The following is a 112,925-nucleotide window of genomic DNA, read 5'->3' as shown; positions in this document are numbered from 1 at the left end:
AACACCGTTGCCATCAAGGGCTTCAACGATGTCGAATTGTTCGACCTGCTGGACTGGGCTGACCGGAGCGATCTGGACCTGACCTTCATCGAGGTCATGCCGATGGGCGACATGGGCGAAGTGCAGCGGCTGGATCAGTACTGGCCGCTGAAAGACCTGCGCGCCCAGCTTGCCACCCGCTTCACCCTGACCGAACTGGACTACAAGACCGGCGGCCCGGCACGATACTTCGAAATCGGCGAAACCGGCCAGCGGATCGGCTTCATCACGCCGCTGACGCATAACTTCTGCGAGTCGTGCAATCGCGTCCGCGTCACCTGCACAGGCGAACTTTACATGTGTCTCGGGCAGGAAGACATGGCCGACCTGCGCGCCCCCCTGCGCGCCTCCGAATCCGATACCCCGCTGGAAGACGCGATCCACGCCGCCATCGCCCGTAAACCCAAGGGGCATGATTTCGATTATTCGCGACAGCAGGTGGCGGGCCAGACGATCCGCCACATGAGCCATACCGGCGGATGACAGACTACGCCGCGCTCCAGACTGGCGCGGCGGAGCGCGGGTTGACCCTCCTGGGCGGCTTTACCGATGACAACCGAACCACCGTCCTCCTCGGCCCCGATCCGCAGGGCTTCTGGCCGATCCTGCAAACCGCCCCCGAGGCGCGGCACCCCGATCCCGTCGACCGCTGGTCCACGCGCATCGTCGGTGACTGGGCCGCCGATCTGGGGGCACAGGCACGCTTTCCCTTCGGCACGCCCCTTCATCCCTTCATCACCTGGGCCAGGCGGACGGGCCGGTGCCATATCTCGCCTGTCGGCCTGCTGGTGCATGATGCGCAGGGCCTGATGGTCAGCTTTCGGGGCGCACTGACATTCGACCACGACATCGCCCTGCCTGCCGCGCCGCCGTCCCCCTGCACAGGCTGCGCCGCGCCCTGCCTGACCGCCTGTCCCGTCGGTGCCATGACCGGCGATGGGTATGACCTTCGGGCCTGTCACGACTGGCTCGACGATCCGCGCAATACCTGCATGGCCAGGGGCTGCTCCGTGCGGCGCGCCTGCCCCGCCTCACCCCCACGCCCTGACGCCCAATCGGCTCATCACATGGCCTATTTCCACAGGCCCACGCTTCAAACGGAGGAACGATGAAACTCATTCTGCTGCGCCACACAAAATCCGACTGGTCCGACCCGGATCAGGACGACCACGACCGTCCGCTGAACGACCGGGGCCGCGCCGCCGCGCGCGCGATGGGCGAATGGCTGACCTCCCGCCGCCACCTGCCCGACCTTATCCTCTGCTCCGACGCGACTCGCACGCGCCAGACCCTCGCCGCCCTCGGCCTGCCTGAGACGACGACCGAAACGCGCCCCGACCTCTATCTGTCGGATGCCGAGATGATCGTGGCCCTAGCCCGCAAGCAAACCGCCGATTGCGTCCTGATCGTCTCGCACAATCCAGGCATCGCTGAAGCCGCAAAACAGCTTGCCGCAACCCCGCCCGTCCACCCCGAATTTGCCCGTTATCCGACCGGAGCCTGTCTGGTGGTCGAGATCGTGGACGACCAACCGGGCCGCGTTCTGGATTTCGCGGTGCCGCGCGACTTCGAGTGACCTCGCCTTCGCCGCGGCTTCGCCAAGCGTAAGACCGGGTTCACTCCGCCACTTCGCGCAACGGACCACAGGCAAAGGGCCGTGGAAATTCCGGTTTTCGGAAAGACGAACGTCCGGTTTGCTCATCTTTCCACAGTGCAGTTAAGGCCCGGTCTTCTCCGCTTTGACTATCCATTGTTGACTGTGATGAGGCGCAGTCCACTCAGCGATCCGGAGGGGTCCAGTCTTTCTCCATCCCCGCATTGCGCCGACGGAGCCGCAGGGCAAGACCAATGGAGACGCCGACGCCGATCGCGACAGTCAGGTCCGCGAACACGGTCAGAACGAGCGTCAGCACAAGCAAGACCTGATCAGACGCACGCGCCTGCATGTAGCCTCGCCCCCAATCGTGTCCGCCCCATATCCGACGTGGATCACCCCCGGATCACCCAACGGTCGGAAGTCACCCCCCAGCCCAACTCCGGGAAGATTTTCCCGCCCGCTCCGTTATGTTCAGACCGGCAGCGCCACCGTCGATTTGATCTCCTCCATCGACAGAAGCGCCGTGACGTTGAACACCCGCACCTCCGAGATCAGCGCCTGATAGAACACGTCATAGGCCCGTGCGTTCGCCACGCGCACCTTCAGGATATAGTCGATTTCCCCCGCCAGCCGATGCGCCTCCTGCACCTCAGGGCGGGCGCGCAGGGCGGCCAGGAACTTCTGCTGCCAGTCGGTTTCATGCTCCGACGTGCGGATCAGGACGAAGAAACAGGCTTCCAGACCAAGGGCTTCCGGGTCGACCACCACCGTCGACGGCCCCATTACACCGGCGTCGCGCATCTTGCGGATGCGATTCCAGACTGGCGTCTTCGAAGACCCCACCTGACGGGCGATTTCATCCAGTGATTGCCCTGCATCGGCTTGCAAGGCCCGAAGGATATTCCGGTCCAGGTCATCCAATCGGACGGGCTTCCGCGTTTCCGTGGTCATGTGGAATATCCTACCGGTTTGAGGCGTAAAATACGCGATACGTCCCTGTTATCGCCCTCCCCCTCCCAAATATCCAGAACAATGTTCTATATACAAGGGAACGAACGCCGGAGCGCCCAGATGAACCACTTCCCCATCTTCCTCGCCCTAGAAAACCGCCGCGTCCTCGTTGCGGGCGGTGGCGATGCGGCGGTGGCCAAGCTGCGGCTGCTGCTCAAGACGACGGCGCGGATCACGGTGGTCGCGGAACACGCCGCGCCCGAGATTGTGGCATGGGCCGATGCGGGCAAGCTGAACCTGATCCCGCGTGCGCAGGAACCCGGCGACGCGCTGTGCTGCGTGATCGCCTATGGTGCGCACGAGGATGCCGTGCTGGACGGACGCACCCTGCAACTGGCCGCCGCAGACGGTGCCATCGTCAACATTGTCGACGATCTGGCGCGCAGCCAGTTCATCACTCCCGCCATCGTCGACCGCGACCCCGTCGTCGTCGCCATCGGTACCGAAGGCGCGGCCCCTGTTCTGGCGCGCAAGATCAAGGCAGACCTGGAAGCGAGCCTGCCCGCCGGGCTGGGCCTGCTGGCGCGTGTGGGCAAGACCTTTCGCAAGGCAGCCGATGTGCTTCCCATGGGCGCCGTCCGCCGCAGATTCTGGGCAGCTTACTATAACGAAGCCGGTCCCCGCGCCGCCGATCAGGGCGAGGCAGCAATCCGTGACGCGCTCGACACCCTGCTGGAGAGCCATCTGAACGCCGAAACCCGCCCCGGTCACGTTGATCTGGTCGGCGCCGGTCCTGGCGATCCGGAACTGTTGACCCTCAGGGCGCGCAAGGCGCTGGATGCCGCCGACGTTGTGATTCACGACCGTCTGGTCGCGCCGGAAATTCTCGAACTGGCACGCCGCGAGGCGATCATCATCGACGCCGGGAAGGAAGGCTTCGGACCCTCGACATCGCAGGACGTCATCAACGCGCTGATCGTCGAACACGGGTTGCGGGGCCATCACGTCGTACGCCTCAAGGCGGGCGACCCGACCGTGTTCGGCCGTCTGGACGAAGAAATCGAGGCACTGGACGCTGCCGGTCTGGACTGGGCCATTGTTCCGGGTATCACCGCCGCCAGCGCCGCCGTTGCCACCATCGGGCAAAGCCTGACCAAACGGGGCCGCAACGGGTCGGTTCGTTTCCTGACGGGTCACGACATGAAGGGTTTCGCCGATCAGGACTGGGCCGCATTGGCCAAACCCGATGAGGTCGCCGCCATCTATATGGGCAAGCGCGCCGCGCGCTGGATGCAGGGACGTTTGCTTATGCACGGGGCCGCGCCCGCCACGCCCGTGTCTGTGGTCGAGAACGCCTCGCGCAGCGATCAGACCATTCACGCCACCACTCTGGCCACCCTGCCCGACGCGCTGTCCGATGTCTCGGGTCCTGCTGTCCTTCTTTTCGGTCTGGCCCCCCGCGCCGCCGCCCAAGCCCTTACCCATGAGGAAATCGCGTTATGAGCCGCAATCGCTCCTTCTCTCCCAAAGTCGTCACCGCCAACCTGCTGCGCGAAGGCGACGTCGTTTACCTGACCGAGGACGACCGCTGGGTCGCCTCGTTGACCGAGGCCGAAGTGCTGACCGACGAGGCCCATGCCCAGATGCGGCTGGTCGATGCCGACAAACCCTCGGTCGTCGTCGGCACCTATCTGGCGGATGTGCGCGTGACCGAAAGCGGCCCCGTTCCGACACACTTCCGCGAGGATTTCCGCGCCACCGGCCCGACAAATTACGCCCACGGCAAAGCTGCCGAGAAGGACGCCTGAGATGTATCACTACACCGATTTCGATCGCGATTTCCTCGCCGAACGCAACGCCCAGTTCCGCGCCCAGGTCGAGCGTCGTCTGGACGGCTCCCTGACCGAGGATGAGTTCAAGCCGCTGCGCCTGATGAACGGCATCTATCTGCAACTGCATGCGTATATGCTGCGTGTCGCAATTCCCTATGGCACGCTGGCGTCGGGACAGATGCGCACACTCGCCGTGCTGGCCGAGAAGTGGGACAAGGGCTACGGCCACTTCACCACGCGCCAGAATATTCAATACAACTGGCCGCGACTGGTCGACATTCCCGATATGCTCGACACGTTGGGCGAGGTCGGGATGCACGCGATCCAGACGTCCGGCAACACGATCCGCAATGTGACCGCCGACCATTTCGCCGGGGCCGCCAAGGACGAGATCGCCGACCCACGTCCGGTCGCCGAATTGCTGCGCCAATGGTCCACCGATCACCCGGAGTTTCAGTTCCTGCCTCGCAAGTTCAAGATCGCCGTCACCGGGTCGCCCAACGACCGCGCCGTCACCCGCTCGCATGACATCGGTCTGGTGATGAAGGAACAGGACGGCGAGATCGGCTTCGAAGTCATCATCGGTGGTGGGCTGGGCCGCACTCCGATGATCGGCAAAACGGTGCGCGACTTCGTGCCCAAGGCCGATCTGCTGCCCTATTGCGAAGCGATCGTGTCGGTCTACAACCGGCTGGGTCGACGCGACAACAAATACAAGGCGCGCCTCAAAATCACCGTCCACGAGAACGGCATCGAGGAAATGCGCCAGCGGATCGAAGACCGTTTCGCGCAGCTTAAGCCGCTGTTTTCCGGCGTCGATCAAGTGATGCTGGCCGGGATCGAAGCGCAGTTCGCCCTGCCCGCGTTCACCAGTAACGCCCCTGCGCCCATTCTGGACCCGGTGCTGCAAAGCTTCGTCGACACGAATGTCACGGCGCACAAGCGCGATGACCACGCCATCGTCACGATCTCGCTGAAAAAGCACGGCGAGACGCCGGGTGATGCGACCGCCGACCAGATGCGCCTGATGGCCGATCTGGCCGATGCACATGCATACGGTGAACTGCGCATCAGCCACGAACAGAACGTCATCCTGCCCCATGTCCGGCGCGACGCCCTGCCCGTGCTGTTCGCGGCCCTCAGGTCCGCCGGGCTGGGCACCGCCAATATCGGGCTGGCGTCCGACATCATCGCCTGCCCCGGCATGGACTACTGCGCATTGGCGACAGCCCGTTCGATCCCGGTCGCGCAGGAGATCGCCAAGCGGATCGACGCACTCAGGATCGAACACGAGGTCGGTGCCCTGAAGATCAAGATTTCGGGCTGCATCAACGCCTGCGGTCATCACCATGTCGGGCATATCGGCATTCTGGGGCTGGATCGCGCCGGGGTCGAAAACTACCAGATCACGCTGGGCGGCGACGCAACGGAAACCGCTGCCATCGGCGAACGCGCGGGCCCCGGTTTCGCCTACGATCAGGTTGTTCCGGCCATCGAACGCCTGATCCTCGCCTATCTCGATCTGCGGGCGGGCGACGAAGAAACCTTTATCGACGCCTTCCGCCGCCTTGGGCCTGCACCCTTCAAAGCCGCCCTCTACCCTCAGGAGAATCAGGATGCCGCTTGACGCACATGCCCTTCTCGCCACCCGCGCCGCGCAGCTGAACACCGATCTGGCAGCGGCGACTCCGCAATCTGTCCTTGAGACCGTGTTCCGCGATGCCCGGCTGGGCGAAATCGCCATGGTCTCGTCCTTCGGGGCGGAATCGGTCGTGCTGCTGCACCTGATGGCGCAGGTCGATGCCTCGCGTCCGGTGCTGTTTCTGGAAACCGCGATGCTGTTCCCGGAAACGCTGACCTATCAGATCGAAGTCGCGGAAACGCTGGGTCTGAGCGACGTGCGGATCGTCCGCCCCGATGCCACCGACCTGTTCCTGCACGACCCCGAGGGAGAGTTGCACAAGTCCGATACCGATACCTGCTGCGCTCTGCGGAAGGTCAAGCCGCTGGAGTTGGCTTTGCAGGACTTCGACGGATGGATCACCGGACGCAAGCGGCACCACGGTGGCGACCGCGCCGATATCGCAGTGTTCGAGGCGGACAGCGGCAAGCTGAAGATCAATCCGCTGGCCGATTGGTCGCGCGACGACATCGCCGCGTATCTGGATGCCCACGACCTGCCGCGTCACCCTCTGGTGGCAAAGGGGTTCCAGTCGATCGGCTGCGCGCCATGCACCGACAGCACCATGCCGGGCGAAGACGTTCGGGCCGGGCGCTGGCGCACCAAGGAAAAGACCGAATGCGGCATCCATCTGAACGGCGCACGGCTTTGGCCCGCCATCCAATCGACAAAGGTCTGATTTCATGCCCATCGTGACTGACGCGGGCTTTGCACCCGACGACCTGAATGCCCGCTTTTCGCCATCCGACGATTTGCCTGCAAACGGCCCGTTGTCTATCGACGTCGCGTCCGACGCCGATCTGACGCCTGTTCTGGCGCGTTTGGAGGAGGCGACCGCCATCCGCGTGGCGTTTCCGAGTTCCGCCGATGGGCGTGGGTTCACGATTGCCCGACAGCTTCGCCGTGCGGGTTACACCGGGCGGCTGCGCGCCGAGGGCCATGTGATCGCCGACCAATACGCGATGGCACGCCGGTCCGGGTTCGACGAGGTGGAAATCTCCGACGACCTTGCCGCGCGCCAACCCGAGGATCAGTGGCTGGCCCGCGCCGATTGGCAGGCTCACGATTATCAGTCCCGCCTTGGCCGGAGGCGCGACACCAAAAGCGCCGCCGCATCCGCCTAGAACTTTCCGTCCCTATTCCCTAGAGGTGCGGCACCCGCCGCAATCGAAGCCATGAACGATATGACCGCCCACCAGACGTCCACCGCCCCGGCTGCCCCGGTCCTGCCCGACGCGCAGACCGTTACCTCGGTCACGCATTGGACCGACTTCCTGTTCTCGTTTCGCGTGACACGGCCCGCCTCGCTGCGGTTCCGGTCGGGCGAGTTCGTGATGATCGGCCTGATGGGCGACCCGCACCCCGAGACCGGCAAGCAAAAGCCGCTGCTGCGCGCCTATTCCATCGCCTCGCCCAGTTGGGATGATGAGCTGGAGTTCTATTCCATCAAGGTGCAGGACGGCCCACTGACGTCGAGGTTGCAGCACATCCAGCCGGGCGATCAGATCATCCTGCGGCCCAAGCCCGTCGGCACGCTGGTGCATGACGCCCTGCTGCCCGGCAAACGCCTGTGGCTGTTTGCGACCGGCACCGGCTTTGCGCCCTTCGCGTCGCTGCTGCGCGACCCTGAAACATTCGAGGCCTACGAGCAGATCATCGTCACCCACACCACGCGCGAAGTGGCGGAGCTGGAATACAGCCGCAAGCTGATCGAGGAAATCCGCACCGACGAGATGCTGGGCGAGTTGTTGGGCGAGGACAATCTGGCGAAACTGACGTATTACCCGACCACCACACGCGAAACCTCTCCGACCGTGGGGCGTATCACCGACCGTCTGCGCGACGGCAGTCTCTTTGCGGATCTTGGTGTGGACAGTATCAGCCCGGCAACGGACCGCGCCATGGTCTGCGGATCAATCGGGCTGAACACCGACCTGAAGGAAATCCTCGAAGGCTATGGGCTGGAGGAAGGTGCGAATTCCGAGCCCAAACATTACGTCGTCGAGAAGGCTTTCGTCGGCTAGGACCAGTGCGACAAACGAAAAAGGGCCGCGCCGGGTGCTCCCCGCCGCGGCCCTTTTTATGTCGTGGGACGCTTATTCTACGCCGAGACGGGCTTTCAACTGCTCCAGCAAGGCGGGGATCAGCGTCGGATTGTCCCGTGCCTGTTCAATCCCGGCCTTGAGCGTGGTCTTGGCGACCGCGTTCATGTCCGATTCGTCCACGTAAACGATCAGGGCATCGGCATCGAAGCCGTCCGGCGTCAGCACGGTGGCCAGATCGGCTTGAGCGGTCGCGGGGGTTTCGGTCCCATCGGTCGCAGCCTCGGCGGTCGCATCGACGGCATCCGTGCCCGTCGTGGCATCGGCTTCGGCAGCAGCTTCGGCTTCAGCGGCGGCCTCGGCTTCCGCGGCAATGCGGGCTTCCTCGGCCAGACGGGCCTCCTCGGCAGCGGCGGCTTCTTCCTCGGCCACACGCGCTTCTTCGGCCAGGCGGACCTCCTCGGCGGCCTGCTCCTCGGCCAGGCGCGCGGCTTCTTCGGCCTCTTGGGCGGCCTGCACGGTTTCGGCTTCGATGCGGGCGACTTCGGCCCGGTTCTCGGCCATGCGGTCGATCACGATCCAGCCCAGTACCGCGACAACGAGGACAGCCAGACCGACAATTAAATTACGAGACATGTGAATTCTCCAGATATGCGATTCCCATTGATGCGGTGATTGACGCATGGGCACGCCAAGGACAATGGCAAGCACCCCGAAAGGGCGCCAAATCGGTCACAGACCGCTGTTCCGACCTTGAAGGCCACCCCTGACGCGGCTAAGTTACGGCCCTGTATCAATGTCCCTGAAAGGACCGCCACCATCGCCCGCAGACCCCATAACGCGCCTCCGCAGCGCGACACCGGCCCCCGCGTCAACGACAAGATCCGCAACACCGAAATCCGCCTGATCGGGGCGGAAGGTGAAAACGTAGGTGTTGTCAGCCCTGCCCGCGCACGCCAGATGGCGGAAGACGCCGGGCTCGATCTGGTCGAGATCAGCCCGAATGCGGTCCCGCCGGTCTGCAAGATCATGGACTTCGGCAAGTTCAAATACGAGACGCAGAAGAAAGAAAACGAAGCCCGGAAAAAGCAGAAGACCATCGAAATCAAAGAGGTCAAGTTCCGCCCGAACACCGACACCAATGATTACGAAGTCAAGATGCGCAACGTGTTTCGCTTTCTGGAAACCGGTGACAAGGTCAAGGTCACCCTGCGGTTCCGTGGTCGTGAAATGGCCCACCAGAACCTGGGCTACGAATTGCTCAAGCGCGTGCAGGAAGACACCAAGGACATCGGCAAGGTCGAGAGCTTTCCCAAGATGGAAGGCCGCCAGATGGTCATGATGATCGGCCCGACCCAGCGTTAAGTCGTTCTGTTCGAGATGTAGAAGGGGGCGCTTTATCAGCGCCCTTTTTGCTGTCCGGCCATCCTTGTGACGGCTGGAGACTTCACTCCGACGGCCGATCCACAGAAAAACAGAAACCCCGGCATCGCGCCGGGGTTTCCTTGCATCAGGGACATATCATGGGGAACAGTCGGTTTCCCGTCCCTGTGCGGCCTATTTCTTCTGGGTTTGGGAGCCGCCTTTTTCCGAAGGTTTCGGGTTAGATTTCGGAGTAGGTTTCTTATCCATTGCAGGATTTCCAAGCGACCGTTGCGAAGGTCGGACGGGTCGCATCGCACCGACACCTCATCAACACCGGAGCAAAGGTAGCGTTCCAGCAGATTCATTCAGGCGATTGAACGATGCGCTGATGATGGCTCAGCGCTGCGCCAAAAATAGCCGATGCGCCGACCCGGACGCGCCGGGCAGGGATCAACTCTGCATTTGCCGGGCTTGAAACGTCGACGCCTCGCCATCACCGCGCGCGTGCTGGGTTACCCAGCACACAGGTTCCGGGCATCACGTCCCGCGTCACGACGGACCCGGCCCCGATGATTGCACCCGCCCCGACAGTCACGCCGGGCAGGATGATCGCTCCGCCACCGACCCAGACGTCCGCACCGATTGTCACCGGCAAGGCCCGTTCGATCCCCTTGGCGCGCTCGGCGGGATCCCGGTGGTGGTCGGCGGTATAGATCTGCACACCCGGTCCGCACATCGTTCCCCGTCCAATCGACACAGGTCCCGAATCCAGGATCACGCAGCCCGCGTTCAGATAGACCGATGCGCCCAGCGAGGTGTTCACCCCATAGGAGCAATGGAACGGCGCTTCGATGAAGCAGTCCTCGGCAATGTTCGCGAACAGGCGTGCCAACATTGGCGCGACCGCGCCGCGCCGGTCCGGCGCAAGTGTCGCGTGGGAATGGCAGGCGGCGCGCGCCGTGACGCGCATCGCCTCCAATTCAGGGGCGAGACAGCTATACCACTGCCCCTCCGCCATCGGGTCGCGAGGGGTCAGACCGCTGCCTTGACCGCACGCGCCGTCATCACCTTGACCAGATGTGCGCGGTACGTCCCGTCACCATGCAGGTCCGAGATCATGCCGACCGCGTCCGGTGCCGTCAGGCTCTTGACCGCGTCCTCCGAGAAATCAGACGACAGCGCCTCCTCGGCCTCGGACCAGTGGAACACGCCGTCCGAAGCAGCCCCCGTTACCGCAACGCGCACCCCGTCCGAGAACTTGGCCACGAAGACCGCGACCAGCGGAAAGCGCGAGGCGGGCTGGATGAACTTTTCATAAGCAGCCTTTTCGGGGACCGGGAACTTCACCTCGGTGATGATTTCGCCCTCGTCCAGCGCGGTCTCGAACATGCCCCGGAAGAAGTCGTCGGCGTCGATCTCGCGCGCATTGGTCACGATGGTCGCATTCGACGCCAGTGCCCCCGCCGGATAACAGGCCGAGGGATCGTTGTTGGCCAGCGATCCGCCAATCGTGCCCCGGTTCCGCACTGCAGGGTCGCCGATCCGCGCCGCCAGCGACGCGAGCGCCGGATAGCCCGTCGCGCCTTCGGCCACGGCGGTGTGTGTTGTGGCCCCGCCGATACAGATACGCCCGTCGTCATCGGTGCAGATGCCCTTGATTTCGTCGATGCCGGATAGCGCGACCAGTTGTTCAGTCATCGCCAGCCGCGCCTTCATGGTGGGCAACAATGTCTGCCCGCCGCCCAGTGCCTGCGCATCCTCGGACTTCAGGGCCGCAACGGCGTCCTGCAGGGTCGAGGGTTTTACCAGTTCGAAATTATACATCTTTGTCTCCTCAGATCTTGGCCGCAGGGCCATCGACCGACCGGCCATGGGCCGTGCCGCTTCCGGTTCCGCCAGCGTTGTTCATCGCTGCCCACACCTTCGCGGGGGTCAGCGGCATGTTGATATGCCCGACGTCGTGACCGGCGCTGGCCAGCGCGTCCAGCACGGCGTTCACGACCGACGGTGGCGATCCGATCGCGCCCGCTTCGCCGCAGCCCTTGACGCCCAACGGGTTGTGGGTACAGGGCGTGGCGCAGGAATGGTCAACCTGAAACATCGGGAAATCATGGGCACGCGGCATGGCATAATCCATGTAACTGGCCGACAATAATTGCCCGTCTTCGTCATAGGCGCAATTTTCCAGAAGCGCCTGACCGATGCCCTGCGCGATGCCGCCATGGACCTGACCTTCGACGATCATCGGGTTGATCACGTTGCCGAAATCGTCTGCGGCGGCAAACGACAGCACGTCGACCTTGCCGGTCTCGGGGTCGACCTCGACTTCGCAGGCATAGGCGCCCGACGGATAGGTGAAGTTGTTCGGGTCGTAGAATGCCGTCTCCTCCAGCCCCGGTTCGATATCTTCCAGCGGATAGTTGTGCGGCACATACGCCGCCAGCGTCACGTCCCCCCAGGCCAATTCCTTGTCGGTACCCGCGACGGTGAACTTGCCGTCCTTCAATTCGATATCGCCCTCGGCGGCTTCCATGATGTGCGCCGCGATCTTCTTGGCCTTGGCGATGATTTTCTCGGTGGCGCGGAAAATCGCACTGCCGCCGACGGCAAGGCTGCGTGACCCGTAAGTGCCCATGCCCATCGGCGTATTGGCGGTGTCGCCATGCACGATCTCGATCTGGTCTTCGGGGATGCCGATCATGTCGGCAACGACCTGCGGAAACGATGTCTCGTGCCCCTGCCCGTGACTGTGGCTGCCGGTCATGACGACCAGACCACCGGTCGCATTCACCCGCACGGTGGCAGATTCGTATAGACCCGCCCGCGCGCCCAACTGACCCACAAGTTTCGACGGCGCGATGCCGCAGGCCTCGATATAACAATTGATGCCCAGGCCCCGCAGCTTGCCCCGGCTCTCGCTGTCCTTGCGGCGCGCCTCGAACCCGTCGCGGTCGATCATCGTAAGCAGTTTGTCCATCGTCGCGTCGTAATCGCCGGTGTCGTATTCCACGGCCACAGGCGTCTGATACGGAAATTCGCGGATGAAGTTCCTGCGCCGCAACTCGACCGGGTCGACACCCAGTTCTCGCGCCGCCTTGTCGATCACCCGTTCCAGTTGGAATGTCGCTTCGGGGCGACCCGCGCCGCGATAGGCATCGACCGGCACCGTCGTGGTGAACACCGCCTTGACGTTCACATAAACCAGGGGCGTCTTGTAATTTCCTGCCATAAGCGTGCCATGCAGCCACGTCGGGACCGAGGGCGCGAAGGTCGACAGATAGGCCCCCATGTTGGCATAGGTTTCGGTGCGGACGGCGGTGAAGTTGTGGTCCGCATCCAGCGCCAGTTCGATCTTGGTGACGTGGTCACGGCCATGCGCGTCGGACATGAACGCCTCCGACCGGGTGGAGGTCCATTTGACCGGACGCTCCAGTGCCTTGGCCGCGAAGGTGCAGAAGGCTTCCTCGGCATAGTGGAAAATCTTGGTGCCGAAGCCGCCACCCACGTCCGGGGCCACCACGCGCAGCTTGTGCTCGGGGATGTTCAGGACAAACGCGCCCATCAACAAACGGATGACATGCGGGTTCTGCGACGTTGTATAAAGCGTCGACTGACCGTCATGCGATGTGTAATCGCCTACTGCCACGCGCGGTTCCATCGGATTCGCGATCAGACGGTTGTTGACCAATTCCAGCGTCGTGACATGCGCCGCGTCTTTCATCGCCTGCTCGACGGCATCGCGGTTTTCCTCGACGAAGCCCCAATCATAGCACAGGTTGCTGTCCAGTTCGTCATGCACCTTGGTCGCGCCTTCGGCGACGGCCTTCTTCATGTCTATGACAGCGGGCAACTCGTCGATCTCGACGACGATGGCCTCCATCGCGTCGCGCGCCTGACTTTCGGTCTCGGCAACGACGGCGGCAATCGGATCGCCGACATGCCGAACCTTGCCTTCGGCCAGAACCGGGTGTTTCGGCTCCTGCATGACGTTGCCGTCACGGCTGGTGATCTGCCAACCACATGGGATGCCGCCCACACCCTCGAAATCCTTGGAAGTGAAAATCCGCACCACGCCATCCATCGCCTCGGCGGCGGCAATGTCGATCGATTTTATGGTACCATGCGCCACGTCCGAGCGCAGGAAAACAACATGCGTCTGCCCGGCGACGTTGATGTCATCGGTATAACGCCCCTTCCCGGTCAGAAAGCGAACGTCTTCGCGCCGTTTGGGGCTGGCGCCAATTCCGGTGTCCTTGGGCATAATCAGATCCTCCCGTTGCGCAGGGGGCGGTCCGTGGGGGACGCCTCGCCCTGCCGATGTTTGAGACTGGGGCGCGGCTCCTCCCTTCCGCGCCCCCGAGGATCGGCCCGCGGTCGGACCGGTCCCCGTCATTCGCGTTCGTCGTGCCTATTCGGCTGCGACGGGCGCGACCTCCTGACCGCTGGCTGCCATCACCGCCTTGACGATATTGTGATAGCCCGTGCAGCGGCAGATGTTCCCTTCGAGGTAATGCCGGACATCCGCTTCCGACGGTTTCGGATTGTCCTTCAGCAAGGCTGCCGCCGACATCACCATGCCCGGCGTGCAGAACCCGCACTGCAATCCATGGTAATCCTGAAACGCCTGCTGGACGGCGCCAAGCGATCCGTCGGCGTTTGCCATGCCTTCGATAGTGGTAACATCGGCGCCGTCCAGTTCCTGCGCCAGCGCGGTGCAGGCCTTGATGGGCGCGCCGTTGACATGAACCACGCAGGCGCCGCACTGGCTGGTGTCGCACCCGACGTGCGTGCCAGTCAGGCGCAACCCCTCGCGCAGCCAGTCCACCAGCAAGGTGCGGCCTTCGGCATCCGCGGTGCGGGACTTGCCGTTTACCGTCATAGTGACTTTCGTCATTGGGTATCCTCCTCAACTGAAGACAGGTAAGCACAGCCGCGCCTGACTGAGAACCACTGATTTTGTCTTGGCTAGCGTCCCGATGGCGACGAAGGCGCGTGACAGGCAACCGCCAGCTTGTTGCCGTCCGGATCGCGGAAATATGCACCGAAATAATCGGCGTGATATTGCGGGCGCGGACCCGGCGCGCCTGCGTCCGTGCCACCATGGGTCAGCGCGACGGCGTGACAGCGCGTCACCGCCGCCCGGTCCATCGCCTCGAACGCGATCATCGTGCCGTTGCCCGCGCTGGCGCTGCCATCCAGCGGCGGGGTCACGATGAACAGCGGCCGCTCCGCGTCGGTTGCCTGCCACCCGGCCCAGTGCTCCTCCCGAAAGCGAAGCGACAGGCCCAGCGTTGCCAGAACCGGGTCATAGAACGCCATCGCACGCGGCAGATCGTCGGTGCCCAGCGTGATATGCGACAACATCAGCGGTTTGCCCTGTCGCGGGGTTGCGGGCGCGTCGGAATTTCGTTCAACAGGCCACCGACCCCCATGCCTGCGATATCGCCGGACGTGACGGGCACCCCGCAGATCACCCGCTCCAGCACCCAGTCCGCACCATTGAGCGCGGGCGACCGCGCGCATCCCGGCAGGCCGATCACCCGGGCATCCTTCAGGTCGCCCAGAAACAGCAGGTTCCCCGGATCGACAGGCATACCGAACCGTGTCAGCCGGCCCCCAGCCGCCACCAGCGCGGCAGGCCCCACGTCGCGCACATCGGATGTGGCCGAGGCCGTCAGGATCAGCCGCAGGGGCGCATCGCCCGCTGCCAAAACCTGCGACAACGCCCCGATCTCGTGTGCCACTTCGGTCACCGAATGCGCCACGCCAAGCCGGTCGAGGCGCGACAGCACTGCCATCACCCCGGTCGGTGCGCCGGTCAGCTTCGTCACGATCAGCTCCGCCCGGTCAATCGCAGGCGGATGCAGGCGCAGCGCGCCACGGGCCGCATCCAGATGTGGACCGAAGACCGCAAAATCGGCGGCGTAGGGGATGATCTTCACGGTCGCCACCATCATGCCTGCCGCCACCCGCTGCCATTCCGGCAGGGTCGCCACGGTGATATCCGGGTCGCAGAGGTTCAGTGCGTCGATCCGTTGGCGCGATACCTCGAACACGCCGGCCTGCGTTGCATGCAGGTTTGCGCGCCCGGTGAAGGCGGGGCGCAGTTCCAGTCCGTCCGCCAGCAAAGCCGAGCCGATCCGCGTGGCGGCCTCGTTTTCGTCCATATCGGTGCTGGTCAAGCGTGCGACCGTCACATGGTCAATTCCGGCGTCCCGCAGGCGCGCAACCTCCGCATCGCCCAGCACGACACCTTTTCGCAAGCGGCCCTCCGGCAATCGCACCGAATGCGCCAAAATCGCGCCCGCCGCGCGGTCCAGCGGCACATCCCCGAAGATCACGCCGAACCTCGCCGCAGCGCCCGGGTCATCGCCGCAAGCACCGCGACGGCGATTTCGCCCGGTGTTTTCGCGCCGATATCCAGTCCGATCGGCGCATCGATCCGTGTGATGTCGGCGTCGGACAAACCTGCGGCCTGCAATCGCGCGATCCGTTTGGCGTGCGTCCGGGTCGACCCCAGCGCGCCGACGTAGAAAGCATCGCTCGCCAAGGCGACGCCAAGCGCCGGATCGTCCAGTTTGGGGTCGTGCGACAGAAGAACAACCGCGGTCCGGGCATCGGGCGCCAAGGCCTTCATCGCCTCGTCGGGCCAGTCGTGGACCAGGACCGTGTCAGGAAACCGTTCGGGTGCCGCGAAGGCTTCGCGCGGGTCGATCAAGCTAACGGCATAGCCCGCCAGCCGCGCCATCGGTATCAGCGCCTGCGCGATATGAGCCCCACCGACCACTGCCAGTCGCAGGGGAGTAGCGTGCAGGGTCACGAAGGTCTCGCCATCCGCCTCGAACCCGCTGCGGTCGTGGCGCAGGCGGTCCTGAATGGCGTCAGACGCGATCAGGTTCGTCGCACCGGTTCTGATGTTGACGGCCTGCCCCACCGCTTCGGACCTCGATCGCCGCGACACCAGCTCGGTCAGCACATCCTCGGGCAACGTCCCGCCCACCGGCTCCAGCAGGATGCGGATTGTGCCGCCGCAGGCCAGCCCAACGGCAAACGCCTCGTCGTCCGACACACCATATTCCAGAATCCGATGTGCACCGTCGCCCATCGCGTCCAGCGCCTCGGCCACCACTGCCCCTTCGACGCAGCCGCCGGAGACCGAGCCGACGATCTGCGCGTCCTCCGAGATTGCCAGTTGCGATCCACGCGGACGCGGCGCGCTGCCCCAGGTCTCGATCACCGTGGCCAGGGCAGCACCCTTGCCCGCGCGGTGCCAGGCCAGTGCAGCGGCCGGGGCGTCGTCGATGGAGTCCATGTCCGTCTCTCCGGTGCCAGGGATATAGGCAGGCATCATACGCAAAACGGCCCGCCCCCGGAAAGGGGCGGGCCGATGTCGTGCCGTGTGAACCGCGATCAGTTCGCGGCGGCAGTCTGCAACAGGTCGGTGATCTGACGCACGGTGGCGCGGCGGTTGGCCCGCTCGTCGGTTTGCGTCTGCACCTTCAGGAACTGCTCACCATAGCCTTGGATGACCATGTTCTCGACCGGAACGTTGAAGTATTCGTTCAACGCCAGCGCAAGGCTTTCAGCTCTGCGGTCCGACAGTGCCAGATTATAGGCAGCGTCGCCCACTGCGTCGGTATGGCCTTCGATCAGGAAGACTTCGCGCGGGTTGGCCTCAATGGCGGCGACGACTTCACGTGCCAGTCCGGACAGATTCGCCGCCTGTTCAGGCGCGATGGCGGCAGAGCCGGACGCGAAGGTCACGGTGTTGACTTCGAAGGCCGGGGCCAGCGCGCGAACCTGCGGGATGTTGCGGACCTGCGCCAGGCTGAAGCGGCGGTCCAAACCACGTTCGCGGGCCAGTGCATCGCGCAGCGGATCAGTCCCGTTCGTCGTGACCGAGCGGGTCGATACGATCGGATCGGGCAAATGCTCGACATCCACCGGCTCAACCTTGGCAGTGTCATCGATCAGCAAGTAACGCGAGCCATCGGCCTGCACCAACTCCCGACGCAGAACCCGCAGCGACGCATCGCGGATCGTCACCACACTGCTGCCGTCTTCACGCAGCACGGTCTGGCGGGTCGATCCGTCGTCGAACCGCTCGGTCCGCACATTCGATCCGGCCTGACGCAGCAGAACGTCATCATCCTTGAGAATCTGCAGGTTACCGTCTTCCCGCTGCACAACCACCCGGTCGCCCGAGTTCGAAACGACACGCGAACGGTTATTGTTGTTCACCAGAATTGCACCGACCGCCAAGGCACCAAGGGCACCCAGCAGGATCTTGTCGTTGCGGTCGAAACGGTCTTCATCTTCCGCCGTCGCAGTGGATTCGGCAGACACGGTGGCCTGGGTTTCGAACTCCTCGGACGAGGTCCGGACATCCGATGCCTGGATGGTCTCCTCGGCGACCTCCACGTTATCCGCCTCGCCTTCCTGAGCGGCGGCTGCAGCGACCGGCGTCGCATCGGCATTGTTGTCCGACAGTGCGCCGAGTGCCATTTCGGCCTGCTCCCGGGCTTCTTCCTGCTCGGCATTCAGCACCGGCTCGGGACGGGCGGCGACTTCGGCGGCGATTGCGCTCTCGGCGGGTGCAGATACGATCAACGGAGTCTCATCCATAACCGGAGCCGCGTTGGCATCGGCGCTCGCGGCTTCCTGCGATTGCAGGGCCTCTGCACCGTTCTCGCCTTCGGCGGCCTGAGTCTCGACGGCTGCGCCGTTCCCGTTTTCCGGGGCCGTGGCAGCAGCTTCAGCTTTGGCTTCCGCATCGGCTTTCGCGGTAGCATCTGCTTCGGCCTGGGCAGCAGCCCTGTCAGCTTCTTCGGCGGCGGCGGCGGCATCCGCTTCGGCCTTAAGATTTGCCTCCAACTCCGCTTCGGCCTGTGCCTGCTCGGCGGCATCTGCATCGGCCTGCGCCTGCTCGGCGGCTTCGGCTTCGGCAGCTTCGGCTTCGGCCTGCGCCTGCTCGGCGGCTTCGGCTTCGGCAGCTTCGGCTTCGGCCGCAGCACGGTCAGCTTCCTCTGCTGCGGCTTCCTCTGCTGCGGCGGCATCTGCCTCCGCCTGGGCTTCGGCTTCAGCTTCAGCGTCTGCTTCAGCTTGAGCCTGTGCGGCGGCCTCGGCATCGGCTTGAGCCTGAGCTGCCTCATCGGCCTCGGCCTGAGCCTTGTCGGCGGCTTCCTGAGCGGCGGCGGCGGCGGCGTCGGCTTGTGCCTGAACTTCCGCATCGGCCTCGGCCTCGACAGAGGCATCCGCTTCAGCCTGTGCCTCGGCAGCTACGGCAGCGGCAGCGTCGGCTTCGGCCTGTGCGGCGGCGGCATCCGCATCTGACTGCGTCTGCTCGAGGGCTTGCGCCGTACGATCGGTCACGCAATTCGCCAATCCTTCGGCGTCGGTTGAGAATTCGGCGGTACAATCCGCAGTGATGTCTCCGGCATCTTGCGCAGCGACGGGCAGGGCAAATCCGGGCACCAGCAATGATACGCTGGCGGCGAGGGCGGTGGCAGTGCGGAAAGATTGTCCGCGACGAATCTGACGGGGCATTGTGGCCTCCTTTAGGAACACGATATTGCCGGTATCAACCCCACCTCCGCCCTGTAGTTCCACTGCAACCGCTTGTTATCGGATAGCAGTCCCGCTTTCATCGTCGCGCATGGCCCGCGTCTGAAAACAATTGTTCCGCGCCGACCGCACATCGACATAGGCGATAGCCGGATTCTCCAGCCGGAGCGCGACTTCGCGGGCCGGATCGGCGGCCGGAACAATCGCACCGGTGCCATACAGTATGCGGTCGTCGGCCGTGTATCCCTTGACCAGATAGTCCGGTGACGTGGTGAGAATCGGGGGAACCCCGTCGTCAGACCATGCCGTGCAGGGATCGGCGCACAGGAAGACCGGACCGGTCTCGGCATAGGGTCCGCCCGTGCGAATCCGGGTGACGAAACCGGCATCGAGAGGGGTGAAATGCATGGTATGTCCTGACGTATGACTCGGGTATTACGTGGGTCATACGTTCGCGCGCAGATCCGTCGCGACCCGGAACCTGCGCTATCGCCGCAAGCGGGTCAGGTCGCCGGTATCGTCGGGGCGCGACAGGGCCTCGGCCAACCCCTCAAGCGCTGCGATTGAATGCCCGGCCCGCAGGCTGTCGACATGTGGCAGCAGTGCGCGGATGCCGGCGGCTTTTGGCGCGAAGCCGTCGAAGCGCAACAACGGATTCAGCCAGATCACCCGACGTGCCGAGAGGTGAAGGCGGCGCGCCTCGAACGCCAGGCGGTCGGCATCGCCCCGGTCCAGTCCGTCGGTCACCAGCAACACGACGGCCCCCTGCCCCAGCACCCGCCGCGACCAGTCGCGATTGAAGACGTGCAGCGTGTCGCCGATGCGGGTGCCGCCCTCCCAATCCTGCGTCTCGGCCCCGGCGGCGGCCAGCGCAGCATCGACGTCGCGGGTCCGCAAGTGACGGGTGATATTGGTCAGGCGGGTGCCGAATGTGAAGCCATGCACCTCGGCCCAGCCCTGTCCCTCGCGGTTGGCGACCGCGTGCAGAAAATGCAGCAGCGCGCGGGAATAGGACGACATCGAGCCGGAGATGTCGCAGAGCGCCACCAGATTGGGCCAGCGGGTCGTCGGTTTCGCCCGCTTCAGCGTGGTCAGGTCACCCCGGCGCAACGCCGCGCGCAGGGTCGCGCGCCGGTCGATGCGGCCCTGTGGCGCGGTCTGGATGCGGCGACTGGTCAACGGTTTGACCGGCAGGCGCAGGGTGGCAAGCATGCGCTTTGCCACGGCCATCTCGGCAGTCGACATCTGCTCGAAATCCAGCGTGCGCAGGCGTTCGCGCGTGCTGGCCGTCGCGGCGGCGTCAAGGTCGAGGGTTTCGGGCGGATCGGCCTGCGGTTCGGGCAGATGCGCGGGCTGATTCAACAGCGCTTCGGCGGCGCGTTTCTCGGCGGGTTTCGGGGTGCGATCCTGCTGCACGCCGCGCACCGTCGGCGTCAGCATCGCCATCATGTGTTCGAGGTATCGCGGGTCGCGCCAATACAGCCGGAACAGCTGCGCGAAGGTGGCGCGATGTTCGGGACGCCGAACGAAAACGGCATGCAGCGTGTGATAGAAGTCGGTCCGATCGGTGAACCCTGCCGCCTGCACCGCACGGGTGGCAAGGATCAGGCGGTCGGGACCGGCGGGGACACCGGCACGGCGCAGGGCAGCGGCAAAATGCGCGATGTTGCCCGCGAGCCGGGGATCTTCGGGGAGGTCGAGGGGAGCGTGTTCCACGGCCCTTCCCTAGCATGTGACCGGAAACCGGGACAGAGGAGCTTTACTCTGCCGCCGCGCGCCACATCATTCGGGAGGTATTCACCGGAGACACCGATGCGTTTTCTGCTTGCCGCCTTCGCCTTTACACTCGCCACCCCCGCCGCTGCGCAGGATGCCCAGATAACGCAGGCTGCCCGACAGGTCTTGTCGAGCCTGCAAGCCCAGAGCTTTCGCGACGACCGCGAATACTGCGGCACCATCGGGGTGGACCGGGCCGGACGCGTTCTTGCCACCCGTGCACGGCGCGGAGGCCAGAACGGCTGTTCCCCGCGTCGGGGCCGGTCGATGGTCGATGTGCTGGCATCATATCATACCCACGGCGCGTTTTCGCCCAATGCCGATTCGGAGATTCCCTCTCCTGGCGACGTTCGCGCCGATCGTCGGCAGGGGGTTGATGGTTACATCGCCACGCCCGGCGGGCGGCTGTGGTTCGTGGACGGGGCCGGGGCACGGGTGCAATTGATCTGCGGACCGGGATGTCTGCCGTCCGATCCGTGGTTCGTGCGGGGCGGTTTCGGCGTGGTCGCCCCGGCCTATACCCTGACGGAACTGGGGGCGCGTGCGCGGGAATCGCGCCGGTAAATCACCCGACCTCCGCCCGCACTTCGTCCAGAATCCGCCTGGCCTCGGACCCGTGCAGCTTCTGGATATCGTCCTGATATTTCAGCAGCGCGCCCAGCGTGTCGGCAATGACCTCGGGCGAAAGGTTGATCATGTCCAGCGCCAGCAGGCACTTGGCCCAGTCGATGGTTTCGGCCACGCCGGGCTTTTTGAACAGGTCCTCGGTGCGGAGTTTCTGGACGAAAGCCACGACTTCGCGGGACAGGGCCGCGCTGGCCTCGGGCGCGCGGGCGGCGAGGATTTCCATCTCTCGGTCATGCGTCGGGTAATCGACCCAGTGATACAGGCAGCGTCGTTTCAGGGCGTCATGGACCTCGCGGGTGCGATTGGACGTCAGGATGACGATGGGCGGCTCTGGCGCCCTGACGGTGCCGGTTTCGGGGATCGTGACCTGGAAATCGGACAGGGCTTCCAGCAGGAAGGCCTCGAACGGGGCGTCGGTGCGGTCGACCTCGTCGATCAGCAGGACGGGGGGGCCGCCGGGTTGGGGTTTCATCGCCTCCAGCAACGGGCGCGCGATCAGGAAGTCGTCCGAGAACAGGTCGGGCGGCGGCTCGCCCGTCGCTTCGGCCCGGCGGATGGCGACCATCTGCGCGGCGAAATTCCATTCGTAGACGGCGCTGGAGGCGTCGAGGCCTTCGTAGCATTGCAGGCGGATCAGACGGCGGCCCAGTGTCGCGGCGATGGCCTTGGCCACCTCGGTCTTGCCGGTCCCGGCCTCGCCTTCCAGAAAAAGCGGGCGGTTCAGGGTCAGCGCCAGATAGATCACGGTCGCCAGCGCACGTCCGCAAACATAGTCCTGCCCGGCCAGGCGGAGTTGCACGTCGTCGATTGAGGTCATTGGTGATTTCATCCGCGCATGGGGCATTTTCAGCCCCCCCTGGTCAAGGCGCGCGGTCAGGCCGCGTTGCTGCCGGGGCGCGCGACGCGTATTCAGGACGAAACGGTCAGGAGGATGCGATGAAAGACTTGTCTGCCGAGGGGTTCGGCCCCGATCTGGCACAGTTCGACTGGGCCGATGCGTTCCGGCTGGAAGATCAGCTGAGCGAAGAGGAGCGGATGCTGCGCGATGCGGCGCGCGCCTTTGCCGCGGCGGAACTGGCCCCGATCGTGCGGGACGCCTACGCCGAGGAGACCGAAAACCCCGGACTTTTCAGGAAGATGGGTGACGCAGGCCTTTTGGGTATCACCATCCCCGAGGAATACGGCGGGCTGGGGTCGAGTTATGTCACCTATGGCCTGGTCGCGCGCGAGATCGAGCGGGTGGATTCGGGATATCGCAGCATGATGTCGGTGCAATCCTCGCTCGTGATGTACCCGATTCATGCCTACGGGTCGGAAGATCAGCGTAAGAAGTACCTGCCCGGATTGTCGGCGGGCACGTTGATCGGCTGTTTCGGCCTGACCGAACCGGATGCCGGGTCGGACCCGGCGGGCATGAAGACGCGGGCGGTGAAGACCGACGGCGGATACCGGATTTCGGGATCGAAAATGTGGATTTCGAACGCGCCATTTGCCGATGTCTTCGTTGTCTGGGCCAAGTCCGACGCGCATGAGGGCAAGATCCGTGGCTTCGTTCTGGACAAGGGAATGCCCGGCCTGTCCGCGCCGAAAATCGTCGGCAAGCAGTCCTTGCGCGCCTCGACCACCGGCGAGATCGTGATGGACGGTGTCGAGGTCGGCGAAGATGCGTTGCTGCCGAACGTGCAGGGCCTGAAGGGGCCATTCGGGTGTCTGAACCGGGCGCGCTATGGCATTGGCTGGGGCGTGATGGGCGCGGCGGAGGCGTGCTGGCATGCGGCGCGCAGTTACGGGTTGGACCGCAAGCAGTTCGGCAAACCGCTGGCGCAGACGCAGTTGTTCCAGAAGAAACTGGCCGACATGCAGACCGAGATTTCATTCGGATTGCAGGGCTGCCTGCGTGTGGGGCGCCTGATGGACGAAGGGCGAGCGGCCCCCGAGATGATCAGCCTGATCAAACGCAACAACTGCGGCAAGGCGCTGGAAATCGCACGAATGGCGCGGGACATGCACGGCGGCAACGGGATTTCCGAGGAATATCACGTCATCCGCCACATGATGAACCTGGAGACGGTGAACACCTACGAAGGCACGCATGATGTTCACGCCCTGATCCTGGGCCGGGCGCAAACCGGGTTGCAGGCGTTTTTCTGATGACCGCCCGCGATGCCTCGTCGGCAGCATCGGTCCTTTGCATCAGTCGTCTCGCTTGCCCGCCTCGATCGAGATCTGCACATCGACTTCGTCCGAGATGAACGGTGCGAAGGCGCCAGCGTCGAACTCCGACCGCAGCAGGTTGGTCGTCGCGGTGAAGCCGACCCATGGCTTGCCTTCCTGCGGGTGATCCGCCTGCTGATTCAGCCTGGCATCCAGTACGATGGATCTGGTCACACCGCCCAATGTCAGATCGCCTGTGATCTTGGCGGTGTCATCGCCGGTCACGTCGATGGCCGTCGACACGAAACTGACGGTATCGTTGGTCGCCATGTCGAAAAAGTCGGGAGAGGACAGGTTTTCGTCCCGCTGTTTCCAGCCGGTGAACAGGGCCGACGCGGGAATCGACACCTCGACCGATGAATTGGCGGGGTCTTCGGCGTCGAAGTCGAGGGTGCCTTCCCAGCCCGAAAACATGCCCCAGGTCGTCGAATAGCCAAAATTGCTATAGCTGAACAGCGTCTGGCTCTGGCTTGGATCGAGAACGTATGTCTCGGGCTCGGCGAAAGCCGGGGAGGCCGCCAGAAGGGCGGTGATAAGGGGCGCGCGGATCATTGCGATCTCCGAAATGGGCATCAGGTTCGTTGGTGATACCACCGCCTTGTGAGAGGAAAAGCAAAGATAAAGAGATCAACAGGTTGTGTGCAGGTGCGCATGTCCGACCGCGGACCAAGATCCGTTTGTGCGTGTGAGCCGAAGTTTCGCGTCAAGCCAGGGAGCATCCAATTCGTTCGAGGTCTTTCATGATGTCTTCCAGGCTGACGATGTCTGCCATGCCGATGGTGCCGGTTCTGCCGTCGGGAGGCATCGTCATGAGGCGTTCTGCTGTTCTTGCCGCGGCGATCCCGGTGACACGGGACTGGTTTTCGCCGGTAATCCGAAGTGTTTCGCGCCTGCTGCCTGAGCGCGCACGCACAACGAGCACCATTTCGTTTTCACGCATTCCGGTCAATTTGGTGAGGGCTTTCAGGGCCGGTTCCAGTCTGGCGAGCAATCCCGTTCGGTTGACGACATAGGGTGCCAGTCGCTGCACCCATGTTGTCGTCCATCTGGGCAATATCACCAGGAACGAAGCGACGGTCTCGACTCCAAGGTCTTTCCGCATTTTATCCCGATCGACGAAGTCCACCGGAATGACGCGACGACCGACATCCGGAAAGGGCGGATCGAGGATGACCGCGCGTTCGACCTCGTTTGCCCGCGCAATCGTCCAGTTCATCGCTTCCGGGCCGTGTTCTCCGATCAGCCCGAGTTGAACGACCAGGTCCAGATGTCGCGTATCCGGGAGACGGGTGACTACCTCCCGCGCCAGTATGTTCAACAGGCCCGGCGCAAGGCCGACCTCGGTGACAAGCGCGACGTTCGCGGCCTTCGCCATATCGTCCAGATTTCCAATAGCCTGCATGACAGGAACGCTCGCCGCGACCGATATCATGGATATGCCATGATCGATGCAGGCGCGCGCGGCATTCTCGGAACCGGTTTCGGTGTTCAGAATGACAAGCGATACGGTCGGGAAGACAGTTGCGATCGAGTCTTGAGACGTCAGATCGACCTGCGCCGCCGATACCCTGCTGTCGAATTTGCGCGCCGCAGCCTCCGCCTTGTCGCGCGAACGACCGGCGATGACGATCCCGGAGTGCGGCAGGAGGGTGTGAAGATGCTGGACAATATATCGTCCAACGGCGCCATACCCGCCCACCACAAGGATTGGCTTAGTCTTCTGCATGAAATCTCCGCCCACTGGGGACTTTCTGCCGCGATACACCTTCCAGCACTTGGAAGGTCAAAGGGTATATGCCGATCCTCAACAGATGTATCTGACAACTGGCTGAAGCGTTATAACGTTGGAGACAGACATTCTTTTCACGGCGCAAACGCTGCGCGTATCTGGCCGTCCGATCCTGGCAGCGTGCCCCCTTGCGCCCTGCCCCGACATCGCTATACCCTGCCCATCCCGCCACGCTTTTCAACCGCGTGGTCTCTCGTGTCCGGGGGGCGGGTCTGGCCTGGACTATGAAACACGCGTTACAAGAACAGGAGCTGACATGCCGCTCTATGAGCATGTGATGATTTCGCGGCAGGACTTGTCCACCGCGCAGGCCGAGGGCCTTGTGGAACACTTCAGCACCGTCCTCGCGGACAACGGCGGCAGCGTCGTCGAAAGCGAGTACTGGGGCGTGAAGACCATGGCCTACAAGATCAACAAGAACCGCAAGGGCCACTATGCCTTCCTGCGCACCGACGCGCCGTCGGATGCGATTCAGGAAATGGAGCGTCTTGCGCGCCTGCATGACGATGTCATGCGCGTGCTGACCATCAAGGTTGACGCCCACGAGGAAGGCCCCTCGGTCCAGATGCAGAAGCGTGATGAGCGCCCCGAACGCGGCGAACGCCGCGAGCGGCGATAAGGAGCGGAACACATGGCTACGAAACCTTTCTTCCGCCGTCGCAAGTCCGATCCGTTCGAAGGCCCCAACGCCCCGAAGATCGACTATAAGGACACCCGTCTGCTGCAACGTTACATCAGCGAACGCGGCAAGATCGTCCCGTCCCGTATTACGGCCGTGTCGGCCAAGAACCAGCGTCGCCTTGCCAAGGCAATCAAGCGCGCCCGGTTCCTGGCCCTGCTGCCCTATGCCGTGAAATAAGGAGACTTCGACATGAAAGTGATCCTTCTGGAACGTGTGGCCAAGCTTGGCCAGATGGGCGAGGTCGTGGACGTCAAGCCCGGTCACGCCCGCAATTTCCTGCTGCCGCAAGGCAAGGCGCTCTCGGCATCCGATGCCAACATCAAGGCGTTCGAAGGCCGCAAGGCACAGCTGGAAGCCACCAACCTGGAGACCCGCAAGGAAGCCGAGGCGATGGGCGACAAGCTGGCTGGCCAGCAGTTCATCATCATCCGCTCCGCGTCGGATTCGGGCGCGCTCTACGGCTCTGTCACCACGCGTGACGCCGCCGACGTGGCGACCGAAAACGGGTTCACCGTGGCGCGCGGGCAGGTCATCCTGCAAGCGCCGATCAAAGACCTCGGCATCCATGGTGTGACGGTTCGCCTGCACCCCGAAGTCGAGGTCGAGATCGAGCTGAATGTCGCCCGCTCGAACGAAGAAGCCGAGCTTCAGGCCGCCGGCAAGTCGATTCAGGAACTGGCCGCGGAAGAAGAAGCCGCTGCAGAGTTCGAGATTTCGGAGTTGTTCGACGACCTGGGTGCGGCTGCCGATGACTTCGGAAGCGACGATGAAGGTGCCTCGGCCGAAGCGCCAAAGAGCGATGATAGCGAAGAACAGCCTGCCTGATCGGGCAGACCGTACATCAAGCTGATAAGGGCCGCGCCAGATCTGGCGCGGCCCTTTTTTGTCGATATCTCCCGGACTGGTTGGAAATCATCATGACAAGGGATGCCGTTGCCCTATCTTCATCAGAAAGACCTCAGAGATCCGGAGACGCTCCAATGCACCCATTGCCAAGCCTGTCTGTCGTTGCCCTGACCTTCACGATCCTGCCTCTGATGGCTGCGGCGCAAAGTTTTTCCTATGGTCCCCGCAACACCGATTTCCCCCCCGCCTTCCCCGAACAGACGCGCGCGCCCCTGATCGACAGCGGAGTGGCCCTGAAGGTCGAGACGCTGGCAAGCGGGCTGGAACGCCCTTGGGGAATCGCCACCCTTCCCGATGGCGAAGGCTGGCTTGTGACCGAACGGGTGGGCCGATTGCGCTACATTTCGCCCAACGGCATCCTGTCGGACCCGATCGCCGGCGTGCCGGACGTGCTGGCTCAGGGACAGGGCGGACTGCTGGACGTGGTGCTGGCCCCCGATTTCAACGAAACGAATATCATCGTGATTACCTATGCCAAGCCGATCGAAGGCGGCAGCGTCACGGCGGCGGCCAAGATGACACTCTCGGATGATATGTCCGCCGTGTCCGATGTTACCGATATTTTCGTGCAGAGCCCGGCCTCGCCCACGACCAAGCAGTATGGAAGCCGCGTCGTTGTTCTGCCCGACGGCAATCTGGCAATCACAGTAGGAGAGCGGTCGTCTGACAAGGAACGTGTCTATGCGCAGGACCTGGACAAGACATATGGCAAGGTGGTCCGCGTGACGATGGACGGCGATGCGGTCGATGGAAACCCCTTCATCGGCCAGGCGGGGGCCATCGACACGATCTGGTCCTATGGCCACCGCAACATTCAGGGCGCGGCGCTGGATGCTGACGGGACGCTCTGGACGGTCGAACACGGACCCAAGGGCGGCGATGAACTGAACCGCCCCGAAGCAGGACTGAACTATGGCTGGCCGGTGATTTCCTATGGAGAACGATATTCCGGTGGCCCCATCGGGTCCGGAGCGGCTGTGGCGGAGGGAATGGAGCAGCCGGTTTATTTCTGGGACCCTGTGATCGCGCCGGGCGGTATGACGTTCCATTCCGGCGAGGCATTCGGTGACTGGAACGGTGACATCCTGATCGCATCCCTTAATCCGGGCGGGCTGGTCCGCCTGTCGCTGGAAAACGGTCTGGTCGTCGAAGAAGAGCGCCTGTTGCGCGATCTGGGCCGGGTGCGAGATGTCGACGTTCAGCCCGACGGGTCATTTATCGTGCTGACCGACCGCGACGACGGCGAAGTCCTGCGCATAACGCCCGATGAATGACGGCGGCGGTCGCCGCTCGATAATGATCTGCATGCCATGAAAACACCGCTCCGGTTCGTCCGGGGGCAAGGTAAGGCTGTCAGGGCGGGAGATCAGTCGGCGTCACGCGCAGCACCGGGACGTTTCGGTCAGGCACAGGTTCAACTGGTTCATTGGCGCGGATCCGAGATTCAGAGGCCAGGGTCTTGGACTGCGATCCGCTTATTCAGAAGTGTCGCAAAAAAGGGCGACCCGAAAGCCGCCCTTGATTGTTCCGATGTCGTCCAGTCTTACAGTTCTTCCAGCTTTTCGACCTCGGCCTGCAATTCTTCCTTGGTAACCGCCTTGTCGGTGACCTTGGCGCGGTCAAGGATCAGGTCGATGACCTTGTCTTCGAACAGCGGCGCGCGCAGCTGCTGTTGGGCCTGCTGGTTCTTCTGGATGAATTCGAAGAACTCGCGCTCCTGACCCGGATACTGACGCGCCTGGGTCATGATCGCCTGCGTCATTTCGGCGTCGGTGACCTCGACCTTTTCCTTCTGACCCAGTTCGGCCAGCAGAAGGCCCAGACGAACGCGACGAGCGGCGAGCGACTTATGCTCCTCCGTCGGGGTGATCTCCGGGTGATCGTGACCTTGCACGTCGGGGTTTTCTTCGTGCCACAACTGGTGTGCGACCTGGTTCGCCTCGGCTTCGACCAGGCTGGGGGGCAGATCGAACGTGACCAGACCGTCAAGTTGGTCGAGAAGCTGGCGCTTGACGACCTGGCGGGCGGCCCCGGCGTATTCGGCGCCCAGACGCTCCTTGATCTGACCCTTCAGCGCCTCAAGGCTTTCGGCCCCGAACTGCTTGGCCATTTCATCGTCGATCTTGGCATCGGCGGGTTTCTTCACTTGCTTGACGGTGCAATCGAAGACGGCGGCCTTGCCGGCCAGATGTTCGGCCTGGTAATCTTCGGGGAAAGACACCTCGACGGCCTTCTCCTCGCCGGCCTTCACACCGATCAGCTGGTCCTCGAATCCCGGAATGAAGGAGTTGGACCCCAGCACGAGGGGATAATCCTCGGCGGCGCCGCCTTCGAACGGTTCGCCGTCGACCTTGCCCAGAAAATCGAAGACGACCTGATCGCCCTTGGCAGCCTTGCCCTTTTTGGTCTCGAAGGTCTGGGCGTTCTTGGCCAGCCCTTCGAGAGCTTCCTGCACATCGGCCTCGGCCGGCTCGACCGTCAGCTTTTCAATCTTCACGTCCGAGAAGTCGACCTCAGGGACGTCCGGCAACGCTTCGTAGGACAGCGAGACAACGACGTCGTCGCCGTCTTTCCAGTCTTCGTTAGCCATTTCGACCTTGGGCTGCATTGCCGGGCGTTCGCCCGATTTCTCGAAATGCTCACCCATGGCGCCGTCGATGGCTTCCTGCATCGACTCGCCCATCAACCGCTGGCCGAACTGTTTCTTGAGCAGCGCCATCGGGACCTTACCCTTGCGGAAACCCTTCATTTCAATGTCGGGCTGCGCTTCGACCAGCTTTTGGCTGACCTTGGCTTCCAGATCAGAGGCGGGGACCGTGATGGTGTAGCCGCGCTTGAGGCCTTCGTTCAGGGTCTCGGTCACCTGCATGGGATCATCCTTTGTAGCTTGCTTTGTCTCGTGGGCTGCGGGACCGCCTTGGGGCCGCGCGCATATGCGAATTGCCCCGCCGGAAGGCGGGGTGAAATCGAGCATGTCTCTATGTGCGGGGGAAAGGGGGTGCAAGCCGATTCCCCAGCCTCACGCAGGTCATGTCAGAGATGGGCGGAGGATGGGATCGGTGGAAGACGGTCGCACAGCGAAACCATGCGGTCGAGTTGAAGCGGTCTGGTCAGTGTGATCAGGCCAGGGCGGCAGGTATCCTGCCCGTCCCGGAGCGACACGTCAGTAGATGTAGCGGATCTGGTCGGCCCAGTAACGCTCGACCCGGCGCAGCGTGCCGACGATTTCCACCAGGCCCGCATCCGACAGAACGCCTGTGTGGCGGATACCGTCAGCGTGGCGCAGGAACAGCGCCTCGACAATATCGCGGACATCGCGCCCCTTGGGTGTCAGTCGAACGCGGACGGCGCGACGGTCAATTTCGCACCTTTGATGATGCATATAGCCCATCTCGACCAGCTTCTTGAGATTATAGCTGACATTCGAACCCTGATAGTAGCCGCGCGATTTCAACTCGCCCGCTGTGACCTCGTTGTCGGAGATGTTGAACAGAAGCAGCCCCTGAACAGCATTGATTTCCAGTATTCCGACACGTTCGAACTCGTCCTTGATGACGTCCAGCAGAAGTCGGTGCAACCGTTCTACCAGCGTCAGCGCATCAAGGTAGCCGGACATGAAATCCGGCTGCGTGCGGGGCTTGAAGTTTTCCAGTCGGCTCATGCGGCAGGCATCCTGATCTCGATCATCGTCGACACAGGTTTGAACCGAAAAGTCCTGATAATTCGTTAAAACACGGAATTTATCGGCCCAATCCCGCCGCGCGGCGTCCCAATGCGGCCATCAGCGGCGCGAACCGATCCGGCGCGCTGGTCTGTCCGGTGACCCAGGAATACAGATCGTGGTCATTTTCGCCCAGAACCGCTTCGAATAATGCCAGTTGATCGTCGTCCATCCCGGCCAGTTCGGCATCCGCATAACCGCCCAGGATCAGGTCCATTTCCTTGATGCCCCGCCGCCATGCGCGGATCTTCAGCCGCTTGCGCCGGGTTTCCGTGTCGGTGACCGGGTTTTCCCCCGGTATCATGCGTCGCCCTCGAACCGGGCGCGCAGGCGGTGCTCCAGAAGGCCAAGCCGGTCGGCCAGGCGCGCCGTCTCGCGGCGCAGAAGCTCTACCTCTTTCAGCAGATCGCCATCGGCGCCGGATGCATCGCCGTTGGGTCCTTCGCCCGCGCCCGTCATCAGCCAGACCAGCGACACGTTCGTCAGCCCGGCCAGCATCGACACGCGGTTGGCGCGCGGTTCGGCGCGGTCCTCTTCCCAGGCGCGGATGGTCTTGCCCTTGACGCCCAGACGATGCGCCAATTCGTCAACATCCAGACCCGCCGCTTCGCGGGCGCCGGTCAGGCGGTCGCCGAACGTCGTGGTGCCGGGATCGTACCAATCGCTGTCTTCTGGCATGAAAGTCCTCTTGGGTTATTGCACGGGGTGCCTCTGGCTTGCCCAAAGGTCAGGCGCACCCTAGGAAGTCGAGGCATCGAAGCCAACCCGGAGACCTCCATGGCGTTCCTGTCCGACAGCCTGTCCCGCGTGAAACCATCGCCAACCATAGCGGTCACGACCAAGGCCAGCGAACTGAAGGCCGCAGGGCGCGACGTCATCGGTCTGGGCGCGGGTGAGCCGGATTTCGACACGCCGCAGAATATCAAGGACGCCGGCATACAGGCCATCGCGGACGGCAAGACCAAGTATACAGCCGTCGACGGAATTCCCGAATTGAAAGCCGCGATCTGCGACAAGTTCAAGCGCGACAACGGGCTGGAGTACACGCCTGCTCAGGTGACGGTCGGCTCGGGCGGCAAGCACGTGATCTATAACGCCCTGTCGGCCACACTGAACCCCGGCGACGAGGTGGTGATCCCCGCCCCCTATTGGGTCAGCTATCCCGACATGGTGCTGCTGGCGGGCGGCGAGCCGGTGATTGCCGAAGCGACCATCGAGACCGGTTTCAAACTGACGCCCGGAGCGCTGGAGGCGGCGATCACGCCGAAGACCAAGTGGCTGATCTTCAACTCGCCATCGAACCCCACCGGCGCGGCCTATTCGGCGTCTGAATTGAAAGGGCTGACGGATGTCTTGATGCGGTACCCGCATGTCTGGATCCTGACCGACGACATCTATGAGCACCTGGTATTCGACAACTTTGTCTTTGCCACGCCCGCACAGGTGGAGCCGGAACTCTACGACCGGACCCTGACGATGAACGGTGTCAGCAAAGCCTATTCCATGACCGGCTGGCGGATCGGATACGCCGCCGGACCGGAGCATCTGATCGCGGCGATGCGCAAGGTGCAGTCGCAGTCGACCTCCAACCCTTGTTCGATTTCTCAGTGGGCGGCGATCGAGGCGCTTGAGGGGACTCAGAGCTTTATCCGGCCCAATCAGGCGCTGTTCAAAAACCGTCGCGATCTGGTGGTGAAGGGGCTGAACGCATGTCCGGGCATCGAATGTCCGGTGCCGGAGGGCGCGTTCTACGTTTATCCCAGCATCGCCGGGTGCATCGGCAAGACGTCAGCGGGCGGCGTGGAGATCACGGACGACGAGATTTTCGCGACCGCCCTCCTGGAGGAGGAAGGCGTGGCTGTCGTCTTCGGCGCGGCCTTCGGACTATCGCCGCATTTCCGGGTGAGTTATGCGACCTCGGACGAGGCGCTGACCGAAGCCTGCGGGCGGATCAAGCGGTTCTGCGAGGGGTTGGACTAGCCCATGACCAACGGCGGCCTCCCCCCCTATTACTTCCGCGTCAAGGACAACGGCGCGCTCGTCTTCCGCGTGGATGCCGAAAACCGGCAGCGGCGGCTGGAACTGAACCAGATCGCCACGATCAATATCAACAACGGGTTAGTGAAGCCGCAGGGCGACACCGAGCTGACTGAAGCCGATGAAGACGCTATCGCGGACTGGATGGTCGCACGGACGGCGGAGTTGGCGGCACGGGACATCGATGACATCCTGCGGGCTGTCGATCACCTGAACCTGACGGCGCATTGGGTACAGTCGCGGGCCACGGACGCGCAGTTGGATGCGGTGACCGACCGTCTGTTGTTGGCGATGCATGATCTGCGGACCGTGCTGGTCAAGAAGCGGGCGGATCGGGTGCTGAAGGACTGACGGGTGACATCGCCCGAACGCTCGCCTAAGCGTTTGCGAAACCCGGAGGGTCGCCCATGAAGATCGCCACATTCAACGTCAACGGCATCAAGGCCCGCTATGAGACCGTGGCCAACTGGCTGCGGGACGACGCGCCCGATGTCGCCGTGTTGCAGGAGATCAAGTCCATCGACGAAGCCTTTCCGCGAGAGTTGGTCGAGGATGCGGGTTACGAATTGCACACCCATGGGCAAAAGGGATTCAACGGCGTGGCTCTTCTGTCGAAAACGCCGGTAGAGGATATCTCGCGGGGTCTGCCGGCCTTGGACGGGGCGCATGACAACGACGACGATCAGGCCCGCTATATCGAAGGCACGGTAATCGGAGAGACCGGTGCAGTGCGGATTTGCGGGCTGTATCTGCCGAACGGCAATCCGGCGCCGGGGCCTAAATACGATTACAAACTGGCGTGGATGACGCGGCTGGAGGCGCGGGCGAAGGCCTTGCTGGCCGAAGAAACGCCGTTCCTGATGACCGGGGATTTCAACGTCATCCCCGACGCCCGCGACGCCGCCCGACCCGCGGCGTGGGAGAAGGACGCGCTGGGATTGCCGCAGACGCGATCCGCATGGCGGCGCATCCTGAACCTTGGTCTGACCGAGGCGTTCCGGGCAAGAACGCAGGCTGCGGGGCACTATAGTTTCTGGGATTATCAGGCCGGTGCCTGGAACAAGAACGATGGCATCCGCATTGATCATTTCCTGCTGTCGCCTGCCGTGGCGGACCATATGCGCGATTGCACGATCCAGGCGGATATGCGGGGCCGCGAAAAGCCATCGGATCATGTGCCGGTCTGGCTGGATCTGGATTTATAGAACGGGACCTCCGGCGGGAATATTTCAGGGGTATAGACGGGAAGGTCCGGGACGACATCCCCGGACTGGACCTTATCGGGCCGGGCGCGCATCTAGGGGCAGATTTGCCTGACAGGATGACCCCATGCGCCATATACCCCTCGGACGTCACGACACGATTTCGGAAATCATGCTGGGGACGATGACCTTCGGCACCCAGACGCCGCAATCCGACGCCCACACCCAGATCGACATGGCCTGTGACGCGGGTGTGACGTGGCTCGACACCGCTGAGATGTATCCTGTGAACCCGGTGCGCGCGGAGACCCTTGGCCTGACCGAGGAAATCGTCGGCAACTGGGTCGCGAACGGCGGTGCCGGGCGAATCAAGCTGGCCTCCAAGCATTCCGGAGACGGGTCGCATGCGCGGGGCGGCGCGCCGATCACCTCCGAGAGCATTCCAAAAGCCATCGAGGGCAGCCTGAAGCGGCTGAAGTCCGAGGCCATCGACCTGTACCAGTTCCACTGGCCGAACCGGGGCAGTTTCCAGTTCCGAAAATACTGGACCTACCGTCCCGAAGGCACGCGCGATACGATTCTGCAGAACATGGCCGATTGCGTGGGCGCGCTGGAGCGGGAGGTGTCGCGCGGCACCATCAAATCCTTCGGCCTGTCCAACGAATCAACCTGGGGCATGGATCAGTGGATGATGCTGTCGTCGGACGAGGACGGCGGGGACGGCCCCGCCCGCCCGGTGTCCATCCAGAACGAATATTCGGTTCTGTTCCGCCTGGCCGACACCGACATGGCCGAGATGATGACCTATGAGGATATCACGATGCTGGCCTTCTCGCCGCTGGCGACCGGGCTGATCACCGGTAAATACCAGAACGGCGCGGTGCCGGAGGGATCGCGCAAGTCGCTGAACGAAAATCTGGGCGGACGCTGGTCGGATCGTGTCGAGGGGACGGTTGCGGCCTATCTGGACATGGCGGCAGAGCACGGTATCGACCCGGTGCACATGGCGCTGGCGTGGTTGCAGACGCGGCCCTTCAACTGCTCCGCCATTCTGGGTGCCACGACGGTTCCGCAACTGGAGCATGGGTTGAAGGCGCAGGACATGGTGCTGTCGGACGAACTTCTCGCGGCCATCGACAATCTGAACAAAGCGCATCCATTGCCCTATTGAGGGCCGGTGGCCCGGTCAGCCGAGGTTCAGCGCCGCCAGCCAGCGCTCGACCCGCGCCCGGTTCACGCCGAAATCGTACTGACCGTATCGCGACCGGCTCCAGATATTCAGGCGACTGTCCATTCCGTCGGGCCTGGCCGAGACCGAGATGGCGTCGGGGAAGCCGATGATCCGGCTACGCTGGACATAGGTTATCAAGCCTTCGTCCGGCGATCCGGCCAGACGTGTCACCCCCACTTCGGCCATCGCCACGGCGTCAATACGGGACAGCAGGTCGGCGGGCGGCACATCCGAGACGATGGCAGGCCGGTTGCCCCCGTCTGCCACCAGATAATCGTTGGGCTTGCCGGACCGGATCGCCTTCGTTGGATCGACGTTCCAGACGGCCGGGTCCGTCGGGGCGATACGAACATAGGTCAGACCGAGAGCTGTCAGCCCCACAGCGGCAAGAACGAGTGAACGAATGATCATGCCGCCTCAGTTAGCGTGAACTTTTCATTTGTCATCTCAGCCGACCCTCAGGATTTGCAGGTCGGCGACATTCGTTCCGGTCCCGCCTGTCATCAGAAGGTCACCGGACGCCTGAAGCATCGGATAGCTGTCGTTGGCCTCCAGCCCAGCCGTAATATCAATACCGGCATCCGCGATCCGGGCCAGCGTGCCGTCGTCGACCAGCGCGCCCGCCGCATCCGTGGGGCCGTCGCGGCCATCGGTTCCCCCCGACAGGAACGCCCATGGCCGGGGGCACCCGCGCAGGGCTAATGCAACGCGCAACGCCAGTTCCTGATTGCGGCCGCCGCGCCCGTCGCCACGCAGGACCACGGTGGTTTCCCCGCCCCATAAGGTCATGCCGGGGCCTGCCGCGACGCGCGTGGCGACGACGGCGGCAGCATCGGATACATCTCCCTCCAGAGGGGTTTCGATCAGGGTCGCATCCGGGGCGGCAGCCAGCATGGCTTCTGCCGACAGCCGGTTCGATCCGATCAGGCGCGTGGTTCCGCCGGGAACAGCGGCGGCAGCGGGGCGCGACAGGACCGTGCGACAAACTTCCGGCATCCGGTTCCACAGATCGTGGCGCCGCAACAGATCGCGCGCCGCTGCAGGGTTGCCAAGCGGAGGGACCGTGGGACCGGAGGCGATGGCCGCCAGATCGTCGCCCACCACATCCGACAGGATCAGCGCGTCGATCGTTGCCGGGGCTGCGGCACGGGCCAACCCGCCCCCCTTGAGGCGGCTCAGGTTCTGCCGGATCAGGTTCATCGCCTTGATGTCCAGCCCAGCGCCCAGCAACAGGCGCGACACTTCGGCCTTGTCGGCCAGACTTACGCCATTCACCGGGGCCACTGCCAGCGCCGATCCGCCGCCAGAAATCAGCGCAAGGCACCGTTGCCCTGCCCCCAACCCGTCAGCGGCATTCAGCATCGCCTCTCCCGCCGCAAGGGAGCCTTCGTCCGGCACCGGATGCCCGCCGACCATGACCGTCGCGCCGGACAGGTCGGCGGCGTTTTCGGGGTTGGTCACGACCAGACAGGAGACGCCGGGAAATCGGTCAAGCGCCGCGCGCGCCATCGCGACCCCGGCCTTGCCCAGCGACAGGATCAGGTCCGGGGTCGGCGCATCCCGCAATGCCGTGCGAACGGCCCTGTCGGGTTCGGCGCGCGTCACGCCTGCCATGAATATATCGATCAGTCCGTCGCGCATGCGGCCCCCCCTGCCGTATTTGTCACCCATGGGCCATGCCGCACGACGGGCCGTCAAGGGAGAGTTCCTGCTCGAGCACAGCACTACAGCCAATCAGTTCGGAAACCTTTGGTTTAAATTGTGAGTATGCGTTGCCAAGGATGGTTTCACCCGCCTCACTGCGCTGATGCTGTGCAGTCTCGCGCATATTTTTAAGCAGGTTGCGGTATAGCCCGCCTCATCGCGCCTAACCCTTCCTATGGGCTGTGACTGAACCGGTTCAGCAGCGCCCAATATGGAAAGCCCAGAACTGCAGTTCGCCACATGGCGCACCGAAATCTGCTCTTCCTTTCTTGGCTGATCTCACACGTCAGATGCGCCACTTAACGCTGGTAGAATTACGCCAAACAAGACTGAAGGTCGCCAGTATGGGACTGGATGGACCTTATAGAAACTACCAATGCTAGCTGTGCGACCGTGATCATTCGCGCGATATGCGAAACTTCCCAATTCAGGCTTCGCTGTCTTGATCGGCATCAACTCCAACGGAAGTCCGTCGTGCATTCAATATCGTGCGTATGGACGCAAAATGGAGAACACAGAGATGTCTTACAACATTACAATGCGCGGCGTGGTCGCGGCATCTGCAGTAATCACCGCCTTGATTGCCGGGACGGCAGCTCTGGCCGACCCTGATGACGATAGTCGCGACGACGACAGGGTTCAGATCATGCCGCTTGGCATTGGAACCTATGGCGGCATGAACATGATGGCTCGGCCTATCGATAGCAATTCGGACGGGATCGTCAGTGCCGCCGAAGCGTCCCAGCATGCCAGCATTGGGTTTGCCCTGTTCGATAGGGACGATGATGGCCAGATTTCTGAAGACGAATATCTGGACGGCGCATCGTCGGCCATGCCGATGGGGCGGCGCAACGTGGAACGGCGTTTCGTAAATCGGATTGCGCGTTTCAAGTCCATGGACACCGACACCGACACGAACGTCACATTGTCCGAGTTCATGGCGAACGTTCAGGCGAACTATGAAGCCGCTGATGCAAACGGCGATGGCAACGTCACCGTTTGGGAATTCCGCGCACAGCAGAACCCGTTCTGACGCGGGTCGCCAGGGCGGCGTAGCTGCCCCGCATTTCGACACCGGGTCAATCGGCACCGGGTCAATCGGCTCGGGCTGCGGGGTAGCAACAGTCGCGGCCCACGGGTTATGGCACAACCTTGAGTCCGAAGTGCCGAAGTAGCCTTTGCAAAGACATTTTCAGCGCGATCAGGCTCTGCTGAATGGTCTTCGGGCCAACACGTGCGGCGGCGTATCATTCGTGACTACCAATCAGGTCATGGAATTTATCGAAAACACGCGAAATGGGCCGGGAGATAGAGGCCTGTAGTGTGAACAGAAAATCCACATGAACGAGGCCAGGTATGGTGCGGGTGAAGGGACTCGAACCCCCACGCCTTGCGGCGCCAGAACCTAAATCTGGTGCGTCTACCAGTTCCGCCACACCCGCCTGGGGACGCCATAGCATCCCGGAACAGAACCCGAAAGGGCCGCGAAGAGTCCCGCTTTCTGCCCAGATCCTGCCTCAATTCGGGAGCATCAAGTTTCCATTGCCATAATAGCCCTGCCACAAATTCTCTTTCAAAGACGCTGAACCGCCACGCCATCTACAGACTGGATCACTGCCATGACCGTCCAACTTCGTCAGAATGCCGAAAAACTCGCGTTTCACGCCGCTGCCGTGGCCGCACCAGATGTCATCGCCAAGGGTGGCATTGCCCGCGGAACGATCATTCTGACCGCCAGCGGCGAAGTTGCCGTCGAAGCGTTGAAGACCGGCGATCGCATCATCACCCGTGAACGCGGCATGGCCGTCCTGACTTCGGTTATCACGCATACTGCACCGGCCTGCACGATCCGCACCGACAGCCTGGGCCTCGGTCGCCCCGAGCGGGATACGACCGTTGCGTCCGATCAGCATGTCGCCGTCCGCGACTGGCGCGCCGAAGCCCTGTTCGGTGCCGATGCCGCATTGGTGCCCGCCCGTCGTCTGGCCGACGGCAAGCATATCGCCGCATTCGGAGAAGCCGAATTCTTTCGTCTCGATTTCGGCACAGCCCTGACGATCTATGCCAATGGACTGGAAACCCCTATCGGTCGCACTGAAACGGGTGTTATCGAGATCGATCCGGCCGACTGACCGACCGCATTCAGGGCTGGCAGGCCTTCTGATCATTGACCCGGCGCACTGCGTCCGGGCCTTTTTTATTGCTGTTAACTATTTTGTAACACTTTTGCCGAAGGCTCGGGATGTGGCGCATAAATTTGATGCGCGATGGATTGGCGGGGCCTAGGGTCATGTCAAGAAAAGCGAACAATCGCGCGAGCAGTAAAATGACAGTGATGAGTCCAGGACCATCTTCGGTTGGCATTCCGGTGATGGGCAAGCTCAGCCTTCGCCATGCGCTTCCTTCCGGCAGTAGGGTGCTGAGCGCACGAGGCGAAGTTCTGATCGAAACGCTGACCCCCGATGACCGCGTCATCACCCGCGACCGCGGCATGATGCCGGTGCGCGACGTTCTGCGACTGACGATGCCGCGCGGCGCTCCGATGGTGCTGATCCCGGCTGGCGCGATGGGACGGGGACGTCCGGAACGCGATGTGACCCTGCCCCCGGATCAACCTGTCGTGCTTCGTGACTGGCGCGCCCGCACGATTTTCAACGCGCGCGAGGCAAGGGTTGCCGCCGCCCGCCTGACCGACGGTTCGGTCATCCGCCCGGTGACATCGAGCGGCGGCACGGTCTGGTGCATCCTCCTCGACCGTCCTTCGGCTGTCTATGTCGATGGGCTGGAACTGGTGTCCGGCGCGCTGGATGCGATGAGCCCCTGACGTCAGTCGTTCTGCAACAGTGCTTGCAGAACCTGCGGTAACGTCTCGGGCAAATCTTCGGCAATCAGACCGGGACCGAACGTCCGCGCCGCCTCGACATGCAGCCATGCAGCGGAGGAGGTGGCATTTATCGGGCAACTTCCGCGCGCCAACATTCCGGTGATGATCCCGGCCAATACATCGCCTGACCCCGCCGTCGCCAGCCACGGCACGGCCCTGTCATAAACTGCGGTATTGATGCAGGCCCCGCCCGAGGCATCCGCGATCACCGTATCGGGCCCCTTGAACAGCACCGTGCAACCAGCGCGCGCCGCCGCGTCGCGGGTCGCGTCGACCTTGGAATAGGCGGGCCCCTTGGTTGCGGGCGCGTTCAGCCGGTCGGAAATGTCGGGAAACAGCCGCGCGAATTCGCCGCCATGGGGGGTTAGTACGCAGCCGTCGTGCAATCCGGCAAACGGGTCGTCGCGCCCGGCCAGCACGGTCAGCGCATCCGCATCCAGCACCACCCTGCGCTTGGACGCCAGCGCCACATCCATCAGGTCCGACGTCCGATCCGACACCCCCATCCCCGGCCCGAGACAGAGCGCATTTATACGCTCGTCCTCCAGCAACCCGGCCAGCGCCTCTCCGTCATCGCAGCGGCGCAACATGATCGAGGTCAGCTGCGTCGCGCATTCCATCATCGCAGAGCCAGGAGCCGCACAGGTCACCAGTCCTGCCCCGACACGCAACGCCGCACGGGCCGACAGACGTGCGGCCCCGGTCCGGCCCATTCCGCCGGTCAGGATCAGGGCGTGGCCGTGATCATATTTGTGCCCTTTGCTTCGTTTGGACAGACCGACTGGCAAATCGATCAGCCGGATATGATCGCGCCACGCCCCCGTTTGCGTCAGACCAATGCCGATGATGCAAAGGGTTCCACAGTGTCGTGGGCCGTCAGCCAAATAATGTCCGGCCTTCGGTCGGTGGAAGGTGGTCACAAGATCGGCGGCGACGCAGGATGCGCGCGATCCTTTGGCGGCATCGGCACCGGCGGCACGAAGGATCTTCCCGCTGTCGGCGCAAATGCCTGACGGGATATCCAGCGCTACGACGTAAGGAAAGAAAGGCGTGCGATCCTCGCGTGGTAGCCCACGTCCACCATCCGCCGCATCGCAGACATCGCGCAGTGTCTTGCCCAAGGCGCCCAGCGGCCGCGTCAGGCCCGTCCCGAAAAGGGCATCGATGATCAGCGATGTCCCATCCTTGAACGGCAGGCCATCGGTCGGAAGCGTCCGCACCTGACCTATCTTGCACCACCGTTCATAATTCGTCCGTGCGTCAGGTGGCAATTTCCCGGCATCCCCATAGAGGAACGCATCTACATCCCACCCCTTTCCGGTCAGCACCCGAGCCACCACGAACCCGTCGCCGCCGTTGTTGCCCGGCCCGCACAGAATCATCGCACGACCGGGTGCCCGCTCCAGTTCTGGCCACATGGCCTCAATCGCGGCGACCGCGCCCTGGCCCGCCCGCTCCATCAATTGCAGCCCGGTGATCTCGCCCGCATCGATGGCGGCCTGTTCGATCGCGCGCATCTGCGCAGCCGTCAGCAGGAGTTCGGACATATGTTTTCCAATCGTCTATAAATTAGGCGTGGCGTTTAATTTTTAATCACGTCGGGACGATTCACATGCGACCGGGACCCGTCTCGCAGCCTATGCGATTGTCCGTCCCGGTCCAGACTGCGAAGCCAAGCCCGACTCCGGGAGGACTGAATGAAGAAGATCGAAGCCATCATCAAACCGTTCAAGCTGGACGAGGTGAAGGAAGCCCTTCAGGACATCGGTATTCAGGGGCTCTCCGTTACCGAGGTCAAAGGATTCGGGCGCCAGAAGGGTCACACCGAATTATACCGTGGTGCCGAATATGTCGTCGACTTTCTGCCGAAGGTGAAAATCGAAGTCGTGCTCACAGAGGATCTGGTCGACCCTGCGGTCTCCGCGATCATCGCCGCCGCGCGCACCGACAAGATCGGGGATGGCAAGATCTTTGTATCGTCCGTCGAACAGGCCATTCGCATCCGCACCGGAGAGACCGGCGAAGACGCGATCTGAATTCCACTAACAACTGATACTACACGGAAAGGGACGCCACATGTCCAATGCCCTGCTGAAGATGATCAAAGACGAGGAAGCGGAATACGTCGACGTCCGTTTTACTGACCCGCGCGGCAAGTTGCAGCACGTCACCGTCGTATCCGACCTGGTGGACGAGGACTTCATCGAGGAAGGCTTCATGTTCGACGGCTCCTCGATTGCGGGCTGGAAGTCGATCGAAGCTTCCGACATGAAGCTGATGCTGGACGTGGAGAGCGCTTATGTCGATCCGTTCTATGCGGAGAAGACGATCTGCGTTCACTGCTCCGTGGTGGAGCCGGACACCGGCGAAGCCTATGACCGTGACCCGCGCGGCACCGCCGAGAAGGCCGAAGCCTATCTGATTTCGTCGGGTATCGGCGACGTGGCCTATATGGGACCCGAAGCCGAATTCTTCCTGTTCGACGACGTGCGGTATTCCAACTCGATGAATTCCGTCGGGTTCGAGGTCGATGCCGCCGACGCCTCGTGGAACACGAACACCGAGTACGAAATGGGCAACATGGGCCATCGTCCGGGCGTCAAGGGTGGCTACTTCCCGGTCAACCCGACCGACTCGGCTCAGGACCTGCGCTCCGAGATGCTCTCGACGATGAAGCGCATCGGCATGAAGGTCGACAAGCACCACCACGAAGTCGCCTCATGCCAGCACGAGTTGGGCCTGATTTTCGGCTCGCTGACCAAGCAGGCCGACGAGATCCAGAAGTACAAGTACGTGATCCACAACGTCGCCCACGCCTATGGCAAGACCGCCACGTTCATGCCCAAGCCAATCGCGGGCGACAACGGCACCGGCATGCACGTGAACATGTCGATCTGGAAAGACGGCAAGCCGTTGTTTGCGGGCGACCAATATGCCGATCTTTCGATGGAAGCCCTGTATTTCATCGGTGGCATCCTGAAGCATGCCAAGGCCCTGAACGCCTTCACCAACCCGGCTACCAACAGCTACAAGCGCCTGATCCCTAACTTTGAGGCGCCTGTCCTGCGTGCCTATTCCGCGCGCAACCGGTCCGGTTGCGTCCGCATCCCGTGGACCGAGTCGCCCAAGGCCAAACGCGTCGAGGCCCGCTTCCCTGATCCGGCGGCGAACCCCTACCTGTGTTTCTCTGCCCTGCTGATGGCCGGTCTTGATGGCATCAAGAACAAAATCCACCCCGGCGAGCCGTCGGACAAGGATCTCTACGACCTGCCTCCGGAAGAGTTGGCCACCATCCCGACCGTCTGCGGCAGCTTGCGCGAGGCGCTGGACGAACTGGAGAAGGACCACGACTTCCTGATCGCCGGCGATGTGTTCACCCGTGACCAGATCGAGGGCTACATGGCGCTCAAGTGGGACGAGGTTCACGCCTACGAGCACACGCCCCATCCGATCGAATACCAGATGTACTACTCCTGCTGACAACTTGGCAGGCTGCGTGCCTGCCGGTTTCAACAACAACGGGGCGGCCTTCGGGTCGCCCTTTTTGTCTGGCTTGATAAGGCCAACCGCGACCATGCGATAGGTCCACAGCCTGCATCCGGCTGTTTCGCTTTACCTGCATCTGATGCGTGGCGCACACTCATCCGCGACGACGAGCGATCGGCCCGGCTGTCTGTATGCCCCGTCGAGGCGGATCGGCCCCATGCCCAGTCGACATCAATCTCGGATCGCAGCTCTTTGATCCTTATCTATATTTCTACTTTCGCGCCGGAGGACCCAATGCCCGCATTCCTGAAGAAAGCCACCCGCACTGCCGAAACCGGCGCGGCGGATGTCACCCGCACGGTTGCAGATATGCTGGCGCAAATCGAAGCCGGGGGCGACGCGACGGCGATGGAATGGGCCGGCAAGTTGGACGATGCGCCGGGCAACCCCGTGCTGAGCCGCGCAGATATCGACGCTGCGACGGCCCAATTGTCCGACCAGGTGCGGCAGGATATCGCCTTTGCCCATGCCAACGTCCGCCGCTTCGCCAAGGCGCAACGCAAAACCCTGACCGAGACGCAGATCGAGCTTTTGCCCGGCCTGAGCACAGGCCAGAAAGTCATCCCTGTCACGGCAGCAGGAGCCTATGTTCCAGGCGGGCGATACGCCCATGTCGCCAGTGCGATCATGACGGTGACCACCGCCAAGGTCGCGGGCGTCAGTCATGTCACCGTCGCATCGCCACCGCGCAAGGGTGGTGGTATCGACCCCGCGATCGCCTATGCGGCCGACCTGTGCGGCGCGGACACGATCCTTGCCATGGGCGGCGTGCAGGGTATCGCGGCGCTGGCGTTTGGCCTGTTCGGCGCACCCAAAGCATCCATATTGGTGGGGCCGGGCAATCAGTTCGTGGCCGAAGCCAAGCGGCTTTTATTCGGGCGCGTCGGTATCGATATGGTCGCCGGACCGACCGACAGCCTGATTATTGCGGATGCGACAGCCGATCCTGATATCGTGGCCGTCGATCTGGTCAGTCAGGCCGAACACGGTTGGAACTCTCCGGTCTGGCTGGTCACCGATTCCGAAACTCTGGCGCATGACGTGATGAACCGGATGGGCGCGCTGATTGCGGACCTGCCGTCACCCAACCGCGAAAGTGCCGAGGCCGCCTGGCGCGATTTCGGCGAAGTGATTCTCTGCGCCGACCGCGAGGAAATGGCGAAGGTTTCCGACAACTACGCGCCCGAACACCTGTCGGTTCAGGCCGCCGACCCGGAGTGGTGGATGGATCGGCTGACCTGCTACGGCTCGCTGTTCCTGGGCGAGGAAGTGACCGTGACCTATGGCGACAAAGCATCGGGCACGAACCACGTCCTGCCGACCAGCGGCGCGGCGCGATATACCGGCGGGCTATCGGTTCACAAGTTTCTGAAAATCGTGACCTGGCAGCGCGCAACCCGCGATGGCGCGCGGCCCGTCGCCGAAGCCAGCGCCCGGATCAGCCGGGTCGAAGGAATGGAGGGCCACGCCCGTGCCGCAGATGTGCGCCTGAAAAAATACGGCCAGATGTGAGAGTTCACGAAACACGGCATGTCAACGATCCCGCCTCATGGCTTGCGTCGACTGTGCCACCCCTCTTTGCTGCTGAAATATTCCGGGGGAGCAGGGCTGCCCCCCGGCTTTCGCATCACATCTTCAGACGTTCGCCGGTCGGGTCATACATCGGTCTGAACGACACGTCCGCCGAGTGTCGACGGCCTGCCACTTCAATTTCATAGGGCGACGACAGGCAATCCTCGACCGACTGCCCTTCGCAGGGCACATATCCAAGTCCGATGGCGCCGCCCAAGGTGTGCCCATAAGCCCCGGATGCAATGTGGCCCACGATCCTGCCATCCCGTACAATCGGCTCGTTGTGATAGAGCATCACGTCCGGGTCATTCATCCGGAACTGTAACATCCGACGCTTCAGCCCCTCCTCCCGTTTTCGCAATACCGCATTGCGACCATTGAAGTCGGCTTTCTTGTTTACCTTGACCGCAAACCCCAGGCCCGCTTCGACCACGTGATCCTCGGGGGTGATATCGTGCCCCATGTGTCGGAAGGCGCGTTCGATGCGGCAGTTATCCATCGTGTGCAGACCGACGGGACGCGCGCCGGTTTCCGCCTCGATCAATGTCTCCATGACATGCGCCGCCATATCGGACGGGATATAGATCTCCCAACCCAATTCACCGACGTAGGACACCCGGTGCGCGCGGGCGAGGCCGAGCCCGATGTCGATGTCGCGGGCGGTGCCGAAGGGAAATGCCTCATTCGAGAAATCGGCGGGGCTGATCGACTGCAATACCTCGCGCGATTTCGGCCCCATGACGGCCAGCACCGCTTCGCCCGCAGTGATATCGGTGATGAATACAGCATCGTCAGGGTCTTCGAAACGGCGCAGCCACGCGATGTCTTTGACCAGCGTCGCGGCCGGCGTGACCATCAGATAGCTGAACTCCGACAGGCGGGTGACGGTGACGTCCGCTTCGATCCCGGCGCGGGAATTGAGCATCTGAGTATAGACGATCTTGCCGTTCGGGACAGACATGTCACCGCCGCAGACCCGGTTCAGGAAGGCTTCGGCGTGCAGGCCGTCGATCTTGATCTTGCCGAAGGATGACATGTCGTAGAAGCCGCAACCATTGCGGATCAACCCATGTTCATGCGCGGCGTTGCCGAACCAGTTCTGTTTGCCCCAACTGTATTCATATTGCCGCGGCTCGCCCGGAAAGGCGAACCAGTTGGCGCGTTCCCAGCCTGCAAACTCGCCGAAAACCGCGCCCAGATCCGCAAGTTGCGCGTGGAACGGAGAGCGTCGAATGCCGCGTGCCGTTGCCTTCTGTCGATACGGCCAATGGTCGGCATAAAGCAGCCCCAGCGTTTCGGACGCGCGTTCTTTCAGATATCGACGGTTGCGCTGGAACGTCTGGTTGCGGGCGACGTCCACATCGACCAGATCGAAGGGCATTTCACCATCCTGCATCCATTGTGCCAGCGCCATGCCTGCGCCGCCCGCCGATTGGATGCCGATCGAATTGAAGCCAGCCGCAACCCAGAGGTTCGGCACTTCGGGCGAGGGGCCGAGGTGGTAGGCATCGTCAGGGGTGAAGGATTCCGGACCATTGAAGAACGTGTGGATACCCGCGTTGGCCAGCATCGGCAGCCGTTCGATCGCTTTCTCCAGAATCGGTTCAAAATGATCGAAATCTTCGGGCAGCTGGTCGAACTCGAAGCTTTCGGGAATGCCGTTCATGCCCCAGGGCTTGGACACCGGCTCGAACGCACCCAGCAGGATCTTACCCGCATCTTCCTTGTAGTAGGCACATTCATCAGGCACGCGCAGCACCGGCAGGCGGGTCAAATCGGGAATGGCTTCGGTCACGATGTAGAAGTGCTCGCAGGCGTGCAGCGGGACATTGACGCCCGCCATCTGCCCGACCTCATGCGCCCACATGCCACCGCAGTTGACGACGTGATCGCAGGTAATCTTGCCTTGGCCGTCGCTGCCGCTCCAGTGAACCGCACTAGCGGTGCGATGGTCGGTGTCGATACCGATGACGCGTGTATTTTCCAGGATTTTCGCGCCTTTTTGCCGCGCACCCTTGGCCAGTGCCAGCGCGATGTTGGCCGGGTCGCCCTGTCCGTCACCAGGCAGCCAGACACCGCCCGTGACACCCTCCAGGTTTATGTGCGGATATTTTTCGCCGACCTGATCCGGCGTCAATTCCGATACCTCGACTCCGAAGGCGCGGGCCATGGAGGCGGTGCGAAGGAGTTCCTCGCGCCGCGCTTCATTCAGCGCGACGGAGACCGAGCCGTTCTGGCGGACGCCGGTGGCGATGCCCGTCTCCTCCTCGAGTTTTGCATAGAGGTCGGCGGAGTATTTCGCCAATCGCGTCGCCGGATTTGACGCCCGTAGCTGCGCAATCAGACCCGCCGCGTGCCATGTCGTGCCGGATGTCAGGCGTTTGCGCTCCAACAGAACGACGTCGGTCCAGCCGAGTTTTGTCAGGTGATAGGCCACGGAACAGCCAATGACCCCGCCGCCGATGATGACGACGCGGGCGTGTGAAGGAACTGGATCTGTCATGCGCGGATACGCTCGTTTTCTGGGTCCCACAGGGGGGCGTCTGCATGAACGGCTGCCAAGACGCGACGACCGAAAATTTCAACCTCTACCTGTGTGTCTGGAGGCGCATCGGTGCAGTCCAGCATGGCCAGCGCAATGGCTTTCTGAACGCGGTGACCATATGCGGCGGATGTGATTTCGCCCACGATCTTGTCACCGATCCAGACAGGCGACATCGGCAGTGGATCATATGGGTGGTCATTCAGCGTCAGGACGGCCAGCTTGCGGGCGGGGTCATCGCCTCGATCTTCCTTGCGGATAAATCGGTCTGCACCGACTTCGCGCAGCGTATATCCGGGCGACAGATCGCTGCCCCAGGCACGATAGGCTTTTTCGATGCGCATCGAGTCGAGGGCGAACATCCCGAAGGGTGTCACGCCGTCCAGTGCTTCATGTATTACCTTGATGTCGCTTTGCAACGCATGGATTTCCCAGCCAAGTTCGCCTGCAAAACTAACCCGGTTCATGCGCGCGGTGCGTCCGGCAACGGTGGCATCCTGCACCGACAGCCACGGCAACGACAGATCGGCGTCGGTCACTTTGGACAGGACGTCGCGTGACGCTGGACCCGTCACCAAAAGACAGGCGATGTCTTCGGTCTGATCGATAAGGGTCAGTGTATCGGGCAGCGCGTGGGTCAGCAGATCACGGTCATGGTCACGGGCAATGGCCGCCGTGATCAGGGTGAATTGATCGTCGCCCGAGCGACTGACGGACATTTCGGTGGCGAATTTTCCGGTGGGACCAGTGAAATAGCACAGGGTCATGCGCCCTGTCTGCGGCAGATGACCCGCGATTTGTTCCGCCAGCCAATCGGCTGCACCGGGGCCGGACAGTTCGAACCGCGAGAAACCGGACAGGTCCAGTACGCCACACCCGTTTTGGACGGCCGCGACCTCTTCGGCCACACGAGCGTGCCACGGTCCATCGCGGCGCCACGTCTGGGCAGCTCCCCACGAGGTGTCGTCGCCGGGTCTGGCGAACCAGGTCGCCCGCTCCCATCCGCCGTAGGGGGCCATCTGCGCGCCCTGTGCCTTCAGCGTTTCATGAAGCGGAGAGATCAGGCGATCCGCCCCGGCGGGCCATCGGGCATGGGGAAAGTGCATGGCGTATTCGTGGCCGTAGACCTCTTCGGCCTTGGCGCGGCAATAGGTCGGATCGGAGGCATAGGCCCCGAAGCGGCGGGGGTCGACGTCGAAGCAATCCCAGTCGGGCGCGCCCTTGACGACCCAGTCGGCGAGCACCTTGCCCGCACCCCCGGCCTGCGCGATGCCGAAGGTGAAAACATTGGCATCAAATGCGTTTTTAACACCGGGCATTGGTCCGATCAGGGGCAACCCGTCCGGGGTATAGGGAATCGGGCCGTTGATGACACTGCTGACGCCCGCGCTTGCAAGGGGCGGTACGCGCTCCATGGCGTCGGCGATATAATCCTCCAACCGGTCAAGATCGTCCTGCCAAAGCTGAAAGCTGAAATCCTCGGGCATGTCGCCATTGGTCCATTCGGATCGGCACGCCCGCTCATACGGGCCAAGGTTCAGGCCAGTCTTTTCCTGTCGCAGGTAATAGCTGACATCCGGGTCGCGGATCATCGGCATCTTGTGCCCATGCTGCTTGGTCCATGCCACGATCTCCGGGATCGGCTCGGTCAGCAGATACTGGTGCGACATGACGGTCATCGGCAATGGCGGGCGGCCATGCGGCTCGAACCATTCTGCGACGCGGGCGGCGTAGTATCCGGCGGCATTCACCACCTTGTCGCAGGCAATATCACCTGCATCCGTATGCACGATCCAGCCGTCGCCGTCGCGGGTCACGCCCGTGGCCGGGCAGTGGCGGACAATTTTGGCACCCAGGTCGCGCGCACCCTTGGCCAGTGCCTGTGTCAACTGGGCCGGGTCGATGTCGCCATCCTCCGGGTCCCATAGCCCCCCGGTCAGATCATGCGTTTCACACATCGGATGGCGATTGCCGATCTCGGGCAGGTCCATCATCGACAGTTTCAGGCCCTGAAGGCTGCCCATTGCGCGCACATGCTCGAATTCCTGCATTCGCTCTGCGGTATGTGCCAGCCGTATTGCACCCGTGACGTGGTAATTCATCGGGTAATCGACCGCTTCGGCCAGCCCACGATAGAGCGCCATGGAATAGCGCTGGATATTCATCACGGCCCAGCTTCCAGCAAAGTTCGGGCAGTTGCCGGCTGCATGCCAGGTCGACCCGGCGGTCAGTTCGTTGCGCTCCAGCAGGATGCAATCGGTCCAGCCCAGCTTGGCCAGATGATAGAGGGATGAGACGCCAACGGCCCCCCCGCCGATGATGACCACACGGGCGCGGGCGGGCAATCTGGCGGCGGTGGCGGTGGCAGGCGTCGGTGCAGGATCGGGGGTGTTCATGGCGGACCTTGTGTCACGGACCCGGACCGGGCCGTTTGCAGACAGGTCCTGTGCGGGACCCGTGGCTAATCGACGACGGAGAGATCTGGCGGCGCATCCATCGCATCCATCAGCGTGACCGCGACGGACTTGGCCGTGCGATCGCCCCCGATCAGGGTCGTCGCTGTGCGGCGCAAGGCAGTTTGATGGGCCAATTCCGTGTCCTCTGGACGTGACGGTCGTTCAGGTCGACCTGTCGATCAAGTCCCCGCGACCCTCTGGACCTATGAGTTGCTCGTATCATAGGGCCAGAACGCAGGACGGTTGGATTGACGCGCGGGCTGCGCTACTCCGATTGAAACGCCCGACCGCGAGGGACACGCCATGGCCGATATCCTGATCCTCAACGGACCGAACCTGAACCTTCTGGGGCAGCGGGAACCGCATCTCTATGGTTCCGACACGCTGGTCGATGTCGAGGCGTCCTGCCGGGCGATGGACCTTGCCACGCTGGAGTTCCGGCAGTCGAACCACGAGGGACAACTGGTTGATTGGATACAGGAGGCGCGGGGCGCGCGCGACGGCATCGTCATCAACCCCGGTGCCTATTCGCATACGTCCATCGCCATTCTGGATGCGCTGAATGCCTATCAGGGGCCGGTCGTGGAGGTTCATATTTCCAACATCCACAAACGCGAAGCGTTCCGACACCACTCCTATGTTTCGGGGCGAGCCGACGCAGTGATCGCCGGTCTGGGGGTAGAGGGATACCGTGCGGCGCTGCGCTGGCTTGCGACACGTCTTGCCTGACGCCGTCGATCTGGAGACATTGGCCGATAAGCTGGTGGCGTTGCCACCGGGCCGACGGCTGATCGCCGTGGCGGGGCCACCCGCCGCCGGTAAGTCCACGGTAACGGAACCGCTGGCCGAAGCCATCGTGCGGCGCGGGCGTTCGGCGCAGGTCGTGCCGATGGACGGCTTTCATCTGGACAATGCAACGCTGGACGATCTGGGGCTGCGTGCCCGCAAAGGTGCGCCCGAAACCTTCGATGTGCCGGGCCTTCTGGCATTGGTGCGGGCGGCACGCGCGAACGGCTCCCCGATTTTCCCGACTTTCGACCGGGCGGCAGATGCAACAGTTCCGGACAGCGGGCGCCTGACAGCGGAGATCGCGATTTTCGAAGGTAATTACCTGTTGCTTGACGAAGATCCGTGGCGCGAGCTTCATCCGTTGTGGGATGCGACAGTTGCCCTGCAGGTGCCTGAGGCCGTGTTGCGAACACGTCTTGTGGAGCGTTGGGGGGCGCACGGATTGTCGCCCGAAGATTCGCTGGCGCGGGCCGAGGGCAACGATTTGCCGAACGCTCGCCGGGTGCTGACCGGATCCATCACGGCGGATCACGCTGTGGCGACAGGTTGACCTTGCCTGCGGGGCACGTCACGACGCGCTGAACCCCGCGAGGTCCGATGCAACGCCACACCCTGACCGCCCTGCCCGGCCTTGGCACGCTCGACGTCGACGATATCATCGACGTGCGTGCACCATCCGAGTTCGCCGAGGATCACATCCCCGGCGCGATCAATCTGCCCGCGCTGACGGACGAAGAGCGGGCGCGCGTCGGCACGATATATGTGCAGCAGGACCGCTTTTTGGCCCGCAAGATCGGGGCCGCGTTGGTGTCGCGCAACGTGGCCGCGCATCTGGAAGGGCCGCTGGCGGACCGCGACGGCGGCTGGCGACCGATGATTTATTGCTGGCGCGGTGGACAGCGATCCGGGTCGGTGGGCATCATCTTCGACCAGATCGGCTGGCGGGTGACTGTGCTGGAAGGCGGATACAAGGCATATCGACGGCTAGTGGTGGAGATGCTCTACGATCGGTCGCTGGGCCTGCGGATCGTGCTGATCGACGGCGGAACGGGCACGGGCAAGACGCAACTGCTGCACCATCTGGCCAAGGGCGGCGCGCAGGTCGTCGACCTGGAGGGTCTGGCGAACCACCGCGGATCGAATTTCGGTGGCTGGTCTGATGGGCAACCCGCACAGAAGATGTTCGAGTCGCGTCTGGCGGCGGCGCTGATCGGGCTGGACCCAGGCCGTCCGTTGTTCATGGAGGCCGAAAGCAACGCCATCGGGCGCGTTCTGCTGCCGCCAGCGATCTGGTCGGCGATGGCACGGGCCGAAGTCGTGCGCCTGCGGGCCAGCATACCCACACGCGCGGCATTCCTGACGACGACCTATCCTGACCTGATGGCCGATGCGGAGTTGCTGCGGCAGCGGATCGAGACGCTGCGCCCCTACCAACCGCGCGAACGGATCGAGACGTGGCATGCGTTGGCCACAGCGGGCGATTACACCGGGCTGGCCGAAGAGCTGATCGAGCATCACTACGACCCGCGCTATCGCCGCCCCGAGGCGTCGGGTCAGACGGAGATCGGGGTGATCGACCTGCCCGACATGACAGAAGCGGCGCTGGCCCGCGTGGCGCAGCAGGTCATCGACCTGACGGGCTAGGCGCAGACGATGCGGGGCGCGTCGTCGGTGAATCGACCGATGCGGGCAGCAACGTGACCTGCGGCGCAAAGTCGTTCGATCAGAAAATCGGCCTGGTTGGCGGGAACGGCGGCCAGCAGACCACCGGCTGTCTGCGGATCGTGCAGCAAGGCAAACTTCGGGTCTTGCGGGTCATGATATGTTACCGGCGCACCGCGCAGATTGTCGGCATGGAGCGAGGAAAAATGCCCCGCCGCAGACAGATCCAGCGCGCCGTCATAGACCGGCACGGCGTCCAGCACGATCTGCGCGCCCACACCGCTTGCCTTGCAGATCGCCAACAGATGCCCAGCCAGCCCGAAACCGGTCACGTCGGTCATCGCTTGCGCGCCGGACAGGATCGCCGCGGCATCGCCCTGTGGCGTCCCCATCCGCCGCAGCATGGCCTGGACATTTGTGCCGCGTGCCTGTCCGGCCATTTCAGCGGCCAGAATGACGCCGGTGCCGATGGGGCGCGTCAGGATGAGGGCGTCGCCGGACTGCGCACCGTCGTGGCCGATGGGATCGCCATCGCACAGGCCGGTCAGCGAAAAGCCGATCACCGTTTCGGAGCCCATGGTGGAATGACCACCGACAAGATCCGCGCCCGCCGCACGCATCACTTCGGATGCGGTGCGCAGGACTTCCGCAAGGGTCCGGGCCTGTAACGTCCTGGACATCCTTGGCAGGGTGACACTGGACAAGGCGGCCTGCGGGGACGCGCCCATGGCCCAGATGTCACCCAGGGCATGAACGGCGGCAATGCGGGTCAGGGTCACGGGATCGGCAGTAAAGGCACGCAGATGATCGGTGGTCATCACCTGTTTGCGCGCGCCATGTGCCAAGACGGCCGCATCGTCGCCGGGGCGCGACAACACATCGGCGCGGGCGGGCGGCGGCAATACGGTCAGGGCTTGCGCCAGTGAATCGCCCGCGATCTTGGACCCGCATCCCGCGCAGAGGGGTTTCGCGGTATCGCCGCCCAGCGCGCGCACTGCAGGAAGCCGGGGCGCGGGCATGGCGGGCAAATCGGTCAGCTTGTCCATGAAACTGCGGTCGATATGATCTTTCCAGCGCCAGAGCAGCGGCCCCGAAACCGTCAGCCCGCCCCGTTCCGCCAGGGCGGATTTTCCACCTAGTGAAATCAGCTTGAGATAGTGCTTCTGCGGATGAAAGGCGCGCATCTTGCCACCCGTCAAAACGGCGCGCAGATTGTCATGCAGGATCGGTGCCTCACGCACCGCGAATACCCCCGCCTTGGGTCGGGGCGCATGGGTCAGATGGGCGCAGTCGCCCACCGCGAAAAGTGTGTCGTATCCTTCGACCGACAGGGTTTCGGTCACACGGACAAAGCCGTTTTCCAAAGGCAACCCCGTATCCGCAATCCATGCATGGGGGCGGGCCCCGGCGCTGGCGACGGTAAAGGCCGCGGCGATGCGGCTGCCGTCCAACAGGGCGACGTGATCCGCCGCGATCCGCTCGACCTGCGCGCCGGTCCGCAGGGTGACGCCGAGCGCATCCATCGCTTGCATCAGCCTGGCGCGCGCCTTCGGGCCGGTGCCGGTGGTCTGATCCGCCGCTTCCAGCACTGTGATTACAGGTCTCTTGCTCACGTTGCGCAAAGCATGGGCCATGGCCAGCGACAGCTCGACCCCGGCAACGCCGCCGCCGATCACCGCCACCTCGGGGGCAGTGTCCCCGACCTCGATCGCGCGCAGGAAGGCGCGCCAGCGATTGGCATACTGTCCCAGGGGTTTGGCCCCGGTGCCATGATCGGCGAACCCTTCGATTTCCGGCATTTCCGCCGTAATTCCGACATCGAGCGAGGCCACGTCGTATTTCAGATCGCCCCAGCCTTCGATGTGCATGACGCGTGCATCGGCATCCAGCGCATCGACCGCCCCGTCGATCAGCCGCGCCCCGCAGAACCGGGCCAGCCGCACCAGATCAATGTCCAGATCATCGCGGCTGTAGTGCCCCGCGACATGGCCGGGCAACATGCCGGTATAGGGTGCGGTTGGCCCCGGATTGATCACGGTCAGCCGCGCGCCCGGAAGCGGCTTCATACCCCATCGGCGCATCACCAGAGCATGGGCGTGGCCGCCTCCGATCAGCACGAGGTCGCGGGTCAGGGGTATGTCGATCTGCATATCGGCGGCCTCGAGCATTGGGGTCGCACTGCTTTCCCGGATTGCAGGCCGCGCGTCAAATCCGCAGCGCAGGGGATGCCGATGTCTGACGCAGACGTGACGGCCAAGTCAGAGCCGACCGCGCGGGGCGCAGGTCGGCCTGTGCCATCCTGATCGTCTGACGTTTGCCGGGGCCTAGAGCGAGGCGGTGATCCCGCCGTCGACATAGACGACCGTGCCGTTGACGAAGCTGGACGCCTCGGAGGACAGGAAAATACAGGCCCCGACCAATTCCTCGACCTTGCCCCAGCGACCTGCCGGAGTGCGGTTCGAAAGCCATTCGGTGAACTTCGGATCCTCGACCAGCGCCTTGTTCAACGGCGTGTCGAAATAGCCGGGGGCCAGCCCGTTGCATTGCAGACCGTGCTTCGCCCAGTCGGTCGCCATGCCCTTGGTCAGGTTCGCGACGGCCCCCTTGGTGGCCGTATACGGCGCGATGCCGGGACGGGCGAGCGCGGACTGGACCGAGCAAATGTTTACGATCTTGCCAGCGCCACGCGCAATCATGTGGCGCGCGACCGCCTGACCGACGTGGAAAACGCTGGCGATATTGGTTTGCAGCAGACGTTCGAAAGCGTCGGCGGGGAAATCTTCCAACGCGGTGCGATGCTGCATCCCGGCATTGTTGACAAGGATGTCGATGTGTCCGGTGTCGGCCTCGAACCCGTCGATGGCGGTGCGGACGGCATCGTGATCGGTCGCATCGAAGGCCAGCGTTTCGACCGTCGCGCCTTCGCCGCGCAGGGTTTCGGCGGCCTGCATCAGTTTGTCCGCAGTCCTCCCGTTCAGGACGATGGACGCCCCTGCCGCCGCAAGCCCCCTGGCCAGTGCAAACCCGATGCCTTGTGACGATCCGGTGATCAACGCGCGCTTTCCGGTCAGATCGAAGAGGGTCGTGGACATGGGCGGGCTCCGCTGCAAGGTTGGGGTGCCCTTCCCCTTAGCGAGCCATCCCCATGAAATCCATCGTCATCCACGCCGCCCGCGACCTTCGCATCGAGGAGCAGGAGGTGTCGTCCCCCGGCCCTGGCGAAGTTCAGATCAAGATGGCGGCGGGCGGCATATGTGGGTCGGACCTGCATTATTACCAACATGGCGGGTTCGGCACGATTCGCCTGCGCGAGCCGATGGTCCTGGGGCACGAAGTGGCGGGCCATGTCACGTCCCTGGGCGAGGGTGTCACAGATCTGGCGGTCGGGCAGCTGGTCGCCGTCTCACCATCGCGGCCCTGCGGGCATTGCCGCTATTGTCTGGAGGGGGTGCCGAACCATTGCATGAACATGCGGTTCTATGGGTCCGCCATGCCGTTTCCGCATATTCAGGGTGCATTCCATCAGGTGCTGAACGCCGACGCAAGCCAATGCGCCGTGGCCGATGGCCTGACCGCCGGGGAGGCCGCGATGGCGGAACCGCTGGCCGTCACCCTGCACGCGACGCGGCTGGCCGGAGGAATGGTCGGCAAGTCGGTGCTGGTGACCGGCTGTGGCCCTATCGGTATCCTGTCCATCCTGTCGGCCCGCCGCGCCGGGGCGGATCGCATCGTGGCGACCGACCTGTCGGATTTCACCTTGGCGATGGCCAAGCGGATCGGTGCGGACGACGTGGTCAACATGGCTGACACGCCCGACGGGCTGGCCCGGTTCACAGGCGACAAGGGCACCTTCGACGTCATGTTCGAGTGTTCCGGCGCGGCGCAGGCGCTGGCAGCGGGCATCCCGGCGATGCGGCCTCGCGGCATCGTGATGCAGTTGGGGCTGGGCGGGGACATGAGCATCCCGATGCAGGCGCTGACCGCGAAGGAGCTGTCGCTTAAAGGCTCGTTCCGCTTTCACGAGGAATTTCAAACTGGTGTCAGCCTGATGCGCAAAGGCCTGATCGACGTCTCGCCGCTGATTACGCATACGCTGGGCATCGACGCGGCGGTTCAGGCGTTCGAAATCGCAAGCGACCGCAGTCAGGCGATAAAGGCGCAGATCGACTTCGGCTGAAGCGCACATTGCCATCGACGCCTGACTGCGGCAGCTTTGTTTCCGACCGGCATTTGCCGGACCACCCGAAAGGATCAGACGATGAAATCTGCAAAGGACTATCTCGAGGCGGCCAACGCCGAAGTGCCCCGTATCAAGGCAGCCGAGGCCATCGCCCACCACAAGGACGCAGACGCGACATTCGTCGACGTGCGCGACAGTGCCGACATCGCCAAGACCGGCACCATCGCCGGGGCCGTCCGTGTGCCGCGCGGGTTCATCGAATTCGCCGCAGACGATGCCAGCCCATATCACAATGCCGCGCTCAAGAAGGATGCGAAACTGTATCTCGTCTGCGGTGCGGGGGGTCAGGCGGCACTGGCGGGCAAGACGCTGACCGAAATGGGATTCTCCTCGGTCACGAATGTCGGTGGCATCGGTGACTGGAAAGAGGCCGGCGGCGCGATGGAAGACGCCTGAGTGTCTGGCGTGTCGGCGGGCTCAACCCGCCGTCACATCGTGATTGTAAAGCCAGTCGTAGCGGCCCAGCATCGCGGTCGGCCGGATGACGTTGAGCGTACGCAGCGCCCCATGGCCGAGAATGCGTTTCGCCCCTGACAGATGATAATTCCGGGCGTTTGACCGGGCCACGGCCAATGCGCGCGCAACGCGGGGACGGCGCGCCGCCTCCCACCCTGCCGGATCGTCCAGCATGGCTGCCAATGTCAATGCGTCCTCCAGCGCGAGGTTCGCGCCCTGCGCCAGAAACGGCAGCGTCGGGTGCGCCGCGTCCCCGATCAACGTGCAGGCCCCGCGCGTCCACCGCGGCGTTGCTCCATGATCCATCAGGCCCCACAGATGCACGGTTTCGACCCGGTCCAGCAACCTACGGATCGGGGTGGCGTACCCGGCGAAGGCGGCGCGCAGATGCGCGGGGTCGTCGGTATGCGACCAGCCCGCCTCGGTCCATGCAGTCCGTTCCTCGACCGCCACGATGTTCAGCGCCCGGCCGTCGCGCAGGGGGTAGCAGACCAGATGACGGCCGTTTCCGGTGTGGATCTGCGCCTCCGCTGGCCATTGATCGACCGGGACGATGGCACGCCATGCGACCTGTCCGGTAAAGGCGCCGCGGTGGTCCGGCTCAACAAATGCCCTTGCCCTGCCCCGTGCACCGTCAGCCCCGATCAGTCGGGCCGTGGGCATTGCGGTATCTTCGCTCAGGTGCAGGGCTCGCCCGCCATCCGCGATGTCGGTGACCCTGGTATCGAGCCGAAGCGTTACACCCACATCGGCGGCACGGTCGGCCAGTGCGGAGATCAGGTCGGCCCGGTGGATCAGCCGGAAACCGGGACCGAGCGGCATTCGGATCACGGATTTTCCCGAGACCCCGTCGATCACGTGGACAGCGCGGCTTGCAATCGCGCGGGGCGTGACACCCAGGGCCGCCAGCACGCGCCCGCCGTTCGGCGCGATCTGCAACCCTGCACCGATATCCGTCAGTGCCGCTGCCTGTTCGATCACTGTCACAGAGCGGCCCCGTTGCGCGCAGGCAACGGCCATGGCCAGCCCGGCAATTCCCGCGCCCAGAACGGTGACGTCGGACGCCAAGACCGCAGAGGCGATCATCGGATCAGTCGTCGCGGTGGACCTTCTCGCGGCGTTCGTGCGTTTCCTGCGCCTCGACCGTCATGGTGGCGATGGGGCGGGCATCCAGACGCTTGAGCGAAATCGGCTCACCGGTCTTTTCGCAATACCCGTATTCGCCATCCTCGATCCGGCGCAGGGCCGCATCGATCTTGGTAATCAGCTTGCGCTGCCGGTCACGTGTCCGCAGTTCGATCGACCGATCGGTTTCCTCGGACGCACGGTCAGCGATGTCCGGAATGCTTCGGGCGGCACCCTGCAGACCTTCCAGCGTGCGCTCGGTCTCTTCCAGAAGGTCGGTTTTCCAGGCGTTCAGCTTACGGCGGAAATACTCCGTCTGACGCTCGTTCATGAACGGCTCGCCCTCAGCGGGCGTGTAGTCGGATGGGAGAAAGGTTTCGGCTTTCATAGTCGTCGCTCCTTCGCACCGGTCCGTTGCAGGTTCTGTCTTAGGCGATGAACCGAACCGGGCCCTCTATCGCCGCGCTTACAACAGGTTCGGGGGCTTGTCACGCCCCGCGAAGCTCTGCTTGCGCCAAGGGGGGCGACTGTTAGGTTGCGCGCCAAACGGGACCTGCGAATGGGATGCGGAATGCAGTTTGAAGGCACCAAGGACTATGTAGCAACCGACGACCTTTCGGTGGCCGTCAACGCGGCAATCACGTTGGAACGTCCGCTTCTGGTCAAGGGGGAGCCGGGAACGGGAAAAACCGAACTGGCCCGTCAGGTCGCCGCCGCGCTTGGCGTTCCAATTCTGGAATGGGCGGTGAAATCGACCACGCGCGCGCAACAGGGCCTGTATGAATACGATGCCGTGTCCCGCCTGCGCGACAGCCAGTTGGGGGATGAGCGGGTCCACGACATTTCCAACTACATCCGCAAGGGCAAGCTTTGGCAGGCCTTTGATGCGGACGAACGCGTCGTCCTGTTGATCGACGAGGTGGACAAGGCGGATATCGAGTTTCCGAACGATCTGTTGCAGGAACTCGACCGGATGGAGTTCCACGTTTACGAAACGGGCGAGACGATCCGCGCCAGGCATCGCCCCATCGTCATCATCACCTCGAACAACGAAAAGGAGCTGCCGGACGCCTTTCTGCGCCGTTGCTTTTTTCATTACATCCGTTTCCCGGACATCGAAACGCTGCGCCGCATCGTCGAAGTGCATCATCCGGGCATCAAGCAGTCGCTTCTCACGACGGCGCTGACGCAGTTCTTCGCGGTGCGCGATCAACAAGGATTGAAGAAGAAACCGTCAACGTCGGAAATGCTGGACTGGCTGAAGCTGTTGCTTGCCGAGGATCTGACAGCCGATGATCTGAAGGCCGATGCCAACTCCGCCCTGCCGCGCCTGCACGGCGCACTTCTGAAGAACGAACAGGACGTGCATCTGTTCGAACGGCTGGCTTTCATGGCGCGCGGCGGCCGATAGGGATATGAACGGCGGCGCGCTGCCGGTCGTGTTGCCATCGGGGCGGGCGAGTGAAAGATCAGCCATCTACGCAATGCTGGCGGGTTGAAGCAACGTGACACTGGATGCGAGCAAACTGGCGGTCGGTACGATCATCCTTGGGATCGTCGTGCTTGCCCTGAAATGGATCGCCTTCAGAATGACGGGCAGCGTCGCCCTTTATTCAGACGCACTCGAAAGTGTCGTCAACATCGTGGCAGCAGTCATGGCCCTGGTCGCGATCAGGATCAGCGCCAGGCCGCCCGATGCCAATCACCCCTACGGGCACAGCAAGGCGGAATACCTTTCGGCGGTGATGGAAGGGGCGATGATCGTCCTGGCGGCGATCCTTATCATGCAGGAAGCTGTCACGGCCCTGCGTTCGCCCCGCGCGCTTGACGCGCCCGCGGCCGGACTGGCCGTCAATGGACTTGCAACGCTGCTCAATGTCGTCTGGGCACTTGTTCTGATCCGTTGGGGGGCCCGCATCCGGTCGCCAGCGCTTGCAGCGGACGGGCGACATCTGATGACCGATGTCATCACATCGGTGGGCGTTATCTTTGGCCTCATTCTGGCCCAGTTGAGCGGTTGGAACTGGATCGACCCGGTGATCGCCCTTGTGGTGGCAGTCAACGTGCTCTGGTCCGGCTGGGTTCTGATGCGGTCGTCGATCGGTGGGTTGATGGACGAGGCACCTGATTCCGATATCTGCAGCAGGGTCGAGACCATCATCGCCGCGAACGGGGAAGGGGCGCTTCAGGCCCACGATCTCCGGATGAGACAGACGGGACAGACCACCTTCGTCGAATTCCATCTGATCGTTCCGGGCAAGATGACGGTATCGGAATCCCATGCGATCTGCGATCGGATCGAGGCTGCCCTGACAGTCGCACTGGAAGGCGCGGCGATTTCGATACATGTCGAACCGGATCACAAGAAAAAAAGCGGGAACGTTGTCGATCTAACGCCCTGAGGTTGGGAGTTTCCAACCGGATTGCAGCGCGCGAAAATCCGCGAAACCGTGTTCCGGGGCGCGAGCCGACATCAGGGATCATACGCCACCCCGATCCTCCCGTTTCGGCGAGCCTTCGCCCAACGTCGCCTTGTCCATGCCCCAATCCGGCCACATTGACCGCATAGCCTTGACACAAAGCACAAAGATGCGAGCAGTTACGACATGGAAATGGAAACAATCGGGATTCTCCCGGTCATGGCAGACGACCGCACGTTGGTGACCATGGCCCATGCCAGCGGCCCCATCGCGCCGCACGTCCTTTTGTCCAGTCAGGCTTGTAGGCATACCCGCATCCATCCGCATTCGCGGTGCGCGCCTGTCCGAAGAACGGTGTGCTCATGCTGAAATCGCTCGCCGGCCTCGCCGTCATGGCGCTGGCATCTTGCGCAACACCGGGTCTTGCTCCGCAGGCCACGCGCGCCACGATCGCCAATATCACCGATGCACTGCCGGCCCCGCGCCGGTTCAGCGGTGCGCCCGCGATGCGCCTGCCTGTGCAACCCAATGCGCAACTGGCCCGCGACTTCATGGCGCTGACATTTCAGCTGGAAACCGGGCGTCAGTTGAACACCTTCACCCGTTACGAAGGCCCGATCACCGTTGCCGTCGAAAACGCGACCGGCACATCCCTGCCGCCGACGCTGCAGCCCGATCTGGACGACCTGCTGGTGCGCTTGCGCGGCGAGGCAAAGATCGACATCCGCCGTGCCGAAGCGGGCGAAATGGGGTCGATCACGATTTCCGCCCTGCCCCGCAAGACGCTGCAACGTTTCGTTCCCGGTGCCGCCTGTTTCGTGGTGCCGCGCGTTGCGGGATGGAGCGACTATCTGGCAAAACGCTTCAGTCCCGAGATCGACTGGACGACGCTAACCACACGTACCCGCGCCAGTATTTTCCTGCCGTATGACGTCAGTCCTCAGGAAATCCGCGATTGCCTCCACGAAGAGCTGGCGCAGGCTGTGGGCCCCCTCAACGATTTGTATCGCCTGCCATATTCGACCTTCAACGACGACAACGTGAATGTAGTGCTGACGTCCTATGATATGATGTTATTGCGAGCGACATATGACTCCAGTCTGCAATCCGGCATGTCGCAGGCACAGGTCGCGGCACGGCTCCCGGCAATTCTGGCTCGGGTGAATCCCAGTGGGCGTGTGGCTGACCGCGGGGCCACGCCCGAAGCGACGGAGCGCTGGAGCAAGGCCATTCAGGGCGCCTTGTCGCCGGATGTGTCCAGCACGGCGCGTCTGACCCATGCCAAGAACGCCGTGGCGCTGGCGCAGGCCGCCGGATGGCAAGATGAACGGCTGGCGTTTTCGCATCTGGCCTTGGGGCGGGCGGCCTTGCCCATGGACGGCGACATCGCCATTGCGGCGTTCCTCGAGTCCGCCGCCATGTACAAACAACTGACTGGCAACAGCATCCATTCCGCGCAGGTCGCGGTACAACTGGCAGCCTTTGCCCTGTCGTCCGGGCAGGCGGACTCCGCGCTGAGCATTCTGGACGAAGCGATTCCCGCGGCCGACGACGCACAGAACGCCTCGCTTCTGGCAACACTGCTGCTGCTGCGGTCAGAAGCCACGGCATTGCAGGGTGCATCATCCGAAGCCGCGCGCATCCGCCGCGAAGGGCTGGCCTGGGGCAGATATGCCTGGGGCGACGAAGTTCTGGCGATCAGGGCAGTCGAGGTTGCGGGCCTGCGCCCCGGCGCGTAAAGCACACTTATGCTACCACTCATCACAGCCGCCATCGGCGCTCTTCTTGGCGGGTTTACCGCTTATCGTCGCAACGGAAACGGGTTCGACATCGCCCAATGGGCTGCTGTCTGGGCTCTGATGGGGGCCATCGTCGGTGTGCTGGGCATCATCGTTTTGACGCGGCTTTAGACGGCCATATCGTGTTCCTGAGGTTCTTCGGCACGTTGCGCACCCTGGGCGTTCCGGTGTCGATGCACGAACACCTGGCCTTCCTGGAAGGGCTGGCAGCAGGTCTCGCCACCTACGATGTCGAAACTTTCTATTATCTGGCCCGCACCGTTCTGGTGAAAGACGAGCGCCATATCGACCGCTTCGACCGCGCCTTTGCCGCAACCTTCGAAGGGCTGGAAAACATCTCGACGCAGGAGGTGTTGAATGCCGTCGACCTGCCCCAGGACTGGCTGGAAAAGCAGGCCGAAAAGTTGCTGACCCCCGAAGAACGCGCCGAGATCGAGGCCCTTGGAGGGTTCGACAAGCTGATGGAAACACTGAAAGAGCGGCTGAAAGAACAGCAAGGCCGTCATCAGGGTGGGTCGAAATGGATCGGCACCGCCGGGACTTCGCCATTCGGAGCCTATGGCTATAATCCCGAAGGTGTACGGATCGGGCAGGACGAGAGCCGTCATCAGCGTGCCGTCAAGGTCTGGGACAAGCGCGAATTCCGCAATATGGACGATCAGGTCGAACTGGGCACGCGCAACATAAAGGTCGCGCTCAAACGCCTGCGGGCCTGGGCCCGTGACGGGGCTGCGGACGAGCTGGATCTGGACGATACGATCCGCTCTACCGCGAAGGCGGGCTATCTGGACGTCAAGACCCGGCCCGAGCGGCGCAACGCGGTCAAGGTGCTTCTGTTCCTCGACGTCGGCGGCAGCATGGACCCGCATATCAAGGTCGTCGAAGAATTGTTCAGTGCCGCCCGCGCCGAGTTCCGGACGCTGGAGCATTTCTACTTCCACAATTGCCTTTACGAGGGGGTCTGGAAAGATAACCGCCGCCGCTGGGACGCCGTAACACCGACCCGCGACATCCTGAACAAGTATGGTTCCGATTATCGCGCCATCTTCGTCGGTGATGCCTCCATGTCCCCCTATGAAATCGCCTATGCGGGCGGTGCGAACGAACATTGGAACGAGGAGCCGGGACAGGTCTGGCTGACCCGCGCGCGCGATCAATGGGTATCGAACCTGTGGATCAACCCCCTGCCCCGCAGCCATTGGGACCATACCCATTCCGTCCGTATGATCCGCGAACTTTTCGACGATCGGATGGTGCCGATGACGCTGCAAGGTCTGAGCCGGGGCATGAAACTGCTGACCCGCTAGGCACCGATCATCGGATCACGTCGTTCAACAAGGCATCATCCAGATGGTCACCGTGCAATACGCTGACATCTCCCGTCGTTTCCAGAACCACGGCGCGCACCTCGTCAAATGACAGCACGTTCGCCTCGCGCAATTTGGCCCGCAAGTCGGACATGGTGACGCGTGTCGCGGTCAGGTTCGCCATGATGACCTTGCCATCTCGCATAAGGACGACGGGACTGTTGTCGGCAACATATTCGACTGCGTCCGATCGCGATCGCGCCAGGCCGATCAGCCATTGCACCGTAAAAAGCGCAGCCATCCCTGCGATGCCTTGCCAGAGCGTCACGCCGGGATTCACCACCGTCGCCGCCAGCACCGAACCGAAGGCCACCGTGACGGCGAAGTCGTAAGACGACATCTTGGAAAACGCCCGCAACCCGGCAAGACGCACGAAAAACACCATAACAGGCACGAGAATGGCGGCATCCACCGCATAGGTCATCCAGTCCGGCATCGGTCGCCTCCTGCCCGGTCAACACCGGTGTGCGAACACGGTTCCAATTCACGGGTTGTGGCCCCATATCTTTGAAGATGCTGAAACTGCCCGCCCTCCTGATTGCAATCGGCTACGGTCTTGTCCTGTGGCTGTTTTCGGCGTGGCGACTGAAAAAGCAGATGGACGAGACGTCGACCCCGCTCAATCATCCGATTCTGGAGCGGGAATTCGTGCGGATGGCCGAAGTTCTCGACCTCGACCGCATTGTTGTGAACGTGCACGAAGTCGAGCCGGTGAATGGACTTGCCGCCCCCGACGGGCGCATCTTCCTGACGCGCGGCTTTGTCCGAAAATTCGACGCGGGCGAAGTTACGGCGGCCGAGATGGCCTCGGTCGTCGCGCATGAGATGGGGCACGTCGCACTGGGCCATGCCCGGCGACGGCTGATCGACTTCTCGGGACAGAACGCGATTCGCGTGGTGCTGGCGGGCGTATTGGGCCGTTTCCTTCCTGGTATCGGACCATGGGTTGCGAACACTCTGGCCAGTATGGTCGCCGCGCGCCTGTCGCGACAGGACGAATACGAGGCCGACGCCTACGCCAGCGCCCTGCTGGTCAAGGCGGGCATCGGGACCGGGCCGCAAAAGACGCTTCTCGAAAAGCTGGGTAAACTGACCGGCATGGGCGGACACGGTGCTCCGGCCTGGTTGATGAGCCACCCCAAAACCCCCGAGCGCCTCGCCGCCATCGAAGCGAACGAGGCCCGGTGGGGCATCGCGTCCGGCCCCGGAATGCTGCCGCCGGTCTGACGGCTCCGTCCGGACCGTACCGGATGCATGAATCCCTCGACTTTACCCGGACCCGTCCATGGGGCAGACCGGCGTGCATGACACCGGATATTCTCTGCATCGGCTCGGTCCTGTGGGACGTCATCGGACGGTCCAATGCGCATATGCACAAAGGGTCCGACGTACCGGGCCGTATCGTGCGCCTGCCCGGTGGCGTGGCCCTGAATATCGCGATGGCCGCCAAGGCCTATGGCATGACGCCTGCCTTGCTGTCGGTCGTAGGCCGCGATGTGGAAGGGGATGAGCTGGTCGCGGCTCTGGAACGGCTGGGTCTGGTGACGGAGATGCTCTATCGCTCCGAGGACCTGCCCACGGATGTCTACATGGCGGTCGAGGGTGGCAACGGGCTGATCGCCGCCATCGCCGATGCCCATTCGCTTGAGGCGGCGGGAGACAAGGTGCTGCGCCCGCTGGAGGGACTGAATTTCACCGGCCCGATCGCCGTTGACGGCAACCTGACGCAGGATCTGCTGGGTCAAATCGCCGCCGACGCAAGGTTCGCGCACGCCGACCTGCGGATTGCGCCCGCTTCGCCCGGCAAGGCCGAACGCCTGCTGCCTTTCCTGACGCATGGCTCGGCTACACTCTACGTGAACCTCGAAGAAGCTGGTTTGTTGTTGCACGCGCCGCAGCCCGATGCGCCCACCGCCGCTGAAACCCTCAGAAAACGCGGGTTGCACCGCGCTTTGGTTACCGACGGTTCACGGACGACGGCCTGCGCGCATCCCGGCGGCGTGATTGCACGCATGCCCCGGTCAGTCATGGTCACGCGGGTCACCGGCGCGGGCGACACTTTCATGGCGGCCCATATCGCCGCCGAGGCGCAGGGCGCCGATCCTGCCGCCGCATTGGACCGCGCGTTGGAGGCGGCGGCGACATACGTGTCCGGCGATACCTATTAGCGGGTCCATACCGTCCTGTCCGCCCCCGGCACGAACCGTCTGCTGATTCTTGTGGCTGTCTGACCCCGCGACCGTCGGCACGGCAAACGCCCGGAGGCGGACATCTGGCTTCGCCCCGCCCCCCTTTTCAACTCTGATGGACCAACCGGGACGGGCATAGTGGCCCCGACGGTTGGCGCGTTGTGCTACAGATTGCTCGTCTGGACGGTCTGACGGGCGGACCTCCGCTTGTCCCCGCCCGGCGCGCGGCCTATGTCGAGCTAAACCCAACGGGATCTGCACTCTATGCCCATCGGCGACGACCTGCCCCTGCGCCCGACGCGCCCCGGCCTGATTACCCGTCTCAGGAATTATTTCCTGACCGGACTGATCGTGATCGCGCCCATCGGTCTGACGTTCTGGCTGATCTGGTCGATCATCGGCTGGATCGACAGCTGGGTCCTGCCGTTCGTCCCGGCCCGCTATCGCCCCGATATCTGGCTGTTGCAGCGCTTCGACATCGACCTCGACATCCGGGGCATCGGGGTCGCGTTCTTCTTCCTCTTCACTTTGATCATAGGCTGGGGCGCCAAGGGCCTGATCGGTCGGTCAGTGCTGCGATGGGCAGAAAACCTGGTGCAGACGATGCCGGTCGTCCGTTCGGTCTATGGCGGACTCAAGCAAATCGCCGAGACCATTCTGGCGCAGGATCAATCCAGTTTCGAAAATGCCTGTCTGATCGAATACCCACGTCAGGGAATTTGGGCACTCGGGTTCATCTCGACCTCAGCCAAGGGCGAAATCGCGGCGCGGGCTGGCGTGCCGATGATGTCGATCTTCCTGCCGACGACGCCGAACCCGACGTCCGGCTTCCTGCTGTTCGTTCCGGCCGAAGACGTGGTGATTCTGGATATGTCGGTGGAGGATGCGGCCAAGCTCGTGATTTCCGCGGGCCTCGTATACCCTGGCAGCAAGACGCCAAGTGAAACGATTCCAGACCTCGCGCCGCCCGAAACCTGAATTCAATCGGACAGCAGGATGGCTTCCTCGACGTAGCATCCGTTTGGGACTTGGCCCGGTTCATCCGATGAAATGACCGGATGGCGCTTGGATCCGGTGTGTTTGCGGTCGGGGCTGACGTCTCAGCAGGGCATGACGCCGCAGGTCCCGGCATTGGCGCAGATCAACCCAGCGTACGCCACAGACGATACGGGGCGCGCTGACCTGTTCAGGTTTCTGAGTTTCCGGCGTTGCAGGCACCTGAACCGCAGCGCGGCAGAGCAAACGGTCATGTCTCGGATATGTTGCGATACTCGCCATCGTGAATGTGATCGAGACGGTCCTGCAAATCCTGCGGCAGCTTCGTCGGGTCGACAACGACCTTGCCGTCATGCGCCGAGGTGATGTGATCCGGCCCCAGTTCCACATCGCCATACCCTTCGAAATAGACTGTCAGCGTCTTCGGCGTAACCTCCCGAACGGCGCCGATGCCAACGGCACCTTCGGCGACGAAAACCTCATCCTCGATCCTGATCGTCGATAGGGGCATGGCAGTTCCTCCTGTCTTTCGGGCACGCTGCCCGTTTGTCGAGCACATCATCGCCACGCGGATGCCCGGCGTCCAGCCCCTCCGTCTGTCGCCTTGCTGGGCAGGACCGATGTTTCATCGCCTGTGCGGCTGTCTGCTAAACCGTCCGGACAGTCGGTACGGTATACTAAGGACAAGTCATCGCGACGGGCAGAACGCCGCGGTCCTGCCCGTCGCACGTCTGGGTCAGGTCAGCGCCGCAACCTGGGTGGCGAAATCCTCGCCGCGCCGTTCGAAGCTGTCGTATTGGTCGAAACTCGCCGCCGCAGGGGCCAGCAGAACCGTATCGCCCGGTTGCGCATCGGTATAGGCACGGGCGACGGCGGTGGCCATATCGGTGCAGATCTCGGTCTCGACGCCCGGTCCCAGTGCAAGTGCGAAAGCCTCGGCCTCGCGCCCTATGACATAAGCGCGAGCGACGTTGCCCAGATGCGGGTGCAGACCCTCCAACCCGCCATCCTTCTGCAACCCGCCACAGATCCAGCGGATGGATTTGAAAGCCTGCAATGCCTGCGCCGCGGCATCCACATTGGTGGCCTTGCTGTCGTTGACATAGGTCACGCCATCGCGGGTCGCGATCAGTTGCGAGCGGTGCGGCAGGCCGGGATAGGTTCGCAACCCGGCTTCGATATCGCGCGGGCCCAAGCCCAGGGCCCGCGCCGCACCCCATGCGGCGCAGGCGTTCTGATGATTGTGCCGCCCCGGCAGGCCCGGAATGTCCCGCAGATCTACGCTGGCGACCTGACGGCCCTTGCGATGTTCGGACAGCCAGCCCTTCTTGACGGTGACCAGCCAGCCCGGCCCGGTCAGCTTGCCGGTCGAGACGCGGATCACCCGGTCATCGACCGGCGCTTCCTGCAACTGGTTTGCTAGAAAGCGGCCCTCGTCCTCGTCCACGCCGATCACGGCTCGATCCGGCCCGCCTTCGGCGAACAGGCGGCGCTTGGCGGCAAAGTATCCGCCCAATCCGGCATGACGGTCCAGATGATCGGGCGACAGGTTGGTGAAGACGCAGATATCCGGCGTCAGGCTGCGCGCCAGTTCGGTCTGATAACTGCTGAGTTCCAGAATCACGATGTCATCTTCGCCCGGCATATCGAGGTCCAGGACACCGCGCCCGATGTTCCCCGCCAGATATGCGGTCTTTCCGGTGCTGGTCAGGATGTGATGCAACAGGGCGGAGGTCGTCGATTTACCATTCGATCCGGTTACGCAGACGGTGCGCGGTGCCGCGTGGTCCAGCGATCGAAAGAACAACCCGATGTCGTTGTCGACCGCCACACCCGCGTCCCAGGCGGCCCGGATTACCGGATGCGGCGCAGGATAAAGGTGCGGTATGCCGGGCGATGTAACCAGCGTCACGACCCCGTCAAATGCGCCGGGCCTGGTCAGATCGCGCACCTCGAACCCCTCGGCCTGCGCGGTGTCGCGCCCTGATGTGCCGTCGTCCCACGTCAGCACCGTCGCCCCCCCTGCGCGCAAGGCCCGGGCGGCGGTCAGACCGGACCGGCCGAGACCCAGCACGGCAACCGTTGCCCCCTCGAAGCCGCGCACCGGGATCATGCGTCCGCCCCCATGTCGCGGCCCATCTGGCGCAGCGCCTCCCACGGCTGATCGGGATTCAGCGGCGGGGCATCGACCGCGTCGCGTGTGCCCTGCCAGACCGGCACGGCCATGATCGCCAGGGCGATGGCGAAGGCCAATGCTCCATACCGCGCCGCCCGCACGCTGAGCGAGACGGGTGGCCCCGCGCGGCGCGTGCGCCATTCAAGATAACGCCTAAACATCCGGAACCTCGGCGGCGGAGCGCATATGCAGAACCGAAAGCGCACGATCAGCATCGTTTGCGGGCACGAAAGCATGATCGTGGTGATGTCCCGCGACCATGTTGCAAGCGATATTTTCGCAGGCCAGCGCGGTAGCAACGGCAGCAGTCAGCCCGACGCCGTAAAGGGCCGATGCGACATTCAGCGTCAGACATGCCATTGGCTGTGAAACGTCCAGACCGGCCCTCTGCGCGACGTCCAACGGAAGTATGAGCGACAGCCCTTCTGGCTCCCGGATCGTGGCCACGGCCTGCCGCACAAGCGCGTCATCGTCTGACGTGGCGAACGCAAAGAGACCCTCCAGTCGTTCCGGGGCCATCTTCGCGATCATGTCTTCGGTTCTTCGGATCACCATCAGCGTATCTTCAAAGTTGCCAGCCCGATCAGCGCCAGAATCAGCGCGATGATCCAGAAGCGAATGACAACCTGCGGTTCTGCCCAGCCCTTTTTCTCGAAGTGATGGTGGATCGGAGCCATCAGGAACACACGTTTGCCCGTCGACTTGAAATAGACGACCTGGATGATGACCGAAAGCGCCTCGACCACGAACAGCCCGCCGATGATGGCCCAGACCAATTCATGCTTGGTCACAACGGCGATCGTGCCCAATCCGCCCCCCAGAGCCAGCGATCCCGTGTCGCCCATGAACACCGCGGCGGGCGGGGCGTTATACCACAGGAAACCAAGACCCCCGCCAATCAGCCCGGCGCAGAAGATCAGAAGTTCCCCCGTGCCGGGGACGTAGTGGACGTCAAGATATTCGGTAAAATCGATGCGTCCGACGGCATAGGAGATCACGCCCAAAGTTCCCGCTGCAATCATCACCGGCATGATCGCAAGACCATCCAGACCGTCGGTAAGATTGACCGCATTCGCGGACCCCACAATGACGATCATGATGAACGGAATATAGAAATATCCCATGTTCAAAAGCACGTTCTTGAAGAAGGGAACCGCCAACTGACCCTGCAACGTGTCCGGATGCGCCCACATGGCTACGACGCCCGCAACGGTCGCGATCACGAATCCCAGCAGCAATCGCACGCGACCGGACACACCCTTGGCGTTGCCTGCACTGACCTTGGCGTAATCGTCGACGAAGCCGATGGCCCCGAAGCTGATCGTGACGCCCAGCACCAGCCAGACATAGATATTATCGAGCCGCCCGAACAACAGCGTCGACACCATAACTGCCCCCAGGATCAGCACACCGCCCATGGTGGGAGTCCCGGCCTTGGCGAAATGCGTCTCTGGTCCGTCGGGGCGGATCGGCTGGCCCTTGCCCTGCTGACGACGCAACAGGTTGATAAGGGGAGGTCCGAACACGAAACCGAAAATCAGCGCGGTGAAGAACGCACCGCCAGCCCGCACGGTAATATAGTTGAAAAGGTTGAATAGGTCGCCGCCGTCCGAAAGCTTTGTCAGCCAATACAGCATCTTGATTTTATCCTTTTGGCTTCGCGTCATCCAACGCGCGCAAACCTTCGACCAGCGTGGCCATCTTCATAGAAAGCGATCCTTTGACCAGGACCGCATCGCCCGGCCGCACCATGTCGCGCAGGTGCACGGCCAACCGGAGTGTGTCGTCCTCGTGATGTCCACGCTGATCGGGACGCACGGCATCGTGCAGCCGCCGCATCAGCGGCCCGACGGTGTGGACCATATCGATCGTGTCCATCGCCGGATGCTCTGCCAGCCCGGCATGCAGGTCGGGTCCTGTCTGACCCAGTTCCTTCATATCGCCCAGAATAGCGATCCGACGGGCACGGCGCGGCACATGCGTCGCCGCCAGCAGATCCAGTGCCGCGCCGACCGAAGCCGGATTGGCGTTGTAGGCATCGTCGATCAGGTCGACCGGCGCTTGATCGGGGTGCAGCAGGACGGCGTGGCGCTGGCCCCGTCCCTCGGGCGGGGTCCAGTCCATCAGGCGAAGTGCCGCGCGCGCCACATCGGCTCCGACAGCATGAACGGCAGCCAAAGACGCCAACGCATTCATCGCGAAATGCGCGCCGGGGGCACCGATACGGAACATGATCGGGCCCAGCGGCGTCGAGGCGGCGCAACTGGTGTTGTCGGACCCGGCATTGACGTCGAGCAGACGCCAATCGGCCGTCTCGACCCGACCGAACGACACCGTACCCTGACGCGCAAGAATCGTGGAAACCTCCAAATCCGCGTTCCAGATCGCAGTGCCCCCTGCGACAAGGCCATCGAAGATCGACGCCTTCTCGCGGGCGATACCCGGCACGCCGTCGGCAAAAGCCTCCATGTGCACGGCTGATACGTTGATGACCATGGCCACGTCGGGCGCGACCATGGCGGTCAAGGGCGCGATTTCTCCGGGGTGATTCATACCGATCTCGACGACGGCGAAATCGGCCTCGACCGGGATCGCGGCCAATGTCAGCGGCACGCCCCAATGGTTGTTGTAGGACTTGATCGCTGCATGGGTGAGTCCCTGCGACGACAGACAGTGCCGCAGCATTTCCTTGGTCGAGGTCTTGCCGACGCTTCCTGTCACCGCAATCACCTTGGCACCCGTACGGGCGCGACCGGCCCGGCCCAGAGCCTCCAGCGCGGTCTGCACGTTGCCCACCACCAGCAAAGGCGCATCTTCGCAGCCGTCGGGAATACGATCCACCAGCGCGGCGGTGGCGCCGGCGTCCAGCGCGGCGCGCACGAAATCATGGCCATCGCGCGCCGCCTTCAGCGCCACGAACATCTGGCCAGGCCGTATCGTGCGGCTGTCGATGCCGAAGCCATCAACGTCCCAGTCACCCTGCGTCGTGCCGCCGGTCGCCGCTGCGGCATCTGTCGCGGACCAGAGCGTCATGCCTCCCGTCCTTCGAGTGCGGCGACCGACAGCGACGCCTGTTCCACATCGTCGAAGGGCAGAACCATATCGCCGACGGTCTGACCGCTTTCGTGGCCCTTACCCATGATCAGCAGTGCATCACCCGGTTCCAACATACTCGTCCCGCGCAGGATCGCCTCGGCCCGGTCGCCGATTTCGATGGCACCCGGTGCACCCTGCATTACGGCGATACGGATTGTGGCCGGGTCTTCCGACCTTGGGTTGTCGTCTGTGACGATCACCACGTCGGCATGTTCGGCTGCGGCGGCTCCCATCAGGGGTCGCTTGCCGGTGTCACGATCGCCGCCCGCGCCGACGATGGCAACGATCCGACCCATGACGTGCGGGCGCAGCGCTTGCAACGCGGTCGCAACGGCATCGGGCGTGTGGGCATAATCGACGAAGACCGCCGCACCGCCATGGCGGGACGCGGCCAGTTGCATACGCCCGCGCACACCGGTCAAACTCGGCAAGGCGGCAAAAGTCGCCTCGGGGTCTTCGCCGCCGCCGATCACCAGCCCTGCTGCCAAAAGGGCGTTGGCAGCCTGGAACCCGCCGATCAGATCCAGCCGGACCGAATGCGCGCGCCCCTGCCAGCGGAACAGGACCTGCTGCCCGGTGGCATCGAACCGCTGGCCTGTCAGCAGGATCCGCGCGGCGGCGTTGCGACCGACACCGATGATCTCCTGCCCGCGACTTTCGCAGGCTGCGGCGATGTCCGGCCCATGCGGATCATCCAGATTCACGACCGCGACCCCGTCACCGGGAAGAAGACGGTCGAACAGCCCTGCCTTGGCGGCCAGATAGGCCTCCATAGTGCCGTGATAATCAAGGTGGTCCTGAGTCAGATTGGTGAAGCCGGCAGCTGCCAGGCGCACCGCTTCCAGACGGCGCTGGTCCAAACCGTGGGACGAAGCCTCCATCGCCGCATGGGTGATACCTGCATCGGCCATGTCTGCCAGCAGACGGTGCAGCGTGATCGGTTCCGGCGTCGTATGGACGGAGGAGGCATGGAATGCGCCTTCGACGCCCGTCGTGCCGATATTCGCCGCGGAGAACCCCATCGTCTCCCATAACTGACGGGTGAAACTGGCAACGCTGGTCTTGCCGTTGGTGCCGGTGACCGCGACCATCACGTCAGGCTGCGACCCGGCCATCAGGGCGGCGGCGAAGGCCAATGCGGCACGCGGGTCTTCGACCACGATGGCGGGTGTCCCTTCGGGCAGGATAGCAGCCCCGGCGGGGTCTGTCAGAATCGCGACGGCCCCGCGGTTCAGCGCATCGGCGGCAAATCGCGCGCCATGGGTCACGGCGCCGGGCAGGGCCGCGAACAGATCACCGGGGCGCGTCTTGCGGTTATCGACCGACAATCCGCCGATCCGAAGGTCGGCCGCCCCCGTCAATCCCAGTTCAGAAAGCGTCTTCTGCATCTTCTTCCCCCGACACGGGAATGCCCTAACGTGCACTGCCCGCGCCGTCCATGGACCACGGTTTATCGCTGCGCGGCGGTCTGGGTCAGATATTCACCGAAAGTATCCACGCCCGGATCGAAATCGGGCCGCAGCCCCAGTAATGGCGCGACCCGCCGAACCAGTTCCGACGCGATCGGCACTGCCGTCCAGCCGGCGGTTCTCCGCAACTGTCCCGCGGCCTCGATGCTGGGCTCGTCCAGCGTGACGACGATCACATACTTCGGATCCTGCGCGGGAAAGACACCCGCAAAAGTCGAGATCGTCTTGTCATCGTAGTATCCACCGGCCGGGCTGGGCTTGTCCGCAGTGCCGGTCTTGCCGCCGATCTGATAACCTTCGACCTCGGCCAGCGAGGCGGTGCCGCGCGTCACCACCTGCCGCAACATGTTGCGTGCCTCGGCGGAAACGCGAGAGCTGACGATGCGCGGCCCTGGCTCGACAGGCCCCTCGCGGGCCAGAAGCGTCGGCTGCACGCGCGTTCCACCATTTAGGACCGAGGCATAGGCCGTCGCCAGATGCAGCGGCGAGACCGATATCCCGTGACCATAGCTGATGGTCATGGTGGAGATGTCCGGCCAGCGGGCAGGCACGAGGGGATGTGCCCCCGGCGCCTCGGCCAGCTCGACCGGGGTGGATTCGAAAAGGCCCAGCGATTTCAAAAAGCTCTGCTGCCGCTCCGCACCGATTTCCAATGCTATCCTTGCCGTGCCGATGTTCGACGATTTCACAATCACGTCCGTCACCGAAAGCCGGTCGCCATAGTCGTCGAAGTCACGGATACTGAAGCGACCCTGCCGCAACGGGCCGCTCGTGTCGATTATCGTACCCGAATTTGTCAGGCCCAATTCGAGCGATTGTGCAATGGTCAGTATCTTGAACACGGATCCGAGCTCATAGACGCCCTGCACTGCGCGGTTGAACAGCGGACTATCCCCCGGAGTGCCCTCGGTCGGGGGAGCCGGGCGACTGTTGGGATCGAAGTCCGGAAGTGACGCCATCGAGACGATCTCTCCGGTATTCACGTCCATCAGAACGCCCGCTGCACCCTTGGCCGACATCAGCCGCATGCCCGACGCCAACACGCGCTCCATCGCTGTCTGCACCGATACATCGATCGACAGGCGCAGCGGAGCACCCTCGCGCGCAGGGTCGCTGAGATAGTCGTCGAACTCCGCCTCGACACCGGCGACGCCCTTGATTTCCGCCGCCCGCACGTCCTGTTGGCCATATCGCGCGCCACCCAGAATATGACCGGCCAGCTGGCCGTTGGGATAGACGCGCATTTCACGTTGACCGAACAGCAGTCCCGGTTCGCCCAGATCGTGCACCGCCTGCTGCTGCTCGGGTGAGATATTGCCTTTGAGCCAGTAGAACTTGGACCCGGACGTAAAACGCTTCTGCCACACCTCGACTTCCATGTCGGGGAAAATCTGGGCCAGTCCTTCTGCGGCTGTCAGCGGGTTGATCATCAGGCGCGGCTGCGCATAGAGCGCGGTTGCCGTGACGTTCGTGGCCAAAACGCGGCCTTCGCGATCAGTGATATCGGCGCGGGCCGAAACGATGTCGGCCCCGGCCAGCCCGCCGGTCGCTGGCTCGCGGGCGTCGGTGGCGGCAATCGTGCCCATCTTCAGACCGATGACCGCAAAGCCGAGCACGAAACAGACGGTGGTGAATTTCAACCGCCGTTCGGCGCGCGAGCGGACCTTTTCGGGGTTTTCGCGCGGTACTACGACCGTCGTCTGGGGACGCGGCACGGTCGGGTTCACAGGCACGAAAGGATCGGTGGCGAGGACTCGGGCGCGGCGGCGGCGGATCATGGAAGCTGCTCCCCGTCATCGGCCAGAGTTGGCGGCGATATCACCCGCGGCTTGGCATCGGCACCGAAACGATATGTCATGACGATGACATCGCCTATCTTCTGCTCCAGCGCTTCCCCTTCGGCCCAGACCTGCGGCGATGCGGGCGGCGTTGGCAGTGCGAGCGGCGCGGGCGGTGGATAGCCGACCTGATCGGCGAGCGCAAAATGATCGGGAGCCAGCGGGATCAGGCCCAGTGTCTCGAAATTCATCTCAGCCAGCTCTTGCAGACGGTCGGGGCGATTCAGATAGGCCCATTCTGCACGCAACATCGACAACTCCTGATGGCGCGCGCCAATCGTACGCTCCAGCCGGGCGACATCGCGCTCTGTGGCGCGGGTCTCATAACCCTCGCCATAGGCCCAAAAAGCCAGGATCACGACAACCGAAACGGAGAGCGCATAAAGCAGAATTCGCATCAGATCGCTCCCAGACGAACTGGTTCAGGCAGGCCAAGCGCCCGCCGATCGACCCGGCCTGCGGGCGCATCGGTGCGTCTTGCCAGGCGCAACCGGGCTGATCGCGCGCGCGGATTTCCGGCGATTTCCCCGTCTGTCGGCCCGATGGCCTTATGCGTAATTTCGAATGCCGCGCGGCGGGCGGCGCGTTCGGGCGCATACCGGCTGCCACCACCACCCGCATCGGCGCGGTCGGCAAGGAAGCGCTTGACCGCCCGGTCTTCAACCGAATGGAACGAGACGACGGCCAGCCATCCGCCGGGTTTAAGCGTTCTTTCAGCAGCTTGCAGGCCTTCCGCCAGTTCGCCGAACTCATCGTTCACGGCGATGCGGATGGCCTGAAAACTGCGGGTCGCGGGATGACTCTGACCCGGCTTCTGACGCGGCAGGTTGGCAGCTACGGTTTCTGCCAGATCCAGCGTTGTGGCGAACGGCATTTCGGCCCGACGACGCACGATTGACCTGGCGATGCGACGCGCGGCACGCTCCTCGCCGTAGCGGTGCAGGATGTCGGCCAGCCTACCCTCGTCCATCTCATTGACCAGATCAGCGGCGGTCGGACCGTCATCGCCCATCCGCATGTCCAGTGGCCCGTCACGCATGAAACTGAAGCCACGATCAGCAAGGTCCAGTTGCATTGAGCTGACGCCCAGATCCAGAACGACGCCGTCCACAGCCTCACCCACCTCATCCATCTTCGAGAATACGCTCTTCACAAGTGTTACCCGCCCATCTGCCCAGTCGCGCGCCATCTGGTGGGCCAGCGGATCGCGGTCCAGACCGATCACCCGGTCCGCGCCCGCCTCCAACAGCCCCCGGGTGTATCCCCCGGCGCCCATGGTGCCATCCAACCACAGCCCCTGAACCGGGGCCACGTTTTCCAGAATCGCGGCCAGAAGAACCGGAACATGTGGCGCGGCGGACTCACTCATGCGGGATGGGCCTGCAACAGCTCCATCAGTCGACGGAACGCCGCTTCTTTGGCAGCAACGACGTGATCGGCACCCCTTCTGGCAGATCGGCCAGAACCTGACCCAAACGGCTGGTCGCGGCTTCGGGGGCAGCGGGCGAATGAATGCGGAAAGTCTTGCCCTTGCCGGCAAAGACGGCCTGATCTGTGATGCCGATGCGACTGCGCAATGCGGCGTTCAGGATCAGCCGACCGCTGTCGTCGATGCTGATGGTTTCGGCCTGCGAATAAAAATAGTCCTCCAACGCCTCGCGGTGCGGGTCGCCCTCGTCCATGTCCTCGATCATCTCGCCCATCTCGGCGACGCCCTGCGCGGTGTAGGCAGTGTAATATGGAAACCGACCATCGCCGAAACACAGGATCATGTGCGGGTTCGTCCCTGCCTCGCGGTCGGGATCGCAGGCATCGAGCACACGGCGGAAGTCGGCGGGAATGGAAACCCTGCCCTTCACATCCACCTTGTGGGTGCTGGTGCCCCGGAAACGCTGCTCCAACCGATCCGTCCTGTCGTGGCGGCCTTACGACCCGCCGTTGCAATGCCCCTGAAAATGAAATCGGGCGAACCAGGTCTCTGCCAAAACCCGGTCCGCCCTGTTCTCCCGGCATGTGAACCCTGCTCGGAGTCCGTGTCGGGCGTCCATGGCGCGCTGCCACCTGGGGGGATGTATTGAGTACTGCGCGCGTCCGGATCTTCTGTCGTTCAGAGATATGTGGGGGGTGCCTGTCTAACCTGCCTCAAGTTTTTGCTTTTGTAGGGGTTGGAGGTCTGCGCCTCGATCCTCCCCGTTTCTCTGTAGGGAGTTGATGCCACGCCTGAGGCGGTCGGGGAACCCTTTTTATGCCACTTCATCCCACATTTTTTATCCACAGGATGTGGGTAAACTTGTGGATAGGCAGGGGTGGCACAACATGTTGTGCGTAAAGCAACAATTATTGGCAGGTATGGTTAAAAACTTGAGTGGAGATAAATCCCGCGATCCCGCGTCAGAGTTGCGGAATCCGCACATGAAAGCCAAATTTGAGCCGAAACACACGCGCGCGCCGCTTCTTACGGCCCTAAAGAAGCATTCCTCTCATCCAGAAAGATGCTCTCAGTAAGGCAACTCTGACGCATTAGGCCCGATTTGCGAATCACGGATAGGTGCGGATTCGATTTCGGCAAAACCCTGCCGACCCTGAGACCACGAAGGTCGGACCATGAAGTGGCACAAGATTCCAGCGGACAGTCCGATCAGGCGTGGCCGTTCGCGATCAGGCGGCCCGCGATTCCGGCAAAGGCGTCAGCCATCACGCCATCGCCCAGCGCGACCGGCGTTCCGGCATCCCCGGCCAGCCGTGTGTCCAGATCGATCGGCAATGCGCCCAGAAACGGCAATCCAAGACGCGCCGCTTCCGTCGCAACACCGCCATGACCGAAGATATGCGCCTCGTGCCCGCATTCGGGACAATGGAAGAGCGACATGTTCTCAATCAGGCCCAACACAGGTGTCTTCAGCGATGCGAACATATCCAGCGCCTTGCGCGCATCCAGAAGCGCGACATCCTGCGGCGTCGACACGACAATAGCCCCCTCGACCACTGCCTTGGTGCAGAGTGTCAGTTGCACGTCGCCCGTTCCCGGCGGCAGATCGACGATCAGAATATCCAGCTCTCCGTCGTAGTGGTCCCACTGCACCTGCCCCATCATCTGTTGCAGTGCGCCCATCAGCATCGGGCCGCGCCAGATGACGGCCTTGTCCTCGGCCAGCATCAGGCCGATCGACATCAGCGTAACCCCGTGAGCCTGCAACGGAATGATCGACTTGCCGTCCGGCGAGGCGGGACGCTGCGTGGCTCCCATCATGCGCGGTTGGCTGGGTCCGTGAATATCGCCGTCAAGCAGGCCGACCTTGCGCCCCTGCCGGGCCAGCGCAACGGCCAGGTTGGAACTGACGGTGGATTTGCCGACTCCACCCTTGCCCGAGGCAATGGCCAGCACGCGTTTTACCCCCGGCACGCGCATTGGCCCCTCCTGCGGCTTGGGATGGCCGCCGATCTTCAGCGACGGCGGGGCCTTTTCAGCGGTCGGTGCGGTCAGCACGGCCTGTACCCGGCCCGCACCCGGCAGTGCCGCGACGACGCGTTCGGCGGCGGCGCGCAGCGGCTCGGACACTTTGGCGATCTCGGCGGACGGCACCTCGATCACGAACCTTACGGCGTCGCCGTCGACAATCAGCGCACGGATCATGTCGCCCGAGACGATATTGCCACCGTCCGGCGTCTCGATGGTGGACAGGGCACGGGTTACATCGTCGCGGGAAAGGGACATCGCTGAGACCTCCAAAGGGGCGGTTACGGCCTAGGTGGCCCGCCCCGCGCCTGATGGCAAGGCCAGCGCCAGCGCCACAACGCCGCCAAGGCCTCCGGTCCAGATCAGGATGGACTGCAAGCCGAACCCGGCAGCCAGCCAGCCCAGCGCACCCGAGCCGACGGCCACCGCTCCGATGCCCACCACCACCCAGAGCGACATGACGCGACCGCGCAGGTTGTCGGGCAGATCCTCCTGCACCGCGGCCTGAAGGCTGACGCCGCAGAAGGTCGAGGCAAAGCCCGCCACAGCCGTCCAGCCCAGCGCCGCCCACCAGCTTTGCGACAGGCCAAGCGCCGCCAGCGACAGAACACCGACCACCAGCAATGCGCGGGTAATCGGGGAAATGCCGCCCTGCCCTACACCCGCCGTCTTGGCCAGCGCCGCGATTACCGCGCCGACACCCGCGGCAGCGGTCAGCAGCCCCAGACCCTCGGCCCCGCGCGCGTGTACACCTTCGGCCATGACCGGCAACAACTCCAGATATCCCCGCACCAATACGGCGATCGCCGCCGTCAGGATCAAAGCTTGCCGCGCGACGCGGTTTCCCGCCAGATACCGCAATCCCTCCCCGATGCCGCGCAAGACCGAAATGTGCGGCATCAGCGGCAACGGCCGCGGGTCCATCCACCGGACGGCCACCAGCATCGGCAGGTATAGCGCCGCCGACATCCAGAGTGTCGCCACCGGCCCGACCGATGCGATGGCAAGGCCTGTCAGCACCGGCCCGATCATCCGGCCCAGATTAAAGTTCAGCGCCGAAAGCGCCACCACGGCAGGCACGTCCGCCATAGGCACAAGACGCGGACCCAGCGACATACGGACGGGGTGATGTGCCGCCGTAACCAGCCCGATGGCCAACGCCAGGATGGCAAGCCCGATCTTTCCCAACCCCGGCCCGCCCGCAATCAACGCGGCCAGAACCAGCAGGGCACACATGCCACCCGAGGTCGCCATCAGCGCCCGGCGAATATCGGAGCGATCCACCACAACGCCGAAGACAGGCCCCGCAATGATCATTGGGGCCAGCCCGAGCGCCGCGATGAAGCCGACAAACGCGGGGGAACCCGAAACCTGCCACGCCAGCCAGCCCAGCGTGACGCGCTGTGCCCAAAGGGCCTGGACCAAGGGCACTGCTGCGAAGAAATACGCACGGAAGCCCGGATGGCTTAGCGCACTCATCCCAGGCATAGGTATAAAGGTTTCGCGATACCGGCAGATATCTGCGGTAATGACGCTCTTTCGCTATGCAAATGCTGCATAGCGGCATTGAATGTTCTGAGTATTGTGCATGCGCAGCAACCGCCCCATCTTCCCATCAACGAAACAACAAGCCGACCGGCAATGGGGCCGGGACGCACCAGAGGCAGAAGCCTCTTATAAGAGGAAGATATCATGGCTTATACCACATATGGCAATACCGGTGCCATCGCCAGCACGCTGCGTGACCGTCTGATCACCCGCATCGAAACTGCACGTGCAGATTATAGCAAATGGCGCACCTATCGCAACACCGTGTCCGAGCTTGCCGCCCTGTCGAACCGTGACCTGGCAGATCTGGGCCTGAGCCGCTCGATGATCCGCGGCGTCGCTCTGGAAGCGGCCTACGGCAAGTAAAGAATACCCGGATCGCCCTCTCCTCCCTTGGGCGATACGGGATACGCGGCGGCGATCTCTTCCTCCCTTGATCCGACCGTCGCACCTATTCCCGGTCTTCCTCCTCCCTTAGGCCGGGGACCCGCCCGAACCTCTCCTCCTCCCTTGGGGAACGGGCGACGTGAAGGACCGGTGGCGCTCATTTCCTCCCGATTGGAGCGTCGCCGGAGCCTTCGCAGAAATTACGGAACCGTTCCCGCCCAGCGCGTGTTCGGTGACAGACATTCGATCCAGGCGCGTTTCCTCCCGATGGCGCTGCGATCGAACCGGCGACGCCCCGTCCTCCCACGAGGCGGTTGCCAAAACAGAAACCGCGATGCCCTTCCTCCCTTGGGCATCGCGGTTTTTTTGGTTCTGGATACTTCCGTGGGCCCCATTTTACGATCAGACCCGAATACCCATCCCGATCTGATGCAAGTGTCCTCCTGTCAAAACGGCACATCTCCGGCCTGATCAGCTCCCATCAGGAACCGACCGACAATCTTCTTCGTCCCGGCCTTGTCGAACGTGACCTCCAGCTTGTCGCCTTCGATGGCAATCACAGCGCCATAGCCGAACTTGGTGTGGAACACGCGATCATCGACGGCGAAGGCCGAAACGGCGTTGGCATCGATGGTCAGGTTCCTGGCCTCCGATGGCTGCATCGTCGGGCGCGCCGTGTTCGATTGCAGGCGTCGCCAGCCCGGCGAGTTATAGACGTCGGCCTTGGCGGCCTTGGCGGGCATGTCAGATTCGACGCCGCCGGACATTGCATCGTGTTGTGCCTCGGCCATCGTGTTCGTGCCGAAACCGCCACCGTAGAGACCGGGGGGTGTCAGCACCTCGACGTGCTCGGCGGGTAGTTCGTCGATGAAACGCGATGGTAATGCCGATTGCCACTGGCCATAGACGCGGCGGTTGGCGGCAAAGCTGATCGTGCAGATTTCTTCGGCGCGGGTGATGCCGACGTAGGCCAGCCGCCGCTCCTCCTCCAGTCCCTTGACGCCCGACTCGTCCATCGAGCGTTGCGATGGAAACAACCCGTCTTCCCATCCGGGCAAGTAGACGACCGGAAATTCAAGCCCCTTGGCACCGTGCAGGGTCATCAGGGTGATCATCGGCTCGGACTGGGATTGTTCGTTGTCCATGATCAGCGAGACGTGTTCGAGGAAACCTTGCAGGTTCTCGAACCCCTCCAGCGCCTTGACCAGTTCCTTGAGGTTTTCGAGGCGACCGGGGGCTTCGGGCGTCTTTTCGTTCTGCCAGAAGGTGGTATAGCCGGATTCGTCGAGAATCTCCTCGGCCAGATGGATGTGGTCGCGTCCGTCGAGCAGTTCCGACCGCCAGCGATCAAAGCCTTTGACGAGTTCGTCCAGCGCCTTGCCGCCCTTGCCGCCGATGGTCTTGGACAAGACACAAAGCCGCGCGCCTTCCAGCAAGGACACGCCGTTCGTCCGGGCCATGACCTGAATCGTCTGTTGGGCCTTGTCGCCCAAGCCGCGTTTGGGCGTATTGACGACGCGTTCGAACGCCAGATCGTCGTCCGGTGACACGACGACGCGGAAATAGGCCATCGCATCACGGATTTCGAGACGCTCGTAGAAGCGTGGTCCGCCGATGACGCGGTAGGGCAGACCGATGGTCAGGAAGCGGTCTTCAAAGGCGCGCATCTGGTGCGAGGCGCGCAGCAGAATCGCCATGTCATCGAGCGAAAACGGGTCGAGACCGCGTGTCCCGCGCGCGAGGCTTTCGGCGTCTTCACCGATCCAACGCGCTTCCTCGTCCCCGTCCCAGTGCCCGATCAGGCAGACCTTTTCGCCCTCCTCTGCTTCGGTCCAGAGGGTCTTGCCCAAACGTCCCTGGTTGCCCGCGATCACCGCGGAGGCGGCGGCGAGGATGTGGGGGGTGGAGCGGTAGTTCTGTTCGAGGCGGATGATTTCCGCACCCTCGAAGTCCTTCTCGAAGCGCAGGATATTGCCGACCTCGGCCCCGCGCCAGCCATAGATGGATTGGTCGTCGTCGCCGACGCAGCAGATGTTGCGGTGCCCCCCGGCGAGCAGCCGCAGCCACATGTACTGGGCGACGTTCGTATCCTGATATTCGTCGACGAGGATGTATTTGAACCATGCGCGGTATTTGGCCAGAATGTCGTCATGGGCCTGAAAGATGCCGATGACATGCAGCAACAGGTCGCCGAAATCGACGGCGTTCAGGGTCAGCAGGCGATCCTGATATTCGCGGTAGAGCACCACCCCCTTGCCGTTGAAGGCCTCCGCCTCATGCGCGGGGACCTTGTCGGGGGTCCAGGCGCGGTTTTTCCAATGGTCAATGATGCCCGCCAGCATCCGGGGTGGCCATTTCTTCTCGTCGATCCCGGTGGCGATGATGAGCTGTTTGAGCAGGCGTAGCTGATCGTCGGTGTCGAGGATTGTGAAGTTGGATTTCAGGTGCAGGTCGCGCACCTCGCCGTTCACCGGGATCTTGCGCCCGACCAGTTCGGCGTGACGGCGCAGCAGCTTGACGCAGACCGAATGGAAGGTGCCAAGCCACGGCATGCCTTCGGCCACCTGTCCCATCATGCCACCGACCCGTTCGCGCATTTCGCGCGCGGCCTTGTTGGTAAAGGTCACGGCGAGGATTTCGTTCGGACGCGCCTGCCCCGATGCCATAAGATGCGCAATTCGCGCGGTCAGGGCGCGGGTTTTGCCCGTGCCCGCCCCGGCCAGCATCAGAACCGGACCGTCGAGCGTGTTGACAGCCAGCAATTGCGCCGGGTTCAGCCCATCCATGTAGGGCGCGGGCCGGGCCGCCATCGCGCGCGACGACAGGCTGGCGGATTCAAAGGCGTCGGAATCGTCAAAATCATTCATGCGGGATGAATAGAACGTGCATGCCCGCGAGGGAACCCCGTGTTCGTGTTGCGTTCTGCCTGCGCCGATATCGGCATATCGAACTATCCTGCAGTCGCGAGGGGGATCTTAATGGAACATCTTGCGGAACGGTCGGCGCCTGTCCGACACACGCAGTTGCCGCGCCGCAGCGATGCCGTTACCACTTCGTCATCCACAGACCCAGGGGACATGCAGATGGCCGACTTCAAGAAAATCCTGATCGCGAACCGGGGTGAAATCGCCATCCGCGTCATGCGCGCGGCCAACGAGATGGGCAAAAAGACCGTCGCTGTTTACGCCGAAGAGGACAAACTGAGCCTGCACCGGTTCAAAGCGGACGAAGCTTACCGTATCGGCGAAGGGCTGGGCCCGGTCGCGGCCTACCTGTCGATCCCTGAAATCATTCGCGTGGCCAAGGCGTCGGGGGCGGATGCGATCCACCCCGGATATGGGTTGTTGTCGGAAAACCCCGTGTTTGTGGATGCCTGTGCCGAGAATGACATTACCTTCATCGGTCCCAGAGCCGAAACCATGCGGGCACTCGGCGACAAGGCCAGTGCCCGGCAGGTGGCAATCGCGGCAGGCGTGCCGGTGATCCCGGCGACGGATGTGCTGGGTGACGACATGAAGCTGGTGAAGAAACAAGCTGCGGAGGTCGGCTATCCCCTGATGCTGAAGGCCAGCTGGGGCGGCGGCGGGCGCGGAATGCGTCCAATTCTGTCCGAGGACGAGCTGGAGGAGAAAGTGCTGGAGGGGCGTCGTGAAGCGGAGGCCGCGTTCGGTAACGGCGAGGGATATCTGGAGAAGATGATCACCCGCGCTCGCCACGTCGAAGTGCAGATCCTGGGCGACAGTCACGGCAACATCTATCACCTGTACGAGCGTGATTGTTCGGTTCAACGGCGCAACCAGAAGGTCGTGGAGCGCGCACCTGCCCCGTATCTGTCGGAGACGCAGCGCGATCACATCTGTTCGCTGGGCAAGAAAATCTGCGAGCATGTGAATTACGAATGCGCGGGCACGGTCGAGTTCCTGATGGATATGGACTCGGGCGAGTTCTATTTCATCGAAGTGAACCCCCGCGTTCAGGTCGAACATACTGTGACCGAGGAAGTCACAGGCATCGACATCGTGCGCGCGCAGATCCTGATCGCCGAAGGCAAATCCCTGACCGAGGCGACGGGCGTCGCATCGCAGTATGATGTCACGCTGGACGGCCACGCAGTACAATGCCGGGTTACAACCGAAGACCCGCAGAACAACTTCATCCCTGACTATGGCCGTATCACGACCTATCGCAGTGCCACAGGCATGGGCATCCGTCTGGACGGCGGCACGGCCTATTCCGGGGCGGTTATCACGCGATACTACGATAGCCTGCTGACCAAGGTAACGGCCTGGGCCCGCACGCCCGAGGCGGCGATCAAACGGATGGACCGGGCGCTGCGCGAGTTCCGCATCCGGGGTGTCAGCACGAACATTCCCTTCGTCGTGAACCTGCTGCAGCACCCGAAATTCCTGTCCTACGATTATTCCACGACCTTTATCGACACGACGCCCGAGTTGTTCGATTTCAAGGTGCAGCGTGACCGCGCCACCAAAATCCTGACCTATATCGCCGATATTTCCGTCAATGGTCACCCCGAGACCGAAGGTCGGCCGCGGCCCCACGCCGACATCCGCGCCCCCAAGGTGCCACCGCAACTTGCCGATACGCCGCCTGCTGGCACAAAGCAGATCCTGGACCGTGATGGGGCCAAGGGACTGGCCGACTGGATGTTGTCGCGCGACCGCCTGCTGCTGACGGACACGACAATGCGGGACGGGCATCAGTCTCTGCTGGCAACGCGGATGCGATCGATCGACATGGTGCGCGCGGCCCCGGTCTATGCAAGCAACCTGCCGCAGCTTCTGTCGGTGGAGTGCTGGGGCGGCGCGACCTTCGACGTAGCCTATCGGTTCCTGCAGGAATGTCCGTGGCAACGTCTGCGCGACCTGCGGGCAGCGATGCCGAACATCTGCACCCAGATGCTTCTGCGGGCGTCGAACGGCGTGGGATACACCAACTATCCCGATAACGTGGTACAATCCTTCGTGGCGCAGGCCGCTGAGACGGGTGTGGATATCTTCCGCGTGTTCGACAGCCTCAACTGGGTCGAGAACATGCGCGTCGCGATGGATGCGGTAATTGACACGGGCCGCGTCTGCGAAGGGACGGTCTGCTATACCGGCGACCTGCTGGACCCGGACCGTGCGAAATACGACCTCAAATACTATGTCGACATGGCCAGACAACTGGAGGCGGCAGGGGCGCATGTGCTGGGTCTGAAAGACATGGCCGGACTTTTGAAGCCTGCCGGCGCGCGCGTGTTGATCAAGGCATTGAAGGAAGAAGTTGGCATTCCAGTCCACTTTCACACGCATGACACGGCGGGCATCGCCAGCGCCACGATCCTGGCCGCGACCGAAATGGGCGTGGACGCAGCGGATGTGGCGATGGACTCGTTTTCGGGCAACACCAGTCAGGCAACCTTCGGCACCATTCTGGCCGCGTTGCAGGGCAACTCCCGCGATCCGGGGCTTGACAAGGACGCCGTGCGGCGGATGTCGGATTACTGGGAAGCCGTTCGGGCGCAGTATCTGGCGTTCGAGAGCGGCATGCAGGCGCCGTCGTCAGAGGTTTACCTGCACGAAATGCCGGGCGGGCAGTTCACCAATCTCAAGGCGCAGGCCCGGTCCATGGGACTGGAAGAGCGCTGGCACGAGGTCGCACAGATGTATTCGGACGTGAACCGGATGTTCGGTGACATCGTGAAGGTCACACCATCGTCCAAGGTGGTGGGTGACATGGCATTGATGATGGTGGCGCAGGGCCTGACCGTCGATCAGGTGGTGGACCCGAGCTTCGAAGTAAGCTTTCCGGAATCGGTCATCGACATGATGCGCGGCAATCTGGGGCAGCCCCCTGGCGGCTGGCCCAGGGATTTGCAGAAGAAAGTGCTGAAAGGCGAAAAGCCACTGACCGAGCGGCCGGGCAAGCACCTGCCGCCAGCCCCGCTTGAAGAGATGCGCAAGGAGCTGTCGAACAGGCTGGATCAGGAGATCGATAACGAGGATCTGAACGGCTATCTGATGTATCCGAAGGTCTTTACCGATTACGCAGAACGCCATGCGACCTATGGTCCGGTGCGCGCCCTGCCGACGCCGGTGTTCTTTTATGGAATGGAGCCGGGCGACGAGACACATGCCGAAATCGACCCCGGCAAGACGCTGGAAATCCGTTGCGTTGCACGGGGCGAGACCAACCCCGATGGCGAGGTCCGCGTCTTTTTCGAACTGAACGGCCAGCCGCGAACGATCCGTGTGCCGGATCGCGGCGTTGCAGGCACTGCGGCCAAGCGGCCCAAAGCGGCGGTTGGGAATGCCGATCACATCGGTGCGCCGATGCCCGGCGTCGTGGCGTCGGTCGCGGTCACGGTCGGGGCAAAGGTGAAAAAGGGCGATCTGCTGTTGACGATCGAGGCGATGAAGATGGAAACCGGCCTTCATGCGGACCGTGACGCCACCGTTGCCGCGCTGCATGTCGGCCCCGGAGCGCAGATCGATGCGAAAGACCTGTTGGTAGAGCTGGACTGAGACGTCGTCTGGCGGCGGAGGAAACGATCACGACAGTTTACCATGAATTGTTCGCCAACTCGATCTCAACCGCCCCAATTCGGCCGTGAAAAGTTCGTCTGCATGCCAGAAGTTGGGGCTATCAAAGATGACAGCCTAATATGAATCGAGTACTGCCATGCGTACGAATGTTGCCCATTTCCGTAAATTCCTCCGCAATTCGCGTGGGGCCGTCACAGTAGATTATGTGGTACTTGCGGCTGCCGTCACTGCCGTCGGCCTGTATTCCACCGACATCATCGGGGTCGGGATGCGATCGCTCGCAGGAACCGTCGACGAGGAACTGAGCGGGACATCGACCGATACGGTCGTAGGCCTGCAATACGCGTCCGGGTTCGACAACGGGTCAGAAGGCTGGTCCGGTGCCACAGCCCAGGAAATGAACGGTATCGGCAATGTGCTTGGACCAATCGAGAACACGAGCGGTCTGCCCGGCGTGTCCCGCGACTTCGCAATCGATCCGAATGCAACCGAAGCTTCGTTTGCTTTCGACCTGTATGCCATGGACGACTTCGATGGCGATACCGGCACCGTCTTCATCGACGGTCAGGCCGTTGGCAGCGTGACCGTCGATCAGGGCGTTCCCACCTTCACCGCAGCCAGCGATCTTGCCGAACGCGGTATCATCATCCGTTATACTGAAATCGATAAGGCCGTGAACCTGGGTGGAAATCCGGACAGAGTGGATGCCATGTCCAATATCTCCATCACGGTGAAGAACCTGCAGGAAAATCCGCGCGAGAACATCAACTTCGGTTTCGGGTCGGATGCCTCGGCTGGTGCGAATAACGAATATTTCGCAATCGACAACTTCACGGCAACGGGTCTGGCTGACTACTGATCCCGCTGTATCGGGGACGGACGAAACATCCGTACCGACATCGGCGCGAAGCACATATCTTTTCGCCGAAGCGTTGGTTTTTCCGCTTGCACCGACGGTCCGGTTTTCCTATCTGACCCACATTGAAGAGGGCGGGCGTAGCTCAGGGGTAGAGCATAACCTTGCCAAGGTTAGGGTCGGGCGTTCGAATCGCCTCGCCCGCTCCAAAATAACCGAATACCCACGGTTAATCAGACAAGGCCGCCTCCGGGCGGCCTTTCTGTTTTGGGGGGTGACATACGAAGACTGATTAGGGTTCAGTCGAACCGCTCGACTGTATGTTACCGAAAGCTTGAATACGGAACTGGGTTTCTCGGGCACGGTCTGTTGTTTCAGGCATTGGCAATTGGCACGGCCGATCATCAGATCCAATCGCAACAGTCGCATATTACTGCCAGCATGATGCACGATCATCGGCCCCCCAAGGTCCTCAGGGGGCCGGAATCGTTACTCTCCCAAGCCGATCCGCTTGATGAAGTCGCGATGGCTTTGGACGATGGCAGCCGTTTCAGGCGTCTTTTCAGCCCACTCGGACCAGGCATCCTGCGCCGCAGCACGGAACGTGGCGCGATCCTCCGCCGACCAATCATAGACGACGACCCCCTGATCGGGCAGCGTCGCCAATGCCTCGCCGTTCTCGACCAGCGTGTTCATCATCAGGTCCATCGCCATGGCCCGATGCGCCGTCTCGATGATTGCCTTGTGCGCGTCCGGGATCGCGTCCCAGACCTCGGTCCGACATGCCAGATGGTCCGCAGACATCGAATGGAAGCCCGGATACGTGGTGTGCTTGGCGATGTCGTAGATGCCCAGCCCGACGTTGTTGGCCAGAGACGAGGCATCGGCGCCGTCGATGATGCCGGTTTCCAGTGCGGTGAAGATTTCGGTGAAATCCATCACGATGGGCGATGCACCCAGCTTGGCGAAAATTTCCGATTCCATCCCCGGAGGCGAGCGGAACTTGAACCCCTCCAAATCCGCGGGCCCGTTCAGCGGACGTGTCGAACTCAGCGATTCCTGCCCGCCGACAGCGGCCCCGATAAAGGTCATTCCAAAAGGATTATAGAGCGCATTTATCTGTTCCCGCCCGCCACCGACGTTAACCCAGGCTTGATATTCCAACGGTGAGTCATAGCCACCCATGGTGTCGGCGACAAACTGGAACGCCGGGTTCTTGCCGGTCTGATAGCTGCCGTTGGTCATGTCGCAGTCAAGGATGCCGGTCGCGGCGGCGTCGAACGTCTCGGCCGATTTCACAACCGAAGCCGAGTAGAACATCTCGATCTCGATGTCGCCGCCGGACATGCGGGTTACGTTTTCGACAAAGTCGGCGATCATCCGGCCCGATGTCGATTCGGGTGCCTGATGGTTCTGAATGCTGAGTTTTGTCGTCTGCGCCGCAACGCCTCCCGCGGATAGCACAAGGCCGATGGCCGTGGCGGCCGCCAAACTATGTCTGGTCATGTTGAAGTTCCTCCCTTGGTATGAAGCATACGCACCATTCACTATCGGGGCGATGCAGGTTCGGACGGCAGGACGCCGCCCAATTCGTCGTCCACGTAAATCTGGATGATTTCGCGGAACGAGGTTTCAGCCTTGAAGCCCATGTCGCGGGCACGGGCAGTGTCGAGGTCACGTGGCCATCCGGCGACGATTCGGGCGATTGTCTCGTCGGGCTGACGTCGGATGTGGGCGACGGCCCCGTCACCCGCGACCGCGCGCAGCGCCGCGATCTGGTCGCCTACGGTGGCTGATACACCCGGCATCGTCAGGTTGCGCGCATGACCCAGACGCGCCGTATCCATGCTGGCAGCGTGTTCGATGAAGCCCACGGCGGCACGCGGGCTGGCGTGCCAATGGCGGACGTCGTCCGGGACAGGCAGCACTGCGTCCTGTCCGTTCAGCGGCTCGCGCAGGATTCCCGAAAAGAAACCGGAGGCCGCCTTGTTCGGCTTGCCCGGTCGGATGCAGATCGTCGGAAAGCGGATGCCGACTCCGTCGAGAAAACCGCGCCGCGAATAATCGTCCAGCAGCAACTCGCCTATCGCCTTCTGGGTGCCGTAACTGGTCAGCGGCGTCAGGTGGAAGTCATCGGGGATACGGTCCGGAAACGGCGCCCCGAAGACCGCCAGCGACGAGGCGTAGACGACGCGCGGGACATAGCCTTGAGTCAGCCGGATGGCGTCGAACAACATCCGCGTGCCGTCAAGATTTATGCGGTAGCCCTTGTCGAAATCCGCTTCCGCCTCGCCCGAAACGATGGCGGCAAGATGGACCACCACATCGGGCTGGTCCGCGATCATGCGCTCTGCCGTGCCACCCTGGGACAGATCCACGGCCATTGCCCGACGCTCACCGTCGAAGTCCGTCGCCGCTTCGGGTTCGATCACGTCTGCCAGGGTCAGTACGTCGACCTTCCGATCCCCGATCATTCCCGTCGCCGCGACTTTTTCGGCCAGCTTGTGACCGATCATCCCAGCCGCGCCGATTATCAACAGGTGCATATCAGTCCTCCACCCGAATCCGCACCACGGCAAAGCCGTCGAGCGTGATTGGGCCCTCATGTTTCGTCAGATTGTCCATGTGATCGCGCGCGCGGGCTGCCCCCGCGAAACTGCCGGCATCCAAGACGGCGACTGTTAAGCGTCCCTGCCCCGCGATCGTCACCGTCGTGGGGTCCGCCCCGGTATTGGCGAGCCAGATTTCAGTCGCATCGGAAACGCGCAAAGCCAGGCCCGTCACCGGATCGGCGGGGCGCAGGTTCAGCGACAGGATCGGCACTTCCCGCTGGTGGGCCAACCCGCGCAGAACGTGAAATACCGGGTAAAGCCCGCCGTCGCCATCGTACCACGGTTCCGGATCGTCGGTCGGCGACGACAACACGCCGAACGGGCCGGTCGGTGCGCCCAAAGCGATGCCTGCCGCGCCCCCCCGCGCAAAATCGGCGATATATCCCAACGCCCAGGCCGCCCCCAGCAGGCCACGCTGGCGCGGATCGTTGCGGTTCATCGCCTGGCGGATATTGTTCGGATTATCCTTTGCCGATGCGCCATAGGGATTGTCCCGCACACCGATGGCCGACGGCCCGACCGCCCATGGTGTGTCCGCGGAAATGGCGTTGACCGATGCGACAATGGCCGGATGCGCCTCGCGCGTTTCCATCACCGACCGATCATCGCCCGCGTGCACCATCGGAGACGTGGTGAAACCGATCAGATCCAGCTCGTCCAGCGGTGGCCGCTTTCGGTTGAGTTCGGTGAAATAGCTGAACATACCTCCGCCGATACGAACGCCCGGAAATGCCGTGCGGGCGGCGGCGTAGAGCGTTGCTGCATCGGGCGCGGGCGGCCAGACCGATCCCGGCAACGTGCATTTCAGATCGGGCGCAGGCGACAGCAGTATCGTCCCGAATGGACGGTTCACGGCCTTTGCAAGCGCACCTAGGGCGCTCACCTCGGCCACAGCCCCAGCATCATCCGTGGCCGTTATTACGGCCTCCAGCCACGGCTCCGCGCCGATTGCAGTTGCTGCCTCAAGTTGGCGTTCCAGCGTGGCGCGGTCGTGCCCGGCGCGCGGGTCGTGGTGCAGCACCAGATAAGCGGGCCCCAGATCGCGAACCGCATCGGCGGCACTCAGTGTTGTCTCGGCGTTCTCGGGCCGAAGGCCCAGCCCCAGCGGCGGCATGCGCCCGACAGTCACGCCCGGAGTCAGCATCAGCACACCGCTGGCATCCGCCGTCGCTATCGCACCGGAGACGGTCACCGTGATTGTCTGGTCGATGATTTCGCCCGGCTCGATCCGATATGGCCACGGTAGCGCCAGCGGTCGCACATATGTCTTGTAGGAGGCATCGGTCCAGTTCCGCTGATCCTCCATCTCATAGGTGTCGCCCTCCATCAGGGTGTCGACATGCAGGCCGCCGGGTGTGGTGTGAGCCAGCGCGCGCAGGCCCATCATCGGCTGCACCGGGTCGATGATCTCGGGAAAAACCGTTTCGACCGTCATGCCGTCGGTATGGGTGACCGTCACCGGCGCACCGGCGATGCCATCGATCGGGTGAAGGATGACGAAGCCGGTGCGATTGGTCAGGAACCCGCTGTCCGTACCGCCCCGTCCGTGGAAGGTCAGCGTGCCGTCCGCCCGCCCTTCGATCCGCGCGTCATAGGCAAAGGCCTGATCGGCGTCGCCCGCGACGGCATGCAGCGTCACGACGAAGCGATCCGCCTCTTCCGTCACTTTCAGCCCGGAAATCTCGGGATTGTAGGTGCCCCAATCCTTGTCGCGCACGATGAAGGATACGGCACGCAGCACTTCTTCTCCGTCCCAGCGAATATAGCGCAGGTTGCCGGCCTCCAGCTCCGCCGAGAGCTTTCCTGCGCGTAGCACGCGCGGCGGCCTAATTGCTTCCTCGGTTCCATAGAGCGCAATGGCCCGCGATGGATTGTCCGTCATCCCCCTACCCCCGTGCCGACCGCATGTTGATCAGCCGTTCGGCCAAAAGTGCGATGATTATGATCGACCCGATGGCGGTGCCCTGCCAGAATGGCGACACCCCCATCAGGTTCAAACCGTTGCGGATCATCACCATGATCAGCACCCCAAGCAGCGTTCCGATGATCGACCCGCGCCCGCCATATAGACTCGCCCCGCCGATCACGACGGCGGCGATGGCATCCAGTTCCAGCCCGTTACCCGCGAGCGGATCGGCGGACATCACCTGCGCCAGACTGAACGTCACGGCCACCGATGCCAGCGCACCGGACACCACGTAGGGCAGGATCGAATAGACCAGCGTCGACAAGCCTGCCGCGCGCGCTGCCTCGACGTTCGACCCGATGGCATAAATGGTGCGTCCGCCCTTGGTGTAGGTCAGATAACCCCAGGCTGCGAGATAGAGCGCCAGCAGGAACAGAACGTTCGCCGGGATGCCAAGGAACGTGGAATAGACGATTGCGTCCAGATCGGGTGGCAGACCCGAGATCGACCTCTGCCCCGACAGGATGAACGACAGGCTGCGCCCGATCGCCATGATCCCCAGCGTGACAACGAAGGGTGCCAGCCCGAATACCGCGATCAACACGCCGGAGAACAGCCCGATCCCCGCCCCCGCCGCGACCGCAACCGGCACCGCCAGAACGATCGGAATCGCCTTCAGCGCCAGCGCCAATACGATGCCCGTCAAGCCGAACACCGCGCCCACCGACAGGTCGATGCCCCCGGTCAGGATGACAAAGGTCATGCCTACCGCAACGATCCCGATTACGACAGACTGGTCCAAAATGTTGAAGATGTTCCGTTCCGTCAGAAAGTACGGTGACGAGAGCGACAGAATGATCGCCAGCAACAGGGCCAGCCCCAGCATCCGGAATTCCAGACTGCGGACAATCCCGCCCAACGGGTTGGGACGGCGCGGCGTCGGGATGGTGTCAGTCATGCGGTCTCCTCCTCGGGGCCACGGGTCAGGGCACGGACGCGGCCACGGATTCCATCCGGCGGTGGCGGCGGCACGTCCCCCGGCAATGTCAGCCCGATCCAACCCAAATCGTGTCCGCGTCGGTCGGTCATCTGCACCAGAAGGGTTTGTCGCTGGCCGTCGGCCTCGGTCACAAAGACCCCGTCGCGCGCTGTCAGGGCTGCGGGAATATGCGTCTTCTGCGCCTCCGCCGCCTGTCCGGGGACCAGGCCTGCCAGCTCCGCTCCGGCCTGCGCCAGACAGATGATGCCGTCACCGTCCAACAGCGTCCAGAAAGCATCGCCGCCGTGTTCCCGCGCCAGGTCGCGCAGAAGCGCCTGATTGCGTGCAGTCGAGGTGCGCGGCGCGGCGAGCAGTGTCAGCTTTTCCTCGGTCAGGCGGTCGGCGGGCAGATCGGCGATGGTGATGCCATCGCTGACGACGATGATCCGTTCGCAGATGCCCAGCAATTCCTCGAAATCCGACGAGATCACGATCACCGCCAGACCGGCGTCAGCCGCGTCCTGTAACATCCGGTAGACCTGTGACCGGGTGCCGATATCCACCCCCTTGGTCGGTTCGTCCAAGATCAGGATTTCCGGTTCGGTCAGAAGCCAGCGGGCGATGATGATCTTCTGCTGCATTCCGCCCGAAAAATTCAGAAGGCTCTGATCCAGCCGGTCAGCGGGCAGGCCAAGGTCGCGGAGCAGATCGGCCACCCGGTCGGCACGCTTGCCGAAGCCGCGTCCGAAGCCGCTATGCTGCCCCATCTGCGCCAGCATCAGATTCTCCCGCACACTCATGTCGGGGACGATGTTCTGGGCCCGGCGGTCTTCGGCGACGAACCCGATCCCCGCCCGCACCGCATCGGCGGGGCGGCGCAGCGGCACTGCCTGCCCGCGCACAAGGATTTCGCCCGCCTGACGGGCGCGCAAGCCCCAGATCGCCTCGACCGCCTCGGACCGCCCGGCCCCGACCAGCCCGCCCAGACCGAGAATTTCGCCCCTGCGGACTGAGAACGACATGTCGCGGACCCAAGGCATCGCGCGCAATCCGCGCACCTCGAACACAGTCTCGCCGATACTTTCAGTCGGCGTGCGCGCCGAATAGATCGCGCCGATGTCACGGCCAACCATATGCTGGATGATGTCGCCCTGAGTCAGGGTCGACGTGGCGATATCCTCGGCGACGCAATGCCCTTCACGCAGGACTGTAACGCGGTCGCAGATCGCAAAGACCTCCTCCAGCCGGTGCGACACGAAGGCCAGCGCCCGGCCGCCGTCGCGCAACCGTGCCATGATGTCGAACAACCGATCCACCTCGGTCGCGGACAGGGACGCCGTTGGTTCATCGAAGATCACCAGCCGCGCGTCCAGCGCCAGCGCCTTGGCAATCTCAACCAGTTGACGCTGCGCCGCCGACAGCCCGCGGACTTCGGCGTCGAGCGGAAGGACATGCTCGTGGCCCAGCATCCGAAGCAGGTCGTTCGCCTTGGCCCGCATGCGGGCGAAAGACAGACGTCCCGGCGTCGCCAGATCGGGCAGGAATATGTTTTCCAGAACCGTCAGATCGGGTGCCAGTGACGTCTCCTGCGCCACAAGCGCGATACCTCGGCGCAATGCTTCGCGCGTCGACGTCAATGTCAGCGGTTCCCCGGCAAAGCGAACCTCGCCGCCCGATGGCTGGATATGGCCCGAGATGATCCGAGACAGGGTCGATTTGCCCGCGCCGTTGGCACCCAGCAGACCCACCACCTCACCGGGACGCAGGGTCAGCGCCGCATCGCTCAGCGCCTGTGTTCGACCGAACGCCTTGGAGACGCGGCGGGCGGTCAACAGCGCTTCGGCGCGGGTCTGGGCATTGGATTGAAGCATCAGATTCCGGATCGGCAATGGACCGGGGCGAACGCGCCGCCCCGGCCGGATGTCAGCGGATCATTCCATTTCGTTTGCGAAGACCGTCTCCTTGATCGTGGGCAACATCTCCTCGATGTTGTCCTTGGTCACGATCAGGATCGGCACGGTGATCTCCTTCTCGGGGGTGCCACCGGACAGATGCTCCACCATTGCCTCAGCGGACCGCACACCCATCAAGTAGGGCTGCTGCATTCCCGACACGACCAACTCGCCCGATTGCAGCAGGGGCACGAACTCCGGGATACCGTCGAACGCTCCGACCAGAATGTCGCCGTCCATCCGCGCCGCCTTGATCGCGCGCAGCGCGCCCAGCGTCGGCCCGTCGGTCTGCACGAACATGCCGGTCATGCCTGGGTTCGCCGTGATCATATCCTGAGTGAACTTGAAGGTCTCGTCCGCGGTATAGGCCTGCATCTGCTGCAATCCCGCTTCACCGGTGATGCCCGCCTCGTTCACCGCGTCCTTGAAGCCCTTGGTCCTGGCCTGACCGTTTAGCCGTGCCTGGCTGATGCCGACGATGCCGATAGTACCGTCAGCCTTTCCTTCCTCCTGCATCGCTGCGGCCAATGCTGCGCCGACGCCGTTCGCGCCTTCGTAATTGTTTGACCCGATGACCGAAACGAACTCACCCGAGTCGGTTCCGATATCGGCAATCACCACAGGAATTCCGGCGTTCTGCGCCAGCGTCAGCACCGCCGGGGCGGTGGAACTATCGGTCGGCGACAGCACGATGCCCGCCACGCCACGCGCGATCGCGTCCTGCGCGTTTTGCAACTGGGTCTGCGGATCGTTGGTGCTGTCGAGCGCTGAAAAGCCGTAGCCATTCTCCTCTGCAACGCTTTTCACGCCTTCCGAAACATATCGCCAGAAGGCAAGGTCAAGGCCGGGCGTCATATAGACCAGCTCTCCCTTGCCCTGTGCGGCGGCGGGCGCGGCCAGTCCCAGCGTTGCGACAGTCAGCGTGGCCGTGGCCATCTGCGTGAATGTTCTGCGATTGATCATTTTCGGGGTCCTCCTCCGGTTGCTTCAGTTGTCGCCGGTCCTGCATCGACAAGGATCTGACGAGTCGTTTCGTAGATACGGTTTTCATGGACCTGAAAGGCCGCGACTGCCGCATCGCCATCGCGGGCCTCCAGCGCGGCCAGGATGGCGCGATGGTCCGCGATACTGTTGCCGATGGCACCGGGCTGCGAGACGACGCGGCGGCGGTGATCAAGCAGATGCGAATAAAGTGTAGCGGCAATGTCCGAGAAAACCGCGTTGCCACATGCGCGATAAATGCCGAGATGGAATTCCCGGTCCGAGATCAGATATCGCACAGGGTCATCGATCGTGGCTTCCTGAACATCGATCTGGTTGTGCAATCGGGTCAGGGTCGGCGTGTCGATACGCTCCGCCGCCATTCGCGCAACCCGTGCCTCGATCAGCAGGCGCGCATCGTGCACATCCCCCAACACCCAACCCGTCGCCCTCGCCGGCACCCCCGCCAGTGCCATGTCGCCCAGGTCGTCGGAGATCACGACTGTCCGTGCGCCCTGCACGACCGAAAGCACACCGCGCGTGGACAGGATCAGCAGCGCCCCCCTTATGGTCTCGCGACTGACACCCAAGGCCGCAGCCAGTTCACGCTCTGCCGGGAGGGCATCGCCCACCGATAGCACATTGGTGGCGATGAGCGTGGCCAGCTTGTCGGCAATAGTGTCCTTCATCGACTGGCGCGGGACGCGTCCCAGTCCGGGCCCATCCTTCGACAGAAGGGTACGTACGTCCATGCTCCCTCCTCCCCAGGCTGGCGCGACACCGGACACCGGCGTCGTTTGGACTACTGGTCTGGACAGTGGACCAATCTGAAATTCGAGTCAACGACCTCGGTCTGAACCGGGCTAAAGCGTCGGTGAGACAGCAATGGCAGTGCATTTCAGGTGGTTTGAACCCACGCGTCGGCACCTTGCTGCGCGCTTGACCGACATATGGCGGAAATTCGGATTCCTGCGGTGTCCTTCAAAGAATTCCATCACGCATGGCATCGCCCGCAGCTTTGGCGCAGGATAAATCAGTAAGACAAACCGACACTAAGGGGGTTTCGTGGAGCGAGATGCCACGCTCAACTGGAGCACATTCGTCAATGTCGGCGCAGAGCAAGAGGGTAAATAAGTTACCTCTTCAGTGGCATCTGAATCAGGACATTTGCAGATATCCACTCCATTTAATATGGCTTCCGCCTGGCTCCGGTGAAGACAACCCCGGGCCACAAGCAGGCCAAGCCATACGGGGGCCGCTCTCGCGGCGATCGGCGCACAAGATCAGGCAGGAGTGAACCCAATGGCGCAGACATCGACCCTTTGCGTGAATGAGATTGACGTACTCGTCCCTAATTTCAAACGTCGCCTTTCCGGAGTCACGGCGACAATTGTTCGGCTCATCCCGCTTCAGGCCCGCGTGATGCGTGTTGCCGTTGTCGCCCCTGCGATGCCGCCCGAAATTCCGCAGGTTCCGGCCTTCGCATTGCTTACCATGTCGCGCCATGGCCCATCTGGACAGCGCATCTGGCATGCCCGGCGCAATGTTGAGATGATTGCCGGCCTGGCCCTGCGCCATTTGCTGCGCAAGCGGCTCAAGTTGATCTTCACTTCCGCATCCCAGCGAAACCATACCGGGCTCACCCGCTGGCTCATTCGCCAGATGGACGCGGTCGTCTCCACGTCCGAAAAAACGGCTGCATATCTCGAACGCCCCTCACAGGTGATCTACCATGGTATCGACAACGCTACCTTTTCGCCGCCGAAGGACCGCAGCGCTGTCCGCGAAGTGCTGCGCCTGCCCCCCGATGGCCTGCTGATCGGCTGCTACGGTCGCATCCGGGCGCAAAAGGGCACGGACCTTTTTGTCGAAGCTGCAATCGCGCTATGCAACCGAATCCCGTCCTTGCGGGCGGTCGCGGTTGGCCGTGCCGTGCCAAAGGATGAAGCTTTTCTCGCCGGGCTGATAGAGCGCGTACGTGCGGCGGGACTGGAAGATCGCATCCTGTTTCGCGATGAAGTGCCGGTCTGGGAGATGGCGGATTGGTACCGGGCGCTGGACGTATACATTGCCCCGCAACGCTGGGAAGGATTTGGCCTGACCCCGATCGAAGCGATGGCCTGCGGCGTACCCGTAGTCGCCTCAGACGTCGGTGCGTTCAGCGAACTGGTGGTGGAGGCCAAAACAGGTTTTGTTGTTGAGCCAGGGTCGGCGTCGCAGCTCGAGCAGGCGACGGCAGGGCTGCTTTCCGACCCGACCCGCCTTCATGCGTTTCAAACCGCGGCCCGCACGCATGTCGAACGACACTTTGATATCCGAACCGAAGCGGATGCGTTGATTCGCCTTTATCGAACGCAACTCGGGCATCCAAACGCCTGATCATTCAGGTGATATGATATCCGGCGAATCCGGTCTTAGAGCTAGTCAGGCCTGCGGCGTGCTGCTAACAGAAAAATAATCTAGAGATTGCTAAAAAGGTGTATATAAATAGTGAATTATATTTATGTATCGCCTCCTGCCCCCACTCTTGCCCGTTGGCGCCACATCACAACGGCATTCAAGGGTCAGTCGGTGCTCAGAATGCTTGAGTATGAAAACCTGGCATCGTTAAGTCTTTCCGGTCGCGTGCTCGACATGGGTGGCGGTCGCAATGCCCGCTACCTTCCGCTGCTTCCAAAAGGATTGACGGTTGAATCTGTCAATATCGACCCAAAAATCGAACCGACACACCTTGTGACACCTGGAGAGCCATTGCCCTTCGCGGACAACAGCTTCGATGCTGTCATATGCTTCAACACGCTTGAGCATATCTATGATGCGCGCGCAGTGCTGGATGAGCTTTATCGGATCATGAAACCGGGCGCAGAAGTGCATGTCATGGTGCCGTTCATGTTCCGCATTCACGGTCATCCTGATGATTATACCCGCGCCACGCCCAGTTGGTGGCGCGAGACCTTCCGCCGGACCGGCTTTTCGACCTTGCAGCTTAAACCTCTGGTCTGGGGGCGGCGCTCCACTGTGTCAGTCGTACCCGGCTTGTACGGACCGTTTCCACGGCTTCGGCTGCATATCGCGATGTTGCTTGACATCTTGACCGCCAAACTGCTGCTGCGTGGCGACACGATTTCAGGTCGCCGGGGGCAAAGCATCTGCGGAATATCGCCCGGCTGGTTCATGAGTGGGATGAAATGATGGCTGACGTGCTTACCGCCGCGAAGCCGCCTTTTTGCAACTTGCGCTTGCTTTGGCATCGGATGATAGGGCGCAAGGTGACAAAACTTGATGGGTTGCGACTTGTCTGTGACCCGGCCCTGGTGCGTCGCTCTGTTTCCACCGCCATCATTAAAGGCAGCTATGAGGCGCCGGAACGCATACTGGTGCGTGCGGCCTTGCGCCCTGGCGACAAGGTTGTTGAAGTCGGGACTGGCGTTGGTGTCGTCAGCCTTTTGTGCAATCATTTGGCGGGTGCGGGCAATGTAACCTCATTTGAGGCGAATTCCGCACTTGAGCCTATAATTCAGAAGAATTTCTCTCTAAATGGCATGACCCCACGCTTGCGATTGCGCGCGGTCACGGTTGATGGGTTGCCAATTAGCTTTTATCAGAATGAAAATGTTGTCTCATCCTCAATCTATGACCGGGGGTTGGAAGCGGAAAAAATAACAGTAGAAAGCGATCCAATTGATCACGTCCTTGCGGATGAACGTGCGACTGTGCTGGTGATGGACGTAGAAGGTGCCGAGATAGACCTGCTACGTGCGGCTGAACTATCCGGCTTGCGCGAAATCATCGTCGAGTTGCATCCCCACATCGTCGGCGAAGAGGCCACGCGAGCGATGATCGATGATGTCTGCGCAAGGGGTTTTGTCGATGCCGGGCGCATACGCAAAAACGTTCGACTGAGCCGCGTGCAATAATATGTGGCCAGTCTACGTCATCAACCTCGCAGACAACACGGCTCGTCTTGATGTAGTGAACGAAATTCTTGGTGCGCAGGGCATTTTGTTCGAGCGTGTGGATGGCGTAAACGGTTGGGCGTTGCCAGAAGATGAGATCGCCCGCGTATATGATGCCTCGCGCAACGCGAAGGATGGCCGCTACCCGCTCGTCCCCGCTGAAATCGGCTGCTACCTTTCGCATATCTCAGCATGGCAGCGCATAGCCGAAGGTATCGCGGCAGGCGGATTTATTTTCGAAGACGATTTCGCTGCAACGTCCCAGCTTGCAAACGTAATGGCGGCCCTGAGCGCGGATACCGTGGGTGATTGGGATATGGTCAAGCTCTTCACGCTGGACGATCAGGTTTCCCTCGGTGCGTCACGTGCACTGCTGGATGGCGTACTGATCGGCATTCCCTACCGGGTGCCAACCTGCCTGATTGGCTATGCACTGACGAAAGACGCTGCCGCGCGGCTGGTGGCGCGGGTTCCGCCGTTTTTTCGCCCTGTGGACGAGGACCAGAAGTTTATCTGGGAAACCGGGTTGCGGGTCGCCCTTGTCCTGCCACCGCCCGTAGTGCTCGGTGATCAGCAAGCCGCGACTGGCACCGTTGGCGGCGCGCGACGCAGCGCACGGCGCAGCGGTTTCAGGCAGTTCCTGCACCAGATTCTCTATGCGCTGGACTATCGCCGGGCCCTGGCGCGCCACCGCCGCCGCGAAGGCTGGGATGCATGACAGTAGAACGTGTCCTTCATATTCACTTCGGCAAAGAAGGCGGGGCAGAGCGGTTCTTCGTGAACCTTGCCCAGGCCTTTGCTGCCCGTGGTGTGGAGCAGCGTTTTGTCATCCGGCCCGGTCGGACGTGGGATGCGGACGTCGCAGCACTGGGCCCGGTGATCCACAATAATTTCGGTCGTTTGTCGCCAATGGCCCTGGTTGCGCATGTCCAGGTGGACCGCATGGTGAAGCGTTGGAAACCGAATGCCGTGATGGCATGGATGCCACGCGCGGGTCGGCTTTTGCACAGTTGGCCCGGTGTGGTGAAACTCGCCCGAATGGGTGATTTCCCTAAAAGTCTCAAGCATTTCGGAAAATGCGATACGCTTGTCGGCAATGTTCCTGGTATCGGCACACGCTGCCGCGATCTTGGCTGGACCAGACCGATGCTGACGATTTCGAATTTTCCACGCCAGATTGTCCCTGTACCGATTGATCGCGCCAGCCTTGATACCCCGGAAGATGCCTTCGTGGTGGCTGCCAGCGGTCGCTTTGTACCTCGCAAGGGCTTTGACGTGCTGATCCGCGCAGTGGCCCAACTGCCCGGAGCTTACCTGTGGTTGCTGGGCGACGGACAGGAACGCGGCGCTTTGGAAGCCCTGACACATGAACTTGGCATTGCCGACCGCGTACGTTTTTCAGGCTGGGTAGCTGAACCCATTCACGCCATCGCAGCGGCCGATGCCTTCGTCATGCCCTCCCGCCACGAACCCCTTGGAAATACACTGCTGGAAGCATGGCAAGCCGGAGTGCCAACCGTCTCCAGCCGATCCGAAGGCCCGGAATGGTTCATGCGCGACGGTATTGATGGAATTATGACCGAGATTGACGATCACAGCGCGATTGCCGCAGGTTTGGCCCGTATTCGCGATGATAAGGCCCTCGCTGCATCCTATGTGGCAGCCGCGCGCGATCGGCTGGAGCAATATTTCAGTAAAGATGCCGTGGTCGATGCGTATCTGCGCGTCTTCTCCGGAGATTTCGGCCACTAAGCCGATGCGCGCTCTGGTCATAAACCTTGCACATGAAACGAAGCGTTTGGCTTTTCAAACCGCTCAGGCGGAAAGCCTGCGGCTGGAATTGGAGATCGTGCCAGCTGTATCTGTGTCCCAGTTGCCAGGACTTGCCGGGGAAATGAACTGGGACCGCTGGCAAAGGCCATTGCGTGAGACAGAAAAAGCCGCGCTCCTGTCGCACCGTTCGGCATGGCATCGGGTGATCGCATTGGGTGTACCCACCCTTGTACTCGAAGATGACGCTTGGCTCATGCCTAATGCGGTGCCGCTGCTTTTGCAGGCGGAACGGCTGCCCGGCTTAGAACACCTTAGTCTTGAAACGCGCGGTCGCATGAAACTGCTGGGCGCCCCGCATCCGAAATTGCCAACCGTGCGGCGACTTTGGCTAGATCGAACCGGCGCTGCCGCCTACCTGCTTTGGCCTGAAGGTGCGCGCAAACTGGTTGATCGATCCAGCCAGGTCGCAGCACTTGCCGATGCTGTCCTGGTCGAAACACCGGGTCTTCTCCGCTGGCAGGCAGCCCCTGCGCAAGCCATCCAGATAGATATGGCCGCGCATTATGGCCTTGCCCCGCCGATCCCCATCAACAGCGCGATTTCCAATGCGGAACGCCCCCAGAACCGCAGCCGACGTCAACGCTTCACGCGCTTTGCACGTCAGATTCAAATGGGGGTTGCCCTGTTGCGTCCCGGCACGGAACGCGTTGAGCTGCGCCCGCAAGTCGACTGATTCATCCGTCAAACCCGGAGCCCTTACGCTCGGTATCAATCGAAGGAGCCAAAAAATGGCAGGTGCCCGTCCACAACAGGCCCTTTTGTCCCGCGACACGGATTTGTCCAGAACCGAATCCACCCGCGCGGTGATCGAAGGTATGGTGGACGGCTTGAACGACCACAGGATCGCCGACATCGGAGAGTTCTTTTCCGAAGGCTTTGGCTGGCACGGCAATCAGGGCTGCGGAAACAAGACCGGGCTGCGGGAATTTCAGGACAACTGGCAGAAGCCATTTCAGGCGGCCTTTGGCGACAAGGTCTGCATTGATGAGGCGCGTCTCTATATGGGCGAATGGGCCGCCGCTTTCGGGCGACAGGAGGCGACGCATCACGGGCCATTCATGGGCATTGCCGCAACGGGCAAGCGCGTCACGATCCGATATATGGACTTCTGGAAGGTGGTCGACGGCAAGATTGTCGACAATTGGGTAATGGTCGATTTCCCGCATGTTCTGGCGCAATTGGGTCGGGACGTTTTCAACGACGAGGGATGGGAAGCGTTCGACAGGGGCGAGAAGATCCCGCCTGCGCCCTGACCGGCATCAACCCAATACAATTCCCACAATCAGAACCATCAGTCCCAGGCCTGACAACGCCAGCGCCCCTAGATTCAGTGCGACAAGGCGGCGCAGTTTCGCCTCCATCGCAGTCCCTTCTAGCCCCTGACGCCTGGCGCGGACGGCCACGACGATACAATACAGCAGCGCCAGCACGCCCAGGCCCGCCAGCAGCGCGCCGATCCAGATCATTGCGGCCATGTTCCATCCTCCCGATTGCATCACCTTCGCCCCGGCGGTAGCGAAGGCGCCAGACCCCGACAAGAGGAGCAGGGAAAAATGGCAGATCTACACGTCATCGCGGAAGGGGCCGACAGTGGTCCTGCGGATACCTATCGCGTTACCGCCGACGAGCTGCGTCAGTTCATCGAGCGGATCGAGCGGTTGGAACAGGAAAAGAAGGACATCGCCGAGCAGGTGAAAGAAGTCATGGCCGAAGCCAAGGGACGTGGCTACGACACCAAGGTGATGCGCAAGGTCATCGCCCTGCGTAAACGCGAAGCCGATGATATCGCCGAGGAAGAGGCGATTCTGGACATGTACAAGGAAGCGTTGGGCATGAACTGACCACGCGGTCGCGCCTGCGATCAGGGGGCGATGAATGTGACATCGCCCATCGCCTTCAGCCGGGCGATGTCCGCTTCATAAAGGTCCGACAGACCGGCGATTATCTCGTCAGTCCAGCCAGGCAGGTCAATGTCGGGCGCGACGGCGGCCTCGTCGGCATATTTTCCAAGGAACGCCGTTACGACCTTGCGCCACGTCGGAAGGCCCTTGGCTGGATTGTCGCGCAGATATCCCTTGAGCCGCATGAACCCGCCCGGTGTCATGATCTGACGCAAGATTGCATCCTCTCCCGTCATCTCTGCCTCAACACCGGAAATGATGCGCAGGACATCGGGCCAGATCAAAGGCAGATCCTCGTTACACCAGATTGTCAGTGGCACGTCGGGGCAGGCTGCGCGCAGAGCAGCGACGGGTTCGGACCATGTGACCTGCGACAGATCGTGGCCCTCGATGAAGCTCTTGAAATTGTCGACGGATGAGGCTTCGAAGATTGCGGGAATGAACGTGGCGGGGTTCCGGATGCCCAGAAAGAACTCGACCGTATGACCCGGAAACAGATCGCGCAGCATTTGTGCCCTTTGTCCGGCCCCCTCGTAGATCGATGCCCCGGACAGCACCTTGGCATAGACGCCCAGAAACCCTTCGTAGCTCAGTACCAGACGATCCGCTGTTATCTTGTCCAGCAGGTCCGCGATCAGCGGATTGCCCATACCCGGCACCAGATTGCCACCGCTCTGCAACGCTTTGCGGATCGCCGGACGGGCCTTGCCCGCAGGCGGAATGGCGACCGAATGCTTCTGCATGAGTTCCTGATTGTCTGACAGGGTCTTGAGGATCAAATCCTCGTCGGTGCAATGCGCTCCGAGATGAATGGCGATGTCCAACGGCCCAATTCCCTTCAGGTCTTTTAAAGCACGTTATCGTTCGGGCGCTGGACAGGCAAACGGCAATGATCTAGCGCAGTTGCCATGTCCGACGGAAACACTCAGGCTCGTCTCTTGCGCTGGCCCGACCTCTGGTCTGCCGGGGCCTTGGCAATCGCGGGTCTGGTGCTGGTCCCGATTCTTGCCGTCGTCTGGATGGCCATGAACCCGTCCGAAAACATCTGGCCGCACCTGATGGCGACTGTATTGCCTCGCTATCTGGCAAACACGCTTATCCTGATGACCGGGGTCGGAGCCTTCGCTGCCGTAGTCGGAACCGGCACTGCCTGGTTGGTCGCCATGCACGAGTTTCCGGGCCGCCGCTGGCTGTCCTGGGCGATGCTGATGCCGCTGGCAATTCCGGCCTACGTAGGGGCTTATGCGCTGGTCAACTTCCTAGACTATGCCGGACCGGTGCAGGTCGCCTTGCGGTCCACCTTCGGTTGGACGAACGCCGCAGATTATGCTTTTCCTGCAATACGATCCCTGCCCTTCGCAGTCCTCGTCATCGGTCTGTCGCTGTATCCGTATGTCTTTCTGCTGGCCCGCGCAGCCTTCGCCGAACAATCCGGCGCGGGCTATGAAGTCGCGCGCGCTCTGGGCGCTGGCCCATGGCGGCGGTTCGCCTCGGTCGGCCTGCCGCTGGCCCGGCCTGCGATCGCTGCGGGCGTAGCCGTCGTGATGATGGAGAGTGTGAATGATTTCGGTGTCGTCGATTTCTTCGGGGTGCAAACGCTGACGACCGGCATCTTCACCGTCTGGCTTCAGGGCGGCAACGCCGGTGGTGCGGCACAGATCGCCTGCGTTATCCTTCTGGTCATCGCCGGGCTGGTTTTGCTGGAACGAAAATCCCGCGCCCGCCGCCGGTTCTGGCAGGCCGCGCGGTCACAGCGCCCGGTTGAGCGGACGGCGATCACCGGGCCCAAGGCATGGCTGGCGACGCTCGCCTGTGTTCTGCCGCTGAGCTTGGGTTTCGGATTTCCGGTCATGGTGATGGGCTGGCACGCTGTGTTTCAGGCCAACGGCTGGCTGGCACCAGGTCTGGCCGGTGCCCTGCTCAACACGCTGACGGTTGCAGGGACGGCAGCTATCCTGACAGTCGGCCTGGCACTGTTCATGACTTATGGAGTGCGCATGACGGGTCGCGCCCTGCCACGCCTGTTGCTGCCGGTCACGACAGTCGGCTATGCCGCCCCCGGCGCAGTATTGGGCTTGGGTGTTCTTATTCCGCTGGCGGCATTGGACAATCGTGTGGCAGACGGTATTCTGGCTGTCACGGGATGGGATCCGGGGCTGATCCTGACCGGAACGTCAATCGCCCTGATTTTTGCTTATGTCGTCCGGTTCTTCGCGATCGGACAAGGTGCCGCGGACGCTGCTCTGGGCCGCATCCCCCCGTCTTTGCCACTTGCCGCGCGATCCCTGGGACAGGGACCCGGCGGTGTATTGCGCAGAATTCACCTGCCGCTGATGCGCGGATCGGTGATGATGGCGCTGCTTCTGGTGTTTGTGGACGCGATGAAGGAGCTGCCGGCCACGTTGCTTTTGCGCCCTTTCGGTTTCGATACACTGGCCACCCGCGTCCATGACCAGGCCTCGCTGGAACGCCTTTCGCAAGCTGCTCCGGCGGCACTGGTGATCACAGCAGTCGGTCTTGTTGCTGTCCTCTTGCTTGCCCGCGCTGACGCCGCTAGATGATCGCCTGTGTGCCCCTATAGCTCAGCTGGTAGAGCAACTGATTTGTAATCAGTAGGTCCGCGGTTCGAGTCCGTGTGGGGGCACCAATATCTATTTAAAATCAGATACTTGCGTTATGGCCGCGATGCGGCAAAATTGTGTCGAAAAATCCGGAAGCTTATCGGAAGCCGGGATCGCGTAAAACGTCGGTGTTGCACTAGAATCACGCCTTATCGAAAACTGCGCGGCCATGGTTTTTGCGTCCAACGCGCCGCCCAAATGGCTGGCCGCTGACCCTTGTATTGCGCCGAAGTGCGCCGATAGTGTCGCGCAACCATAAGGGATAGTTGTATTGTCACCTGTAGACGATTTTGTCAGCCGCTTGACCGCGATCCATGCCACCGGCAACGCCACCGAACATTCCTATCGGTCCGCCTTTGAAACCCTGTTCGCGGCGCTGGACCCGGCCATCACCGCCCTTAACGAACCCAAGCGCGTCAAATGCGGAGCACCCGATTTCATCGTGTCCAAGGGTGATATTGTCATCGGCCATGTGGAGGCGAAAGACCTGCACATTGGCGTCCAGGGCATGAAAGACGCGAACAAGAACCAGCAGGACCGCTACCGCGCCGCCTTGCCGAACCTGATCTATACGAACTGCCTTGATTGGGACTTTTACCGCGATGGCGATCTGGTCGCATCCGTTACCATCGCGGATTTCGTCATGGGCATTCAGCCCAAGCCTGACCAATTCGCGGCACTTGAAAACCTCTTGCGTGATTTTATCGCCCAGCGGCCACAGACAATTACGTCGCCGCGCGATCTGGCCGAACGGATGGCAGGCAAGGCCAATCTAATTAAAGATGTGCTTGGTAAAACCCTCCGCGACGACGCCGAACTGCGCAGCGAACTGGCCGTGCAGTATCAGGCGTTCAAGGAAAACCTGATCCATGATATCTCGCCTGAGGACTTTGCCGACATCTACGCCGAAACCATCGCCTACGGCATGTTCGCGGCCCGCCTGCACGACACGACGCTAGACACGTTCAGCAGGCAAGAGGCGCTGGAACTGCTGCCCAAATCCAACCCCTTTCTACGATCACTGTTCAGCTATGTCGCGGGCTATGACCTGGACGACCGGATCGCATGGATCATCGATGATCTGGCCGCAGTGTTCCGCGCCTGCGATGTGGGCAAGCTGATGGAGGGCTTTGGCAAGCTCACGGGACAGAATGACCCCTTCCTGCACTTTTACGAAACTTTCCTTGCCGCCTATAATCCGGCCAAGCGCAAGGCGCGAGGGGTCTGGTATACACCGGAACCCGTTGTCAATTTCATCGTGCGGGCGGTGGACGAGGTGTTGCAGACCGAATTCGGCCTGCCGGACGGTCTGGCCGACACATCGAAAGTGACGCTGGATTGGGACACCGGACAGACCGACAAGCGGGGCAAGGCCGTCACGATCAAGAAGGACGTGCACCGCGTCCAGATACTTGACCCTGCCACCGGCACCGGCACCTTTCTGGCCGAGGTCATCAAACAGATCGCGCCAAAGGTGCAGGGCATCGCCCCCGGCATGTGGTCGCAATACATCGACAAGACCTGATCCCGCGCCTGCACGGGTTCGAGTTGCTGATGGCGTCCTATGCCATGTGCCACATGAAGCTGGACATGATCCTGACCGAAATGGGCTACAAACCCACCAAGGAACCGCCCCGCCTTGGGGTCTATCTGACCAACTCGCTTGAGGAAGGCGAACCTGCCAACCAGACCCTGCCCTTTACCCAATGGCTATCGCGCGAGGCCAAGGGCGCCAACACTATCAAACGCGACATGCCCATCATGTGCGTGATCGGGAACCCGCCTTATCTGGGCGAAGGCGGCGTGTCCGAGGGTTGGATCGGCAACCTGATGGATGATTACAAAAAGGAACCCGGCGGGGTTGAGAAGCTGAAAGAGCGCAACCCGAAATGGCTCAATGATCTTTATGTCAAATTCATCCGCATGTCCTCGCACCTGATCGAAAAGAACGGCGAAGGCGTGCTGGGCTTCATCACCAACCACGGCTATCTGGATAACCCGACCTTTCGGGGTATGCGTTGGCACCTGCTCAAGACCTTTGACAAGGTTTACGTGCTGGACCTGCACGGCAACGCAAAGAAAAAAGAGGTCACGCCAGAGGGCAAACCCGACAAGAACGTCTTTGATATTCAGCAAGGCGTGTCGATCATCATAGGCGTGAAGAAAAAGGACGGTGGCGAGGGTCTGGCCAAGGTTTTCCACGGTGATCTGTGGGGGGACCGGAAGGGGAAATATGCGGCGTTGGAGGGGGGCGGTTTCAATCTCTGTCCTACGAAGCTCGTTCCAACGGCACCGTGGTTTATGCTTGAAGAATACGACGAAGCCGCTGCATTGATCTATCGGGAAGGACTGTCCATCCCTGAATTTTTCGGTGTCGGTGGAACTGGTGTCGTTACCAAAAGAGATAAGCTAACAATACACCGTAACAAGGTTGGGGTATCTCAAGCAGTCAGAGACATGCTGGAACAAACTGAAGCAGAAGTCAGGAAAAAGTATTCTTTACCAAATGACGTCAGAGATTGGCGGTATCAGTGGGCCAAAGATGACTTAACTGACCACAAATCCAGTTTTTCGATTGAGCCAATCGCTTATCGACCGTTCGATAGCAGATTCATCTACTACTCTGGCCGATCTCGCGGGTTTGTCGGTTGGCCAGTTGAGAAAATCATGGGCCATTTTGTGCGGGGAATAAACATTGGGCTTGCTACTGCCCGAAGCAACAAAAACCCAACCCCAGACCATTTCTTTATCGTCGACCGAATGATGGAAACCAAATGCGCTGAGAGCAGCACACAATCTGCCGTCTTCCCCCTCTACCTCTACCCCGATCCACAAGACCTCGACCAAACCCGCCGTGTCAACTTTGACCCGAAAGTCTGGAAGAAACTCAAAGCCAAGGCCACCCACCCCACCCACGGGGAACCGGATGAAATCCAGACCTTTGATTACATCTATGGCGTGCTGCACTGCCCCGCCTACCGCGACACCTATGCCGAGTTCCTGAAAATCGACTTTCCCCGCATCCCGTGGCCCGCCAGCCCCGATGAATTCCGGGATATCTCGACCAAGGGCGCGGCCCTGCGCAAGCTGCACCTGATGGTCCCCGCCGCCATCGGCGCGACCCCCTACGCCTTTCGGGGCGACGGCGACAACGTCGTGGACAAGCCGCACCATGACGGCGGCAAGGTCTGGATCAACGGGACGCAATATTTCGATGCAGTCCCCGATGTGTCCTGGGGGTTCTATATCGGGGGCTATCAGCCCGCGCAGAAATGGCTCAAGGATCGCAAGGGGCGGGCGCTGACGTTCGACGATGTGAAGCACTATCAGCGGATCATCAAGATTCTGTCGGAAACCGATCGGATCATGCGCACGATAACCATGACGCTGTAAGGCTGTCTCGGGACATGCAAAAGCGCCCTATGTTACATAAGGCGCTTTCGGCTGTCCGGTGACGGTCCCTCATCTTACATGGGGGCGTCCGGTTTCTGGATGAACACATACCGTTCCGACGCTTCGCGCAACTGCCGTTCCGTCTTGATGGAATCGGCCTGCACCGCGTCCTTCATCTGCTGCGCGGTGGCATCAAACACATTGGGCAGATCGGCGGGCTTTTTCCCTTCCAAAGCCGCAAGCGCGATACTGCACCCGAGGATGTTGCGAAAGATCGTCGATATGTGCTGCTCACGGTGAATTTCCTTCAAGGGGTTCGGGTCCGCGCCGCTGCGCATTTCGGTCAGATCGTCGTTCATTTCAGCGCAAGCGATTTCCCAGAACACGTGATTGGGCCAGCGGGCGCGGTTCAAGTCCAACGGTGCCGGGTCCGTATAGCGGACCACCTCGCCTGAATGGCGGCAAAGATCACCGAATTTTTCGAACAGGTCCGCCCATGTGCGGATGCCCCAGGTGTCTTTCAGCAGGTTCTTACCGGCGCGGAATTCTGCCCGCCAGACACGGCTTTGCGTCGGATCGGTTGGGTCCAATGCCGTAGGGATATGATACGTAGGGTCCAGCCTTTCGCTATGTAACGTATCGTAAGGGGCAGGGCCGTTGTTCAACTTGCGTAAGGTATGGTTCCAGATTTCCCACCAATACGGTTTTTGGTGGGCCATGATTTCTGCCCGTTTGTCGTAGATGATGATCTGTCGATTGGCGACTGCGCCGACCGTGACGGATGTGGTGCGACCGGATTTGCCGAACCCGACCGTATCGTCAAATGTAATATGGTCACGCCGTCCGGTGCTGCTGGACATGACAAAGTTGTCGGGGATCAGGACGAAATCGGGGGCTAACAAGTCTACGCAAAAATCGACGCGGGACATGCTGATATCGGTGTCAGTGAACCGGATGCCGAACCGCTCAAGCACATGATCGACGTGTGCCTTTGCTGCGCCAAGCCCATGCACGGCCATGAAATATGACCCGAAGCTTAGTCGGATGCCCCAAGGGTCTTTGCTATTGGGTTTTTTGAAAGACCACGACGCCCCGTCGTCACCGCCGCTAGCAACGAACCGATACCCGCTGCCGCCGTGTGATTTCAGATGCAGTTGGATGCTGTTAAAATTGATCAGCACGTCGCGGCGTTCTTCGTCAGCGCGTTCTTTCTCTTTTTCAAGATACTGGAATAGGTCTTCAGGGATATTTGCCTTCACCGCGAGGGCCAGCGTGTCAAAACCACGGTGCAGCACAATTGGCGGATGTCTCGGGCTGTCTGTATTTGCAGAGGGGGGTGCTACAATCACCCCCCTTTGGCACGGTTCCAGTTTTTGTTCGGCGTCGGATTTGATTGTGCCTCCGGCGGGGTAGCATTTGTTTTGGGGCCGAGCGGCGCGCTCGGCTTGCCGGTTACTTGTCCGCATTGGTCTGCCTCGCGATCCAGTTTTCTGCGCGTTCTGCGCACTTGGCGATGTTCAGAAGATCGGCATGGGCATAGCTGGTGGTGCTCTGCCAATGCCCTGATGCGTCTTTGTAGGACCGGGAGAAATCGACCGAAAAGAAGCTGTCGTTCTTCCAAACAGTCGCGGTGATAAGCCCAAGCCGGAGCTTGTAAGGGGGAGTATTTGTCATGTTGATGCTTTCAAATTGAAAGGTTAACGGCGGGCAAAGGAAGGGCGCGAAGTGACGACACCTCGCGCCCTTTTTTGAGCCTGTCGGCCCCAAAATCCCCCGCCGCGCTACCAACTCGACGGGGGCAAAACTGAATGTCAGATGGTCTGAGAGGTGTTCGAGACAGTTCGCGCCGCGTTCCACTTGTCGAGGTCAGCCCGGCGATATCGGATTGACCTGCTGGACACTTTCACGAAGTCAGGGCCGCCGCCCCGGTGACGCCAATTCTGCAAGGCGCGCACGGAGTAGCAGAGGATCGAAGCGGCCTCGCGCTCGTCTACTAAGGCTGACTTCGTTACGGATTCTTGGGACATTTGTGGCTCTCACGTTGGCTAAAGTTGACGTTGTGAGAACAAGTTAGTCTGGCGTAGGTGTTTGATCCCACGGTTTGATGGTGCGATCCATTCGATGGACTGGAAGGAAGCACTATGGGACAAGTTCGTCACGGCAGCGCCACGACCACGTACGCCGTCAGAGCAGCAATACAGCGATCGCAAGCTTCGATCGCGGGGTTGAGCCGAGAGCTTGGGATCAATCCCAAGACGGTTGCAAAGTGGCGCAAGCGGCAAACGGTTGAAGATCAGAAGACCGGGCCCAAGGAGCCGCGCTCAACGGTTCTCAGCGCCGAAGAGGAAGCCGTCGTTATTGCCTTCCGCTGCCATACTCTGCTCCCGCTCGACGACTGTCTTTATGCGTTGCAGCC

At 62.4% G+C, this 112,925-nt stretch carries 110 protein-coding genes, 3 tRNA genes and 1 pseudogene (1 of these 114 running past the window's edge); 56 read left to right on the top strand and 58 right to left on the bottom strand.

The features are described 5' to 3' along the window. The 3 genes in view from moaA to BMY38_RS09525 are tightly spaced (each overlapping or abutting the next) and all read left to right on the top strand, a layout consistent with a single transcriptional unit that may run on beyond the window. Positions 1-522, top strand: the 3' portion of a protein-coding gene (gene moaA, locus BMY38_RS09535; protein WP_175495835.1) for a GTP 3',8-cyclase MoaA. Its footprint begins 504 nt before the window's first position; the window shows 522 of its 1,026 coding nt (coding positions 505-1,026); its start codon lies off the left edge, out of view; it ends in the stop codon at positions 520-522. Then, positions 519-1,151: a hypothetical protein gene (locus BMY38_RS09530; protein ID WP_092762226.1), complete on the top strand. Its 633-nt coding sequence runs from the start codon at positions 519-521 to the stop codon at positions 1,149-1,151. The genes moaA and BMY38_RS09530 overlap by 4 nt, the downstream gene beginning before the upstream one ends. Beyond that, positions 1,148-1,615, top strand: a complete 468-nt coding sequence (locus BMY38_RS09525) for a SixA phosphatase family protein (RefSeq protein ID WP_092762224.1) — start codon at positions 1,148-1,150, stop codon at positions 1,613-1,615. The genes BMY38_RS09530 and BMY38_RS09525 overlap by 4 nt, the downstream gene beginning before the upstream one ends. Positions 1,616-1,817: 202 nt before the next feature. Here the strand turns inward: BMY38_RS09525 and BMY38_RS09520 are convergent, their stop codons facing one another. Together BMY38_RS09520 and BMY38_RS09515 are read right to left on the bottom strand one after the other, a co-directional pair. Beyond that, positions 1,818-1,985 (bottom strand): hypothetical protein, encoded by a 168-nt coding sequence (locus BMY38_RS09520; protein ID WP_245737561.1) that lies wholly within the window; start codon positions 1,983-1,985, stop codon positions 1,818-1,820. Between the two features lie 122 nt (positions 1,986-2,107). Further along, entirely contained in the window at positions 2,108-2,587 is a 480-nt protein-coding gene (locus tag BMY38_RS09515) for an Lrp/AsnC family transcriptional regulator (protein WP_092762222.1), read from the bottom strand. Positions 2,588-2,707: 120 nt separating this feature from the next. Between BMY38_RS09515 and cysG the strand changes: the two genes are divergently transcribed. From cysG to BMY38_RS09485, 6 genes are read left to right on the top strand one after another with little or no spacing between them, the layout of a single operon-like run. Further along, positions 2,708-4,090 carry a siroheme synthase CysG gene (cysG, locus tag BMY38_RS09510; protein WP_092762220.1) on the top strand — a complete coding sequence of 461 codons (1,383 nt, stop codon included), beginning with the start codon at positions 2,708-2,710 and terminating at the stop codon, positions 4,088-4,090. After that, positions 4,087-4,395: a DUF2849 domain-containing protein gene (locus tag BMY38_RS09505; RefSeq protein ID WP_092762218.1), complete on the top strand. Its 309-nt coding sequence runs from the start codon at positions 4,087-4,089 to the stop codon at positions 4,393-4,395. Before cysG ends, BMY38_RS09505 begins: the two co-directional genes overlap by 4 nt. Position 4,396: 1 nt before the next feature. Continuing rightward, positions 4,397-6,046: a nitrite/sulfite reductase gene (locus BMY38_RS09500; RefSeq protein ID WP_092762216.1), complete on the top strand. Its 1,650-nt coding sequence runs from the start codon at positions 4,397-4,399 to the stop codon at positions 6,044-6,046. Further along, on the top strand, positions 6,036-6,779 hold the full coding sequence (locus BMY38_RS09495) for a phosphoadenylyl-sulfate reductase (RefSeq protein ID WP_092762214.1): 744 nt from the start codon (positions 6,036-6,038) through the stop codon (positions 6,777-6,779). Before BMY38_RS09500 ends, BMY38_RS09495 begins: the two co-directional genes overlap by 11 nt. Positions 6,780-6,783: 4 nt before the next feature. After that, complete coding sequence (locus BMY38_RS09490; protein ID WP_092762213.1) at positions 6,784-7,224, top strand: DUF934 domain-containing protein; 441 nt, start codon at positions 6,784-6,786, stop codon at positions 7,222-7,224. Between the two features lie 51 nt (positions 7,225-7,275). Beyond that, on the top strand, positions 7,276-8,124 hold the full coding sequence (locus BMY38_RS09485; protein WP_092762211.1) for a ferredoxin--NADP reductase: 849 nt from the start codon (positions 7,276-7,278) through the stop codon (positions 8,122-8,124). Positions 8,125-8,196: 72 nt separating this feature from the next. Here the strand turns inward: BMY38_RS09485 and BMY38_RS09480 are convergent, their stop codons facing one another. Next, on the bottom strand, positions 8,197-8,778 hold the full coding sequence (locus BMY38_RS09480) for a hypothetical protein (protein WP_092762209.1): 582 nt from the start codon (positions 8,776-8,778) through the stop codon (positions 8,197-8,199). Between the two features lie 39 nt (positions 8,779-8,817). Between BMY38_RS09480 and infC the strand changes: the two genes are divergently transcribed. Beyond that, entirely contained in the window at positions 8,818-9,507 is a 690-nt protein-coding gene (gene infC, locus BMY38_RS09475) for a translation initiation factor IF-3 (RefSeq protein ID WP_245737560.1), read from the top strand. Between the two features lie 493 nt (positions 9,508-10,000). Here infC and BMY38_RS09470 read toward each other — a convergent pair whose 3' ends face one another. The 10 genes from BMY38_RS09470 to BMY38_RS09425 all read right to left on the bottom strand — a co-directional run bounded on the left by BMY38_RS09470 (position 10,001) and on the right by BMY38_RS09425 (position 20,787). Further along, the gene (locus tag BMY38_RS09470; RefSeq protein WP_092762208.1) at positions 10,001-10,525 is read right to left on the bottom strand and encodes a sugar O-acetyltransferase; all 525 of its coding nucleotides are present in this window, start codon (positions 10,523-10,525) and stop codon (positions 10,001-10,003) included. Between the two features lie 14 nt (positions 10,526-10,539). After that, on the bottom strand, positions 10,540-11,331 hold the full coding sequence (locus BMY38_RS09465) for an FAD binding domain-containing protein (protein ID WP_092762675.1): 792 nt from the start codon (positions 11,329-11,331) through the stop codon (positions 10,540-10,542). Positions 11,332-11,341: 10 nt separating this feature from the next. After that, the gene (locus BMY38_RS09460; RefSeq protein WP_092762206.1) at positions 11,342-13,768 is read right to left on the bottom strand and encodes a xanthine dehydrogenase family protein molybdopterin-binding subunit; all 2,427 of its coding nucleotides are present in this window, start codon (positions 13,766-13,768) and stop codon (positions 11,342-11,344) included. 147 nt (positions 13,769-13,915) lie between these two features. Then, positions 13,916-14,401 carry a (2Fe-2S)-binding protein gene (locus BMY38_RS09455; RefSeq protein WP_092762204.1) on the bottom strand — a complete coding sequence of 162 codons (486 nt, stop codon included), beginning with the start codon at positions 14,399-14,401 and terminating at the stop codon, positions 13,916-13,918. 71 nt (positions 14,402-14,472) lie between these two features. Next, positions 14,473-14,871: a VOC family protein gene (locus BMY38_RS09450; protein ID WP_092762202.1), complete on the bottom strand. Its 399-nt coding sequence runs from the start codon at positions 14,869-14,871 to the stop codon at positions 14,473-14,475. After that, positions 14,871-15,848: a molybdopterin-binding protein gene (locus BMY38_RS09445; RefSeq protein ID WP_092762200.1), complete on the bottom strand. Its 978-nt coding sequence runs from the start codon at positions 15,846-15,848 to the stop codon at positions 14,871-14,873. The genes BMY38_RS09450 and BMY38_RS09445 overlap by 1 nt, the downstream gene beginning before the upstream one ends. After that, entirely contained in the window at positions 15,845-16,819 is a 975-nt protein-coding gene (locus tag BMY38_RS09440) for an XdhC family protein (protein ID WP_092762198.1), read from the bottom strand. Before BMY38_RS09440 ends, BMY38_RS09445 begins: the two co-directional genes overlap by 4 nt. A gap of 98 nt (positions 16,820-16,917) precedes the next feature. Then, positions 16,918-19,053 carry an OmpA family protein gene (locus tag BMY38_RS09435; protein WP_092762196.1) on the bottom strand — a complete coding sequence of 712 codons (2,136 nt, stop codon included), beginning with the start codon at positions 19,051-19,053 and terminating at the stop codon, positions 16,918-16,920. A gap of 75 nt (positions 19,054-19,128) precedes the next feature. Further along, the gene (locus BMY38_RS09430; protein WP_092762194.1) at positions 19,129-19,479 is read right to left on the bottom strand and encodes a DUF1203 domain-containing protein; all 351 of its coding nucleotides are present in this window, start codon (positions 19,477-19,479) and stop codon (positions 19,129-19,131) included. A 78-nt stretch (positions 19,480-19,557) separates the two neighbouring features. Continuing rightward, the gene (locus BMY38_RS09425; protein ID WP_092762192.1) at positions 19,558-20,787 is read right to left on the bottom strand and encodes a vWA domain-containing protein; all 1,230 of its coding nucleotides are present in this window, start codon (positions 20,785-20,787) and stop codon (positions 19,558-19,560) included. 96 nt (positions 20,788-20,883) lie between these two features. Here BMY38_RS09425 and BMY38_RS09420 point away from each other — a divergent pair, with 96 nt between their 5' ends. Next, on the top strand, positions 20,884-21,411 hold the full coding sequence (locus tag BMY38_RS09420) for a DUF4329 domain-containing protein (RefSeq protein WP_175495834.1): 528 nt from the start codon (positions 20,884-20,886) through the stop codon (positions 21,409-21,411). A gap of 1 nt (position 21,412) precedes the next feature. Here the strand turns inward: BMY38_RS09420 and BMY38_RS09415 are convergent, their stop codons facing one another. Next, positions 21,413-22,303 carry an AAA family ATPase gene (locus tag BMY38_RS09415; protein ID WP_092762671.1) on the bottom strand — a complete coding sequence of 297 codons (891 nt, stop codon included), beginning with the start codon at positions 22,301-22,303 and terminating at the stop codon, positions 21,413-21,415. Positions 22,304-22,410: 107 nt separating this feature from the next. Between BMY38_RS09415 and BMY38_RS09410 the strand changes: the two genes are divergently transcribed. Beyond that, positions 22,411-23,625, top strand: coding sequence for an acyl-CoA dehydrogenase (locus tag BMY38_RS09410; RefSeq protein WP_092762190.1), 1,215 nt, complete (start codon positions 22,411-22,413; stop codon positions 23,623-23,625). 42 nt (positions 23,626-23,667) lie between these two features. Here BMY38_RS09410 and BMY38_RS09405 read toward each other — a convergent pair whose 3' ends face one another. Next, positions 23,668-24,240: a YceI family protein gene (locus BMY38_RS09405; RefSeq protein ID WP_175495833.1), complete on the bottom strand. Its 573-nt coding sequence runs from the start codon at positions 24,238-24,240 to the stop codon at positions 23,668-23,670. Between the two features lie 151 nt (positions 24,241-24,391). Continuing rightward, a complete protein-coding gene (locus BMY38_RS09400) occupies positions 24,392-25,414 on the bottom strand; it encodes a saccharopine dehydrogenase NADP-binding domain-containing protein (protein WP_092762188.1) in 1,023 nt (340 codons plus the stop codon). Between the two features lie 319 nt (positions 25,415-25,733). Here BMY38_RS09400 and rpsF point away from each other — a divergent pair, with 319 nt between their 5' ends. The 4 genes from rpsF to BMY38_RS09380 all read left to right on the top strand — a co-directional run bounded on the left by rpsF (position 25,734) and on the right by BMY38_RS09380 (position 28,339). Further along, the gene (gene rpsF / locus BMY38_RS09395) at positions 25,734-26,096 is read left to right on the top strand and encodes a 30S ribosomal protein S6 (protein WP_092762186.1); all 363 of its coding nucleotides are present in this window, start codon (positions 25,734-25,736) and stop codon (positions 26,094-26,096) included. Positions 26,097-26,108: 12 nt separating this feature from the next. Next, a complete protein-coding gene (gene rpsR / locus BMY38_RS09390) occupies positions 26,109-26,336 on the top strand; it encodes a 30S ribosomal protein S18 (RefSeq protein ID WP_092762185.1) in 228 nt (75 codons plus the stop codon). A 12-nt stretch (positions 26,337-26,348) separates the two neighbouring features. After that, complete coding sequence (gene rplI, locus BMY38_RS09385) at positions 26,349-26,984, top strand: 50S ribosomal protein L9 (protein WP_092762183.1); 636 nt, start codon at positions 26,349-26,351, stop codon at positions 26,982-26,984. 155 nt (positions 26,985-27,139) lie between these two features. Next, positions 27,140-28,339 carry a PQQ-dependent sugar dehydrogenase gene (locus tag BMY38_RS09380; protein ID WP_092762181.1) on the top strand — a complete coding sequence of 400 codons (1,200 nt, stop codon included), beginning with the start codon at positions 27,140-27,142 and terminating at the stop codon, positions 28,337-28,339. A gap of 269 nt (positions 28,340-28,608) precedes the next feature. Here BMY38_RS09380 and tig read toward each other — a convergent pair whose 3' ends face one another. From tig to BMY38_RS09360, 4 genes are all read right to left on the bottom strand, one after another. After that, positions 28,609-29,934, bottom strand: a complete 1,326-nt coding sequence (tig, locus tag BMY38_RS09375; protein ID WP_092762179.1) for a trigger factor — start codon at positions 29,932-29,934, stop codon at positions 28,609-28,611. A 294-nt stretch (positions 29,935-30,228) separates the two neighbouring features. Then, positions 30,229-30,726, bottom strand: a complete 498-nt coding sequence (locus BMY38_RS09370; protein ID WP_092762177.1) for a MarR family winged helix-turn-helix transcriptional regulator — start codon at positions 30,724-30,726, stop codon at positions 30,229-30,231. Between the two features lie 79 nt (positions 30,727-30,805). Next, the gene (locus BMY38_RS09365; RefSeq protein ID WP_092762175.1) at positions 30,806-31,090 is read right to left on the bottom strand and encodes a succinate dehydrogenase assembly factor 2; all 285 of its coding nucleotides are present in this window, start codon (positions 31,088-31,090) and stop codon (positions 30,806-30,808) included. Next, a complete protein-coding gene (locus BMY38_RS09360; RefSeq protein WP_092762172.1) occupies positions 31,087-31,464 on the bottom strand; it encodes a helix-turn-helix domain-containing protein in 378 nt (125 codons plus the stop codon). The genes BMY38_RS09365 and BMY38_RS09360 overlap by 4 nt, the downstream gene beginning before the upstream one ends. Positions 31,465-31,563: 99 nt before the next feature. Between BMY38_RS09360 and BMY38_RS09355 the strand changes: the two genes are divergently transcribed. The 4 genes from BMY38_RS09355 to BMY38_RS09340 all read left to right on the top strand — a co-directional run bounded on the left by BMY38_RS09355 (position 31,564) and on the right by BMY38_RS09340 (position 35,196). Next, positions 31,564-32,766 carry a pyridoxal phosphate-dependent aminotransferase gene (locus BMY38_RS09355; protein ID WP_092762170.1) on the top strand — a complete coding sequence of 401 codons (1,203 nt, stop codon included), beginning with the start codon at positions 31,564-31,566 and terminating at the stop codon, positions 32,764-32,766. A gap of 3 nt (positions 32,767-32,769) precedes the next feature. Then, complete coding sequence (locus BMY38_RS09350) at positions 32,770-33,174, top strand: hypothetical protein (protein ID WP_092762168.1); 405 nt, start codon at positions 32,770-32,772, stop codon at positions 33,172-33,174. Positions 33,175-33,230: 56 nt separating this feature from the next. After that, positions 33,231-34,028, top strand: a complete 798-nt coding sequence (gene xth / locus BMY38_RS09345) for an exodeoxyribonuclease III (RefSeq protein ID WP_092762166.1) — start codon at positions 33,231-33,233, stop codon at positions 34,026-34,028. 124 nt (positions 34,029-34,152) lie between these two features. Beyond that, positions 34,153-35,196, top strand: coding sequence for an aldo/keto reductase (locus tag BMY38_RS09340; RefSeq protein ID WP_092762164.1), 1,044 nt, complete (start codon positions 34,153-34,155; stop codon positions 35,194-35,196). Between the two features lie 15 nt (positions 35,197-35,211). Here the strand turns inward: BMY38_RS09340 and BMY38_RS09335 are convergent, their stop codons facing one another. Together BMY38_RS09335 and BMY38_RS09330 are read right to left on the bottom strand one after the other, a co-directional pair. Further along, positions 35,212-35,667 (bottom strand): DUF1499 domain-containing protein, encoded by a 456-nt coding sequence (locus BMY38_RS09335; RefSeq protein WP_092762162.1) that lies wholly within the window; start codon positions 35,665-35,667, stop codon positions 35,212-35,214. A gap of 36 nt (positions 35,668-35,703) precedes the next feature. Beyond that, on the bottom strand, positions 35,704-36,897 hold the full coding sequence (locus BMY38_RS09330) for a glycerate kinase type-2 family protein (RefSeq protein ID WP_092762160.1): 1,194 nt from the start codon (positions 36,895-36,897) through the stop codon (positions 35,704-35,706). A gap of 505 nt (positions 36,898-37,402) precedes the next feature. Between BMY38_RS09330 and BMY38_RS09325 the strand changes: the two genes are divergently transcribed. Next, the gene (locus tag BMY38_RS09325) at positions 37,403-37,993 is read left to right on the top strand and encodes an EF-hand domain-containing protein (protein WP_139204690.1); all 591 of its coding nucleotides are present in this window, start codon (positions 37,403-37,405) and stop codon (positions 37,991-37,993) included. 324 nt (positions 37,994-38,317) lie between these two features. Here the strand turns inward: BMY38_RS09325 and BMY38_RS09320 are convergent. Then, positions 38,318-38,402 (bottom strand) — tRNA-Leu (locus BMY38_RS09320). Positions 38,403-38,579: 177 nt separating this feature from the next. On the opposite strand from BMY38_RS09320, the gene BMY38_RS09315 reads away from it, so the two are divergent. Both BMY38_RS09315 and BMY38_RS09310 read left to right on the top strand, forming a co-directional pair. Continuing rightward, positions 38,580-39,092, top strand: a complete 513-nt coding sequence (locus BMY38_RS09315) for a Hint domain-containing protein (protein ID WP_092762155.1) — start codon at positions 38,580-38,582, stop codon at positions 39,090-39,092. Positions 39,093-39,286: 194 nt separating this feature from the next. Next, complete coding sequence (locus BMY38_RS09310; RefSeq protein ID WP_175495832.1) at positions 39,287-39,784, top strand: Hint domain-containing protein; 498 nt, start codon at positions 39,287-39,289, stop codon at positions 39,782-39,784. A 2-nt stretch (positions 39,785-39,786) separates the two neighbouring features. Here BMY38_RS09310 and BMY38_RS09305 read toward each other — a convergent pair whose 3' ends face one another. Then, the gene (locus BMY38_RS09305; protein ID WP_092762151.1) at positions 39,787-41,391 is read right to left on the bottom strand and encodes an NAD(P)H-hydrate dehydratase; all 1,605 of its coding nucleotides are present in this window, start codon (positions 41,389-41,391) and stop codon (positions 39,787-39,789) included. Positions 41,392-41,541: 150 nt separating this feature from the next. Between BMY38_RS09305 and BMY38_RS09300 the strand changes: the two genes are divergently transcribed. The 3 genes from BMY38_RS09300 (at position 41,542) to hisD (ending at position 44,902) form a co-directional block, all read left to right on the top strand. Next, positions 41,542-41,880 (top strand): P-II family nitrogen regulator, encoded by a 339-nt coding sequence (locus BMY38_RS09300; RefSeq protein WP_092762149.1) that lies wholly within the window; start codon positions 41,542-41,544, stop codon positions 41,878-41,880. A gap of 40 nt (positions 41,881-41,920) precedes the next feature. Next, positions 41,921-43,324, top strand: a complete 1,404-nt coding sequence (gene glnA, locus BMY38_RS09295; RefSeq protein ID WP_092762147.1) for a type I glutamate--ammonia ligase — start codon at positions 41,921-41,923, stop codon at positions 43,322-43,324. 300 nt (positions 43,325-43,624) lie between these two features. Continuing rightward, complete coding sequence (gene hisD / locus BMY38_RS09290) at positions 43,625-44,902, top strand: histidinol dehydrogenase (RefSeq protein ID WP_092762145.1); 1,278 nt, start codon at positions 43,625-43,627, stop codon at positions 44,900-44,902. A gap of 115 nt (positions 44,903-45,017) precedes the next feature. Here the strand turns inward: hisD and BMY38_RS09285 are convergent, their stop codons facing one another. The 3 genes from BMY38_RS09285 to BMY38_RS18560 all read right to left on the bottom strand — a co-directional run bounded on the left by BMY38_RS09285 (position 45,018) and on the right by BMY38_RS18560 (position 50,094). Beyond that, the gene (locus BMY38_RS09285) at positions 45,018-47,465 is read right to left on the bottom strand and encodes a GcvT family protein (RefSeq protein WP_092762143.1); all 2,448 of its coding nucleotides are present in this window, start codon (positions 47,463-47,465) and stop codon (positions 45,018-45,020) included. After that, a complete protein-coding gene (locus tag BMY38_RS09280; protein ID WP_092762141.1) occupies positions 47,462-49,900 on the bottom strand; it encodes a GcvT family protein in 2,439 nt (812 codons plus the stop codon). Before BMY38_RS09280 ends, BMY38_RS09285 begins: the two co-directional genes overlap by 4 nt. 65 nt (positions 49,901-49,965) lie before the next feature. Beyond that, entirely contained in the window at positions 49,966-50,094 is a 129-nt protein-coding gene (locus BMY38_RS18560; protein WP_281243215.1) for a hypothetical protein, read from the bottom strand. A 169-nt stretch (positions 50,095-50,263) separates the two neighbouring features. Between BMY38_RS18560 and aroQ the strand changes: the two genes are divergently transcribed. The 3 genes from aroQ to mnmH are packed head-to-tail and all read left to right on the top strand — an operon-like array spanning position 50,264 to position 52,393. Next, positions 50,264-50,689 (top strand): type II 3-dehydroquinate dehydratase, encoded by a 426-nt coding sequence (aroQ, locus tag BMY38_RS09275; protein WP_092762139.1) that lies wholly within the window; start codon positions 50,264-50,266, stop codon positions 50,687-50,689. Continuing rightward, positions 50,682-51,299 (top strand): nucleoside/nucleotide kinase family protein, encoded by a 618-nt coding sequence (locus BMY38_RS09270; protein WP_245737558.1) that lies wholly within the window; start codon positions 50,682-50,684, stop codon positions 51,297-51,299. Before aroQ ends, BMY38_RS09270 begins: the two co-directional genes overlap by 8 nt. A gap of 47 nt (positions 51,300-51,346) precedes the next feature. Next, positions 51,347-52,393, top strand: a complete 1,047-nt coding sequence (mnmH, locus tag BMY38_RS09265; protein ID WP_092762137.1) for a tRNA 2-selenouridine(34) synthase MnmH — start codon at positions 51,347-51,349, stop codon at positions 52,391-52,393. On the opposite strand, the gene selD is transcribed toward mnmH, so the two are convergent. Beyond that, positions 52,390-54,561, bottom strand: coding sequence for a slr1591 family oxidoreductase (gene selD / locus BMY38_RS09260; RefSeq protein ID WP_092762665.1), 2,172 nt, complete (start codon positions 54,559-54,561; stop codon positions 52,390-52,392). The genes mnmH and selD overlap by 4 nt on opposite strands. Before the next feature lie 174 nt (positions 54,562-54,735). Continuing rightward, positions 54,736-55,503, bottom strand: a complete 768-nt coding sequence (locus tag BMY38_RS09255; protein ID WP_092762135.1) for an SDR family oxidoreductase — start codon at positions 55,501-55,503, stop codon at positions 54,736-54,738. A 53-nt stretch (positions 55,504-55,556) separates the two neighbouring features. Here BMY38_RS09255 and BMY38_RS09250 point away from each other — a divergent pair, with 53 nt between their 5' ends. Next, on the top strand, positions 55,557-56,588 hold the full coding sequence (locus tag BMY38_RS09250; RefSeq protein ID WP_092762133.1) for an L-idonate 5-dehydrogenase: 1,032 nt from the start codon (positions 55,557-55,559) through the stop codon (positions 56,586-56,588). Between the two features lie 81 nt (positions 56,589-56,669). Further along, positions 56,670-57,047, top strand: a complete 378-nt coding sequence (locus tag BMY38_RS09245) for a rhodanese-like domain-containing protein (protein WP_092762132.1) — start codon at positions 56,670-56,672, stop codon at positions 57,045-57,047. A 21-nt stretch (positions 57,048-57,068) separates the two neighbouring features. Here the strand turns inward: BMY38_RS09245 and BMY38_RS09240 are convergent, their stop codons facing one another. Both BMY38_RS09240 and dksA read right to left on the bottom strand, forming a co-directional pair. Beyond that, on the bottom strand, positions 57,069-58,193 hold the full coding sequence (locus tag BMY38_RS09240; protein WP_092762130.1) for an FAD-dependent monooxygenase: 1,125 nt from the start codon (positions 58,191-58,193) through the stop codon (positions 57,069-57,071). A 4-nt stretch (positions 58,194-58,197) separates the two neighbouring features. Beyond that, a complete protein-coding gene (dksA, locus tag BMY38_RS09235) occupies positions 58,198-58,620 on the bottom strand; it encodes an RNA polymerase-binding protein DksA (RefSeq protein ID WP_092762128.1) in 423 nt (140 codons plus the stop codon). Positions 58,621-58,803: 183 nt separating this feature from the next. Between dksA and BMY38_RS09230 the strand changes: the two genes are divergently transcribed. From BMY38_RS09230 to BMY38_RS09215, 5 genes are all read left to right on the top strand, one after another. Further along, positions 58,804-59,643 carry an AAA family ATPase gene (locus tag BMY38_RS09230; protein WP_092762663.1) on the top strand — a complete coding sequence of 280 codons (840 nt, stop codon included), beginning with the start codon at positions 58,804-58,806 and terminating at the stop codon, positions 59,641-59,643. Positions 59,644-59,737: 94 nt separating this feature from the next. After that, positions 59,738-60,634: a cation diffusion facilitator family transporter gene (locus BMY38_RS09225; RefSeq protein WP_217638800.1), complete on the top strand. Its 897-nt coding sequence runs from the start codon at positions 59,738-59,740 to the stop codon at positions 60,632-60,634. A gap of 380 nt (positions 60,635-61,014) precedes the next feature. Continuing rightward, entirely contained in the window at positions 61,015-62,391 is a 1,377-nt protein-coding gene (locus BMY38_RS09220; RefSeq protein WP_092762126.1) for a DUF2927 domain-containing protein, read from the top strand. Between the two features lie 9 nt (positions 62,392-62,400). After that, positions 62,401-62,562, top strand: coding sequence for an apolipoprotein acyltransferase (locus BMY38_RS18110; protein WP_175495831.1), 162 nt, complete (start codon positions 62,401-62,403; stop codon positions 62,560-62,562). An 11-nt stretch (positions 62,563-62,573) separates the two neighbouring features. Further along, positions 62,574-63,758, top strand: coding sequence for a vWA domain-containing protein (locus BMY38_RS09215; protein WP_175495830.1), 1,185 nt, complete (start codon positions 62,574-62,576; stop codon positions 63,756-63,758). Positions 63,759-63,765: 7 nt separating this feature from the next. On the opposite strand, the gene BMY38_RS09210 is transcribed toward BMY38_RS09215, so the two are convergent. Then, on the bottom strand, positions 63,766-64,254 hold the full coding sequence (locus BMY38_RS09210) for a DUF421 domain-containing protein (RefSeq protein WP_092762122.1): 489 nt from the start codon (positions 64,252-64,254) through the stop codon (positions 63,766-63,768). Positions 64,255-64,331: 77 nt separating this feature from the next. Here BMY38_RS09210 and BMY38_RS09205 point away from each other — a divergent pair, with 77 nt between their 5' ends. From BMY38_RS09205 to BMY38_RS09195, 3 genes are all read left to right on the top strand, one after another. After that, a complete protein-coding gene (locus BMY38_RS09205; RefSeq protein ID WP_092762120.1) occupies positions 64,332-65,045 on the top strand; it encodes a M48 family metallopeptidase in 714 nt (237 codons plus the stop codon). 77 nt (positions 65,046-65,122) lie between these two features. Then, a complete protein-coding gene (locus BMY38_RS09200; protein ID WP_092762118.1) occupies positions 65,123-65,986 on the top strand; it encodes a PfkB family carbohydrate kinase in 864 nt (287 codons plus the stop codon). A 285-nt stretch (positions 65,987-66,271) separates the two neighbouring features. Beyond that, entirely contained in the window at positions 66,272-66,985 is a 714-nt protein-coding gene (locus tag BMY38_RS09195; RefSeq protein ID WP_092762116.1) for a DUF502 domain-containing protein, read from the top strand. A 268-nt stretch (positions 66,986-67,253) separates the two neighbouring features. Here BMY38_RS09195 and BMY38_RS09190 read toward each other — a convergent pair whose 3' ends face one another. The 13 genes from BMY38_RS09190 to BMY38_RS09130 all read right to left on the bottom strand — a co-directional run bounded on the left by BMY38_RS09190 (position 67,254) and on the right by BMY38_RS09130 (position 80,518). Beyond that, the gene (locus BMY38_RS09190; protein WP_092762114.1) at positions 67,254-67,514 is read right to left on the bottom strand and encodes a hypothetical protein; all 261 of its coding nucleotides are present in this window, start codon (positions 67,512-67,514) and stop codon (positions 67,254-67,256) included. 225 nt (positions 67,515-67,739) lie between these two features. Then, on the bottom strand, positions 67,740-69,116 hold the full coding sequence (gene murD, locus BMY38_RS09185; protein WP_092762113.1) for a UDP-N-acetylmuramoyl-L-alanine--D-glutamate ligase: 1,377 nt from the start codon (positions 69,114-69,116) through the stop codon (positions 67,740-67,742). Continuing rightward, positions 69,113-69,340, bottom strand: a complete 228-nt coding sequence (locus tag BMY38_RS09180) for a hypothetical protein (protein WP_092762111.1) — start codon at positions 69,338-69,340, stop codon at positions 69,113-69,115. Before BMY38_RS09180 ends, murD begins: the two co-directional genes overlap by 4 nt. After that, entirely contained in the window at positions 69,333-69,734 is a 402-nt protein-coding gene (locus BMY38_RS09175) for an ACT domain-containing protein (protein WP_092762109.1), read from the bottom strand. The genes BMY38_RS09180 and BMY38_RS09175 overlap by 8 nt, the downstream gene beginning before the upstream one ends. Continuing rightward, positions 69,734-70,816 carry a phospho-N-acetylmuramoyl-pentapeptide-transferase gene (mraY, locus tag BMY38_RS09170; RefSeq protein ID WP_092762107.1) on the bottom strand — a complete coding sequence of 361 codons (1,083 nt, stop codon included), beginning with the start codon at positions 70,814-70,816 and terminating at the stop codon, positions 69,734-69,736. Before mraY ends, BMY38_RS09175 begins: the two co-directional genes overlap by 1 nt. A 7-nt stretch (positions 70,817-70,823) precedes the next feature. Further along, the gene (locus BMY38_RS09165) at positions 70,824-72,212 is read right to left on the bottom strand and encodes a UDP-N-acetylmuramoyl-tripeptide--D-alanyl-D-alanine ligase (protein WP_092762105.1); all 1,389 of its coding nucleotides are present in this window, start codon (positions 72,210-72,212) and stop codon (positions 70,824-70,826) included. After that, entirely contained in the window at positions 72,209-73,663 is a 1,455-nt protein-coding gene (locus BMY38_RS09160) for a UDP-N-acetylmuramoyl-L-alanyl-D-glutamate--2,6-diaminopimelate ligase (protein ID WP_092762103.1), read from the bottom strand. The genes BMY38_RS09165 and BMY38_RS09160 overlap by 4 nt, the downstream gene beginning before the upstream one ends. Before the next feature lie 62 nt (positions 73,664-73,725). Then, positions 73,726-75,522: a peptidoglycan D,D-transpeptidase FtsI family protein gene (locus BMY38_RS09155; protein ID WP_092762102.1), complete on the bottom strand. Its 1,797-nt coding sequence runs from the start codon at positions 75,520-75,522 to the stop codon at positions 73,726-73,728. Continuing rightward, positions 75,519-75,980, bottom strand: a complete 462-nt coding sequence (gene ftsL, locus BMY38_RS18105; protein WP_175495829.1) for a cell division protein FtsL — start codon at positions 75,978-75,980, stop codon at positions 75,519-75,521. The genes BMY38_RS09155 and ftsL overlap by 4 nt, the downstream gene beginning before the upstream one ends. After that, positions 75,980-76,951 (bottom strand): 16S rRNA (cytosine(1402)-N(4))-methyltransferase RsmH, encoded by a 972-nt coding sequence (gene rsmH / locus BMY38_RS09145; protein ID WP_092762100.1) that lies wholly within the window; start codon positions 76,949-76,951, stop codon positions 75,980-75,982. The genes ftsL and rsmH overlap by 1 nt, the downstream gene beginning before the upstream one ends. A gap of 25 nt (positions 76,952-76,976) precedes the next feature. Then, a complete protein-coding gene (locus tag BMY38_RS09140) occupies positions 76,977-77,483 on the bottom strand; it encodes a division/cell wall cluster transcriptional repressor MraZ (RefSeq protein WP_092762098.1) in 507 nt (168 codons plus the stop codon). Between the two features lie 737 nt (positions 77,484-78,220). Further along, the gene (locus BMY38_RS09135; protein WP_092762096.1) at positions 78,221-79,297 is read right to left on the bottom strand and encodes an Mrp/NBP35 family ATP-binding protein; all 1,077 of its coding nucleotides are present in this window, start codon (positions 79,295-79,297) and stop codon (positions 78,221-78,223) included. A gap of 30 nt (positions 79,298-79,327) precedes the next feature. Then, the gene (locus BMY38_RS09130; protein WP_175495828.1) at positions 79,328-80,518 is read right to left on the bottom strand and encodes an MFS transporter; all 1,191 of its coding nucleotides are present in this window, start codon (positions 80,516-80,518) and stop codon (positions 79,328-79,330) included. Between the two features lie 213 nt (positions 80,519-80,731). Between BMY38_RS09130 and BMY38_RS09125 the strand changes: the two genes are divergently transcribed. Beyond that, positions 80,732-80,953, top strand: a complete 222-nt coding sequence (locus BMY38_RS09125; RefSeq protein ID WP_092762093.1) for a DUF1127 domain-containing protein — start codon at positions 80,732-80,734, stop codon at positions 80,951-80,953. Between the two features lie 467 nt (positions 80,954-81,420). On the opposite strand, the gene BMY38_RS09120 is transcribed toward BMY38_RS09125, so the two are convergent. Continuing rightward, complete coding sequence (locus tag BMY38_RS09120; protein WP_092762091.1) at positions 81,421-83,841, bottom strand: ATP-dependent helicase; 2,421 nt, start codon at positions 83,839-83,841, stop codon at positions 81,421-81,423. Between the two features lie 216 nt (positions 83,842-84,057). Here BMY38_RS09120 and BMY38_RS09115 point away from each other — a divergent pair, with 216 nt between their 5' ends. The 3 genes from BMY38_RS09115 to BMY38_RS09105 all read left to right on the top strand — a co-directional run bounded on the left by BMY38_RS09115 (position 84,058) and on the right by BMY38_RS09105 (position 88,584). Beyond that, positions 84,058-87,498 carry a pyruvate carboxylase gene (locus tag BMY38_RS09115; protein ID WP_092762660.1) on the top strand — a complete coding sequence of 1,147 codons (3,441 nt, stop codon included), beginning with the start codon at positions 84,058-84,060 and terminating at the stop codon, positions 87,496-87,498. A gap of 157 nt (positions 87,499-87,655) precedes the next feature. Further along, positions 87,656-88,378, top strand: a complete 723-nt coding sequence (locus BMY38_RS09110; protein ID WP_092762089.1) for a hypothetical protein — start codon at positions 87,656-87,658, stop codon at positions 88,376-88,378. A gap of 131 nt (positions 88,379-88,509) precedes the next feature. Beyond that, a tRNA-Gly gene (locus tag BMY38_RS09105) sits at positions 88,510-88,584 on the top strand. 280 nt (positions 88,585-88,864) lie between these two features. On the opposite strand, the gene BMY38_RS09100 is transcribed toward BMY38_RS09105, so the two are convergent. The 7 genes from BMY38_RS09100 to BMY38_RS09070 are packed head-to-tail and all read right to left on the bottom strand — an operon-like array spanning position 88,865 to position 97,557. Then, the gene (locus tag BMY38_RS09100) at positions 88,865-89,881 is read right to left on the bottom strand and encodes a TRAP transporter substrate-binding protein (RefSeq protein ID WP_092762087.1); all 1,017 of its coding nucleotides are present in this window, start codon (positions 89,879-89,881) and stop codon (positions 88,865-88,867) included. Between the two features lie 41 nt (positions 89,882-89,922). Beyond that, on the bottom strand, positions 89,923-90,921 hold the full coding sequence (denD, locus tag BMY38_RS09095) for a D-erythronate dehydrogenase (RefSeq protein ID WP_092762086.1): 999 nt from the start codon (positions 90,919-90,921) through the stop codon (positions 89,923-89,925). A gap of 1 nt (position 90,922) precedes the next feature. After that, the gene (locus BMY38_RS09090) at positions 90,923-92,869 is read right to left on the bottom strand and encodes a D-apionate lactonase family protein (protein WP_092762084.1); all 1,947 of its coding nucleotides are present in this window, start codon (positions 92,867-92,869) and stop codon (positions 90,923-90,925) included. Between the two features lie 4 nt (positions 92,870-92,873). Beyond that, on the bottom strand, positions 92,874-93,851 hold the full coding sequence (locus tag BMY38_RS09085) for an ABC transporter permease (protein ID WP_092762082.1): 978 nt from the start codon (positions 93,849-93,851) through the stop codon (positions 92,874-92,876). Continuing rightward, positions 93,848-95,743 carry a sugar ABC transporter ATP-binding protein gene (locus BMY38_RS09080; protein WP_092762080.1) on the bottom strand — a complete coding sequence of 632 codons (1,896 nt, stop codon included), beginning with the start codon at positions 95,741-95,743 and terminating at the stop codon, positions 93,848-93,850. The genes BMY38_RS09085 and BMY38_RS09080 overlap by 4 nt, the downstream gene beginning before the upstream one ends. A gap of 60 nt (positions 95,744-95,803) precedes the next feature. Further along, positions 95,804-96,787, bottom strand: coding sequence for a substrate-binding domain-containing protein (locus BMY38_RS09075; protein ID WP_175495827.1), 984 nt, complete (start codon positions 96,785-96,787; stop codon positions 95,804-95,806). Beyond that, a complete protein-coding gene (locus BMY38_RS09070; RefSeq protein WP_092762079.1) occupies positions 96,784-97,557 on the bottom strand; it encodes a FadR/GntR family transcriptional regulator in 774 nt (257 codons plus the stop codon). The genes BMY38_RS09075 and BMY38_RS09070 overlap by 4 nt, the downstream gene beginning before the upstream one ends. Positions 97,558-98,107: 550 nt before the next feature. Here BMY38_RS09070 and BMY38_RS09065 point away from each other — a divergent pair. The 7 genes from BMY38_RS09065 (at position 98,108) to BMY38_RS09035 (ending at position 103,847) form a co-directional block, all read left to right on the top strand. Further along, positions 98,108-99,184 (top strand): glycosyltransferase family 4 protein, encoded by a 1,077-nt coding sequence (locus BMY38_RS09065; protein WP_092762077.1) that lies wholly within the window; start codon positions 98,108-98,110, stop codon positions 99,182-99,184. Between the two features lie 201 nt (positions 99,185-99,385). Further along, entirely contained in the window at positions 99,386-99,997 is a 612-nt protein-coding gene (locus BMY38_RS09060) for a class I SAM-dependent methyltransferase (protein ID WP_092762075.1), read from the top strand. Beyond that, on the top strand, positions 99,997-100,722 hold the full coding sequence (locus BMY38_RS09055) for an FkbM family methyltransferase (protein WP_175495826.1): 726 nt from the start codon (positions 99,997-99,999) through the stop codon (positions 100,720-100,722). Before BMY38_RS09060 ends, BMY38_RS09055 begins: the two co-directional genes overlap by 1 nt. Position 100,723: 1 nt before the next feature. Beyond that, the gene (locus BMY38_RS09050) at positions 100,724-101,479 is read left to right on the top strand and encodes a glycosyltransferase family 25 protein (protein WP_092762071.1); all 756 of its coding nucleotides are present in this window, start codon (positions 100,724-100,726) and stop codon (positions 101,477-101,479) included. Beyond that, positions 101,476-102,513: a glycosyltransferase gene (locus BMY38_RS09045; RefSeq protein WP_092762069.1), complete on the top strand. Its 1,038-nt coding sequence runs from the start codon at positions 101,476-101,478 to the stop codon at positions 102,511-102,513. The genes BMY38_RS09050 and BMY38_RS09045 overlap by 4 nt, the downstream gene beginning before the upstream one ends. Before the next feature lie 4 nt (positions 102,514-102,517). Beyond that, the gene (locus tag BMY38_RS09040) at positions 102,518-103,267 is read left to right on the top strand and encodes a glycosyltransferase family 25 protein (RefSeq protein ID WP_175495825.1); all 750 of its coding nucleotides are present in this window, start codon (positions 102,518-102,520) and stop codon (positions 103,265-103,267) included. Between the two features lie 55 nt (positions 103,268-103,322). After that, positions 103,323-103,847 carry an ester cyclase gene (locus BMY38_RS09035; protein ID WP_092762065.1) on the top strand — a complete coding sequence of 175 codons (525 nt, stop codon included), beginning with the start codon at positions 103,323-103,325 and terminating at the stop codon, positions 103,845-103,847. A gap of 6 nt (positions 103,848-103,853) precedes the next feature. Here the strand turns inward: BMY38_RS09035 and BMY38_RS09030 are convergent, their stop codons facing one another. Then, positions 103,854-104,069 (bottom strand): hypothetical protein, encoded by a 216-nt coding sequence (locus BMY38_RS09030; RefSeq protein WP_092762063.1) that lies wholly within the window; start codon positions 104,067-104,069, stop codon positions 103,854-103,856. Between the two features lie 78 nt (positions 104,070-104,147). Here BMY38_RS09030 and BMY38_RS09025 point away from each other — a divergent pair, with 78 nt between their 5' ends. Next, on the top strand, positions 104,148-104,435 hold the full coding sequence (locus tag BMY38_RS09025) for a DUF2312 domain-containing protein (RefSeq protein ID WP_092762061.1): 288 nt from the start codon (positions 104,148-104,150) through the stop codon (positions 104,433-104,435). 20 nt (positions 104,436-104,455) lie between these two features. On the opposite strand, the gene BMY38_RS09020 is transcribed toward BMY38_RS09025, so the two are convergent. Beyond that, a complete protein-coding gene (locus BMY38_RS09020; RefSeq protein ID WP_092762059.1) occupies positions 104,456-105,319 on the bottom strand; it encodes a hypothetical protein in 864 nt (287 codons plus the stop codon). 84 nt (positions 105,320-105,403) lie between these two features. Here BMY38_RS09020 and BMY38_RS09015 point away from each other — a divergent pair, with 84 nt between their 5' ends. From BMY38_RS09015 to BMY38_RS18300, 4 genes are all read left to right on the top strand, one after another. Continuing rightward, positions 105,404-107,056, top strand: a complete 1,653-nt coding sequence (locus BMY38_RS09015; RefSeq protein ID WP_092762057.1) for an ABC transporter permease — start codon at positions 105,404-105,406, stop codon at positions 107,054-107,056. A 10-nt stretch (positions 107,057-107,066) separates the two neighbouring features. Next, positions 107,067-107,142 (top strand) — tRNA-Thr (locus BMY38_RS09010). A 245-nt stretch (positions 107,143-107,387) separates the two neighbouring features. Next, a complete protein-coding gene (locus BMY38_RS18305) occupies positions 107,388-108,641 on the top strand; it encodes an N-6 DNA methylase (RefSeq protein WP_217638799.1) in 1,254 nt (417 codons plus the stop codon). Positions 108,642-108,706: 65 nt separating this feature from the next. Continuing rightward, positions 108,707-110,509, top strand: a complete 1,803-nt coding sequence (locus BMY38_RS18300; protein WP_217638798.1) for a type ISP restriction/modification enzyme — start codon at positions 108,707-108,709, stop codon at positions 110,507-110,509. Positions 110,510-110,583: 74 nt separating this feature from the next. Here BMY38_RS18300 and BMY38_RS09000 read toward each other — a convergent pair whose 3' ends face one another. From BMY38_RS09000 to BMY38_RS18605, 3 genes are all read right to left on the bottom strand, one after another. After that, positions 110,584-111,528, bottom strand: a complete 945-nt coding sequence (locus BMY38_RS09000) for a hypothetical protein (protein ID WP_139204689.1) — start codon at positions 111,526-111,528, stop codon at positions 110,584-110,586. A 433-nt stretch (positions 111,529-111,961) separates the two neighbouring features. Beyond that, the gene (locus BMY38_RS18390; RefSeq protein WP_245737556.1) at positions 111,962-112,366 is read right to left on the bottom strand and encodes a hypothetical protein; all 405 of its coding nucleotides are present in this window, start codon (positions 112,364-112,366) and stop codon (positions 111,962-111,964) included. Further along, positions 112,321-112,536: a helix-turn-helix transcriptional regulator gene (locus BMY38_RS18605; protein WP_092762051.1), complete on the bottom strand. Its 216-nt coding sequence runs from the start codon at positions 112,534-112,536 to the stop codon at positions 112,321-112,323. The genes BMY38_RS18390 and BMY38_RS18605 overlap by 46 nt, the downstream gene beginning before the upstream one ends. Positions 112,537-112,650: 114 nt before the next feature. Between BMY38_RS18605 and BMY38_RS08985 the strand changes: the two are divergent. After that, positions 112,651-112,925 (top strand): annotated as a pseudogene (locus BMY38_RS08985) (IS481 family transposase); the annotation flags it as partial.

The sequence above is a fragment of the Jannaschia helgolandensis genome (genome assembly GCF_900109285.1).
In the GTDB taxonomy this organism is placed as follows: domain Bacteria; phylum Pseudomonadota; class Alphaproteobacteria; order Rhodobacterales; family Rhodobacteraceae; genus Jannaschia; species Jannaschia helgolandensis.
This window is presented reverse-complemented; position numbering and strand designations above follow the sequence as displayed.

What these genes read in the sequence shown, in the direction of transcription:
- BMY38_RS09505 (WP_092762218.1), top strand. Translation starts at nt 4,087, where the DNA reads ATGAGCCGCAATCGCTCCTTCTCTCCCAAAGTCGTCACCGCCAACCTG.
- dksA (WP_092762128.1), bottom strand. Translation starts at nt 58,620, where the DNA reads ATGAAAGCCGAAACCTTTCTCCCATCCGACTACACGCCCGCTGAGGGC.
- BMY38_RS09330 (WP_092762160.1), bottom strand. Translation starts at nt 36,897, where the DNA reads ATGCGCGACGGACTGATCGATATATTCATGGCAGGCGTGACGCGCGCC.
- BMY38_RS09245 (WP_092762132.1), top strand. Translation starts at nt 56,670, where the DNA reads ATGAAATCTGCAAAGGACTATCTCGAGGCGGCCAACGCCGAAGTGCCC.
- BMY38_RS09470 (WP_092762208.1), bottom strand. Translation starts at nt 10,525, where the DNA reads ATGGCGGAGGGGCAGTGGTATAGCTGTCTCGCCCCTGAATTGGAGGCG.
- BMY38_RS09255 (WP_092762135.1), bottom strand. Translation starts at nt 55,503, where the DNA reads ATGTCCACGACCCTCTTCGATCTGACCGGAAAGCGCGCGTTGATCACC.
- BMY38_RS09310 (WP_175495832.1), top strand. Translation starts at nt 39,287, where the DNA reads ATGACAGTGATGAGTCCAGGACCATCTTCGGTTGGCATTCCGGTGATG.
- BMY38_RS09250 (WP_092762133.1), top strand. Translation starts at nt 55,557, where the DNA reads ATGAAATCCATCGTCATCCACGCCGCCCGCGACCTTCGCATCGAGGAG.
- rpsR (WP_092762185.1), top strand. Translation starts at nt 26,109, where the DNA reads ATGGCTACGAAACCTTTCTTCCGCCGTCGCAAGTCCGATCCGTTCGAA.
- BMY38_RS09035 (WP_092762065.1), top strand. Translation starts at nt 103,323, where the DNA reads ATGGCAGGTGCCCGTCCACAACAGGCCCTTTTGTCCCGCGACACGGAT.
- BMY38_RS18110 (WP_175495831.1), top strand. Translation starts at nt 62,401, where the DNA reads ATGCTACCACTCATCACAGCCGCCATCGGCGCTCTTCTTGGCGGGTTT.
- BMY38_RS09350 (WP_092762168.1), top strand. Translation starts at nt 32,770, where the DNA reads ATGACCAACGGCGGCCTCCCCCCCTATTACTTCCGCGTCAAGGACAAC.
- glnA (WP_092762147.1), top strand. Translation starts at nt 41,921, where the DNA reads ATGTCCAATGCCCTGCTGAAGATGATCAAAGACGAGGAAGCGGAATAC.
- tig (WP_092762179.1), bottom strand. Translation starts at nt 29,934, where the DNA reads ATGCAGGTGACCGAGACCCTGAACGAAGGCCTCAAGCGCGGCTACACC.
- BMY38_RS09125 (WP_092762093.1), top strand. Translation starts at nt 80,732, where the DNA reads ATGGCTTATACCACATATGGCAATACCGGTGCCATCGCCAGCACGCTG.
- BMY38_RS09180 (WP_092762111.1), bottom strand. Translation starts at nt 69,340, where the DNA reads ATGTTTAGGCGTTATCTTGAATGGCGCACGCGCCGCGCGGGGCCACCC.
- BMY38_RS09405 (WP_175495833.1), bottom strand. Translation starts at nt 24,240, where the DNA reads ATGATCCGCGCGCCCCTTATCACCGCCCTTCTGGCGGCCTCCCCGGCT.
- BMY38_RS09430 (WP_092762194.1), bottom strand. Translation starts at nt 19,479, where the DNA reads ATGCATTTCACCCCTCTCGATGCCGGTTTCGTCACCCGGATTCGCACG.
- BMY38_RS09300 (WP_092762149.1), top strand. Translation starts at nt 41,542, where the DNA reads ATGAAGAAGATCGAAGCCATCATCAAACCGTTCAAGCTGGACGAGGTG.
- BMY38_RS09050 (WP_092762071.1), top strand. Translation starts at nt 100,724, where the DNA reads ATGTGGCCAGTCTACGTCATCAACCTCGCAGACAACACGGCTCGTCTT.
- BMY38_RS09115 (WP_092762660.1), top strand. Translation starts at nt 84,058, where the DNA reads ATGGCCGACTTCAAGAAAATCCTGATCGCGAACCGGGGTGAAATCGCC.
- mraY (WP_092762107.1), bottom strand. Translation starts at nt 70,816, where the DNA reads ATGCTGTATTGGCTGACAAAGCTTTCGGACGGCGGCGACCTATTCAAC.
- BMY38_RS18300 (WP_217638798.1), top strand. Translation starts at nt 108,707, where the DNA reads ATGATCCTGACCGAAATGGGCTACAAACCCACCAAGGAACCGCCCCGC.
- BMY38_RS09450 (WP_092762202.1), bottom strand. Translation starts at nt 14,871, where the DNA reads ATGTTGTCGCATATCACGCTGGGCACCGACGATCTGCCGCGTGCGATG.
- BMY38_RS09060 (WP_092762075.1), top strand. Translation starts at nt 99,386, where the DNA reads ATGCTTGAGTATGAAAACCTGGCATCGTTAAGTCTTTCCGGTCGCGTG.
- BMY38_RS09460 (WP_092762206.1), bottom strand. Translation starts at nt 13,768, where the DNA reads ATGCCCAAGGACACCGGAATTGGCGCCAGCCCCAAACGGCGCGAAGAC.
- selD (WP_092762665.1), bottom strand. Translation starts at nt 54,561, where the DNA reads ATGCAGATCGACATACCCCTGACCCGCGACCTCGTGCTGATCGGAGGC.
- BMY38_RS09240 (WP_092762130.1), bottom strand. Translation starts at nt 58,193, where the DNA reads ATGATCGCCTCTGCGGTCTTGGCGTCCGACGTCACCGTTCTGGGCGCG.
- BMY38_RS09520 (WP_245737561.1), bottom strand. Translation starts at nt 1,985, where the DNA reads ATGCAGGCGCGTGCGTCTGATCAGGTCTTGCTTGTGCTGACGCTCGTT.
- BMY38_RS09420 (WP_175495834.1), top strand. Translation starts at nt 20,884, where the DNA reads ATGCGTTTTCTGCTTGCCGCCTTCGCCTTTACACTCGCCACCCCCGCC.
- BMY38_RS09090 (WP_092762084.1), bottom strand. Translation starts at nt 92,869, where the DNA reads ATGACGGACAATCCATCGCGGGCCATTGCGCTCTATGGAACCGAGGAA.
- BMY38_RS09315 (WP_092762155.1), top strand. Translation starts at nt 38,580, where the DNA reads ATGACCGTCCAACTTCGTCAGAATGCCGAAAAACTCGCGTTTCACGCC.
- BMY38_RS09000 (WP_139204689.1), bottom strand. Translation starts at nt 111,528, where the DNA reads ATGGCCGTGCATGGGCTTGGCGCAGCAAAGGCACACGTCGATCATGTG.
- BMY38_RS09465 (WP_092762675.1), bottom strand. Translation starts at nt 11,331, where the DNA reads ATGTATAATTTCGAACTGGTAAAACCCTCGACCCTGCAGGACGCCGTT.
- murD (WP_092762113.1), bottom strand. Translation starts at nt 69,116, where the DNA reads ATGATCCCGGTGCGCGGCTTCGAGGGGGCAACGGTTGCCGTGCTGGGT.
- BMY38_RS09100 (WP_092762087.1), bottom strand. Translation starts at nt 89,881, where the DNA reads ATGACCAGACATAGTTTGGCGGCCGCCACGGCCATCGGCCTTGTGCTA.
- BMY38_RS18605 (WP_092762051.1), bottom strand. Translation starts at nt 112,536, where the DNA reads ATGTCCCAAGAATCCGTAACGAAGTCAGCCTTAGTAGACGAGCGCGAG.
- BMY38_RS09400 (WP_092762188.1), bottom strand. Translation starts at nt 25,414, where the DNA reads ATGCAGAAGACTAAGCCAATCCTTGTGGTGGGCGGGTATGGCGCCGTT.
- BMY38_RS09515 (WP_092762222.1), bottom strand. Translation starts at nt 2,587, where the DNA reads ATGACCACGGAAACGCGGAAGCCCGTCCGATTGGATGACCTGGACCGG.
- mnmH (WP_092762137.1), top strand. Translation starts at nt 51,347, where the DNA reads ATGCAACGCCACACCCTGACCGCCCTGCCCGGCCTTGGCACGCTCGAC.
- BMY38_RS09495 (WP_092762214.1), top strand. Translation starts at nt 6,036, where the DNA reads ATGCCGCTTGACGCACATGCCCTTCTCGCCACCCGCGCCGCGCAGCTG.
- BMY38_RS09285 (WP_092762143.1), bottom strand. Translation starts at nt 47,465, where the DNA reads ATGACAGATCCAGTTCCTTCACACGCCCGCGTCGTCATCATCGGCGGC.
- BMY38_RS09335 (WP_092762162.1), bottom strand. Translation starts at nt 35,667, where the DNA reads ATGATCATTCGTTCACTCGTTCTTGCCGCTGTGGGGCTGACAGCTCTC.
- hisD (WP_092762145.1), top strand. Translation starts at nt 43,625, where the DNA reads ATGCCCGCATTCCTGAAGAAAGCCACCCGCACTGCCGAAACCGGCGCG.
- BMY38_RS09160 (WP_092762103.1), bottom strand. Translation starts at nt 73,663, where the DNA reads ATGCAGAAGACGCTTTCTGAACTGGGATTGACGGGGGCGGCCGACCTT.
- BMY38_RS09205 (WP_092762120.1), top strand. Translation starts at nt 64,332, where the DNA reads ATGCTGAAACTGCCCGCCCTCCTGATTGCAATCGGCTACGGTCTTGTC.
- BMY38_RS09210 (WP_092762122.1), bottom strand. Translation starts at nt 64,254, where the DNA reads ATGCCGGACTGGATGACCTATGCGGTGGATGCCGCCATTCTCGTGCCT.
- rpsF (WP_092762186.1), top strand. Translation starts at nt 25,734, where the DNA reads ATGCCGCTCTATGAGCATGTGATGATTTCGCGGCAGGACTTGTCCACC.
- BMY38_RS09025 (WP_092762061.1), top strand. Translation starts at nt 104,148, where the DNA reads ATGGCAGATCTACACGTCATCGCGGAAGGGGCCGACAGTGGTCCTGCG.
- xth (WP_092762166.1), top strand. Translation starts at nt 33,231, where the DNA reads ATGAAGATCGCCACATTCAACGTCAACGGCATCAAGGCCCGCTATGAG.
- BMY38_RS09490 (WP_092762213.1), top strand. Translation starts at nt 6,784, where the DNA reads ATGCCCATCGTGACTGACGCGGGCTTTGCACCCGACGACCTGAATGCC.
- BMY38_RS09155 (WP_092762102.1), bottom strand. Translation starts at nt 75,522, where the DNA reads ATGATCCGCCGCCGCCGCGCCCGAGTCCTCGCCACCGATCCTTTCGTG.
- BMY38_RS09525 (WP_092762224.1), top strand. Translation starts at nt 1,148, where the DNA reads ATGAAACTCATTCTGCTGCGCCACACAAAATCCGACTGGTCCGACCCG.
- BMY38_RS09360 (WP_092762172.1), bottom strand. Translation starts at nt 31,464, where the DNA reads ATGCCAGAAGACAGCGATTGGTACGATCCCGGCACCACGACGTTCGGC.
- BMY38_RS09500 (WP_092762216.1), top strand. Translation starts at nt 4,397, where the DNA reads ATGTATCACTACACCGATTTCGATCGCGATTTCCTCGCCGAACGCAAC.
- rsmH (WP_092762100.1), bottom strand. Translation starts at nt 76,951, where the DNA reads ATGAGTGAGTCCGCCGCGCCACATGTTCCGGTTCTTCTGGCCGCGATT.
- BMY38_RS09480 (WP_092762209.1), bottom strand. Translation starts at nt 8,778, where the DNA reads ATGTCTCGTAATTTAATTGTCGGTCTGGCTGTCCTCGTTGTCGCGGTA.
- ftsL (WP_175495829.1), bottom strand. Translation starts at nt 75,980, where the DNA reads ATGCGAATTCTGCTTTATGCGCTCTCCGTTTCGGTTGTCGTGATCCTG.
- BMY38_RS09435 (WP_092762196.1), bottom strand. Translation starts at nt 19,053, where the DNA reads ATGCCCCGTCAGATTCGTCGCGGACAATCTTTCCGCACTGCCACCGCC.
- BMY38_RS09045 (WP_092762069.1), top strand. Translation starts at nt 101,476, where the DNA reads ATGACAGTAGAACGTGTCCTTCATATTCACTTCGGCAAAGAAGGCGGG.
- BMY38_RS09230 (WP_092762663.1), top strand. Translation starts at nt 58,804, where the DNA reads ATGCAGTTTGAAGGCACCAAGGACTATGTAGCAACCGACGACCTTTCG.
- BMY38_RS09200 (WP_092762118.1), top strand. Translation starts at nt 65,123, where the DNA reads ATGACACCGGATATTCTCTGCATCGGCTCGGTCCTGTGGGACGTCATC.
- BMY38_RS09015 (WP_092762057.1), top strand. Translation starts at nt 105,404, where the DNA reads ATGTCCGACGGAAACACTCAGGCTCGTCTCTTGCGCTGGCCCGACCTC.
- BMY38_RS09130 (WP_175495828.1), bottom strand. Translation starts at nt 80,518, where the DNA reads ATGAGTGCGCTAAGCCATCCGGGCTTCCGTGCGTATTTCTTCGCAGCA.
- BMY38_RS09485 (WP_092762211.1), top strand. Translation starts at nt 7,276, where the DNA reads ATGAACGATATGACCGCCCACCAGACGTCCACCGCCCCGGCTGCCCCG.
- BMY38_RS09085 (WP_092762082.1), bottom strand. Translation starts at nt 93,851, where the DNA reads ATGACTGACACCATCCCGACGCCGCGCCGTCCCAACCCGTTGGGCGGG.
- BMY38_RS09065 (WP_092762077.1), top strand. Translation starts at nt 98,108, where the DNA reads ATGGCGCAGACATCGACCCTTTGCGTGAATGAGATTGACGTACTCGTC.
- BMY38_RS09195 (WP_092762116.1), top strand. Translation starts at nt 66,272, where the DNA reads ATGCCCATCGGCGACGACCTGCCCCTGCGCCCGACGCGCCCCGGCCTG.
- BMY38_RS09355 (WP_092762170.1), top strand. Translation starts at nt 31,564, where the DNA reads ATGGCGTTCCTGTCCGACAGCCTGTCCCGCGTGAAACCATCGCCAACC.
- BMY38_RS09175 (WP_092762109.1), bottom strand. Translation starts at nt 69,734, where the DNA reads ATGGTGATCCGAAGAACCGAAGACATGATCGCGAAGATGGCCCCGGAA.
- BMY38_RS09365 (WP_092762175.1), bottom strand. Translation starts at nt 31,090, where the DNA reads ATGATACCGGGGGAAAACCCGGTCACCGACACGGAAACCCGGCGCAAG.
- BMY38_RS09380 (WP_092762181.1), top strand. Translation starts at nt 27,140, where the DNA reads ATGCACCCATTGCCAAGCCTGTCTGTCGTTGCCCTGACCTTCACGATC.
- denD (WP_092762086.1), bottom strand. Translation starts at nt 90,921, where the DNA reads ATGCACCTGTTGATAATCGGCGCGGCTGGGATGATCGGTCACAAGCTG.
- BMY38_RS09030 (WP_092762063.1), bottom strand. Translation starts at nt 104,069, where the DNA reads ATGGCCGCAATGATCTGGATCGGCGCGCTGCTGGCGGGCCTGGGCGTG.
- BMY38_RS09455 (WP_092762204.1), bottom strand. Translation starts at nt 14,401, where the DNA reads ATGACGAAAGTCACTATGACGGTAAACGGCAAGTCCCGCACCGCGGAT.
- BMY38_RS09530 (WP_092762226.1), top strand. Translation starts at nt 519, where the DNA reads ATGACAGACTACGCCGCGCTCCAGACTGGCGCGGCGGAGCGCGGGTTG.
- cysG (WP_092762220.1), top strand. Translation starts at nt 2,708, where the DNA reads ATGAACCACTTCCCCATCTTCCTCGCCCTAGAAAACCGCCGCGTCCTC.
- BMY38_RS09120 (WP_092762091.1), bottom strand. Translation starts at nt 83,841, where the DNA reads ATGAATGATTTTGACGATTCCGACGCCTTTGAATCCGCCAGCCTGTCG.
- BMY38_RS09410 (WP_092762190.1), top strand. Translation starts at nt 22,411, where the DNA reads ATGAAAGACTTGTCTGCCGAGGGGTTCGGCCCCGATCTGGCACAGTTC.
- aroQ (WP_092762139.1), top strand. Translation starts at nt 50,264, where the DNA reads ATGGCCGATATCCTGATCCTCAACGGACCGAACCTGAACCTTCTGGGG.
- BMY38_RS09280 (WP_092762141.1), bottom strand. Translation starts at nt 49,900, where the DNA reads ATGAACACCCCCGATCCTGCACCGACGCCTGCCACCGCCACCGCCGCC.
- BMY38_RS09080 (WP_092762080.1), bottom strand. Translation starts at nt 95,743, where the DNA reads ATGCTTCAATCCAATGCCCAGACCCGCGCCGAAGCGCTGTTGACCGCC.
- BMY38_RS09340 (WP_092762164.1), top strand. Translation starts at nt 34,153, where the DNA reads ATGCGCCATATACCCCTCGGACGTCACGACACGATTTCGGAAATCATG.
- BMY38_RS09190 (WP_092762114.1), bottom strand. Translation starts at nt 67,514, where the DNA reads ATGCCCCTATCGACGATCAGGATCGAGGATGAGGTTTTCGTCGCCGAA.
- BMY38_RS09165 (WP_092762105.1), bottom strand. Translation starts at nt 72,212, where the DNA reads ATGACGCTCTGGTCCGCGACAGATGCCGCAGCGGCGACCGGCGGCACG.
- BMY38_RS09220 (WP_092762126.1), top strand. Translation starts at nt 61,015, where the DNA reads ATGCTGAAATCGCTCGCCGGCCTCGCCGTCATGGCGCTGGCATCTTGC.
- BMY38_RS09070 (WP_092762079.1), bottom strand. Translation starts at nt 97,557, where the DNA reads ATGGACGTACGTACCCTTCTGTCGAAGGATGGGCCCGGACTGGGACGC.
- BMY38_RS09110 (WP_092762089.1), top strand. Translation starts at nt 87,656, where the DNA reads ATGCGTACGAATGTTGCCCATTTCCGTAAATTCCTCCGCAATTCGCGT.
- BMY38_RS09440 (WP_092762198.1), bottom strand. Translation starts at nt 16,819, where the DNA reads ATGGACTCCATCGACGACGCCCCGGCCGCTGCACTGGCCTGGCACCGC.
- BMY38_RS09415 (WP_092762671.1), bottom strand. Translation starts at nt 22,303, where the DNA reads ATGAAATCACCAATGACCTCAATCGACGACGTGCAACTCCGCCTGGCC.
- BMY38_RS09370 (WP_092762177.1), bottom strand. Translation starts at nt 30,726, where the DNA reads ATGAGCCGACTGGAAAACTTCAAGCCCCGCACGCAGCCGGATTTCATG.
- BMY38_RS09135 (WP_092762096.1), bottom strand. Translation starts at nt 79,297, where the DNA reads ATGTCCCTTTCCCGCGACGATGTAACCCGTGCCCTGTCCACCATCGAG.
- BMY38_RS09075 (WP_175495827.1), bottom strand. Translation starts at nt 96,787, where the DNA reads ATGATCAATCGCAGAACATTCACGCAGATGGCCACGGCCACGCTGACT.
- BMY38_RS09055 (WP_175495826.1), top strand. Translation starts at nt 99,997, where the DNA reads ATGGCTGACGTGCTTACCGCCGCGAAGCCGCCTTTTTGCAACTTGCGC.
- BMY38_RS09305 (WP_092762151.1), bottom strand. Translation starts at nt 41,391, where the DNA reads ATGTCCGAACTCCTGCTGACGGCTGCGCAGATGCGCGCGATCGAACAG.
- BMY38_RS09040 (WP_175495825.1), top strand. Translation starts at nt 102,518, where the DNA reads ATGCGCGCTCTGGTCATAAACCTTGCACATGAAACGAAGCGTTTGGCT.
- rplI (WP_092762183.1), top strand. Translation starts at nt 26,349, where the DNA reads ATGAAAGTGATCCTTCTGGAACGTGTGGCCAAGCTTGGCCAGATGGGC.